The sequence below is a fragment of the Saccharopolyspora taberi genome (genome assembly GCF_039534165.1).
Classification (GTDB): Bacteria; Actinomycetota; Actinomycetes; order Mycobacteriales; family Pseudonocardiaceae; genus Saccharopolyspora_D; species Saccharopolyspora_D taberi.
On the sequence record NZ_BAAAUX010000014.1, the window covers coordinates 389,371 to 499,354 of the forward strand.

Here is a 109,984-nt window from a genome sequence, read left to right on the forward strand (position 1 = left end):
TCGAGCGCCGGGTCCGCGCGGGGCTGCCGCCGGGCAGCGTGGTCAGCGTGACCGGCCTGCCGCCGACGCCCGCGGTGCTGCGGGCGCGGGAACGCGGTGTGCTGAACCGGCTGCCGATGTTCGACCGGATCACCTCGCACGGCGTGCGCTGGCGCGACGGCCGCGAGCAGAGCGCCGACGTGATCCTCTGGGCGACCGGCTTCCGCCCGGCGATCGGCCACCTCGCGCCGCTGAAGCTGCGCGAGCCGGGCGGCGGCATCAAGGTCGACGGCACCCGCGCGGTCCGCGAGCCGCGGCTGCACCTGGTCGGCTACGGCCCGTCCGCCAGCACCATCGGTGCCAACCGGGCGGGCCGTGCCGCCGTGCGCGAGATCGGCGAGCTGCTCGCTCAGTCCTCCACGAGCGACAACGCGCCCGACGGGCAGAGCGTCACCGCGTCCCGGACCGCGTCGGCGTCCCCGTCGCCGACCTCGGTCGCGAGCACCACCACGGTGCCGTCGTCGTCGCGCTGGTCGAACAGCGCGTCCGCGGCGAGCACGCACTGACCCGCTCCGACGCAGCGCTCCACGTCCGCCTGGATCCTCATCCCGACTCTCCTCACCAAGTGACCATCAGTTCGTGGATTCCGTAGATCGCCGACTCCTCCTTGAACCGGATGTCGTCGAAGCCGACCGCCAGCCGCAGGTCCGGGATCCGCCGCACCAGCGTGTCGAAGACGATCTGCAACTCCACCCGCGCGAGGTTCTGGCCCAGGCACTGGTGCGCGCCGAAGCCGAAGGCGACGTGCTGGCGGGCGGCCCGGGAGAAGTCGAGGTCCCCGGGGCGGTCGAAGACCTCGGGGTCGTGGTTGGCCGAATAGCCCATCGCGATCACCCCGTCGCCCTCCCCGATGACCACGCCGCCGATCTCCACGTCCTCGGTCGCGGTGCGCGCGGTCGCGTTGTCGACGATCGAGAAGAACCGCAGCATCTCCTCCACCGCGCCGGGCGTCTTCGCCGGATCCGCGGCGATCTCCGCCCACCGGGCGGAATCGTCCAGCAGCGCCAGGCTACCAAGCGAGATCATGTTCGCGGTGGTCTCGTGCCCGGCGACCAGCAGCAGGAACGCGAGGCTGACCAGCGCCTCCTGGTCGACCTCGCCCTCGGCCCGCTGCTTGGCCACCTGCCTGCCGAGCAGGTCGTCGCCCGGTGCGCGGACCTTGTCCGCGACCAGATCCGACAGGTAGGCGCGGAGTTCGAAGAACGCCTCCTCCCGCTCGGCCCCCGGCGTCGCCCGGCTGATGATGCGGCCGCTGCGCTGCTGGAAGAACTCGTGGTCGGCGTAGGGAACGCCGAGCAGCTCGCAGATCACCAGCGACGGCACCGGAAGCGAGAGCATCCGCACCAGGTCGACCGGCCCGCCCGCGGCCAGCATCGCGTCGATGGCCTCGTCGACGATCTCCTGCACGCGCGGGCGCAGCGCGTTGATCCGCCGGACGGTGAACTCACCGAGAACCGCCCGCCGGGCCGCCGAGTGCTCGCGCCCGTCCATGCCGATCATCGACGGCTTGGAGCTGAAGATCAGGTCGCTCTGCCCCGGCACGAGCCGCGGGAACCCGGGCTTGCGGCGGTCGGAGCTCATCCGCGGGTCGCTGAGGACCGCGCGCACGTCCTCGTGCCGCGACACCAGCCACACGCTGCCTCCCGCCAGCGTCGGCACCCGGCGGACCGGCTGCTCGCGCCGGAGTTCGGCGTAGGAGTCGGGCGGCGAGTACGGACAGGTCCGGGGGATCGGATAGGTCAGAGCTTCAGAAGATGCCGGCATCGTGGCTCCTGGTCACTCGGGGAAACATCTGGACGACTTCCTTCCGCTTAATCCAAGCTAGCCATCCGGAAGATTTTCGTCCACCTAGGTTTCGCCGACCGCATGCGACAATCCGCCCATCGGCACCCGATTGCGAAGAAGGGACGATGACCGACACCACCGAAGGCACCAGGCTGCGAGCTGACGCGCAGCGCAACCTAGAGCGGATCGTCGCCGCCGCCCACGAGGTCTTCGCCGAGCACGGTCCGGACGTCCCGATGGAGGAGATCGCCCGCGCCGCGGGCGTCGGGGTCGGCACCCTCTACCGCAGGTTCCCGGACCGGGAGTCGCTGATCCGCGCGGTCGGCATCAACGCCTTCCAGCGGGTGCTCGACAACACCCGGACGATCATCAGGGACAACTCCGACCCGTGGCGCGCGCTCACCGCGATGGCGCTGTCCACCGCGGACCTCCAGGTGGCGCTCCAGCTGTCCATGCTCTCCCCGCGCGCCCGCGTGATCATCACCCGGGACCCCGAGACCGGCAAGATCCGCGACGAGCTGATGGACATCCTCGACAGCCTGGTGGACGCGGCGCAGCGCAACGGGTCGATGCGCACCGACGTCAGCAGCCGCGACGTCGCGGTGCTGCTGTCCCTGGTCCGGCGGGGCCTGCACGGGCTGCCCGAGGACCTGATGCGCAGCGCGCCGCCGCGCTTCCTGACGATCATGCTCGACGGCCTCCGCGCCGGGGCCGACACGCCGCTGCCGGGCCGCCCGGTGACGCAGGCCGATCTGGACTTCCTGCGCAGGAGCGACCAGGCGACCGGCTAGAGCATCGCGTCCCAGGCGAGCATCGCGCGGTCGATGACCGCGTGCAGCTCCTCCCTCGACCGCCCGTCCCTGGCCTGGATCGACAGGCCGTTCTGCACGGTCATGTAGAAGGTGGCCATGCCCGCGGTGTCGGCGGTGGCGGGCAGATCACCCTCGGCCACCGCGCGGTCCAGCCGCTCGCGGATGGCGTCGACGTCGGCGTTCCGGCACCCCGCGAGGAACTCGCGCACGTCGTCGTTCGTGCAGTTGGTGGCGCCCAGCACGACCAGGCATCCCTGCGGCGCCTCCGGATCGGTGATGGAGTCGGCGCAGGTGCGCAGCATCGCCTCGATCATCTGCCGCGCCGTCGGCTGCTCGCGGATCGCCCGCGCGACGGGCGCGCGCTCCGGCGCGTTGTAGAGCGCGACCGCTTCGCGGAACAGCGCCTCCTTGCAGCCGAACGCCGAGTAGAGGCTCGGTGCGCTGATCCCGATCGCGCCGGTGAGATCGCTCATCGAGACGCCTTCGTAGCCGTGCTCCCAGAACAGCTCCATCGCCACGCGCAGGGCCCGGTCGCGGTCGAACGCGCGGGGACGACCTCGTGGGGACACCGGCTCCACCTCCAGCCGCTTGACGGTCCGTGCACCCGATGATACCTATTTTATAGCGTTCGATACAGAAATGGAGCACGGTCATGCACCACCTCGACGGCAAGGTCGCACTCGTCACCGGCGGCAGCCGCGGCATCGGCGCCGCCATCGCCGCCCGGCTGGCCCAGGACGGCGCCGACGTCGCGCTGACCTACAACAACAGCGCCGAGGCCGCGGCACGGGTCGTCGACGAGATCAAGCAGAACGGACGCCGCGCGATGGCCGTCCACGCACCCGCCGCCGACGCCGACGCGGTCGCCGCGGCGGTCGAGCAGACCGCGGCCGAGTACGGCAGGCTCGACGTCCTGGTCAACAACGCCGGGGTCTTCCCCGCCGGCACCATCGACGAGCTGGGCCTCGACGACTTCGACAACGCCGTGGCGGTCAACGTCCGCGCGGTCTTCGCCGCCACCCGCGCCGCCGTCGGCCACCTCGGCGAGGGCGGCCGGATCATCAACATCGGCAGCTGTCTGGCCGACTTCGTGAGCATGCCCGGCATCGGGCTGTACTCGCTGACCAAGTCCGCGCTCACCGGCTTCACCAAGGGGCTGGCGCGGGACCTCGGACCGCGCGGGATCACCGCGAACGTCGTGCACCCCGGCAACACCGAAACCGACATGAACCCCAGCGACGCCGACGACGCCGAGCAGCGGCGGGCGCTCATCCCGCTCGGCCACTGGGCCCGGCCCGAGGACATCGCGGCCACCGTCGCGCACCTCGCGGGCGAGTCCGGCCGCTACATCACGGGAGCCGCGATCGCGGTCGACGGCGGGATCAACGCCTGACATGGCCTGGATCGTGCTGCTCGTGGCCGGGGCGCTGGAGATCGTGTGGTCCCTGGCGCTCAAGCACGCCGACGGGCTCAGCAGGCTGTGGCCGTCGGTCCTGGGCATCGGCGTGGCGATGGTGAGCCTCGCGATGCTGTCGGTGGCGCTGAAGGACCTGCCGGTGGGCACCGCGTACGCGGTGTGGGTCGGCATCGGCACGGTCGGCGTGGCGGTCGCGGGGATGCTCGTCCTCGGCGAACCCGTGACCTGGCCGCGGCTGGTGTTCCTGGCGCTGATCGTCGCCGGGGTAGCCGGGCTGAAGCTCGTGGAGAGCTGAGCGCCCTAACCGGCGTTCTCGTCGCTCTGGAAGAGGCCGAAGGTGTTGTTCTCGGTGTCGAGCAGGTACACCACCCAGCCCATGCCGGGAATCGGCATCTTCGGCTCGACCACGGTCGCTCCCGCAGCCTCGGCGTCGCGGGTCTTGCGGTCGATGTCGGCGACGTCCATGGTCACCACGAACGCGGTCTTGGCCGCCTCCCGGTCCGGCTGCGGGCCTTCCCGCACGGTCAGCCCGCCGTTGATGCCCGGCCCCTCCTCACCGGTGTCGATCAGCCAGTACGGCTGGTCCTCCCACTGCTCGATCTTCCAGCCGAACAGCGTGGAGTAGAAGTTCCGGGCCCGCTCGACGTCCGAGGCGTGGATCTCGAAGTGCACTGGACGGTGCATGACGACCTCCCCCAACGAGGTTGTGCACCCGAGTGTCGGGCCTGCTCCCCCACCTCGCACTGAGGATCAGCGTTGGGGGGATCAGCGCCGCTTCGGCGCGAGCGGGCGCAGGACGTGGTAGCCGACCAGCGTCACCACCGTTCCCAGCGCGATGCCGCTGAAGGTGAACGACGGCGTGATCTCCAGCGACACCCCGCCGATCCCGGCGATCAGCCCGGCCGCCAGCGGCAGCAGGTTTACCGGGTCGCCGAAGTCGACCTTGTTCTCGACCCAGATCCTGGCCCCCAGCAAGCCGATCATGCCGTAGAGCACGACCGTGATGCCGCCGAGCACACCGCCCGGCGTCGCCGCGATCACCGCGCCGAACTTCGGGCACAGGCCGAACAGCACCGCCACGACCGCGGCCACCCAGTAGGCCGCCGTCGAGTACACCCTGGTCGCGGCCATGACGCCGATGTTCTCGGCGTAGGTCGTCGTCGGCGGGCCGCCGACCGCGCTGGAGATCGCGGTGGTGAAGCCGTCGGCGAAGATCGCGCGTCCGAGGCTGCCGTCGAGATCGGTCCCGGTCATCTCCTCCACCGCCTTGACGTGACCGGTGTTCTCCGCGATCAGCGCGATCACCGCCGGGAGCACCACGACGATCGCGGTCGCCTCGAACGAAGGCGCGTGCAGCTCGGGGAACCCGAACCAGCCGGCCTCCGACACCGCGCCCAGGTCGACCCGGTAGTGCGGGACGACCGCGCCGCTGGAGTCCGGCGAGGTGATCATGCCGAAGACCCGGTCGAACACCCACGACAGCGCGAACCCGGCCACCAGCGCGACGAAGACCGCGATGCGGCCCCAGAAACCGGGCAGCAGCAGGCTGCCCGCCAGCACGACGGCCATGGTGATCAGCGCGATCCACTGGTCCTGCGGCCAGTAGGTCTCGGCCACCACCGGCGCGAGGTTGAACCCGATCAGCATCACCACCGCGCCGGACACCGCGGGCGGCAGCAGCCGGTGCACCACCCGCGGTCCGGCGAAGTGCACGACCAGCCCGGCCGCCGCCAGCACCACCCCGCAGACCAGGATCGCGCCGGTCACCGTCGAGCTGTCCCCGCCGCCCGCGCGGATCACCGTCACCGCGCCGACGAACGAGGCGCTGCTGCCGAGGTAGCTGGGGATCCGGCCCTGCACCACGAGCAGGAACACGATCGTCGACAGCCCCGAGACCATGATCGCCAGGTTCGGGTCGAGCCCCATCAGCACCGGGAACACGAACGTCGCGCCGAACATCGCGACCACGTGCTGGGCGCCGAGCCCGACCGTCCGGCCCCACGACAGCCGCTCGTGCGGCGCCACCGACTCCCCCGGGCGCGGCGTGCGCCCGTCCCCGTGCAGCGTCCAGCCGACGCCCAGCTTCGCACCTCGTCGCATCGCGACAGTGTCTCCCAGCGCCGCCCGCGTCTGGTTTCCGGACACCGTCCACTTCGGAGAAGATCCGGTATCCGCGCTTCGGGTCCGCGGCGGATCGTCAGGGCTTGCGGAACGGCCCGGTGACCTCGTAGGTGATGCCGCCGCTGCTCGCGCCCGAGGTACCGCGCTGGGAGGAGAAGTACAGCCGGTCGCCTGCCGGGTTGAACGCGACTCCGCACAGCTCGGACTCGTCCTGGTCCAGCACCCGCAGGAACGGCGCCACGACGTCGTCGGGAGTGATCAGGCAGACCTCCATGTTGCCGCCGTCCTCGGCCACGTACAGGTCGCCGACGGCCGCGCCGGTGATGTTGTCGACACCGGTGAGCGGGGCGTCGGGCACCTCGTCGGCGGCGTAGGCGACGTTGAGGACGTTGCCCGCCGCGTCGTAGGCGTAGACCCGGTTCTCGCCCTTGGCGGTGAAGTAGCAGGTGCCGCCGCTGTAGTAGGCGCCCTCGCCGCCGTCGAAGTGCCTGGCCGAGGCGACCTGGTCGCGCGTCTGCTGGTCGGCCGCGCTCGGGTCCGGGACGTCGACCCAGGCCAGGCCGCCGTTGTCGTCGGCGAGCACCTGCAGGGTTCCGGCCGACATGTCCTCCCAGGTGGTCGGCACGAACCGGTAGAAGCAGCCGTCGGGCTCGTCCTCGGTGAGGTAGACGACCTTGCGCTCCGGGTCCACCGCGGCGGCCTCGTGGGTCAGGCGGCCCATCGCCGGGTGCTGCTTGGCCTCCCGCACCCCCCACGGGTCGGCTTCGAAGACGTACCCGCGGTCGGTCTCCTCGCAGGACAGCCAGGTGTTCCACGGAGTCGGGCCGCCCGAGCAGTTGCGGGTGGTGCCGGACAGGATGCGGTAGGCGTCGGTGATCTCGCCCGCGCTGTCGAACTTCACCGCGCTCACCCCGCCGTCGCCGTTCTCCAGCTCGGAGTTGGACACGTAGATCCAGCCGTCGCCGTCGGCGAAGCACGCGCCGCCGTCCGGGGCGCCGTGCCAGGTGTGACCGGCGACCTGCTCGCCGGTCCGGCCGATGATCCGGCTGGTGAAGCCCTTCGGCAGCATGATCCCGTTGGCGTCCGGTCCGAGCAGTTCGCCGTAGGGGCTCTGGCCCACCACGGCCGGGAAGGCGATCGCCTGCCGGGTCACCGAGAACCCGAAGGCCACCGACGTGCCGGCACCAAGTACCGCTGCGCGCAGGAAGTCACGACGTCGCACGGAAAACTCCTACCAGTCGATTCGGGAAGTGCCCGAGACTCTAGGAGGCGGACCGCTTCACGAGCAGCGCCGTTGCGGTGAACTCTTCGCATCCGGCGAGCGATTTCCCGTTTTTCCCGAACCGATTTGCGCCACGTGGCGGATTGATTCCACTGTGGACCTCAATGCGGGTCAGGAAAAGGCCGGGATCACCCGCTTCCCGTACTCGTCGATGGTCGCGTCGATCGCGTCGTGCATGGCGTAGATGGCGAACTGGTCGGCACCGGCCTCGCGCAGCTCGTGCAGCTTGTCGATCTGCGCCTGGGCCGGGCCCAGCAGGCAGAACCGGTCGACGATCTCGTCCGGGACGAAGTCGGTGCTCGGGTTGCCCGCCCGGCCGTGGTGGGAGTAGTCGTAGCCGTCGCGGCCCCGGATGTAGTCGGTGAGCGCGGCAGGCACCGCCCCGGCCGAGTCGCCGTAGCGCTCGACGAGGTCGGCGACGTGGTTGCCGACCATCCCGCCGAACCACCGGCACTGCTCGCGGGCGTGCTCGACGTCGTCGGAGACGTAGGCGGGAGCCGCGACGCAGACCGTGATCCGCTCCGGGTCGCGCCCGGCGTCGGCGGCGGCCCGGCGGACGTGGTCGACCATCCACTTCGTCAGGAAGGGATCGGCCAGCTGCAGGATGAAACCGTCGGCGTGCCTGCCCGCCAGCTCCAGCGCCTTCGGCCCGTAGGCGCCCATCCAGACCGGCAGCCGGCCGTCGCGGACCCACGGCAGCCGCACCGGAGTCCCGTCGAGGTCGACCTCCCGCCCCTCGGCCAGCTCCCGGATCACGTGCATGGCCCGCTCCAGCCGGGCCAGCGTGTTCGGCCTGCCGCCGGTGACCCGCACCGCCGAGTCGCCGCGGCCGATCCCGCACACCGTGCGGTTGCCGAACATGTCGTTGAGGGTGGCGAACAGCGAAGCCGTGACTGTCCAGTCCCTTGTGGACGGATTGGTCACCATCGGGCCGACGACCATGCGCTCGGTGCGGGCCAGGACCTGGCTGTGGATGACGAACGGCTCCTGCCACAGCACGCAGGAGTCGAAGGTCCAGCCGTGGCCGAAGCCGAGCTGCTCGGCCCGGCGCATGCGGTCGACCACCGACCAGGCGGGCGGATCGGTCTGCAGGACGAGTCCGAACTCCATGATGTGCTCCGCTCCTCGCGCCGGGTCAGATCAGGTACTGGCAGGTGCCGCGCGGCAGGAACCGGCCGTGTCCCGGATGCCCGCGGTACTCGCCGCCGTCCACGACGACCTTGCCCCGCGACAGCACGGTCCGCACCGCGCCGGTCACCCGCCTGCCCTCGTAGGGGTTGTAGTCGACGTTCATGTGGTGCGTGCCGGCCGAGATCACCTGCTCCGCCTGCGGGTCGTAGACGACGATGTCGGCGTCCGAACCCGGGGCGATGGTGCCCTTGCGCGGGTGCAGCCCGAACATCCGCGCCGGCGTCGTGCTGGCCAGCTCCACCCACCGGCGGCGGCCGATGCGGCCCTCCACCACCGCCTGGTGCAGCAGGTCGATCCGGTTCTCCACGCCCGGCATCCCGTTGGGGATCTTGGAGAAGTCGCCCAGCCCCAGCTCCTTCTGCGGCGTGAAGCAGAACGGGCAGTGGTCGGTCGAGACCACCGACAGGTCGTTGGTCCGCAGGCCCTGCCAGAGCGCTTCCTGGTGCTCGGCCGGGCGCAGCGGGGTCGAGCAGACGTACTTGGCGCCCTCGAAGTCCGGGCGCGCGAGCTCGTCGACGGTCAGGAACAGGTACTGCGGGCAGGTTTCACCGAAGACGTTGAGGCCCGCGTCCCGGGCGCGCGTCAGCTCGGCCACCGCCTCGGTCGCCGAAACGTGCACCACGTACAGCGGCGCGCCCGCGACCCGCGCGAGCTGAATGGCGCGGTGGGTCGCCTCGGCCTCCAGCAGCGGATGCCGGACCTGGCCGTGGAACTTCGGGTCGGTGCGACCGGACTCCAGCGCCTGCCGCACCAGCACGTCGATCGCGATGCCGTTCTCGGCGTGCATCATCGTCAGCGCGCCGTTTCCCGCGGCCTGCTGCATGGCCCGCAGGATCCGGCCGTCGTCGCTGTAGAACACGCCGGGGTAGGCCATGAACATCTTGAAGCTGGTCACGCCCTCCCCCACCAGCATGTCCATCTCCTTGAGCGACTGGTCGCCGACATCGGAGACGATCATGTGGAAGCCGTAGTCGATCGCGCAATGGCCCTCGGCCTTGGCGTGCCAGGAGTCCAGGCCCTCGCGCAGCGAGCCGCCGACCGGCTGGATGGCGAAGTCGACGATCGTCGTGGTCCCGCCCCAGGCCGCCGCCCGGGTGCCGGTCTCGAACGTGTCCGAGGCGAACGTGCCGCCGAACGGCATCTCCATGTGCGTGTGGGCGTCCACACCGCCCGGGATGACGTAGTGGCCGCTGGCATCGATCACCGCGTCGGCGCCTGCGGCCCACTGGTCGCCGAGGCCGGAGGCGGTCGCGGCCAGCGCCGTCACGTGCTCACCGTCGACGAGCACGTCGGCGGCGACCTCGTCGGAGGCGGTGATGACCAGCCCGTTGCGGATGACCGTCCGGCTCATGACCGCGCCGCCGATTCCAGCGCGGCCAGCAGGATGCGAGCGGCCTCCCGGGCCTCGTCCTCGGTGACGCTCAGCGGCGGCGCGATCCGCAGCACGTTGCCGCTCAGACCGCCCTTGCCGACCAGCAGCCCGTTGCGCCGGGTCTCCTCCAGCACCAGCGCGGCCAGCTCCGGAGCCGGCTCGGTGCTGCCGGGGCGGACCAGCTCGATCCCGAGCATCAGGCCCTTGCCGCGCACGTCGGCGACGATCGGGATCCGCCCGACCGCAGCGTCCAGCGGTTCCCGCAGGACCGCGCCGACCCGGCGCGCGTTGCCCTGCAGGTCGTGCTCGACGAGGTAGTCGAGGTTGGCCACCGCGCCCGCGGCGGTGACCGGGCTGCCGCCGAAGGTGGAGATCGAGTTCGCCGTCAGCGAGTTCATGATCTCGCCGCGGGCGATGACCCCGCCGACCGACAGCCCGTTGCCGATGCCCTTGGCGAAGGTGACGATGTCGGGCGCGCCCCGCTCGTCGTGGGCCTGCCAGCCCCAGAAGTGCTCGCCGGTGCGGCCCCAGCCGGTCTGCACCTCGTCGCTGATCCACAGGATGCCGTGCCGGTCCAGGACTTCCTTGAACCGCGCGAACAACCCGTCCGGCGGAGTGCTGAACCCGCCGACGCCCTGGACCGGCTCGGCGATCAGGCAGGCGACGTTGCCGTGCAGCTGGCCGAGGACGTCTTCGAGGTCGGCGACGCAGGCCGCGGTGAACTCCGCGTCCGGGAGCCCGGACAGCGGGGTGCCGAGCCTGCGGCTGCCGTGCACGTAGGAGGTCTGCACCGGGGACAGGCTGGTCGGCGACCAGCCCTGGTTGCCGGTGATCGCCATCGCCGAGAACGAGCGGCCGTGGTAGCTGTTGCGCAGCGCGAGCACCTGGTTCGACGCGCGGTATCCGGTGGCCAGCAGCAGCGCGGTGTCGTTGGCCTCGGTGCCGCTGGTCGTGAAGAACACCCGCGGGTCGTCGATCCCGGACAGCTCCGCGACCCGCTCGGCGAGCTCGATCATGGGCTTGTTCAGGTAGAGCGTCGAGGAGTGCAGGATGCGTCCCGCCTGCTCGCTGACCGCCGCGGTGACCTCGGGCAGCGCGTGCGCGGTCATCGTGGTCAGGATGCCGCCGAAGAAGTCCAGGTAGCGGTTCCCCTCCGCGTCCCAGACGTGCCTCCCCCGCCCGCGCTCGACCTCGATCGGCTCGTCGTAGTACAGCGACAGCCAGTCCGGCAGCACGGCGCGCCGCCGCTTGGCCAGATCCGCGTGCACTCCTGCGCTCGCCATCGTTTCCGCTCCTCTCGGTCCACGGGTCAGGGACGGGTCAGCGGGCCGTAGGCGTCGGGCCTGCGGTCGCGGTAGAAGGCCCACTTGCGGCGCACCTCGTCGATCAGGTCGAAGTCGAGGTCGCGGACCACCAGCTCCTCCTCGGAGTCGCTGGCGACGTCGCCGACGAACCGGCCGTAGGGGTCGACGAAGTAGCTGGTGCCGTAGAAGTCGTTGTCGCCGTACTCCTCGGAGCCGACGCGGTTGATCGCCGCGACGAAGTACTCGTTGGCCACCGCCGCCGCGGGCTGTTCGAGCTTCCACAGGTACGACGACAGGCCCCGGCTGGTCGCCGACGGGTTGTAGACCAGCTGCGCGCCCGCCAGGCCGAGCGCCCGCCAGCCCTCCGGGAAGTGCCGGTCGTAGCAGATGTAGACCCCGATCCGGCCGACCGCGGTGTCGAACACCGGCCAGCCGAGGTTGCCCGGCCGGAAGTAGAACTTCTCCCAGAAACCCGGCAGGTGCGGCAGGTGGTGCTTGCGGTACTTGCCGAGGTACGTGCCGTCGGCGTCGATGACCGCGGCGGTGTTGTAGTAGAAGCCCGGCCCGTCGATCTCGTAGACCGGCACCACCACGACCATGCCCAGTTCGCGCGCGAGCTCGCGCATGCGCTGCGTCGTCGGGCCGTCCGGCACCGCCTCCGCCCAGCGGTGGTGCTCGTCGTCCTGCACCTGGCAGAAGTACGGGGCGTTGAAGACCTCCTGGAACCCGATGACCCGCGCGCCCTGCGCCGCGGCGGCGCGGGTGTGCTTCTCGTGCGCGTCGATCATGGTGGCGGTGTCGCCGGTCCACTTCGCCTGGACCAGCGCGGCACGAACAGGACTGGACATCTGCTGAACACCCCTTGTGGTCGGGCCCGAGGGCGCGGTGGCTGCCTCGCCGCCCGCTCCCCGAACATATGACCCGGACCACATGCGTGCAATGACCGCCCGGTTACGCACCGTTGCGATCATGCTCACCGCCGTCTCCCGCGAGCGCGGATGCCGGAGCTGATCGGCCCGCGATTCGCCCGAGCAGGCGAAGCGCCGGTGTGTCGAGCACAGGCGAACCTGTTGCTCCGCAAGGAAATCCGGAGGGGTCAGCCTTCGTAGTCGGCCACGATGTCGGCGGTGTTGGCGCTGACCCAGTCCACGAGCGCCTGGAGCAGTTCGGTGATCTCGGCGCCCCGGGACGTGAGCGAGTAGGTGACCTTCGGCGGGGTGGTCGGCTCGACCTCGCGCTCGACCAGGCCGTACCCGGTGAACGTCCGCAGGTTCTGCGACAGCATCTTCTCGCTGATCCCGCCGATCCGGTCGCGCAGCTGGTAGAAGCGCTGCGGCCCGTCCCGAAGCGACGCGAGCACGAGCGTGCCCCAGCGGCTGGTGACGTGGTGGAGCACCGTGCGTGCCGGGCATTCGGGGTCGAACACGGTGTCCGGCCGGTTCGCGGGACTTGCCTTCATGAACTGAGCTTACCTTCAGGTACGTACTTACCTGAAGAAAGCTCCGGTCCTAGGGTGGGGTTCATGATCAACCCCAAGAAGGTTCTGGTGATCGGCGCGACCGGCCACGTCGGCGGCCAGGTCGTCAGCCAGCTCGCCGCCGCGGGAACCGAAGTGCGGGCGCTGTCGCGCAAACCGCCCGCGTCCGCACCCGGAGTCGAAGCGTTCCGCGGCGACCTGTCCGCACCGGAGACGCTGGAGCCCGCGCTCCGCGGTGTCGACGCCGTGTTCGTGACCTGGCCGTTCCTCGGCCCCGACGCCGCCCGCGCGATCGTGGCCACCATCGCCGAGCACGCCCGGCACGTCGTCCTGCTCTCCTCCGGCGCGGTGCGGGACGACCTCGACGAGCAGCCGCACCCGATCGGCGCCGCGCACGCCGACATCGAACGGCCCATCCGCGAGTCCGGGATGGACTGGACGTTCCTGCGGCCCTACGCCTTCGCCACGAACACCCTGGAGTGGGCGCCCGACATCCGCGCAGGCGACGTGGTGCGCGGTGCGTACGGAGCCGCGGCGATGACGATGATCCACGAGGCGGACATCGCCGCTGTCGCGGTCCGCGCACTGACCACCGACGGCCACGCGGGCGCCCGCTACGAGCTGACCGGATCCGAACCGCTGACCCGCGTCCAGCAGGTCGAGGCGATCGGCCGGGCGCTGGGCCGCGAGCTGCGCTGGGAGGAGATCTCCCGCGAGGCGGCCAAGGAGCGGATGACCTGGACCGCACCGGACATCGCCGAGATCGTCCTGGACTCGTTCGCCTCGGTGGTGGGCAGCCGGGCACCCGGAACGTCCACAGTGGAGGACGTCCTCGGCGTTCCGCCCCGCAGCTACCAGCAGTGGGCGGTCGACCACGTGGCCGACTTCAGCTGAGCAGCTCCCGCAGGCTCGCCTCGAAGTCCGCCTCGGTCGGCGTCTTCTCGGCGAGCAACGCGTGCAGCAGGATGCCGTCGTAGGCGTGCACGAAGGTCCGGATCCGGACCGGGTCGCCGGTGTGGCGGCGGGCGAACTCCGCGAGCGCGTCGGTCCAGCGGGTGGTCGACGCGCGCCACTCCGGGCGGCGGGCGGCCAGCAGGCACAGCTCGAACTCCGCCATCAGCCGCCCGGGCGCTGCCAGCAGCTCGGCCATCAGGCCGGCCAGCGCCCGCAGGCGCCGGTCCGGGTCCTCGACGGACGCGGCGAGCTCCCGCAACCTCGCCGCGTCCTCGTCCATGCACGTCGTCAGCGCCGCGGTGAGCAGCTCCTCCGCGCCACCGAAGTGGTAGGTGGTCGCGGTGGTGGGCAGCCCCGCCTCGCGGGCGACCGCGCGGTGGGTCACCCCGGAGGCACCCTCCCGCGCGACCACCCGCAAGGTGGCCTCGACCAGCTCCTGGCGGCGGCGTTCTCCTTTGGCCCGGCGGCCGTCCGTCTCGTTCAGCGTCCCGCTCCCCTGTCGGCTGCCAGGCAGGCTAGACCATGGCGGGCACCTCCTCGCGAGGCAGCAGCCGCGTGGCCACCACCGCCGAGACCAGCGCGAGCGCACCCGCGCCGACGGCCACCCCGAACCCGGCCCGGGTGCCGAACAGGTCCACGACCTGCCCCGAGACCGCGGCGCCGAGCGCGACGCCGACCTGCAGTCCGGCGATCATCCACGTCATGGCCTCGGTCAGGCTCGCGGCGGGCGCGATCCGCTCGACCGCACCCATGATGACGATCATGGTGGGGGCGAAGAACACCCCGGCCACCAGCACGACCGCCGACAGCGCGGCGACGCTGTTGACGACCAGGAACGGCCCCGTGGTCGCGGCGGTGCCGAGAACACCGGCGAGCAGCAGGCGCGGCAGCGGCACCGACAGCTTCAGCGCGCCGAACACCAGGCCGGACACGGCCGAACCGATCGCGTAGACCGCGAACACCACGCCCGCGGCCTGCTTGCTGCCCTGCTCCGCGGCGAACGCCAGCCCCATCGTGTCGACGACCCCGGCGATGGCACCGCCGAACAGCAGCGTCAGCGCCAGCAGCAGCACCGGCGGCATGAGGATCACCGACCCGCCACCGGCGGTCCGGGGCCGCACCGGTGGCTCGGTCCGCTTCTGCGGGACGAACAGCGCGACCCCGACGGCGAGCAGCACGGCCGCGACGAGCGGCGCCGCCTGCGGGAACAGCGAGACGCCGAGCATGACCGCGACCGCAGGCCCGACGATGTAGGTCAGCTCGTCGAGCACCGACTCCAGCGAGTACGCGGTGTTGAGCTTCGGCGAACCGCGGTGCACCTCGGTCCACCTGGCCCGGACCATCGCGCCCATGCTGGGCATGAACCCGGCGAGCACCGCGCAGGCGAACAGCGTCCAGGCCGGGGCGTCCAGGTGGGCGCATAACAGCAGTCCGCCGAGCGCGGCGACGCTGATCCCGGTGACCAGCGGCAGCACGCGCCCCTGCCCGATCCGGTCCACCGCGCGGGACACCTGCGGCCCGAGCAGCGCCATGGACAGCGTGAACGTCCCGGCGACCGCTCCCGCCAGCCCGTACTGCCCGCGCAGTTCGGAGAGCATGGTCAGGATTCCCATGTGGGTCATCGGAAGCGGCAGCCGCGCGATGATCCCGGCCAGCGTGAACGCCTTGGTCCCCGGCGCGGCGAAGATCTCGCGGTATGGATTGGGCATCGGTCGGCCTCTCAAACAATTGGAACTTATGTTCCAGTTTCTAGCACGCGATCATGCCCGATGCCCTGTGCCTTGCGTCACCGATGAAAAAGCCCGCGCACCAACGAAGTCGGCGACAGGCGCCCAAGAACCCAGGCGATCAGGAACCCGGGCCGCTCAGGAATGCAGGCCGATCAGGAACCCGGGCCGATCAAGAACCCGGGCCGCCCAAGAACGCAGCCCGCTCAGAAACCCTGACCGCTCAGGAACCCAGCCCGATGCCGCGCCGGTCCAGCTGCCGCAACCACCAGCCGCGCCTGCCGCCGTTCTCGTCGGCCCGGGCGAGCGCGCGCCGCGTGCACTGGACCAGCAGCCAGCGCAGCGGTTCGGGCGGGAACGGCATCGGCTTCTCCCGGACGAACCGCAACCGGGTGCGTTCGGAGTCGTCTCCCCAAAGCAGGTCGAGCGCCACCTGGGCGCCGAACCGCGACGCGGCCAGCCCGAGCCCGGTGTAGCCGAGCGCGTGCGCCACCCGGCCGACGGTCCCGAACACCGGGGTGAACCTGGTCGTGGAGTCGATCGGACCACCCCAGCGGTGCGTGAAGCGCAGGTCCGCCAGCTGCGGGAACGTCCGGAAGAAGTTCGCCGCCAGCTTCTCGTGCGGCTCCCTCCTGGCCGCCAGCGAGGGCGACGTCCGGCCGCCGAAGTAGTAAACGGCGTCGTAGCCGCCCCACAGGATCCGCCCGTCCGGGGTCGGCCGGTAGTAGTGGAACCTGTTGTGGCTGTCGGTGATCCCCTGACCGTCCCGCCAGCCGACCGACGCCCACCGGGCTTCGCCGAGCGGTTCGGTGACCAGCGCGTAGTCCCAGACCGGCAGCACGCGGCGGCGAACCCGCCGGAGCGGGGCGGGGAACGCGTTGGTGGCCAGCACGGCGCCCGCCGCCCGGACTGTCCCTTGTGGAGTCTTCGCGAGCACGCCGCCCCGGCGGTTCCGCAGCGCGCGGACCGGGGTGTGCTCGTGGATCCGCACACCGAGCCGTTCCGCGGCCCCGGCCAGCCCGCTCACCAGGCGGGCGGGATCGACCAGCCCGCCGGCACCCGGCAGCCGGAGCCCGGCCCGGTACGCCGGCGAAGCCACGTCGGCGCGCACTCCGCCCGCGCCCTGGAACACCGCGTCCATGCCGTGCTCGGCGTAGAGATCGGCCTCGTCGCGGAGTTCGGCGACCTGGTGCGGTTCGGTCGCGACCGCCGTCTTGCCGCACATCCGCAGATCGGCCTCGATGCCGTGCGCGCGAACGAAGTCCGCGATCTCGGCCAGGTTCGCGGCCCCGAGTTCGACGAGCGCGCCGATCTCGTCGGGCCACAGGTGGGCGCCGTGCGCGAGCCCGTGCGTCAACGACTCGGACAGGAACCCGCCGCTGCGGCCGCTGGCGCCGGAGGAGATCCGGTCCTTCTCCAGCACCACCACGTCGGCGCCGGGCCTGCGCTGCTTGGCGGTGATCGCCGCCCACAGGCCGGTCGGACCACCGCCGACGACCACCAGGTCCGCCGAGGTGCCGCCGGTCAGCCGTTCGCGCGGATCGGCCGCGGGAGCGCGCCAGTACGCCGCCGGTTCGGCGCAGGACAGCGCCCGCTCGACCTGACCCATCCAGCGCCTTCCTTGATCGACTCCGTCCGAGCCTAACCCGGGCCGCCGGTCACTCCCACCACGGCCGGTAGCCGACGCCGTGCCTGCCCGCCCGGCGGACGTCGCGGTTGAGCGCCCGGGTCTCGCGGCCGATGCCCGGCGGGTAGCCGTGCTTGATCACCCGGTGCTCGGCCAGCTCGCCCATGTAGCACAACGAGTAGAACAATCCCACCATCAGACCCAGCACGATCGCCGAGATCCGGATCGACAGCGGACCCGGCAGCAGCAGGACGAGCGCGCACAGCGGCGCCAGGTGCAGCAGCGACCGCGCGAAGTGCCGCAGCACCCACGTCCGGCAGGTGACGTCGTGCAGGACCCATTCGGCGTAGCGGTCGGGCAGCTTGCCGCCGAAGGCGTACCACACCCACAGCGCTGGGTTCGGCCGGCGAGTCGCCATTGCCCCAGGTTAGTCCGCGTCGCGGCCGGAGCGCGCCTGCCATTCGGCCCGAGCCACCCGCCGGCGCGGAAGTGGATCAGATCACATCCGCTTGACCGGTAACGATTCGCCGGATCCGGCCGATTCCCCGGACGAAGGGGTGAGAACGTGTTCGTCGTCGTGGTGGCAATGTTGCTCGTGTTGGTCCTGGGGGTCGTGATGTTCACCGACCTGCTCGACAACGGAGCGAAGGAACTGAGGATCCTGCTGGCCCGGCTCGTCCAGCGGGCCCGGCTGCACTGAGCACAGTGGATGGACCGCTCGCCGGTGACCGGCGAGCGGTCCGCCGTTTCCGGTACCGGGCAGGCGGTCCTCCGGGCGGCCTTCAGCCGAGCAGGCCGCGCCGGGCGAGGTTGGTCATCAGCGCCCGCACCCCGAATGTCCACTCCGGACACTTCTCGGACCGGTTCACCCGGTTGACCAGCGTGCCCAGCCTGGGCGTCGAGATCCGCACCACGTCGCCGACGTGGTGGGTGAATCCCCCGCCCGGCTCGTCCCGGTCCTGCGTGGGCGCGAACAGGGTGCCGGTGTAGAGCAGCAGCCCGTCGGGGTACTGGTGGTGCCGCCCGATCGCGGCCGTCACCAGGTCGAGCGGGTCGCGGCTGATCTCGCGCATCGTGCTCACGTCGTCGAGCACGAACCCGTCCTCGCCCCGCACCTCCAGCCGGACGTCCAGTTGCCGCACCTCGTCCAGGCCGAACCCGTTGTCGAACAGCCGCAGGAACGGCCCGATCGCGGCCGAGGCGTTGTTGTCCTTGGCCTTGGGCAGCAGCAGGGCGCTGCGACCCTCGACGTCGCGGAGGTTGACGTCGTTGCCCAGGGTCGCACCGGCGATCCGGCCGTCGGAGCGGACCGCCAGCACCACCTCGGGTTCCGGGTTGTTCCAGCTCGACCCCTCGGCGATGCCGACCTCGGCCCCGACGCCGACCGCCGCGAGCACCGGTGCCTTGGTGAAGATCTCCGGGTCCGGGCCGAGACCCACTTCGAGGTACTGCGACCACAGACCGTCGCGCAGCATCCGGTCCCGCACCGCGCGGGCCTCCGGCGAGCCGGGTTCGATCGCGGCGAGCGTGCGCCCGACCGCGGTCTCGACCTCGGCGCGGACCGCGCCGGACTTCGCGGGATCGCCACCGGCCCGCTCCTCTATGACCCGCTCCAGCAAGCTGCCCGCGAACGTCACGCCCGCCGCGCGGACCACCTGGAGGTCGGCAGGGGCCAGCAGGTGCGCGCCCTGGCGGGCGCCCAGCGTCTCGGCCAGGACCCCCGGCAGCGACCAGGTCCGGCGCGCGGTGGCGGTGCGGGCGACTCCGGCCGGGTCCGGAGCCTCCAGCAGCTCCGCGACCGTCGACGCGGTGTCGGTGATGTCGAGCAGTTCCTCACCCGAAACCACCACGACGCACGGGCCCTGCTCATCCGGGTCTTGGAGCCTCCCGACCAGCAACGCGGTCCGCCAGTCGGCGGGCAGGACGTCGAGCGGGCTGTTGACCAGGGGCACCGCACACCTCGCAGAAGATCCGGCCTCGGATCTATCTGTACCACTGTTTCGAACGGTCGAACAGAGCCCGCGAGGCCGCTGCCAGGAGGCCGTTTTCTCCGGTGGCCACCGGGAATCCCCCGCCGCGGGCAGCGGCGTCCGGTGTCCACTGAGGCCGGTTGCGCCGAACGGGCCGACGTCATCCGTTCGGTTGACCGTGGCGGAGGCTTGACCAACTCGCCGCCTCTTGTGCCCGGTGCGACAGTGAGCACGAAAACCGATCTCGGGGCGGGGGTGCCCATGGACACCATCGCGGTCACCGGAGGTACCGGACACCTGGGGCGTGAACTGGTCGCCCTGCTCAAGACGACGTACCGGGTGCGCGTTCTGACCCGCAAGCCGCGGACGGACGAGGACGTGGACTGGGTCCGGGGAGACCTGGCCACCGGTGAAGGACTCGAACAGCTCGTCTCCGGCGCGCAGGTCCTGCTGCACGCCGCCACGATGTCGCCTGCGGCGCAGCGCGGTTACCTGCTGCCGTCGGACTTCTGGCACAGCCCGCCCGACGTCGACGTGGACGGCACCGCCCGGCTGCTGGAGGAGTCGGCGAAGGCCGGGGTGCGCCACTTCGCCTACATCTCCATCGTGGGCGTGGACCAGCCGGTCGGCCCCTACCTGCGGCTCAAGCACACCGCCGAGGAACTGGTCAGCGTCGCCGACGTGCCGTGGTCGATCATGCGCGCCACCCAGTTCCACTGGCTGCTGGACCGGATGCTGGGCAAGGCGAGCAGGCTCCCGGTGCTGCCGCTGCCGACCTCGCTGCCCACCCAGCCGGTCGACGCCGGCGACTTCGCCCGCTACGTCGTGGAATGCCTCGAAGAGGGGCCGGGCGGTCTGCGCACCGACTTCGGCGGGCCGGAGGTGCTGACCTTCGCCGAAGTCGTCCGGCAGTGGCAACGCGCCCGGGGCAGGTCACGCCGCGTGGTCACCGTTCCCGCGCCCCGGCGGCTGACCCGGATCGCCACCCAGATCACCTGCCCGCAGGGCCGCCGCGGCAGCACGACCTGGTCGGAGTGGCTGCGCACGCATCCGGCGGAGTGAGCGCAACAGCGCCGGAAGCGATCGCCGTACGATGTCGCGAACGACGTTCGACGACCGATGGACGATGGCGGCCCAGTGATGGTGGTCCAGTGATGGCGATCCGGTGATGGCGATGGAGTACAGCGGCGGCGGGGATCCGGCCCGCAGCCTCGCCCTGCTGTGGCGGACCGGGGCCGTGCGCAAGGGCCGTTCGGATCTCAGCGTGGACCGGATCGTGCGGACCGCGATCGAGCTGGCCGACGCCGAAGGCATCGGGGCGCTGTCCATGCGGCGGGTCGCGGGTCAGCTCGGCGTCGGCACGATGTCGCTCTACACCTACGTGCCGGGCAAGGCCGAACTGCTCGACGTCATGCTCGACACCGTCTACGGCGAGACCCCGCGGGAGGAGCCCGCGGGCGGCGGGTGGCGCGGCAGGCTCGAACAGGTCGCGCGGGAGAACTGGGAGCTGTACCACCGGCATCCGTGGATGCTCCAGGTCGCGACCGGCCGCGCGGTGCTGGGGCCGAACGTGATCGCCAAGTACGACCACGAGCTGGGCGCGGTCGCGGGGATCGGGCTGACCGAGGTCGAGATGGACTCGGTGCTCAGCCTGGTGCTCGGGCACGTCGAAGGAGCGGCGCGGCGGTCGGTGGAGGCCGCGCAGGCCGAGCGGGCCAGCGGACTGACCGACGAGCAGTGGTGGCAGGCGCACGCGCCGCTGTTCGGCAAGCTCATGGACCCCGACCGGTTCCCCAACGCCGCGAAGGTGGGGGCCGCCGCCGGGGAGGCGCACGGATCCGCGCAGAACCCGGCGCACGCGTTCGAGTTCGGGCTGCAGCGGATCCTGGACGGGATCGAGGCGTTCGTCCGCGACCGCCGTCCACAGTAGAGAGCCGGCGGCACCGGCCGGGCAGCCGGCGCCGCCTGCCGGGGCTCAGTCCGCGATCTTCACCAGGGTCTTGCCGGTGTTCTCACCGCGCAGCATGCCCAGGAACGCCTCCGGCGCCTTGCGCAGGCCGTCGTAGACCGTCTCGGTGTAGTGGATCCTGCCCTCGCGCAGCCAGCCGCCGACCTCCTCGACGAACCGGTCCCGCAGGTGCAGGTTGTCGGTGACGATGAAACCGCGCAGCGACAGGCGCTTCTGCACGATCATCGGCATGTTGCGCGGACCGGGCTGCGGCTCGGTGTTGTTGTACTGGGAGATCATGCCGCACTCGGCAATCCGGCCGAAGTCGTTGAGCACCGAGATCGCGGCCTCCAGGTGCTCGCCGCCGACGTTGTCGAAGTACACGTCGATGCCGTCGGGCGCGGCGGCCTTGAGCTGGTCGTGGACCGGCCCGTCCTTGTAGTTGAACGCGGCGTCGAAGCCGAGTTCCTCGGTCAGGTAGCGGACCTTGTCCGCGCTGCCCGCGCTGCCGATCACGCGGGAGGCGCCGCGCAGCTTGGCGAGCTGGCCGACGATCGCGCCGACCGCACCCGCGGCCCCGGACACGAACACGACGTCGCCCTCCTTCTGCGCCGCCATCTCGACCAGGCCCGCGTAGGCGGTCAGGCCGACCATGCCCAGCACGCCGAGGTTGGCGTTGAGCGGCGCGGCCTGCGGGTCGACCTTGAGCGCGTGCCGGGCGTCGACGACCGCGTGGGAGCGCCAGCCCAGGCCGTGCACGACGACGTCGCCCGGCGCCAGGCCCTCGGCGCGGGAGGTGACGACCTCGCCGAGCGCGCCGCCGTCGAGCGCCTTGCCGACCTCGAACGGCGCGACGTAGGACTTCGCGGCGCTCATCCGCCCGCGCATGTACGGGTCGACGCTCATCACCAGGTTGCGGACCAGGACCTGCCCTTCGGCCGGCTCGGGGACGTCGACCTCGGCGAACTCGAACGTCTCCGGGGTGGGCCAGCCCTCCGGACGGGCCGCCAGGCGGATCTCCAGGCCGTTGGTCGTCATCGTGCGCTCCTTCGCGGGTTCTGCGGTTGCGGGTCCGACGATACAGAAACTGTCAGCGACTGCCAAATGTCGCCCGCTGCCTTATGCCACCGGCTGCCGTGGGCCATAATGGGGCGCATGAGCGTGTCCACCGACCAGGGTGGCCTGCGGGCCAGGAAGAAGCAGCGCACCAGGTCCGGCCTGATCGAGGCCGGGGTCGACCTGTTCCTGGACAAGGGCTACGACGCGACCACGATCGACGAGATCGCGGCGCAGGTCGACATCTCGCCGCGGACGTTCTTCCGGTACTTCGCGGGCAAGGAGGACATCGCGCTGGCCAAGGGCGCGGCCCTGGACGACCTCGTGGTCGAGGCGCTGCGCGCCCGTCCGGCGGGCGAACCGCCGCTGCCCGCGCTGCGCCACGCGGTGCTGGCGATGGTGCGCGAGTCGGCCGCCAGCGAAGGCGTCGGGCGGTTCCTGCACACCCAGCACCTGATCAACAAGACGCCCACGCTGCTGGCGGGCAACCTGCGCCGGGCGGCCGAGACCGAGGAGCGGCTCACCGCCGAGATCGCCCACCGCCAGGGCGTCGACCCGGACGCGGACCTGCGGCCGCGGGTGCTGGTCGGCGTCGTCTACGCCGCGCTGCGCATCGGCATGGAGGCGATGTGCGCCGACCCCAGCCGCGAACCGGAGCGCATGATCGAGCTCATCGGCCAGGCCGTCGACCTGGCCACCGCCGGGATCCCCGAAACCTGGGACACCGATCCCCGGCGCTGGTGAGCGACCCCGGAGGTGTGCGAGTGCTGTCGCTGTCCGACATCCGGTCCGCGGCCGGACGACTGCGCGGGGTGGCGCACCGGACACCGGTGCTCACCTCCGGCGCGGTCGACGACCTGGTGGCCGCGGAGGTCTTGCTCAAGTGCGAGAACTTCCAGCGGGTGGGCGCGTTCAAGTTCCGCGGCGCCTACAACGCGATCTCGCGGCTCGACGATGAGCAGAAGCGCCGGGGCGTGGCCGCGTACTCGTCCGGCAACCACGCCCAGGCGGTCGCGCTCGCCGCGCGGCTGGCCGGCACCGCGGCGGTGATCGTGATGCCTGAGGACGCCCCGGCGGTCAAGGTGGCCGCGACGCGCGGCTACGGCGCGGAGATCGTCAGCTACGACCGCTACACCCAGAACCGGGAGCAGCTGGCGGGGGAACTCGCCGCCGAACGGGGGCTGGCGCTGATCCCGCCCTACGACCACCCGCACGTGATGGCCGGGCAGGGCACGACCGCGCTGGAGCTGATCGAGGACACCGGTCCGCTGGACGCGCTCGTGGTGCCGGTCGGCGGCGGCGGGCTCATCGCGGGCTGCGCGACGGCGGCGACCGCGCTCAGCCCCGGCGTCCGGATCGTCGGCGTGGAGCCGGAGTCCGGCGACGACACCAGGAGGTCGCTGGCGGCGGGCAGGCGGGTCGAGATCCCGGTGCCGCGCACGATCGCCGACGGGCAGGCGATCACCACGCCGGGCGAGCTGACCTTCGAGGTCAACCGGCGGCTGGTGGACGAGATCGCGGTGGTCACCGACGACGAGATCCGGGCGGCGATGCGGCTTGCCTTCGCCCGGCTCAAGATCGTCGTCGAGCCCAGCGGGGCGTGCGGGCTCGCGGCGCTGCTGGCGGGCCGGACCGCGGTGTCGGGCCGGGTCGGCGTGGTGATCTCCGGAGGCAACGTCGAGCCCGGCCGGTTCACCGAGGCCCTGGCCGGCTGAGGTCGCCTGATCAACTGAGGTAGCCGCCAGCCCGTCGTGAGATCCGGCGGTTCGTCATCGACCTGATGTGCGCCGTGCGCTTTGGCCGAGCCGCAACCGGCCACCGGGCGTCATCATGGGAGCGACCGGAGGGAGAAGCATGCTTCACGGCTACATCTTCGATCGCGTTTCGGTGCTCCTGCGCGACATGCACTTCGAGAACACCAGGCAGGCCAACGACGAGGGACCGGAGAAAGGCGTCCGGGTGGAGCTGCGGCTGCGGGAACCGCAGGACTGGCGCGGCTCGGAGTTCGCCGCGCAGCGGGTGGTGCTGGACCAGCCGGTGTGGCGGGCGGACATCTTCGTCGCGGTCGGGTCACCGCCCGATTCCTTCGACCGGACGCATTACCACTCCCGGTTCGAAGGGCTGGAGCCGGTGAGCCGGGAGTGGAGCGACGAACTCACGCAACAGCCGTTCGAGTGGCTGCGCGATGAGCTCGGCGACCTCACCGGCGTGCTCGAACGCGCGGGCGTCGCCGACGACGGCATCAGCGAGGCCGACGGCGCGGAGCTCCGGCGCGCCGCACCGGAGATCGCTGCGCGGGCTCGCGAGGTGTTCGGGCAGGTTCAGGCCGGGGAGCTCACGTCCGAGGTCAATCGGCCGTTCGTGTAGGGACTCCCACCCCGCCGACCGCAGTGGCGCCGAATCGACGGGATGGGAGCGGCGCTGCCGAACCTCAGTCCTTGAGGGTGCAGAGGGTGGTGCCCTGGGTGAGGGTGTCGCCGGGGCTGGCGGTCAGACCGGTGACGGTGCCGTCCTTGTGGGCGGTGACCGGGTTTTCCATCTTCATCGCCTCCAGCACCGCGATCAGGTCCCCGGCCGCCACCTTGTCGCCGTCGGCGACCGCGAGCTTGACCAGCGTGCCCTGCATCGGCGCGGTCACCGCGTCGCCCGAGGCCGCCGCGCCCGCCTTGGCGGCGGCCCGCTTGCGCGGCTTGGCCTTCTCCGCGGGGGCGCTGCCGCCGGTCAGGCCCGCCGGGAGGGACACCTCCAGCCTGCGGCCCCCGACCTCGACCACGACCGTCTGCCGCGCCTCCGGCTCGGCCGGTCCGGCGCCGCCACCGGTGAACGGCGGGAGGTTGTTGTCGAACTCGGTCTCGATCCACCGCGTGTGCACCCGGAAGCCGTCCGGGCCGCCCACGAAGGCCGGGTCCGAGACGATCGCGCGGTGGAACGGCAGCACCGTGGCCATCCCCTCCACCACCATCTCGGCCAGCACCCGGCGGGACCGCGCCAGCGCCTGCTGCCTGTCCCGGCCGGTCACGATCACCTTGGCCAGCAGCGAGTCGAACTGGCCGCCGATCACCGAGCCTGACTCCACGCCCGAGTCCACCCGCACGCCCGGGCCCGACGGCGCCACGAACGTCGTGACGGTGCCCGGCGCGGGCAGGAAGTTGCGGCCCGGGTCCTCACCGTTGATCCGGAACTCGATCGAGTGGCCCACCGGCGCGGGGTCCTCGGTCAGCCACAGCGGCTCGCCCGCGGCGATCCGGAACTGCTCGGCGACCAGGTCGATGCCGGTGGTCTCCTCCGACACCGGGTGCTCGACCTGCAGCCGCGTGTTGACCTCCAGGAACGAGATCGTGCCGTCCAGCCCGACCAGGAACTCCACGGTCCCGGCACCCGAGTAGCCCGCCTGCCTGCAGATGTCGCGGGCGGCGGTGTGGATGGTGGCCCGCTGCTCGGCGCTCAGGAACGGCGCCGGGGCCTCCTCCACGAGCTTCTGGTGCCTGCGCTGCAACGAGCAGTCGCGGGTCCCGACCACCACGACGTTGCCGTGCTGGTCGGCCAGCACCTGGGCCTCCACGTGCCGCGGCCGGTCCAGGTACCGCTCCACGAAGCACTCGCCCCGGCCGAAGGCCGCCTCGGCCTCCCGCACCGCCGAGTCGAACAGCTCCGGGATCTCCTCCAGGGTGCGGGCGACCTTCAGCCCGCGGCCACCACCGCCGAACGCGGCCTTGATCGCCACCGGCAGCCCGTGCTCCTCGGCGAAGGCGACCACCTCGCCCGCGTCGGCGACCGGGTCCTTGGTGCCCGGCACCAGCGGCGCCCCCGCCGCGGTCGCGATGTGCCGCGCGGTGACCTTGTCGCCCAGGTCCCGGATCGCCTGCGGGGACGGGCCGATCCACACCAGTCCCGCGTCCAGCACCGCCTGGGCGAAGTCGGCGTTCTCCGACAGGAACCCGTAGCCGGGGTGCACCGCGTCGGCCTCGGCCCGCTTGGCGGCGTCGATCAGCTTGTCCACGTCCAGGTAGGACTCCGCCGCCGTCGTCCCGCCCAGCGCGAACGCCTCGTCGGCGAGCCGCACGAACAGCGCGTCCGCGTCGGGCTCGGCGTAGACGGCCACGCTGCCGATGCCCGCGTCCCGGCACGCCCGCACCACCCGGACCGCGATCTCCCCGCGGTTGGCGACCAGCACCTTCCTGATGACCCGGGGGTCGCTGTCCGACGGGGTCACGTCATTGCGTTCAGCGGTCACTTCGACCAGGGCTCCTCTTTCCGGCGGAAGTTCTAGTACGGCAGGGCGGACGTGCGCCAGGCGTGCGGGCCGGGACGCAGCGGGCGGCGGCCCGCGGGGTGGCGCAGCGCGGGCTCGCCCCACACCGACCACTCCCGCCGGGTCTCCGGTTCGGGGGCCTGGCGGGCGGCCAGGCTCAGCGCGATCGCCACGGCGGCGATCTCCTCGTCGTCGGGGTCGCCCGACACGATCCGCAGCACGGGGGTGTCACTCATGACCGGACTCCTAAAGCGGGATGTTGCCGTGCTTCTTCGCAGGCAGCGACGCGCGCTTGTCGGCCAGCATCCGCAGGGACCGGGCCACGTACCCGCGGGTGTGCGAGGGCGGGATCACCGAGTCGACGTACCCGCGCTCGGCGGCCACGTACGGGTTGCACAGCGTGTCCTCGTACTCCTGCTGCAACCGGGCGCGCAACGCCTCCACGTCCTCGCCGCGCTCGGCGGCCTCGGCCAGCTGCCTGCGGTACAGGATGTTGGCCGCGCCCTGGGCTCCCATGACCGCGATCTGCGCGGTCGGCCACGCCAGGTTCACGTCCGCGCCCAGGTGCTTGGAGCCCATGACGTCGTACGCCCCGCCGTAGGCCTTGCGCGTGATCACGGTGACCAGCGGCACCGTCGCCTCGGCGTAGGCGTAGAGCAGCTTCGCGCCCCGGCGGATGATGCCGTTCCACTCCTGGTCGGTGCCCGGCAGGAAGCCCGGCACGTCCACGAAGGTCACCACCGGCACGTTGAACGCGTCGCAGGTGCGCACGAACCGGGCGGCCTTCTCGCTGGCGTCGATGTCGAGAGTGCCCGCGAACTGCGTCGGCTGGTTGGCCACGATGCCCACGCTAGCGCCGTCCACGCGGCCGAACCCGCACAGCATGTTCGGCGCGAACAGCGACGAGACCTCCAAGAAGTCGCCGTCGTCGACGACCCGCGTGATCACCTCGCGCATGTCGTAGGGCTGGTTCGGCGAGTCCGGCACCAGGACGTCGAGCTCCCGGTCCTCCTCGGTCACCTCGTCGGCCACCGCGCCCGTGCCGAGCTCGGCGGGGAACACCGGCGGCTGCGACAGGTTGTTCGAGGGCAGGAAGGACAGCAGCTCCTTGACGTAGGAGATCGCGTCCTCCTCGTCGGAGGCGAGGTAGTGCGCGTTGCCCGACCGGGAGTTGTGCGTGCGGGCGCCGCCCAGGTCCTCGAAGGTGACGTCCTCGCCGGTGACCGTCTTGATCACGTCCGGTCCGGTGATGAACATGTGCGAGGTCTGGTCGACCATGACCGTGAAGTCGGTGATCGCGGGCGAGTACACCGCGCCGCCCGCGCACGGGCCCATGATCAGCGAGATCTGCGGGATGACGCCGGACGCGTGCGTGTTGCGCTTGAAGATCTCCGCGTAGAGCCCCAGCGCGGCGACGCCCTCCTGGATCCGCGCGCCGCCGGAGTCGTTGATCCCGATCAGCGGGCAACCGGTCCTGAGCGCCAGGTCCATCACCTTGACGATCTTCTCGCCGAAGACCTCGCCGAGGCTGCCGCCGAACACCGTGAAGTCCTGCGAGAACACGCACACCCGGCGGCCGTCGACGGTGCCCCAGCCGGTGACCACCCCGTCCCCGTAGGGGCGGTCGGCGTCGAGGCCGAAGTTCGTCGACCGGTGCCGCGCGTGCACGTCGAGCTCCACGAACGAGCCCGGGTCGAGCAGCATGTCGATCCGCTCCCGGGCCGTGCGCTTGCCCTTCGCGTGCTGCTTGGCCACCGCGCGCTGGGAACCCGCGTGCACCGCCTCGTCGCTGCGCCGGTACAGATCCGCGAGCTTGCCCGCGGTCGTATGAATGTCGGGCGACTCCTCGGACGGCGCCCCGACGGGTTCACTCGCGCTGCTCATAACGGTCCGGGTTCTCCTCGGTTCGGCGGCTGGCGGGGTGGTCGTCGCACGTCGGCGACAGGCCTGTCGGCCCGTCGGCGACGCTAGCTCAGCGCGATCCGCGCCGTCAACCCGAATGTGATTCGCAGTTAGCTGGGTGGCGACCTCTCACTCTGTGGTTCACACGGTGTTCTGGATTCTAAGTGAACGACTGATAGGCGGGAGCGTCGAACATGAGGGCGGCAGCGAGGCGGCTGACGGCAGCGACGTCCCGGACGGTTCCGGTGCGCGCCATGTCGTTGGCCGCCGTCAGCGCGGCCTGCACCAGCACCCGCGCCGGGAGCCGGTCCAGCTCGGGCCGGACCCGGCGCAGCAGGGCCACCCATTCGGCGACGTAGTCGTGCTGGGTCTGCCGGGCGCGGTGGCGCTCCCCGCTCGGCAGGTGCCCCACCTCGCTGACCAGGATGTCGATGAACTGCCCGTGGTCGTAGGCGAAGGTGATGTAGGAGTGCAGCAGCCTGCGCAGCGCGTCCTCGGCGTCGGAGGTCGCCGACAGCGTCCGCTCCAGCTCCATCTCCAGCCAGGCGCAGCCGCGCGCGATCACCGCGCCGAGGATCTCCTGCTTGCTGGCGAAGTGGCTGTAGACGCTCGGGCCGGCGATCCCGGCGGCGGCGCCGATGTCCTCTGTGGTCACCGCGGTGAATCCGCTGTCGGCGAACAGCCGGGTGGCCACCGAGAGCAGCACCGCTCGGCGCGACGCGCGCTCGTCCAGCAGCGGCGACCGCACCTCCACCTCCGGGCGCGGCGCCAGCACCATCGGCGGCTGGTCGACGATGACCCCGACCATGGTGCGCAGCAGCCGCTCGAACTCCGCCCTGGGCAGCTCGACCTGGTGGTAGGAGGGGCTGGTCAACACGCTGAACAGGCACCAGCCGCGGAACCTGGCGTCCTCGTCGGCCAGCTCCGGCCGCCGCACCCGCGCCAGCTCGGCCAGTCCCCCGGCCACCGAGCGCAGCTCCTCCTTGAGCCCGGCCCGCTCGTCGCCGGGCAGGTGCCGGGCCTCCCGCTGCCAGAGCACGCCCAGCCTGCGGTGGTCGAGCGCGGCGGTGGCGAGCTCGGCGACGACGATGTCCAGGTCCTCGGTGCCGACGCCGCGCAGCACCTCGCGGAACGGGCGCAGCTCCTCGACCACGACCTCGGTCAGCAGGAGCTGCTTGCTGGCGAAGTGCCGGTACAGCGCCGAAGGCCCCACGCCGACTGCCTCGGCGATGTCGCTCATGCCCACGCGCGGGTAGCCGCGCCGGTGGAACAGCTCGGAGGCCGCCGTCGTGATCTGCGACCGGCGGTTGCGGGGGCGGGTGTTGCGGACCGCGCTCGCCACGCGCTTCCTGCCTGCTTCGGCCATTCCCACCCTTTCCGGCACCCGTGTACCAGTTCCCGAGGTACCGGAACAGCCTACGAGCCGTCGGCGTTTTCGCCCCCTGCCCCGTCGGAGACCTCCTGCTCGGCGCGCTCGTCGACGCTGTCGTCGAGCTCGTGCATCCGGGTCTCGGCCAGCGGCGGCTCCGCCTCCGGCTCGCGTTCCGGGCGTTCCTGGCCGAGCCGGTCGTCGAGGGTCTCGCCCTCGCGCTGCTCGCGCGGCGTCGGCCGGTCGGCGCTGACCCGCGACCAGCGCTCGGGTGGTTCCACACCGCGTTCGAGCGGGTCCACCCCGAGCTCGTCCTCGTCGAGGTCGGGCGCGGCCTGCAGGTTCGCCGGGTCGGCGGGACCGTCCGGCCCGGTCTCGTCCGGTGTGGGCGTGGTGCCCTCGGCTGGGTCCGACATCTCGCTCCTTCTCGGTCATACACGGTCCAGCGCGCGCCACGGGTCGTCCTTCTGCGCCATCCGGCGCGCCATGTTGGCCAGGCCGTAGCGCTGCGGCGTCGCGCGCCCGATCTCGTCGAGGTCCAGCGGCGTCGCCGCGGGCGCGCCCGCACGCGCGCGCAGGGAGTACGGCGCGATCATCGTCTGCCCGTAGGCGTTGCGGTTGGTGTCCAGGAAGACCCGTTCGCCGCGCTTTTCCTTGCGCTGCTCGGTGGTGAGCCGGTGGTCCTCCCGTGCCGCCCGGTCGGCCAGGTCCCGCACCCGCGCGCGGACCTCGTCGAAACCGCTCCCGCCTGCCAGCGGGGCCACGACGTGGAACCCCTTGCCGCCGGTGGCCTGCACCGCGGGTTCCAGCCCGGCGGACCGGAAGCGCTCGCACATGTCCTCGGTGATCGACCGAAGTTCCGCGATGCCCGTCGATCCGGGCGGGTCCAGGTCGACCACCGCGAGCACCGGGCGATCCAGGTCATCCACAGTGGACAGTCCGATGTGGAACTCCAGGCACCCCTGGTTCGCCAGGTACACCAGCGCGGCTTCCTCTTCGACCACGACGTGGTGCACCGATCCCTCCGCCCCGCGCTGCGGCACCGGCACGACCCGGATCCAGTCCGGGAAGTGGTCGGACGCCTCCTTCTGGAAGAACCCCTCCTCGCCGATGCCGTCCGGGAAGCGGCGCAGGGTCAGCGGTTTCCCGCGCATGTGGGCGACCATCAGCCGCGCCACGGAACGGTAGTAGTCCACGACGTCCCGCTTGGTGTACCCGTCTCCGGGGTAGAGGACCTTGTCCGCCTTGCTCAGTTCGACGGTCCGGCCCGCCACGTCGAGCTGCTCACCGGGCACCGCGCACCTCCGCGACATCGATCGGCTCGTCCTCGGGCCTACCCGGGCCACCGGGGGTTCAACCACGCCCGCTGTGACACGCTGAGCCCATGCGCATCGCCACCTGGAACATCAACTCCGTAGCGGCGCGGCTGCCGAGATTGCTCGACTGGCTGGGCAGCGCCGAGCCGGACGTGGTGTGCCTGCAGGAGATCAAGTGCTCGGCCGAGGCGTTCCCGGTCGACGAGGTCGGCGAGCTGGGCTACGAGGTCGCCGCGCACGGGACCGGGCGGTGGAACGGGGTCGCCGTGCTGTCGAAGGCGGGCCTGGCCGACGTCCGGCGCGGCCTGCTCGACGAGCCCGGCTACCAGGCCGAGGGCGCGATGTTCGAGGCCAGCGAACCGCGGGCGGTCGCGGCGACCTGCGGCGGGGTCCGGGTCTGGTCGGTGTACGTGCCCAACGGCCGGGAGGTCGGGCACGCGCATTACGACTACAAGCTGCGCTGGCTGGAAGCGCTGACGGCCACCGCCGCCGAGGAACTGGCGGGCGGTGGCCCGTTCGCGGTGCTGGGCGATTTCAACATCGCCCCGGAGGACGGCGACGTCTGGGACATCGCCGAGTTCGCCGACAGCACGCACGTCACCGAGCCGGAGCGCTCCGCACTGGAGGCGCTGCGCGGGACCGGGCTCAGCGACGTGTACCCGCGTGCGCTGAAGTACGACGTGCCGTTCACGTACTGGGACTACCGGGCCGGTGCGTTCCCCAAGAACAAGGGGATGCGCATCGACCTCGTCTACGGCGACCGGCAGTTCGCCAGCGCCGTGACCGACGCCTACGTCGACCGCGAGGCCCGCAAGGGCAAGGGGCCGTCCGACCACGCTCCCGTGGTCGTGGACCTCGCGCTGGACTGAGGCGGTCGGGCCGCGGCAGCCTCCGTCCCGCGCAGCGGCCCGGTGGTGTTCGGCGGCTCGGTGCCGTTGGGCGACCCCACCGGCTCGGACATCTCAGCGCCGCTCGATGGCCCGGTGCGGCTCGGCGCCCCTGGTGCTGCTCGGCGGCCGGGGTTCCGCGCGACGGACTGAGTGCTGTGCGACCTCAGTCCTGCGACTGCCTCAGTCCTGCTCGGCGGCGGTGGCGTGGTCGTAGTAGCCGAGCACTCCCCCGGCACCGTGCACCGCGAAGCCCCCGTCACCATCGCTCGGCGTCCCGGCCTTCGCGATGACCTCGCGGAGCCGAACGTCGACCAGTTCGTCCATCGCGACCCAGCGCGCCGCGGTCTGCTCCGCCGCCCGCTCCTCCGCGAAGTCGGCCTTGACCCGCTCGAACGCGGCGGACAGCTCGCGCACCGCCGCTTCGAAGCCCTCCGCCGCGTCCGGCGCGATCCGGTCGGCGCGGTCGACCAGCAGCTCGACCATGTAGAACACGTCGTCGACGTGGTAGGAGAGCCACTTGCGGCGCCGGCGGATCGCGCCGAGGTCCGGCCAGCGCTTGCGCGCCGCTTGCCGGGACCTGCCGGTGACCGCGCTGAGGTCGGCCAGGCTCGCCCCCAGCCACACCGCTTCCGCCGCTGCGCTTTCCACGCCGCGCGCGGCAGCCTCGGCGGTCAGCGCCTCGGCCTCGAGCGCCGCTCGCACGCGCGCCAGCGCCTCCCGGCGCAGCCGCTGGTCGTCGCCGTGATCACCCGGCTTCGCCCCCGGATCCGCGATCGCCACCTCCGACCGCAGACCGGTCATCAGCTCGGCGACCAGTTCGTCCGCGTTCATATCGACCTCCCTGTAAACCCAAGGTTCACAGACTATGTGAACCTTGGGTTTACAGTCAATTCCCCGACACCGGCCGTCGATCTTCTCCTAGGCTGGAAGCCATCGGACCGAGGAGGACCTGTGCCCGCCACCGGAGACACCAGCACCGAATCGCGCACGCCGCTGCGCGACCAGGTACGCGACGCGCTGCAGACGCGGATCTCGGACGGCAGGCTGCGCCCCGGCGACCGCCTCTTCGAGCAGGACATCGCCGCGGAGTTCGGCATCTCGCGGGTTCCGGTGCGAGAGGCGATCCGGATGCTGCAGAGCGAGGGGTTCGTCGAGGTGTTGCCCCGGCGCCGCGGCGTGTTCGTCCGCGGGCTCGACCGGAACCAGGCCAAGGAGCTGTTCGAGGTCCGCGAAGCCCTGGAGACCTTCGCGGCGCGACTCGCGGCGGAACGCGGCAACACCGAGGGCATCGCGCGGATGGCCGAGCTCGCCGACCAGGCGCGCCGCGCGCACGTGGCCGGTGACGTCGAGACCATGTCCAACGCCAACGCCGCGTTCCACGACCAGCTGCTGGCGCTCGCCGACAACGAACTGCTGGCCTCGATGCTCGAACCGCTGCACGGCCGGCTGGCCTGGATGTTCCGGCTGAACATGGAGCCGGAGCGCGTGTGCGGCGAGCACGAGGAGCTGCACGCGGCCATCGCCGCGGGAGACGCCGAGCGCGCGGCGGAGGTCGCGAAGCGGCACGTCCACTCCAGCCGCAGGATGGTGCTCGATCGCATCCTCTACTGAGCCGGCCGCGCTGAACCGCACGAGCGCCGGGCCGCGACCCGCACAGAGCCGCGGCCACGCCGACCCGCAGCCTGCACAGAGCCGCAACCTGCGCAGAGGCGCGGTCGTACCGGACCACAGCCCGCGCTAAAGCGCGGCTGCACCGATCCGTAGCCGCGCTAAACCGGGGCTGCACCGATTCGCAGCCGCGCTAAACCGCGATCGCACCGGCCCGCAGCCCGCACCGAGCCGATCGCACCGACCCAGCTCGCACCGACCGGGATCACACCGAACCGCAGCCCGCATCGAACCGCGATCACACCGAACCGCAGCCCGCACCGAGCCGATCGCACCGAACCGCAGCCGCAGCGATCCCCAGCCACACAGATCCCCAGCCGCACCGAACCACCACCCGTGCCGAACCACCGCCCCCGCCGAACCCCAGCCCCCGCCGAACCCCAGCCCGCACCGAACCACCGCCCGTGCAGAGCCGCAGCCGCGCGGGCCCGCACCGACGCGAAGCCGCGATCACGCTGGCCGTGGCCGCATCGGTCCGCAGCCCCCACGCCACAGGTGCGCCGACCCGCGACCCGCGCTGACCCGCACCCGTCGCAGACCCCTGGCCTGCATCGATCCCGCGGCAGCCCGCTTCTTCGGCCGTGGAACCGATCGACCACTGCACGTATACTTCTACGGAGACTTCCACATCACGGACTTCAACTTCCGCGAAGGGGAACGGATGCGCATAGTCCTCGTCAACGCCAACACGACCGAGGCGGTTACCGAAGCGATCCGGCAGCAGGCCGCCGCCGTCGCCGGCCCCGGTACCGAGATCCTGGCCGTGACCCCGTCGTTCGGCGCCGAGTCGGTCGAGAGCAACTTCGAGAACCACCTCGCCGCGGTGGCGATCATGGACCGGGTCGCGGCGATCCGGGACCCGTTCGACGCCGTGGTGCTCGCCGGTTTCGGCGAACACGGCAAGGAAGGGCTCGCCGAGCTGCTCGACGTCCCGGTCGTGGACGCCACCGAGGCCGCGGCGCACGTCGCCTGCCTGCTCGGCAGGCGCTACGCCGTGGTGACCTCGCTGCGCCGCACGCTGGGCCGGATCCGCGACCGCCTGGCGCTGGCCGGGCTCGCCGGGAACTGCGTGTCGGTGCGGGCCACCGGACTGCCCGTCCTGCAGCTGGAAGCCGATCCGGAACGGGCAGCACAGCGCCTGGCCGAGGAGGCAGTGCTGGCCGTCGACGAAGACGGCGCCGACGTCATCTGCCTCGGCTGCGCCGGGATGGCCGAGCTGGCCTCCCGGGTCGAAGCCGCGACCTCGGTTCCGGTCGTCGACGGCGTGACCGCCGCCGTCGGGCTCGCCGAAACGCTGGTGCGCCTCTACCTCCAGCCCTCGAAGGCGGCTTACCCGGCACCTCGACCGAAGGCGATCACCGGTTGGCCGCTGCCGAGCGTCCCGGGGAGCTGACCGAGTCAGATGTGGTGAACGGAGTCGACCGAATAGAGCACGGGCTCAGCCCGGGCGACAGCTGTCGCGGCGGCCATGTGCTGCTGGCACGCGGGGTTGGCCAGCATCGCCCGGAAATGCTCGGCACTCTCCCACTGCGCGTAGTTCGCGACGTGGGTGCCGTCGTGGCCGACGTGCAGGTTCGCCGAGATGAAACCAGGCTGGTGGCGCATGACCTCCTCGGTCGCCCGCGCCAGCAGGTCGACCAGCTCCCGCTGCCGCCCGGGCTCGACGGTGAAGACGTTGATCAGGGTGACCAACCGGGCGTCGGCGTTGATCTCGGTGCTGGGCATGCCCACTCCTTGGTGTCAGGTTCCTTACATTGATGAGTATGTGTAAGGTTCCTGACATGAGTCAAGCCGATGTCCGGAACAGGCCCGGCTACCAGGTCAAACGGGCCCAGCAGGCGTTGCACCAGGCGTGCGAGCGGCAGCTCCGGCCGCTCGGGATCTCGATGTCGAAGTACGCCGTCCTACTCGCGCTCGCCGACGAGCCCGGCATCTCCTCCGCCGCGCTAGCGCGCCGCTGCTTCGTCACCCGGCAGTCCCTGCAGGACGTGCTCGGCGGCCTGCGCAGTGCGGGGCTGGTCGCCGTCGCGGAGCAGGCCGGCACCGGCCGGGCGCGTCCGGTGACGCTGACCGACGAGGGTGCGCGGCTGCTGCGGGAGGCCGATCGGGCGATCGTGGAGGTCGAGAACCGCATGCTCGCCGGTATCGACCGCGCCGACCGGCGGCGCCTGGTCGAGCTGCTGACCACCTGCGCCGAGAACCTCAACGAGGACTGACCGCGCGAAAGGGCAGGGACGAGCAGGACCGACGGCGCTGAAAGGCGGGGTGAGCCACAGGGCCTACGGCGCGAAAGGGCGGGGCGAGCCGCAGCTCTCCCCGCCCTGTCAACAGAGAAACGCGTCCGCCCGTTGGGCGGAGGCCCTGGCGGGCCACCTGAAGCGCCAGCTGGCGCTTCAGGCCTCGAAAGCCAGCTCCCCGTCTCGGACCGCGACGTGCACCCGGCCGCCTTCGGCCAGGTCACCGTCGAGCACCAGGTCCGCAATCCGGTCGTCGACCTCCCGCTCGATGGTCCGCCGCAGCGGGCGGGCACCGAACTCGGGCTGGTGACCGCGTTCGGCGATCCAGTCCACCGCAGCGGGGTCGAAGTCGACGCCGATGCCCATCGCCGCCAGCCGCTGCCTGGTCTCGCCCAGCAGCAGGTCCGCGATCTCGTGCAGCTGCTCGTCGGCGAGCCTGCGGAAGATCACGACGTCGTCGATCCGGTTCAGGAACTCCGGCCGGAACGCCTCCCGCAGCCGCGGCATCAGCCGCTCCCGCAGCGGCTCCTCGGTGACCTCCTGGCCGGACGAGAAGCCCAGCGCGCCGGACCTGCTGGAGATGATCTCCGAGCCGAGGTTGCTGGTCATGATCACCACGGTGTTGGTGAAGTCGACCGTGCGGCCCTCGCCGTCGGTGAGCCTGCCGTCCTCCAGCACCTGCAACAGCGTGTTGAACACGTCCGGGTGCGCCTTCTCGACCTCGTCGAGCAGCACCACCGAGTACGGCCTGCGCCGCACCGCCTCGGTCAGCTCCCCGGCCTCGCCGTAGCCGACGTAACCGGGAGGCGCACCGATCAGGCGCGCGGCGTTGTGCCGTTCCTGGAACTCGCTCATGTCCAGCCGGACCATCCGGTCCTCGTCGCCGAACAGCGACTCGGCCAGCGCCTTGGCCAGCTCGGTCTTGCCGACGCCGGTCGGGCCGAGGAACAGGAAGCTGCCCACCGGCCGGTGCGGGTTGCCCACACCGCTGCGGGACCGCCGCACCGCGCGGGCCAGCGCCCGCACCGCGTCGTCCTGGCCGACGACCCGCTGGTGCAGCTCCTGCTCCAGGTTGCGCAGCCGGGTCCGCTCCTGCTCGGTCAGCCTGCTCACCGGCACGCCGGTGGAGCGCGAGACGACCTCGGCGATGTCGGTCGCGGTCACCTCCGGCAGCTCGCCGCCGTTGGCGGCCAGCTCGGCCTGCGCCACACCGATCTCGTCGCGCAGCGCCGAGGCCCGCTCGTAGTCCTCGTCGGCGACGGCCTGGTCCTTCAGCTCCTCCAGCCGGGCGATCCTGCGCTCCAGCTCGTCGGCCGGCGGCGAGACGACGCCGAGCCGCTTGCGCGCACCGGCCTGGTCGAGCAGGTCGATCGCCTTGTCCGGCAGGAACCGGTCGGCGATGTAGCGGTCCGACAGCTCCGCGGCGGCGGTGACCGCCTCGTCGGTGTAGCGGACCTTGTGGTGCTCGGCGTAGCGGTCGCGCAGCCGGGTCAGCACCTCGACGGTGTCGGCCACGCTCGGCTCGGGCACCTGCACCGGCTGGAACCGGCGCTCCAGCGCCGCGTCCTTCTCGATGTGCTTGCGGTACTCGTCCAGCGTGGTCGCGCCGACCACGTGCAGCTCGCCGCGCGCCAGGCGGGGCTTGAGCATGTTGCCCGCGTCCACCGCGCCCTCGGCACCGCCTGCGCCGACGACCGTGTGCAGCTCGTCGACGAACACGATCACCTCGCCGCTGCTGGCGCTGATCTCGTCGATGACCTTGGTCATCCGCTCCTCGAAGTCACCGCGGTAGCGGGTCCCGGCGAGCATGCCCGACAGGTCCAGCTGCACGATCCGCTTGCCGGTGAGCACGTGCGGGACCTGGCCGTCGGCGATCCGCTGGGCGATGCCCTCCACGATCGCGGTCTTGCCGACACCGGCCTCGCCGATCAGCACCGGGTTGTTCTTGGTGCGCCGGGACAGCACCTCGATCGTCTGCTCGATCTCGGTGGCACGGCCGACGACCGGGTCCAGCTCGCCGTTGCGGGCGCGCTCGGTCAGGTCCTGGCCGTACTGGTCCAGCGTCGGGGTCGCGCTCTCCTGCTTGGCCTCGGCCTCCGGTTCGGCCCGGCGGGTGCCCGCCGCGGAGCGGAACTCCTCGGGGGTCGCCCCGGCCGAGGCCAGCAGCCTGCCCGCGCCGGAGCCCGGGCTGGCCGACATGGCCAGCAGCACGTGTTCGGGGCCGATGTAGGTCGAGCCCAGCGCGCGGGCCACCTGGTAGGCGTCCACCAGGACCTTGCGGCCCGCCGGGGTCAGCGACGGGTTCGCGCTCGCGCTCTCCCGCGCGGCGGGCAGCTGGCGCTGCACCTGCTGGGCGAACTCGTCCGGGTCGACCCGGACGCCGCGCAGCATGCCGCGGGTCGGCTCCAGCGCGGTCGCCGCCCACAGCAGGTGCAGCGCGTCCAGGTCGTCGTGGCCGAGCCCGCGGGCGTGGTCCGCCGCGGCGCCGAGCAGTTCCTGGGTCTGCTGGGTCATCAGTTCGGTGATGTCGACACGACGGCCGGCACCGGACGTGGCGCCCGGCCCGAAGAAGCGGGCGAGGTACTCGTCGAAGGGGCCCCGCTCGAATCCGTCCGGTCCGAAGAACGTCGCCATTCCTACCCTCCTCGCACGGCGCTTGTCGCCGCCATAGTTGAGTCTGCTGTTGTCAACCAACGTGCGAAGGGGCCTGATAATTCCAATGTGCCTGGAGTCACACGAGGTGCTGCCAGGCGGTGGGCTCCGCGCGCAGGAACTCGGCGAACGTCCACGGCCGCGTCCCGGTCACGTGCTCGACGGTGTGGCTGGTGACCGACGTTTCGCCGGTGGCGATCGCGGCGTAGGAACCGACCCAGCCGTCGATCTGCCACTCCTGCGCGCCCGCGCGCGACGCGCGCGCCTCCGCGTCGGTCTCGGCGTGGTAGCGGATCTCGCGCCCGGTGACCTCGCCGATCAGCCGCGCGGTCTCGTGCAGGTCGATCGCCTGCGCGCCGGAGACGTCGTAGATCGCGTCCGCGTGGGCCGGGTCGAGCAGCACCTCCACGGCCAGCCGCGCCACGTCGCGCAGCGCGACCCAGGCGATTCGCCCGTTGCCCGCCGGACCGCGCATGACGCCGTCCGGCCCCACGAAACGGGGCGCGACATCGGCGTAGAGCGCGTTGCGCAGCGAGGTCAGCGACAGCCCGGCCGCGGTGATCAGCTGCTCAGTCGTGGCGTGCTCTCGCGCGAAGGTGAACGTCGCCAGCGGCGCGGCACCCATGAACGAGGTGTAGACGACCCGCCTCACACCAGCCTCGGCCGCGGCCCGCACGGCGCTGCGATGCATCGCCATCCGCTCCGGCCCTTCGTGCCCGGAGATCAGGAAGAGCGTGGACACGCCGGTCAGCGCCCGCCGCATCGCGTCGGTGTCCTCGTAACTCGCGACCCGGACCTCACCCCCGGGGACCTCCGGCGCGCGATCGGGATCGCGCACGATCAGCCGCTGCGGCACCTCGCGCCCGGCGAGCAGCGACACCACCCGCGAGCCGAGCCGTCCGGTGCATCCGGTGATCGCAAGCGTGTCCATGTGATTCCTCCTCGGTGGCCGGCCGTTCCCGCCCGGTTCGAATCGCCTGGATCAGCTGCAACAAGCCGGCGCCGGGGATTCATCCGCACCCACCGAGGTTCGACACAATTTTAGGTTCCACCTATGCCACCCTGGAGCCATGGGCGCAGGACTCCGGGAACGGAAGAAGCAGCAGACCAGGCAGACGATCTCCGACCACGCCACCCGGCTGTTCATCGAGCGCGGCTTCGAGAAGGTCACCATCGCCGAGATCGCCGCCGCGGCCGAGGTCGCCAAGATGACCGTCACGAACTACTTCCCGCGCAAGGAGGACCTCGCCCTCGACATCCACGAGGAGTTCGTCGCCGCTCCGGCTGCCGCGGTCGCCGCCCGCGAGCCCGGCGAGTCGGCGCTCGCCGCGCTGCGCAGGCACCACCTCGCGGCTATCGAGCGCCGCGACGCGGCCATCGGCTTCGCGAGCGCCCCCTTCGCCCGGATGGTCACCGGCAGCCCGGTCCTGCTCGCACGGCTGCGCGAACTCCACGAACAGCGCGCGGCCGAACTGGCGCGCGTCCTGGCCGACGATCCCGGCGACATCACCCCGCGCGTGGTCGCGGCCCTGCTGGCCGGCGTGCTGCGGCTGCTGTTCGACGACGTCCTCCAGCATCGGGTGGAAGGCCGTTCCGAGGACGAGACCGCCGCCCTGGCCACCGACGCCGCGCAGCAGGCGTTCAGCCTTCTGGAGCCCTCCCTGGCCGACTATGCAGTCCGAGATGTCCGATAATCGGACAGGATTGGGCCAGGGGCGTAGGACTCTTCTGCTGAACCCGGCTTCGTGAGGCACAGTGGGTATCAGCCGATCGAGATCCATCCGGGCAGTTCGACGGCAGCCGATCTGGTGGAGGTTGGCCATGCTGCCAAGACACGAGCGCCGCCGCCTCGAGGAGATCGAGGACCAGCTCAGCACCGAGGACCCGGAGTTCGCCCGCACGCTGACGGATCCGAGCCTCCGGAGGTGGAAGCTGCGGCGGGTGCCGCCGCGGCTCGCGGTGGGTGTGCTGTGCGGCGCGCTCGCGATCGTGTGCCTGTTCCTCGGCGAGGGCGGCTCGTTCGCCGCGGCCGGAGTGCTGTCGGTCGTGCTCATCCTGCTCCGCGACTGGCAGGTCGATCTCTAGACGTTTGACGCGGCGGTGGCCCGGTCATCCTCCGGACAGCCCGGCTTCGCCGGTCCTGCGCGAGGACCGGCGCCGAGATGCCGCGCGGGAGCGGACATGGAACCGGACGGACCCGTGGTCGTCGGAGTCGACGGCTCCAAGCGGTCGCAGGCCGCGGCGCAGTGGGCGGCCGACGAGGCCGAGCGGCGGCACGCGCCCCTGCGGGTGCTGGCGATCAACCCCGACCCGCCGCTGACCGAACTGGCCAAGGAGACGGCCGACCGCATCGCCGCGCAGTGCCGCGACGCGCATCCGGGGCTGGAGATCGACGCGTCGACCGAGCTCGGCCAGCCCGCGGCGGTGCTGGTCCGCGGTTCCCGGACCTCCCGGCTGCTGGTCGTCGGTTCGCGCGGCCGCAGCTCGCTGGCCGGGGTGCTGCTTGGCTCGGTCAGCACCAAGGTCGCCACGCACGCGCACTGCCCGGTCGTCGTCGTGCGGGATCCGCGGACCGAAGGACCGGTGGTCGTCGGCGTCGACAGCTCGCCGCACAGCGGCAAGGCGCTGGAGTTCGCCGTCGACAGCGCGGTGATCCGGGCCGCCGACCTGGTCGCGGTGCAGGTCTGGCACGTCGAACGCGCCTCCGGCCTGTCCGAGCTGGACCTGGAGGCCGCCGCGCAGGAGGCCGCCGAGCGCAGCCTGTCCGAACAGCTCGCCGGGCGGCGGACGAACCACCCGGACCTGACCGTGCACAAGGTCACCCGGCACGGACATCCGGTCGACCAGCTCACCGAAGCCGCTCGCGAGGCGCAGCTGCTGGTCGTCGGGCACCGGGGCCGGGGCGGATTCCCCGGCCTGCTCACCGGATCGGTCGCGATGGGCGTGCTGCAACACGCGGTGTGCCCGGTGGCGGTCGTCCGCGGCGACGACGGGAGCCGGTCGTGAGCGGGCCCAGCGCGGTCGCCGGGGTGGACGGCAGCGAGCAGTCGGTGCTGGCCGCCCGGTGGGCGGCGCGGGAAGCGGATCTGCGCGGCCTGCCACTGCACCTGCTGCTGGTCAACGACGACCCGGCGCGGGCGCCCCACTGCGAGTCCGCGCTCGCGGACGCGACGCGGGCGTGCCACGAGGTGGCGCCGGAGCTGACGGTCACCGCCGAGATCACCTTCGGCCATCCCATCGAGGAGCTGGTGCACATCAGCGCGCACGCCCCGCTGCTGGTCGTCGGTTCGCGCGGGCGCGGCGGGTTCCTGGACGCGGTGCTCGGTTCGGTCAGCTCGGCGGTGGCCACGCACGGCGAGTGCCCGGTGGTCGTCGTCCGCAACCCGGCCGACACCGGTCCGGTGGTGGTCGGTGTCGACAACTCACGGGGCAGCCGCTTCGCGCTGGCCTTCGCCTTCGACGCCGCGGCCAGGCGCGCGACCGGGCTCGTCGCGGTGCAGGCGTTGCCCGACGCCTACTTCCACCCCGGCCCGTTCCCGCATCCCGATCGCGACGAGCTGCGCGACAGCGCCGACCGCCACCTCGCCGAGCAGCTCGCCGGGTGGTCCGAGCAGTACCCGGACGTCCCGGTCAGCAGGGCCGCGACCAACGAGCACCCGGTCGCCGCGCTGCGCGAAGCCGCCGAGGGCGCCCAGCTCCTGGTCGTCGGGCACCGCGGGCGCGGCGGGTTCACCGGCATGCTGCTGGGATCGGTGGCCTCGGGCGTGCTGCACCACTCGCCCTGCCCGGTCGCCGTGGTGCGGATGGACCGCACGAGCTGATCGCAGTCCTTTGTGGACATCGCTGGTTCCACCATCTGGACCGGGGTTTTCCCGGAGGTAGGGTCGCATGATCGTGGCAGCGCCCGCCACGGACCTCTGTGGCGGCCGGACGCGCGCGGCACCACATCCCCGAAACCCCGGAAGGAGCCGTCGTGTCCGCGTACCCGGTCGCCGAACGCGAGCAGGTGCTGATCCGTTCCGCCCGCGACGTCACCGAGCTGGTCAACTCCGGTGCCGCCCGCGGCGGCCACGCCCGCATGATCGTGCTGCTGGCCCTCGGCGGGATCTTCCTCGACGCCTACGACCTGACCTCGCTGGCCTACGGCATCACCGACATCCGCGCCGAGTTCGGGCTCAGCCCGGCCGCTGCCGGGGCGGTCACCGCCTCGATCAGCGTCGGCGCCGTCTTCGGCGCCTGGCTGGGCGGACACCTGGTGGACCGGCTGGGCCGCTACCGGGTGTTCATGGCCGACATGCTGTTCTTCGTGGTGTCGGCCCTGGGCTGCGCGCTGGCGCCGAACGCCGAGGTGCTGGTCTTGTTCCGGTTCCTGATGGGATTCGGCGTGGGCATGGACATCCCGGTCGCGATGGCGTTCCTGGCCGAGTTCTCCCGGCTGCGCGGCAAGGGCAGCAAGGGCTCGCGCACCGCCGCGTGGTCGCCGGCCTGGTACGTCGCGACCAGCGCCTGCTACGCGGTGATCCTGGCGCTGTACTTCCTGCTTCCCGAAGCCCAGCACGGTCTTCTGTGGCGGTTCACCGTCGGGTTCGGCGCGGTGCCCGCGCTGGTGATCCTGCTGGTGCGCAAGAAGTACATGGACGAGTCGCCTGCCTGGGCCGCCGATCAGGGCGATCTGGAGCGCGCGGCCCGGATCCTGCGCGGCTCCTACGGCGTCAACGCGGTGGTCGCCGAGGACGCGCGCGCCGAGGTGCGCGAGAGCAGCGGGATCGGCGACTTCACGCGGCTGTTCCGGCGCCGCTACCGCAGCCGTACGGTGCAGGCCCTGGTCGTCGGCCTGGCGCAGACCTTCGGCTACAACGCGGTCGCCTACGGCCTGCCGATCATCATCGCCGGGCTGCTCGGCCAGGGCGCGCTCAACACCATCAGCGCGTCGCTGGCGCTGAACCTCGTCTTCGCGGTTTCCGGTGGTCTGCTGGGAATCCGGCTGGCCCGCGCCGCCGGTGCGTGGCCGATGACGGTGGCGGGCTTCTCGGTGCAGCTGCTCGCGCTGGTCGCGCTGGCGGTCATCGGCAAGCCGTCGAGCACCGCGTGGCTGCTGGCCGCGCTGCTGATGCTCGGCGCGTTCATGTTCGCGCAGGGGGGCGGTCCGGGCGCGAACTACATGGCGTTCGCGTCGCTGAGCTACCCGACCTCGATGCGCGGGACCGGGATCGGGTTCAACCAGGGTGTCGTGCGCATCGGCGCGACGCTGTCGCTGTTCTTCTTCCCGGTGCTCAGCGCCGCTCTGGCCAGCGACGTGTTCTGGGTGATCGCGCTGGCCCCGGCCCTGGGCCTGGTAGCGCTGCTGGCCAAGCGCTGGGAGCCGGTCGGCTACGACGCGGACGCCCGGGAACCGGTCCAGTGATGCGGAATTGGACCTGTCGCCACCGGGCCCGGCGGGCGAAGGTGGGGACATGACCGACTTCCACCTCGACACCCGTGCCGTGCACACCCCGATCCCCGAGCCCGAGGGGAGCCGCCCGCTGGGCGTGCCGATCTACCAGACCCACCTGTTCGCCTTCGACGACCCGGAGATGCAGCCCGCCGGATTCGCCGGTGAGGGCAACGCCTTCCTCTACAACCGCTACGGCAACCCGACGGTGCGGGCGTTCGAGGAAGCCGTCGCGGGTCTCGAAGGCGGAGCCGCCGGGCTGGCCGCGGCTTCGGGCATGGGCGCGATCAACACGGTGCTGCTCGGGCTGCTTGGGTCTGGGGACCACGTCGTCGCGCAGCGCAGCCTCTACGGCGGGACGCTTGCGGTGCTGCGCGATCTGAGCGAGCGGCGCGGCATCGAGGTCACCTACGTCGACGGCGACGACCCGGCGCAGGTCCGCGACGCGGTGCGGCCGAACTCGAAGCTGCTGTGGTTGGAGACGATCTCCAACCCGACCACGCGCGTGCTCGACCTGCCCGCGATCCTGGGCGCGGGCCGGGAGGCCGGGCTGATCACCGTCGTCGACAGCACCTTCGCCACCCCGGTGCTGTGCCGTCCCGTCGAGCACGGCGCCGACGTCGTGGTCCACTCCGCGACGAAGTACCTCGGCGGCCACAGCGATGTGCTCGGCGGGATCGCCGTTTTCGCCGACGAAGACCGCTACCGGCAGGTGCGCCACTACGCCACCGAGCTCGGCGCCACCGCCGCGCCCTTCCCCGCCTGGCTCGCCCTGCGCGGTCTGCAAACGCTGTCGCTGCGCGTGCGGCAGCACTGCGACAACGCCCAGTTCCTCGCCGAGCGACTGGAAAACCACCCGGCGGTAGACGTCGTGCACTACCCCGGCCTGGACAGCCACCCGGACCGGGAGGCCGCCGTGCGGCTGCTGTCGGGACGCGGCGGCGGAGTGCTGTCGCTGGAGCTGGCAGGCGGCCGGGATGCGGGGCGCGACTTCATCGCGGCCCTCCGGCTGGCGACCGCCACCGTGTCGCTGGGCGACGTCAAGACGCTGGCCATGCACCCGGCGAGCACCTCGCACCGCGATCTCGACGACGCGCAGCTGCGGGAAGCCGGGATCGGTGCGGGACTGCTGCGGATCTCGGCCGGCATCGAGCACCCCGAGGACCTGTGGTCCGACGTCGAGCAGGCGTTGAAGGCGGTGCGCTGACCCGGTACCGGATTCCCGCTCGCCCGGCCGTTCCGGCGTCCAGGCGAACTCCTTTCCCGCCCCCGGGGCGCTTTCCGTAGTCTGGTACGCACGTTCCGCAACCCTTCCGGCTGCACTCCCCGCGACAGACGACCCCGCGGCACCGCGCGGGGACGAGGAGGCGACCCGATGAACACCGAGAACAAGGTGGTGGTGGGCTTCATCGCCACCGCCTGCGTGGCCCTGCCCGCCGCAGTCGCGGTGAGCGCGGGCCTGCCGGTCTGGCTCTGGGCGGTGATCACCCTGCTCCTGCTGGTGATTCCGCTGCTGGTCGCGCGCAAGCTCGTCGACCGGGACCGGCAGCAGGAGCTCAAGGTGGAGCTGGAGAAGGCGGCCGAGCCCGAGGTCGTCGAGCAGCCGGTCGCCTACCAGCAGGAGGTGGTGGCCGACGTGCCGCTGCCCAGCGCGGTCGCCGACTACGACTTCCTGTTCTCGGCGACGGTGTGGTGGCGCCCGGTCCCGAACCCGCCCGGTCTCCCGCACGCCAACCCGGGTGCGCTGGCGGTGGACGCGATCCTGGTGCGGGCGCGGGACGTCGCGGCCCAGGGCGCCCCCGACCGGCACGCGCTGGTGCAGCACAAGCTCACCGCCGTGCTTGGCATGGTGGGGCGGGACGAGACCGGCCGGGTGGAGGCGCTGGCCAACAACGTCTCGCTGGTGCTCTCCGACGCCGATTCCCTGCGGCTGCGCAAGCTTTCCGACGTCCGCAAGGACGAGCAGGTCTGGGAGCACGAGCGCAACCACGAGCGGACCAGGCGCGAGTACCTGGGTCAGGACGTGCTGCGGGACCCGGCCAGCGCGATCGTGTGGTGGCTGGCCCGCAACGACACCGACGTCGAGCAGGCGGTGAAGCTGATCGGCCCGCTGGCCAGGCTGTCGGCCGCCGCCACCGGATCCGAGGTGCCGGACCTGTACCGGCGGCTGGCGACCGACGGCGACGGCGAGCTGTTCCGCGCGTACCAGGACTTCTCGGTGCCGTCGCTGCACTTCCCGAACGAGACCTCGGCCGCCGATCGGCTCGGCAGGCTGATGGACGCGCTCGGGCTGGAACCGGGCGACGACCGGCGGCCTGCGCTGGCCGACCGGGTCGCCCGGCTCATCGAGAACACCGCACCCGCCGAGGCGGGCGAGATCCGGCAGCGCTTCGACGCCCGCCCCAGCCTCTCCGACGGCTCCCACGAGTAGTGGGTTCGTGGGCGTCTTCCGAGCGGTGCCAGTGGTGTGGATGGCCTAAGCGGATTCGCCGCTCAGATCTCCTTGCGGAAGCCGGAATCCACGGCGAACTCCGCGCCCGTGGTACTCGCCGAGCGCGGCGACGCGAGCAGCACCACCGCGTCCGCGACCTCCTGGGGATCGGCCATCCGGCCGGTGCTGAGCTTCATCAGCTCCGGCACGACGGCGTTCATCACGCTGTCGCGGTCGGCGCCCGCCTGGGCCGCGATCTTGTCGGCCACGCCGCCCTCGTCGGTCCACCACTCGGTGCGGACCGGCCCCGGCGAGACGGTGTTGACCCGGATGCCCTGCGGTGCGTACTCCTCCGAGAGCACCTTGGTCAGGTTGTTCATCCCCGCCTTGGCCGCGCCGTAGTCGACGTTGATCGGCGAGGGGAGGTGGGCGTTGCCGGAGGAGACGTTGACGATCGATCCGCCGCCGCCCGACAGCATCACCGGGATGACCGCGCGGATCGCGCGCACCGCCGAGAACAGGTTGAACTCGAACATCAGCCGCCAGTCCTCGTCGGTGGCGTCCATGAACGAACCGCGCGGCAGCTCCACGCCGGGCGGCGGTCCGCCCGCGTTGTTGACCAGGACGTCCACACCGCCGTAGACCTCCACCGCCCGCGCCACGGCCTCGCCTGGTGCCTGCGGATCCATCAGGTCGGCGGCGAAGTGCAGGAGGTTCTGGCCGGCGAGCTCGTCGAGCCGCGCGGTCGTCTTCCGGGACACCGCCACCACGTTGGCGCCCTCGGCGAGCAGCGTGCGGGTCACGGCCAGCCCGATCCCCTTGGAGGCGCCGGTGACCACTGCCGTCTTTCCGGAGAGGTTGAGGTCCATCGTCTTCTTTCTGCCGATCTGTCCTCGCCCGCAGCGAGCGTGAGCCGGAATGCGCTCACACCAACAAGAACCCCGCTCCCGCGGATCGGTTGCACCTCAGTCCATCCCGGACACCCGCATGGTGATGTTGAGCCTTCCCCGCGGCAGCCCGATGTCCTGCTCCCGCGTACCGGGCAGGATCCGCAGCACCCCGTGGTAGGCCAGCCTCGATTCGCCGCCGAACACCAGCAGATCGCCGGACCGGAGCTCGACGTCGGTCCACGGCCGGTTCCGGTTCTCGGTGTTTCCCAGGCGGAAGACGCACGAATCGCCGAGGCTCAGCGACACGACTGGTTCCAGGCTCTGCTCGTCCCTGTCCTGGTGGAGCCCCATCCTCGCGCTGTCGTCGTAGAAGTTCACCAGTGCGACATCGGGTTCGTAGTCCTCGTGCCCGTAGACCTCCGCGACGGCGCGGCGGCCGATTTCGCCCAGCCAGCCGGGAAACGGCGTCACCGGTGATCCGTCCTGGTCGTCCAGCGTCCGGGAGTAGCGGTACGGGTACCAGTGCCATCCCAGGCACACAGTCCGCGCGGACATGGTGGCGCCGTTGGGCATTCTCGCCGCGCGCATCCGGCCGGTGGCCCACTCGCGGCAGGCGCGCACGAGCATCCGCTGCTCGTCGACGCCCAGCCAGTCCGGGACGTGCACCGCGCCGGGAGCCAGAACTGCCCGCTCCCGCGGGAAGATCTCCATCACCCGACCACCAGCTGACCGTCGAAGAACATCCAGCCCGCCCCGTCCTCGGTCGCTCCGCGCAGCCCGTCGACACCGTCGGCGAGCCCGGCCAGCCCGGAGAACGCCACCGTCCGGTGCGGCCGCCACAGCCCGGTCGCGGCCAGCCGCGGCCCGATCCCGGTCCACTCCCCCGGTTCGGCCGCCACCACCCACGCGTCCGGCGCACCCGCGGCGAACCGGCACGCGGGCCGCAGCCACGACGCCGCGGTCGCCGGCCACGACACGACGGTCCCGAGCTCGCCGCCACCGTCGGCCCAGGCCCGCACGAACGCATCCGCGTCGGCCGTGGAGCGTTCACCGCGACCGTGCCCGACGTTGACCAGCACCGCGTCCATGCTCCGCAGCAGCTCGACGACCTTGGCCAGCTCCGCGTTCATGCCGTGCCCGCCAGCGCCGGGCGGCAGTGCTTGCACGGCCGGTACCCCGCCTTCCGCGCCGCGTCGACGCTGCGGAAGCCCCTGCGGTGCGGGGCGCTGATGCGGCGCGCGTTGTGGCAGGTCGGGAAGCAGACGATGTTGGTGGTGTCGCTGCCCAGGTAGAACACGTCGGACCGGGCCAGCTCCCGCACCTCGTCGACGTCGACGTCCTCGGCCCGCAGCAGCCGCTCCCCGAACTCGGCGCCGAAGACGTACTCGCCGGGCTCGCCGTCGGCCCTGGTGACCCGGTGGCAGGGAACCAGCACCGGAACCGGGTTGCGCGCCAGCGCCGATCCGACCGACCGCACCGCGCGGGGACTGCCGATCTCCCGCGCGACCCAGCTGTACGGACGGGTCTGCCCGGCGGGGATCGTGCGGGCGGTTTCCAGCACCGCGCGTTCGAAGTCCGTCAGGTGCCGCAGATCCACCCGCACCGACCGGGTGCGGTTGCGGCGCAGCGCCGTCACCAGACCGCTCGGCGGCTGCTGCGCGGCCCGCAACGGCCGCCGCAGCTCCCGGTGGAACTCCGCGGCGAACTCCTCCTCGCCGCGCACCGCGTCGACCGGGCGGACGAAGTTGACGCCCTGCCCGCTGAACGCCACGTACAGGTCGCCGAACGCGCTCGGCACCCGCACCCAGTCGCTGAACACGCGGTCGGCGAGCCCGCGCGGCGGGGCCTCCGCCAGCTCGCCCAGCGCGGCCAGGACGGGATCACGACCGTTGACCGTCATCGAAGCTGCCTCCTTCCGGCGATCGACATCGGGCGCGCGCCGGTGTAGAGCTCGCGGATGCGGCGCAGCCCGCGCGACACGTGGGATTTCGCGGTGCCCTCGGCACAGCGCATGGTCGCGGCGACCTCCGCGATGGGCATGCCGACGACGTGCCGCAGCACCACCGCGACCCGCTGGTTCTCCGGCAGCTCGGCCACCAGCGCGCCGAGTTCGGCGCGGGTCTCGCCGCCCTCGACCTGCTCCTCGACGCTCGGGCCGCCGCCCGCGCGCTCCGGCGGGTCGGCGACCGGGACCTGGTCGGGTCTGCGGCCCGCGTCGCGGAGCGCGTTGCGCCACAGGTTCAGCACGATCGTCAGCAACCACGACCGGGGCGAGAGCTGCCGGATCCGCTCGGGCTCGTAGCCCTGCAACGCCCGGTAGGCGCGCAGGAACGCCTCGGACGCCAGGTCCTCGGCGTCGGCAGGCCGGCCGCTGACGCGCAGCGCGACGGAGTACACGGCGCGCTCGTACGCGCGCACCAGCGTCGCGAAGCCCGCGTCGAGGTCCTCGACGAGTGCCGCGAGGACCTCGCCGTCGGTGTCGGTCTCACCCATGTCCCAAGGAACCCCGAACGGCCCGCTTCGGTTGCAGCACGCCCGCCATCGTCCCACGTGCCGCGGTCGCGACCTGCTGCGATTCCCGGTCAGAACCCGAATGTGGAGCGCAGTACCTCAGGCGGCGGAGCGACGGTGGTGATGCAGAACGGGTGGCCCGCCGGGTCGAGCAGCACCCGCCAGCGCTCGTCCGGCTGGTGCTCGGCCGCGGTGGCGCCCAGGGCGAGCGCCCGCTGTTCGGCCTCGGCGAGGCTGTCTCCGGCGGTCAGGTCGAGGTGCACGATCGAGGCGCCCGGCCAGACCGGCTTGCGGTAGTCCGCCACCCGCTGCATGACCATGAGGAGCCCGGGCACCTGGACGCCGGCGCTGTCCTCGTCGCGCCGGAGCAGGCGACCGCCCAGCAGGCCGATGTAGAAGGCGGCCAGCTCGTCCGGGTCGGCGCAGTCCAGCGAGACACCGGCGAACCGGACTTCCGGAGGCTTGTCCATCCGGTCATCGTAGGGCCCCGGTGGGAGCGGTTCGCCTGGCGCAAGCGGCCAGGCCGAGTGCGAGCGGAAGCAGCAGGAACGGACCGCAGGCGAGCAGAACCGCCCCGGTGAACGCGGTCGCGACGATCGCGATCCTGCGTCCTCCCGCGCGCAGCAGCCGGACCGCAGCGGCCGTCCCGGCGAAAGTGACCGCGGCCAGGCAGGCCGAGGTGGCGCGCATCAGCAGGTCCAGCTCGACCCCGGCGACCACCACCACGGCGACGAGCAGCGCGGTGACCACCGCCAGCAACGCGAGGCTGCGGCGTTCCGAGGCGAGCCGCGTGGGCAGTCCGCCGTCGCGGGCGAGCGCGGCGCCCAGCCGCGCGCCGCCTGCCAGGTAGGCGTTGATCGCGCCGAAGCTCAGCAGCACCGCTGCGACCGCGCTTACCTCCGGGGCGGCAGCACCGATACCCCGCTCCAACAACAGCGTGAGGGGAACCGCCGTGTTTGCCGCTTCCGGGCCGAGGACACCAACCGTGGTGACAGCAAGCGCCGCGTAGAGCAACCCGACGATCACGAACGTCCAAGCAGTGACGCGAGGAAGTTGCCTTCGGGGATCGGAAAACTCGGCCGAGAGGCTGCTGACCGCTTCCCAGCCCGCGAAGGCGAAGAACAGCACGCTCCCGGCTTCGGCCACTCCCACCCAGCCGTGCGGCAGGAACGGCGTGAACCGTCCGGTCTCGAAGTGCGCACCCGCGGTCAGCACCGCGACCACGAGCAGCACGACCAGCAGACCCACCAGCAGCAACTGGACTCGTCCGGCCACTCGCAGACCGATGTGGTTGGCCAGAAACGCCGCCACCAGCAGTACGCAGGCCAGAACGAGTCCCGCTCCCCCGCCCGCGCCGAGCGCGGCGGTGACGTAGTCGGCACCGATCAGGGCACCGGCAAGCACGCCGAGCGGGACCGCGAAGTAGAACCACCAGCCCACCACGACAGCGGCACGCGGCCCGAACGCGTGCCCGACGAACGCCGCCAGGCCACCGCCGTCCGAGTAGCGGGCCCCCAAGGTCGCGAACGTCCACGCGACCGGTGCGCTCAAGACCAGCAGCCCGGCCCACGCGACGACGGACGCCGGTCCCGCGGCCGCCACCGCGAGCGCGGGCAGCGCGAGCACCCCGGGGCCGAGCACCGCGCCCACGAACAGTGCGGTTCCGTCGGCCAGACCGAGCTTCCCAGGTGCAGACACAGGATCCTCTTTCGAACGAACAGCTTGTCGCGGCGAAGCTAGCCATTCGGCCGGGAACCGGAGCCCGCATCTGATCAAATGATCGGAATCCCCCGGAGGAGGCGACCGTGGACGAACTTGATTCGGCGATCATCCGCGAACTGCAGGCAAACGCGCGGCAGTCCAACCGCGAACTCGCGCGCACGCTCGGCATCGCGGCGTCGACGTGCCTGGAACGGGTGCGCGCGTTAACCCGGCGCGGGGTCATCCGCGGCTACCACGCCGACATCGACCTCGGCGCCCTCAACCGGGAGGTGCAGGCGCTGGTGAGCGTGCAGATCAGACCGCTGAGCCGCGCGGTGATCGACGCCTTCAAGGACACCGTCGGCCGGATGCCGGAGGTGCTGACCGCCTTCGTCCTGGCGGGCGGGGACGACTTCGTGCTGCACGTGGCGGTGCCGAACCTGGACCACCTGCACGCGTTCCTGGTCGACCAGCTCAGCAACCGCCGCGAGGTGGTCGGATTCCGCACCTCGGTCATCTACCAGCGCCAGCACAACACCGTGCTGGCCCCGTTCTCCGACGGTTGACCGTCGGTGGGACCGCTTACGATGTCGATCATGAGCACCCGCGCGACAGCCGAGGAATTCCTGCGCCGCATCGGAGAACCCGACCGGATCGGCGAACTGTTCGCCGACGACGTCGAATGGCGCCTGAGCTGGCCCGCGGGCGCGCACCCGGCGACACCGTGGATCCGCGAGCGCTCGACCCGCGCGGAAGCCGCCGACCACTTCCGCGAACTCGCCGGCTTCCACGTGCCCGAGCACAACGGCAGCGGGGTCAGCCGGATCCTGGTCGACGGCGACGACGCCGTGATCCTCTGCGAGATCCGGCAGCGGGCCCGGCCGACCGGCCGCGACTACACGGCGATGTGCGCGCTGCACCTGACGGTCGAGGACGGCTTGATCGTGCGCTACGACGTTTACGAGGACAGTCTGTCCGTCGCGCGGGCTTTCGGCGGGTGACATTGGGGGGCAGCACCATTCGAACGGCGCTCCACCCATTGGTGCACCCGGTGGAATGGCGTTGACAGCTTTCACGATTCCTTGCAAACGTCATCCGGGACGGACAAAGGGGAACCGTGAGTGCTCAGCGACGCCAGGAGGTCAGGTGGCCGCCCAGCAGTCTTCTTTCCAGCCTCTCGCCCGCCACGTGCACGGCTTTGCTGAATCTGGGCGCACTGCGCGAGTTCGAGGCCGGCCATGTTCTCCTCCACCAGGGTGAGCGATCCACCCACGTCTTCGTGCTGCTGAACGGCTGCGTCAAAGTGACCGCGACGACCGCCGAGGGAAATCTGGCCCTGCTGGCGATCCGAATCGGCGGCGAGGTCATCGGCGAGCTGGCGAGCCTCGACCAGCAACCCCGTTCCGCGACCATAACGACGGCGGGAAGACTCGCGGCACGCGTGATCCAGCAGTCGGACTTCCATGCCTTCCTCGCCGCGCATCCGGATGCCGCTCTCGCGATCAGTCGCAGCGTGGGTGGCAAGCTTCGCTGGTCCACCCGGCGGCGCATCGATTTCAGCGGATGTGAGACGCGGGTCCGGATCGCCAGAGTCCTCGTCGAGCTCAGCACGACTTACGGTCAGCAGACCCCGGAGGGTCTCACGCTGGGAGTCGCTCTCACGCAACCCGAGCTCGCGGCGTTGGTCGGCGCGGCCGAACCCACGGTGCACAAGATCTTCGCCGAATTGCGACGTCTTCAGGTGATCACCACCGGTTATCGGCGAACCGTCATCCGGGATCAACGTGCGCTTCAGCTCATAGCCGGACTCGGCTCGCCCTGACCCCGTTAGCGAACAGCGGCGAGTAGCACCAGCGAGCCGATCGAGGCCGCGATGGCCGGAACCGTCCACATCAGGGCCCGATTGACGTGGCGGTGTTTGGCCACGGCCAATTCGGCGAGCAGCTTCGCGACCCGCCACGCCTCGGCGCATTGCCTGTTGAGGTCGTCGTGCTGGGTCAGGGGTCGGACGCCGGCCGCGACGTTGGGGAACGCGAACCTGTTCGGTTCCGATGGACCAGCTGTTCTCGACCGCAGCGCTTGGAACAGATGCACCCCGGAAAGCACTGATCCGGCCACGAACACACCGAGGAGAGTGATCCCGACGATGCTTGCCTGCGACGGAAGTGCGGGCTTCGCCAACAACCCCAGCTGGGCCGTCATGAACGCGGTGAGCCCACCGTGGACGGCGACCAGCGTGCGGACCTTCTCATCGGCGTGCTGAACCACGCCTTGGAACGAGCCCATCGTCGCCAATGCCACATCGAGTCCGGAGGTCTCTTTCCGCCAGTCGTCCTGCGGACGTGCCACGCCAACCATTACTGCCTCCTGTCCAATGGGTGACCAGCTCCATCGTCAGGTGACACCTCCGCCCACAACAGGTCGTACGACGGTTTTGCCCGGCTCATCCACATCAGCAATCCCTTCGTACGACGAGGTGTTCACGGCGCTCCCGTGCAGGAATTCCGGTGTCCGTGCAGTTTCGCCCCGAGGAGAAGGCGCTGAACCCAAGGCACTGGCCTGACGGATCCCTGCTCGGGCTGCTCAAGGAGCGCAGCCGCGAGGCACTTCTGGGTCTCGGAGTTCCGATCATGTACCGGCCGCGCGAGTTCGTGATCAAGCAGGGGGATCCGGGCAGACACGTGCTCGTGTTGTTGTCCGGGTCCGTCAAGGTGGTCAGCAACCCGGGCAACGGCCACGACGTCCTGCTCGCCGTCCGAGTGGGCGGCGACGTGCTCGGGGAGACCGCGTTGTTCGAGCAGCAACGGCGGAACGAGGACGCGATCGCGTGCACCCCGGTGCAGGCCAGGCTGGTCCGCGGTCGCCAGCTGGCTGACTTCCTGAGCCGGCACCCAGACGTCATGCTGACGTTCACCCGGGTGCTGAGCGAACACCTCCGGTGGGCGAACCACCGCCGCGTCGACCTCGTCGCCTGCCCCGCCCCGATCCGCCTCGCGCGGATCCTCGTCTCACTCGCGGCCCGGTACGGCGCCGCCACTTCCTGCGGTCTGGATCTCGGCATTCCGCTCAGCCAAGCCGAACTCGCATCGCTCGCGGGGATCGCCCTGACAAGCGCGGAGAAGGCCCTCCACTGGTTGCAGGAGGAGGGCGTGGTTCAGCGGAGATATCGACGGATCGTAGTCACGAACATGGCCCGGTTACGCCGGTTCAGCGGATGGAATGACGAAATCCCGTACTAGTACGGAGTCTTGTCGCCGGACATGCCACAGGGTGACTGCCAGCGAACCCCCGAATTCCTTCCAAGGAGGAGTGCGTTGTCGTACGCAGACGGATTCTCCCGGTTTCTCTGCCTCGCCGCCGACGCCTGGCGGTACGGCCGCGGCGATGACCGGCGTCAGGGCGAGATCCAGCGAGCCCTGGTCGCCGCGCTGACCGACGCCGCCGAGCGCGCCGGGCTCGACCGGTCGATCTGGCGAACCCAGCCCGGCGGTGACGGCGAACTCGCCCTGCTCCCGAGCGACGGTACCGAACCCCGGCTCGTCGATGCGTTCATCCGCGAACTCGACGCCTGGCTCGACGAGTACAACCACGACCGGGTCGCCGAGGCCCGGCTGCGGCTCCGCGTCGCCATGCACCACGGGGTCGCATACCCGGCCCCCAACGGTTATGCGGGCAAGGGACCGGTGGTGGTGAGCCGCCTCCTCGACTGCAGGCCGGTCCGGGATGCGCTCGACATGGACAGCACCGCGAACCTCGCCCTGATCATTTCGGAGCAGATCTTCAAGGACACGGTGTACCAGCGGCACACTTCGCTGCGTCCCGAGGAGTTCGTCCGGGTCTTTGTCGCCGACCAGGACAAGGACTTCCAGGCCGAGGCATGGGTTCGGGTTCCTCGAATCGCTCCCGAGCGCCTCGCTTCCGCGCTGCGCGCCCACACCGGTGAGCCCGCCAAGGCGAGGCACCTGATCCTGAGCCTGCAGGGGGTCCAGCCCGAAGAACCCATGCGCATCGAACGGGCTGCGGAAGAGGCCTTCACCGCCGCACAGCTCGGGTCTGCCCAGCGCAGGATCGAAGCCGCTCCTGACGGCACCATCATCTCCTTCCAGGACCACCTGCAGGGCGCGAGCGCCCTCGGCATCTGGATCGAGCAGTTCGACAGAGCGCTGAGGGCCGGTGAGCTCGGCTCCTCTCCCGCACAAGTGCGGATCGGTGTTCACTGCGGGCAACGCCAATCCGACCGCGCACTCGCCCGCCGCCTCGCCGGATCCGACATCACGCGGGATTCCCTTTCCGTAGCGCACGCCGCCAGAGTCGCCGTAGCAGTTTCCGACGAGGTGTTCCAGTCCGTCGTGCGCGCAGGCGGCCGTTACATCGATGCTGACCGGTACCGCCCGGTCGACGCCGGCGCCCCTGCCTGGCTCTACATCCCGGGGTACTCGGTTCCTCCCGACGCGACCCGCCACCGGAGGAAAACCCGTCGGCCGCGGAAGAAGACCTCCGCGCCGCAGTCGGCGAGCCAGGTCGGCACCATCAACGGACCGGCAACCGTTCTCGGCGCGGAAAGCAAGATCGAGACGTTGGTCGTGGGCGCCTTCAACGACTTCGGCGAGGGTGAAAGGCCATGAGCACGGACGCCCCTGCCGACCCCGCACCGCAACCGCCCCCGGCCGGCCAGCCCGAAGAACCTTCGCCAACTCCGGTTTCCGAGCCGGCGGGCGATCAGAGCAGGGAAGGTGTCAGCAACCCTCTCGGGTCGGAATCCCGTTCGGCCAACGACGCCTATCTTCGGGGCTTCCGCAGCCTTCGCATGGACGGCCCCGCGGCAGTCGTCACCGACGCGGACATCCGCGACATGCAGATCGGCGACCGGTACGAGGTTTTCATCGGCCAACGCCTGGCGCTGACCTCGGGGTCGGTCCGCGAAGAGATCCTGGAGTGGGTCCGCGACCGCTACGTGGCGGTGCACAACTACACCCGCCTGATGGAAACGCTGTGCGACCGGCGTCTGGTGGTCATCCACGGTCTCCCCGGTACCGGCCGTGCGACGACGGCGTTACGCCTGTTGGACGAGGTGGCGAGCGGGAAGGTGTTCCGCCTGGACCTCGGGAAGGACCTGAAGTCGTTGTCGGAAAGGGACTTCGACCAGGACACCGGCTACGTGGTCGAGCTCCCGCTGCCCGCCGAGCGCACCCTCACCGAGGCGAACCTGGACAAACTGCGCGACAACCTGGTGAAACGCTCGGCCTTCTGCGTGCTGATCTCGCAGGGAAAGCGGCTTCGTCCCGATGACCTCGGCGGATACGCCCACGCGTGCGAGGCCCCGGACGCCGACGAGCTGCTCGCCCGGCACATATCACGGGAGGTGCGGCCCGACGACGAGGACGGGTTGGAAGACCGACTGCTCGAACTCGCCGCCGGAGCACGGGTGCGGGATGCGCTCGGTCCAGCACCGCGTCCCGCCGAGATCGCGCGAATGGCCGGTCTCCTCGTCCAGCACGGGCGAGCGGACATCACCCTCGAAGAAGTCGAGCGGCAGGGGTCGCTGTTCGTGCACCACCAGGTGGCCGAATGGTTCGCCGAGGTGAGGGAGCTGCGATCGGAGACCGACCTCGCCGAGGCGCTGCGGCTGGCGGCCTTCCGCATCTCCCTGGCGGTCTTCGACGGCACCCCGTACCACATCATCGCCGAAGCCGGGGGCAAGCTCGCGCAGCACTTCCTCAAGACGGTCAACCCCTACCGCGACCAGCGGGGCTCGTTGTTCGCGGATGATCAGAACAACAGGCTGCCCGCTGCACGTGCGCGGGTCGTGGGCGGATACGCCGCGTTCGGCCATGTGAGGATCTCGGTTCACCTGGCCGAGTACCAGGACGAGCGCTTTCCGGTAGCGGTGCTCAGGTACGTCTGGGAAAACCACCACAACATGCGCGACGCGATGGTCGAGTGGTTGGAGCAACTGAGCAAGGACCTCCGCGCGTCGGTCTGGATCCGCGCCGCCCAGGCATCGGGGCTGCTCCTGGCACTGGACTTCACCTACGCCTTCACCAAACTCATCGATCCGCTGATCGACGAACCGGAAGAGGGCTACGAAGAACGCCAGCGGATGTTCGCGGCTGTCGCGCTTGACCAGGCCGCCCGCGACAGCCGGGTGCGAGCAGCGGTGGAAGAGCGTCTACGAACCTGGCGCCGCCGGGGTGAGCCCAGCAGGCGCTGGACGGCCGCGGCGACGCTCGGCTACAACCTGGGGCGGCGAGCCATCAACACCTCGCTGGAGGAGCTCCGCATCCTCGGAACACCGGCCGAGAGGCGATCCGCGCTCGACGAGGACGACGACGAGCACGGACTCGCCAACGTCGCCAGCTACAGCCTGTCCAAGCTCTTCGCCTTCGGGGAGATGCGCAGCGTCCTGGACTGCCTGGCCACCTGGATCCGCAGTGAGCGCAGCAGTCTCCGCTGGCTGGCGTTGCTGACCATCGTGCACATCGTCGCGCTCCGCGGGTACGACCTGAGACTGCTCACGCTGTCGGCCAGCCACGAGCACCCACCGCTTCCCGCGAGCCGTGACAGGTGGCCACTCCTGCTCGCCCTTCGGGAACAGGACGAGCAACTCACGGAGTCGTTCGCGGACCTGCTGCGACGGGCACTCCGCTGCCGGGGTGGGAACTGGATCGCCAGGGAACTGCTGGGCAGGTGGATCCGTGCTGCCGAGCGCGACGCCGACTGTCTCGACGCCCTCGCCGAGTTCCTCCCGCACTTGGTGTCCGACGACGGTGACCTGCGCCGCCTTCTCTACCTGCTGACCAGGATGCGGCGCGACTGGTCAGACCCGCTTCCCGACGATGTCGCCACCCGGCTCGAATCGTCGCTCTACCTGGCTCAGATCTAGGAGAATCCATGAACGAACACGAAGAGCAGCTGACGCAGGACCAGCCCGACCTTCCGGTCGAACAGCCAACCGTCGAACCGATGCCCGATCTCCCACCCCCTCCGGTGCGGCTGTTCGTACCGATCATCGCCGAACAACGCCTGGGGCCGCTGGAGTTCCTCCAGCGGAGGCCACCGGTCAGCTCTCGCGTCTCGCGGGTCTTCGTCACCGTCACCGGCGAACATCTGGTCTTCCAGCCCAGCAGCCAGCCGACATTCGGCGATCTCATGATGAAGGGGATCCGCACCGTCTACGAAGTCAATATGGGCAGGCACGTGATCCGGATCGAAGCGGATCTCCCCAGCCGGGGCGACGCGTTCGACTTCCGCGCCGACATCGATGTGCACTGGCGGGTCTCCGATCCCTCTCGCGTGGTTCTGGACGGAGTTCCGGACGTCCGCGCCGCCCTGTCGCCCGCCATCCTCAGTGCCCTGCGCAAGATCACCCGCCGGTTCGACGTCGAGCAGGTCGAACTCGCCGAAGAAGCCGCCAACCAGGAACTCGCCAGACGAGCGGTCGGCACCGACTTCGGGCTGTGGACGGAGGGGTTCGTCCGGTTGGCCATGGACCAGGCCAGCAGGGAACACGCGGGCATCCGGCGGCGGCTCACGCGCGAGAACGTGGCGGAGACCCTGACCCAGGAAGTTCGCACCAGGCAGGAGGAGCACCGCAGGGAGGTGCTGGAGGCACGGGTGGCGCACTACCGGTCCATCATGGCCGCCGGGGATCTGAGCCAGTTCGCCCTTCGGCTCGCCGAACGGCCCGACGAGGTCGAAGCGGTGGTCACGGCGTTGATCAACGAACGCGACAACCACCGGCATGACACCTTCAACTTCATCACGCAGCTGCTGCAGTCCGACGCGCTCGACCGGTGGGAGGTCGACGACCAGATCCGGACGACTTTGCAATGGCTCAAGGACAACGCAATCCGCAAGGTGATCTCCGGCACCGAGGACACCCGTCAGCTGTCGCCGACCGGATCCACCGACCAGACCGGAACCCAAGACCCGGCACCGTCGATGACCAGCGGTACCGCGTCTCGGGTCTGACCAGTCCGTCGATGACTGCTCTCGGGCAGCCATCCCCGGACCCACCCACTTGCGACGCCGTGCTACCGACCGGTAAGAACGTGCCGGGAGGCCACAGATGCGCAAGAACATCCTGATCACCGGTGCGAGCGCGGGGCTCGGCATGGGCATGGCGCGGGAGTTCGCCGCCAGGGGCCACGGCCTGGCGCTGTGCGCGCGCCGCACCGAGCAGCTCGACGAGCTGCGCGACGAGCTCACGCGGCGGCATCCGGGGATCACCGTCGTGATCCGCAGGCTCGACGTCAACGACCACGACGACGTCTTCGCCGCGTTCCGGGAGTTCCGGGACCGGCTGGGCTCGCTGGACCGGATCATCGTCAACGCCGGGCTCGGCAAGGGCCAGCCGCTGGGCACCGGGTACTTCTACGCCAACAAGCAGACCGCGGAGACCAACTTCGTCGCCGCGCTCGCGCAGGCCGAGGCGGCGATGGAGGTGCTGCGCGAGCAGCGCTCCGGGCACCTCGTGCTGATCTCGTCGATGAGCGCGGTGCGCGGTTTTCCCGGCAACCGCACCACTTACGCCGCGACGAAGGCGGGGCTGGCCGCGCTCGGCGAGGGGCTGCGCGCGGAGGCGCTGCGGTCCAAGCTCCCCGGGGTGAAGGTCAGCACGATCTACCCCGGCTACATCCGCACCGAGATGAACGCCAAGGTTCCCAACACCCCGCTGATCGCGTCGCTGGACAAGGGCTGCCGCGCGCTGGTCAGGGCGGTCGAGCGGGAACCCGCGCGGGCCTACGTCCCGCCGTGGCCGTGGGCGCCGCTGGGCGCCCTCATGCGGGTCCTGCCCCTCCGGGCGCTGGTCCGGATGAGCTGAACGGTGTCCGATGTGGACCTCGAAGGCTGCCAACGGCGTGCGAAATCGTTGCGCTCCTGCGGCGGCGAGCTGTTAGTTTCGCGTGGTGACAGCACATGACTTCGCTCTGACCGCCTTCCGCGCCCGCTGCGGTGATCACAACGATCTCGCCATGCGAGGATCGGCGGCCGTCGCCGCCGGGCTTTCGCGGCGCCTGGGAATTCCGGTCGAGCAGGTCGGTTCGCCCGAGCCCGCGCTCAACGCCGGCTGGAAGACCGAACTCGACGCGGCACTGCCCGCGTTGCGCGAACTGGCCGACACCTACGAGCGCCTGTTCCGCACTGGACGCACGCCGCTGACCGCGATGGGCCGTTGCAGCGCCGCGCTCGCGACCCTGCCCGTGGTCGCCAGGCACCGGCCGGACGCGTGCGTGGTCTGGTTCGACGCGCACGCCGACCTCAACACCCCCGGCAACACCACGACCGACTTCCTCGGCGGGATGGCGCTGTCCGGCCCCGCCGGGCTGTGGGACTCCGGGCTCGGCGACGGTCTCCGCCTCGGCAACATCGTGCTCGGCGGCGCTCGGGACATCGATCCGCCGGAGCAGCGGCTCATCGACAGCGGCGCCGTCCGGCTGGTCCCGCCGGGCAGCCGCATCGCCGAAGACCTGCGGGCAGCCGTCGCGGGCAGGCCGGTCTACTTCCACCTCGACTGCGACGTCCTCGAACCGGGCACGGTCCCGACCGACTACCGCGTCCCCGGCGGGCTGTCGCTGACCGACCTGCACGCGGTCTGCGAGGTGCTGGCCGAGCACGAGCTGGTCGGCGCCCAGATCGCCGAGTTCGAAGCGCCCGAGGACCCGCCTGCCGTGCCGGAACCGCTGCTCGACGCGATCCGGCCGCTCTGGGACGCGCGCCCGTAGTCACGTCCGGGCCGGTACCACGGGGGTGAGAGCGGGGCGTTTGGCCACCGGGCGGGCTCCGGACGTCCGCCCGAGCAGGTTCCTCCCGAGCCAGGGCGCGACGAAGGTCGCGAGCCACTTCAGCTCGGTTCCGGCGTGCTGCCACCGCGACCGCGGTGGCAGGGGCGGCAGCGGCGTGGTCCAGCCGTCGTCGCTGCCCGGCACGCCCAGCGCGTGCGCCACCGCCGCCGCGAAACGGGCGTGCCCCTCGGCGTTGGCGTGCAGGCGGTCGACGCAGTACAGCCGCTGATCGGCCACCGCCGGGTGCGGGAACGCGTCGACGAGCGTGGCTCCCCAGCGGCGGGCGGCGCGCCGGATCCCGGCGTTGAGCGCGATCACCCTGGGCACCAGGTAGCGCGCGACCGGCATGATCCGGCCGATGTCGGGGTAGGTCATGGCGACCACGTGCGCGCCCGCGTAGGTCAGCTCGCCGAACATCGCGTCCAGGTCGGCGGCGACCCGGGCGACGTCGGCCCGTGGCCGCAGCAGGTCGTTCATCCCGGCGCAGACGGTGACCAGGTCCGGCCGCAGCACCAGCGCCGCCGGGACCTGCTCGGCGCGGACCTGGCTCGCCAGCCTCCCGCGCACGGCGAGGTTCGCGTACCGCAGGTCCGGTCGCACCTCGGCCAGCCGCTCGGCGAGCCGGTCCGCCCAGCCCCGCAGCGCGCCCCCCGGACCGATGTCGTAGAGCCCTTCGGTCTGGCTGTCGCCGACCGCGACGTAGCGCTGGAACATGGCGATCTGTCTAGCACAGGCCGAGCATGACCAAAAATTTTTAGTATCCACAGAGGATTTCCCGGATTCACCTGCGTGGAGCCAGGTTCGGTCTAGGCTGGACCCGGCAACGACGAGTGCGAGGTGAAGAAGCCGACGTGGACGTGGAGATCGGCGACGGCGCCCTGCGCGGCGCCGAACGGGACGGAATCCGGGTGTTCAAGGCGGTTCCCTACGCCGCGCCACCCGTCGGCGAGCTCCGGTTCGCCCCACCTCGGCCGCCGGAGCCGTGGCCGGGGGTCCGCGACGCGACCCGGTTCGGCCCGTCCGCTCCGCAACCGGGCCCGTCCGGTGTCGTCGGGGACGAGAACTGCCTGCACCTCAACATCTACGCGCCCGCCGGCGGCGGTCCGCACCCGGTGTTCGTGTGGATCCACGGCGGTGGCGCGGTGATCGGCTCCCCCAACGAGTACGACGGCACGATGTTCGCGCGGCACGGCGTGGTCGTGGTGACCGTCGGGTACCGGCTCGGCGTCCTCGGGCTGCTGCACCTGCCCGAGGTCTTCGGCGGCGGCAACTTCTCGTTGCTCGACCAGGTCGCGGCGCTGCGCTGGGTTCGGGACAACATCGCCGCGTTCGGCGGCGACCCGGAGCGGGTCACCGTCGGCGGGGAGTCCAACGGCGGGCGCACGGTCGGGACGCTGCTGGCGGCACCGGCCGCGCGCGGCCTGTTCCAGCGCGCGATCGTGCAGAGCGGGACCGGGGTCGGAGTCGTCGTCGGCACCCCGGAGGAGGCCGCGACGACTGCCGACGCGGTGCTGGCCGAGCTCGGCACCGACGCCGGGAGCCTCCGCGACGTCCCCGTGCGGCGGATCATCGAGGCGCAGTCGGCGGTGTCGGCGGCCTCGCCGATCGCGGTGCCGTACCAGGTCGTGGTCGACGGCACGACGCTGCCGCGGCGGCCGATCGACGCGGTCGCCGCCGGAGCGGCCCGCGATGTCGCGCTGCTGATCGGGCACAACCACGACGAGCAGGACCTGTTCGCCGCGCTCGCCGGCGTCACCGGGTTCCGCACCGACAACTCGATGACCGTCGACGCCGCCACGACCGCCGCGGCCACCGCCGCCTACCGGGAGCTGCTGGCGGACTGGACCGACGAGCAGGTCCGGCGGCACGTCGTGACGTCGTCGGAGTGGTGGCTGCCCGCGATCCGGTTCGCCGAGGCGCACCTGGCAGGCGGCGGGCGGGCGTGGATGTACCGGCTGGACTGGCGGATCGCGCCGCGCGGTGAGGGCATGGGCGCCCCGCACACCCTGGACCTGCCGTTCGTGTTCGGCAGGGTCACGCCCCGGCTGCGCGCCGTGCTCGGCAGGCTTGACTCGGATCGGGCGAAGGCGGTCACCCGGGCCATGCACTCCGAGTGGATCGAGTTCATCGCCGACGGCGAGCCCGGCTGGCCCGCCTACGACCGCGCCGAGCGCGCCACCTTCCTGTTCGACGACTCGTGCCGGGTCGTCAGCGACCCGGACGTCGCGCTGCGGCGGGTGTGGGACGGCCGCATCTGACGAGGTCCGGTTCAAATCCCGGACCCACTGTTGTAATCGTATGACCATTGAGGCAGAGTGTCCGCACACTCAACGTCGAGGAGCCTCACGTGGAAACGATCCAACCGGCCTACGGGGTGGGCCCGCTGCTGCTCATCGCGGCCGCCGCGGTCGGCTTGCTGCTGCTGCTGATCATGAAGTTCCGGCTGCACGCGTTCATCTCGCTGGTGCTGGTGAGCCTGCTGGTCGGGCTCGCCACCCGGATCCCGTTCGACAAGCTGGTGGACACCCTGCTGGACGGGTTCGGCAGCACGCTCGGCACCGTCGGCCTGCTGGTCGGTCTCGGAGCCATGATCGGCAGGCTGCTGGAGGTCACCGGCGGCGCCCAGGTGCTGGCCAACACCCTGATCAACCGCTTCGGCCCCGGCCGCGCCCCGCTGGCGCTGGGCGTGGCTTCACTGATCTTCGGCTTCCCCATCTTCTTCGACGCCGCGTTCGTGGTGTTCCTTCCGATCATCCTCAGCGTCGCCCGGCGCTTCGGCGGCTCGGTGCTGCTCTACGCGCTGCCCGCCGCGGGCGGTTTCGCCGCGATGCACGCCTTCGTCCCGCCGCACCCCGGCCCGGTGGCCGCCGCCGAGCTGGTCGGCGCGGACATGGGGCTGGTCATGCTGGTCGGGCTGGCCGTCACCATCCCGACCTGGTACCTCGGCGCGTACCTGTTCGCGCAGATCACCGGCAAGCGGCTGAACGTCCCGGTCCCGGAGCTGACCGAGGGCGGCACCGAGCAGGACGGCTCGGGCGCGCCGCTGCCGCGGTTCTCCACGGTCGTCGGCGTGCTGCTGCTCCCGCTGGTGCTGATCTTCCTGCACACCGGCCTGGACACGCTCGCCGCCGCGGGCGTGGTCGACGGCGACCAGACCTGGGTCCAGGTGCTGCAGATGGTCGGCGAGACCCCGGTCGCACTGCTGGCCACCGCGATCGTCAGCATCATCGCGCTCGGCCGCGGCCGGTCGAAGGCCGACGTGGAGCAGATCGTCAACGGCGCGCTGGCGCCGGTCTGCGCGATCATCCTGATCACCGGTGCCGGCGGGATGTTCGGCGGCGTGCTGCGCGCCAGCGGCATCGGCGGCGCACTGTCGGACAGCCTGAACACGATCGGCCTGCCGCTGATCGTGGCCGCGTTCGTCATCTCCACCGCGCTGCGGGTGGCGCAGGGCTCGGCGACGGTCGCCATCACCACTACCGCCGGGCTGCTGGCGCCGACGGTGGCCGCGACCGAGGGGCTTTCGCCGCTCTACCGGGCGCTGCTGGTGCTGGCCATCGCGTGCGGCGCAACCGTGCTCTCGCACGTCAACGACTCCGGGTTCTGGCTGGTCGGCCGGTTCCTCGGCATGGACCTCAAGACCACGCTCAAGACGTGGACCGTGCTGGAGACCCTGCTCGGCGGGATCGGGTTCGTGTTCGTGCTGCTGCTCAGCACGGTGGCCTGAGACCGTGGCCGCCCGGACCAGCGGTGCGCGGTCAGCGGAGCTCGGGATCGGCCACCGCGGCCACCACCTCGGCGACGATGCCGCGCATCGCCACCTCGGCCACCTCGGCGTCGCCCGCCGCGATCGAGGACGCGACCAGGGCGTGCAGCCGCAGCGCCTTCTCCTCCGGCGTGGGCGGCATGAGGTGGTGCACGGTGCGGCCGGTCAGCACCTCGGCGACGACGTCGGACAGCCCGGCGAACATCTCGTTGCCGGAGGCCAGCAGCACCAGCCCGTGGAACTCGATGTCGAGGTCGAGGAACTTGTCCAGCTCGCCTGCCCGGCCGGTGGCGTCGAGCCGCCTGCCGACCTCGGCGAGGCGGGCGCGCTGGTCGTCGGTGGCGTTGACCGCGGCCTGGGCCGCGGCGGCCGGTTCGACCGCGGCGCGCAGGGCGGTCAGCGACCGCAGCTGCGCGTCGCGGCCCCGGCCCGCCAGGCGCCAGCGGATCAGCTGCGGGTCGAAGACGTTCCAGCGCTCGGTGGGGGTGACCGTGACGCCGGTGCGCGGCCGGGTCACCACGAGCTGGATCGACTCCAGCACCCGGACCGCCTCGCGGGCGACCGTCCGGGAAACGCCGAACTGCTGCTCGATGCGCTCCAGGGTGAGAACGTCGCCGGGGCGGTACTCACCGCCCGCGATGGCCGGGCCGAGCACGCCGAGGACCCGGTCGTGCAGGGTCTGTCGGTCCGGGACCGCCATCACCGGCACCCCTCCCCCTGATTCGTATGACGATTGAAACGCGGATGTTCCAGACATCCGATCCTAGAAGGGAGAACGGCGTGACGACCCAGGTGGTGGTCATGGGTGTGGCCGGTTCCGGCAAGACCACGGTCGCCGAGCTGCTGGCCGGCCGGGCGGGACTGGAGTTCGTGGAGGCGGACCGGTTCCACTCACCGGAAAACATCGCCAAGATGAGCGCCGGCACTCCGCTGACCGACGCCGACCGGCTGCCCTGGCTGCGCAGCCTGTCGGAGTGGATGCGCGACCGCCGGGCGGCCGGTTCCGCCACGGTCCTGGCCTGCTCGGCGCTCAAGCGCCCGTACCGCGACATCCTGCGCGAGCACGCCCCGAACCTGAAGTTCGTGCACCTGCACGGCCCCGAGGAGCTGGTGCTCGCGCGGATGGCGAGCCGCAAGGGGCACTTCATGCCGACCGCACTGCTGGACTCGCAGTTCGCCGCTCTGGAACCGCTAGAGGCCGACGAGGACGGCATCACCCTCGACCTGGCCGAGACCCCGGACCAGCTCGCCGACCGCGCGCTGTCCTGGCTCGGCCTGGCCAGCGACCTGCGAGCCTGAGCGGTCCGAACGGATTTTCGGCCGATCGTGTCCCACGCGTGATCCGGATCCGCCAGGCTGTGGGGCATGGACCGTCAACCCAGCGCCCTGAACGCCGCGGTGGCCGACCTGGAACGCGCACTCGCCGGACGGCCGGCGGAATCGGTGTCCCCGCGCGACGAGGACACCGGACCGCCCGGGGACGAGCCCACCGAGGACAAGGGCGCTGAGGACAAGGGCACAGGGGACAAGAGCGCTGGGGACGAGCCCGCAGGAGACGAGTGACCGCGGCTCAGCGCAGCTGCGGCAGGACCTCGGTCGCGAACAGCTCCAGCGATTCGGCGACCTTGCCGTACGGCAGACCGCCGACCTGGACGCCGAAGATCATCACGTCGTGGCCGAAGCGCTCCCGGTACACGCCGATCTTGTCGATGATCTCCTGCGGGCTCCCTGCGAAGAGCCCGCCGCCTGCGATGTTGCTCTCCAGCGTGTGGCCCGCGGGCTCGTCCCCGATCCCGCCGCGGTCGCGGGTCGGGTCGCGGTCGGCCCACAGGGCCTCGTAGTACGGGCGCAGGTCGTCGCGCGCCTGTTGCGAGGTCTTGCCGACGAACAGCATGCCGCCGGATCCGACCCGCGCCTGCTTCGGGTCGTGGCCGTAGTGCTCCCAGCGCTCGCGGTAGTGGTCGACGAGCACGCCGTAGTTCTCCATCGGCTGGATCGCGTTGGCGACGAAGATCGGGTCGCCGTGCTTGGCCGCGAGGTCCGGCGAGGAGCGGCTGGTCGCGACCCCGTGCCAGATCGGTGGCGGGCTCTGGAGCGGCCGCGGGATGCTGGTGAACGGCTCGTCGATCGTGCGGAACCGCCCGGAGAACGTCACGTCCTCCTCCCGCCAGAGCCGCCGGAGCAGTTCGTAGTGCTCGGCCAGGAGGTCCCACTGGTGCTCGCGGTCGTAGCCGAACACGGTGTAGGGGCTGGGCGAGTTCCCCTTGCCCACCACCAGTTCCAGCCGCCCGTGCGAGAGGTGGTCGAGCGTGGCGTAGTCCTCGGCGACCCGCACCGGGTCCAGAGTGCTCAGCAGCGTCACCGTGGTGATGAGCCGGATCCGGCTGGTCCGCGCGGCGATCGCGGACAGCACCACGGGCGGCGCGCTGGCCACGAATCGTCCGGCGTGGTGTTCGCCGAACCCGAAGTAGTCCAGGCCGAGTTCCTCGGACAGCGTCGCCAGCCGGACGACGTCGTCGAAGTACTCGGTGGTCGTCAGCTTCCGGCCGCTGACCGGATCCGGTTCGGTACTGCCCAGGCTGAGGATGCCGAGCTGCATCGCGCCACCTTCTCGATCGGAGTGGAGCTCAGGACGGACGGGGCCGGCGGTTAGGTCAACGCACGAGAGGTTTCAATTGGAACCGACCCGCAGCGCCGAACGTAACCAGCGCCCCACGCACCGTCAACGAGTCCACAGTGGAATCCCACGATGTGCGATGGCACCTGGCTCACCAGGGGGAATCCGGGCGACACTGGCCGTCCCCCAACGGAAACCGAACGCAGGAGCCGACCATGAGCTGGTCCCCGACGACCTCGCACTGGGGCGCCCACCGCGCCCGCGCGGCCACCGGCGGGACGGTCGAGGTCACCGGCCACCCCGACGACCCCGCTCCGGCCGACCTGCTGCGCAACGCCGACGCCGTCGCGCATCCGACGCGCGTGCGCGCGCCCGCGGTCCGGCGGGGCTGGCTGGAGGGCGGCGGGGTCCGGGGATCCGACGAGTTCGTCGAGGTCGGCTGGGACACCGCGCTCGACCTGGTCGCCGAGCAGCTGCGCCGGACACCGAACGAGGCGGTCTTCGCCGGTTCCTACGGCTGGGCCAGCGCGGGCCGGTTCCACCACGCCCAGAGCCAGCTGCGCCGGTTCCTCAACACCATCGGGGGCTGCACCACGTCCCGCAACACCTACAGCACGGGAACGTCCGAGGTACTGCTGCCCCACCTCGTGGGCGACGCCGACATCGTGATGCGCCACTGCGACACCTGGGACACGGTCCGCGAGCACACCGACCTCGTGGTCGCTTTCGGCGGGCTGTCGGCCAAGAACCTGTCGGTCACGCCCGGTGGGCTGACCCGGCACTCCAGCGCGGTCGCGGTCGGGTCGCTGACCGGTTCGGGCGTGGAGCTGGCCGTGATCAGCCCGCTGGCCGACGACGGACCGCCCGGCGCGCGCTGGTATCCGGTCACGCCCGCCACCGACGTCGCGCTGATGCTCGGCCTCGCGCACACGCTGCTGGCCGAGGACCTGCACGACCGCGAGTTCCTGACCACCCGCTGCACGGGCTTCGACGTCTTCGCCGAGTACCTGCGAGGAATGCGCGACGGAGTCGCCAAAACCGCGGACTGGGCGGCCGGGATCTGCGGGCTGCCCGCCGACGACATCCGCGCCCTGGCCCGGCGGATGGCCGCGGGCCGCACGCTGGTGACGGTCTCGTGGTCGCTGCAACGCATCCGCCACGGCGAGCAGCCGGTGTGGGCGGGCCTGGCGCTGGCGGCGATGCTCGGGCAGATCGGGCTTCCCGGCGGCGGTTTCGCCCACGGTTACGGGTCGATGGGCGACATCGGCGAGGCCGGACCGCTGCGGCAGTTGCCGACGCTGCCGCAGGGCCGCAATCCGGTGTCGTCGTTCATCCCGGTCGCCAAGGTCGCCGACATGCTGCTGCACCCCGGGCAGGAGTACGACTACGACGGGCAACGGCGCACCTTCCCGGAGATCCGGCTCGTCTACTGGGCGGGCGGCAACCCGTTCCACCACCACCAGGACCTCAACCGGTTGCGGCGCGCGTTCGCCGTGCCGGAGACGATCGTCGTCCACGAACCGCACTGGACGGCCACCGCGCGGCACGCCGACATCGTCCTGCCGGTGACCACGACGCTGGAACGCGAGGACATCGGAGCGGGCCGCCGCGACACGCATCTGACCGCGATGCACCGGATTCTCGACCCCGTCGGGCAGGCGCGCGACGACCACGACATCTTCCTCGGCCTGGCCGAACGGCTCGGCACGGCCGAGGAGTTCACCGAGGGCCGCAGCAAGCGGCAGTGGCTGGAGCACCTGTACTCGCGCTGGCGCGCGGACCTGGCGGCCGAAGGCCACGATCTCCCGGAGTTCGCCGAGTTCTGGGCCGCCGGGCAACTCCGGATGCCCGCGACGCCACCGCGACGCCCGCTCGCGGCCTTCCGCCGGGGCGAACCGCTCGCCACGCCGAGCGGGCGGATCGAGCTTTTCTCCGAGACCATCGCCGGGTTCGGCTACCCGGACTGCCCCGGCCACCCCACCTGGCTCGCGCCCGAGATCTCCGACCGGTGGCCGCTCCGGCTGATCGCGCACCAGCCGAGAACCCGCCTGCACAGCCAGGGAGATGTCGGCTCGCTCAGCCAGGAATCCAAAGTGGAGGGACGTGAGCCGGTGCGGATCAACCCGCGCGACGCCGCCGAACGGGGCATCGCCGAGGGGGACGTGGTCCGCCTGTTCAACGACCGCGGGGCGTGCCTGGCGGGCGCGCGGCTGTGCGACGACGTCTCTCCCGGTGTTGTCGTGCTCGCGACCGGCGCCTGGTTCGACCCGCTGGAGGACCCGGCCCAACCCGGCGGCACCCTGTGCGTGCACGGCAATCCCAACGTGCTCACCGCTGATGTGCCGACTTCTTCGCTGTCCCAAGGGTGTTCCGGACAGCAGGCGCTGGTCCAGGTGGAACGCCAGCACGGGGAGGCCCCGCCGCTGCGCTACCTCGCCCCACCGCGCATCCTGGGCGGTGACGAGCAGTCGGTGGAGGCGTGATGATCTGGCGTGACGAGCTGGTCGGGCAACTGGACTTCTACTGGGAGCAGCACCTCTGGCCGCGCCTGGAAGGGCTCACCGACGACGAGTACCTGTGGGAGCCGGTCGAGGGGTGCTGGAGCGTACGCCGCGGGCCGGGCGGCGGCTCCATGATCGACTGGACCTGGCCGGTGCCCGAACCTCCGCCGGTCACCACGATCGCCTGGCGGCTCGCGCACGTCGCGGTCCAGGTGTTCGGCATTCGCGCCAGCAGCCATTTCGGCGACGGTTCGCTGACGATCACCACCGCCGAGTGGCCGGGCGACGCCGCGACCGGGCTGGAGATGCTGCGCACGAACTACCATTGGTGGCGGGACGGGATCCGCGGCCTCGACGAGACCGCGCTCGCCGCGCCCGTGGGCGAGGCCGAAGGCCCGTGGGCCGAATACCCGTTCGCGACGTTGATCCTGCACCTCAACCGCGAGGTCATGCACCACGGGGGCGAGATCGCGCTCCTGCGCGACCTCTACCGGGCCGGGTACGCCCGCGCCGGTTCCTGACCAGCGGTTACGCTGGCGAGTGATGCGACGCAGGCTCCGGTCCCCACTCCCCCAGCGCGATGGTCTCGACGCCATGCGGCTGCGGCTGCCCGCAGGCGGGCCGTGGGCGACGGTGCGCGATCACCTCGTCGACCGGCTGCCGATCGGGGCCGAGCAGGTCGACGCGATGTTCCGCGCGCGGGCCGTCGTCGACCTCGACGGGCCGCTGGAGCCCGATGCGCCGTTCGTGCCCGGCGGCAGCGTGTGGTTCCACCGGGAGCTGCCGGAGGAAGCGCCCGTGCCATCGGAGATCGGCATCGTCCACCGCGACGACAACATCCTGGTGATCGACAAACCGCACTTCCTGGCGACCACGCCGCGAGGGCGGCACGTCGCGGAGACCGCGCTGGTGCGGTTGCGCCGGGATCTGGACCTGCCCGATCTCAGCCCCGCTCACCGGCTGGACCGCACGACGGCCGGGCTGGTGCTGTTCGTCATCCGCCCGGAGCTGCGCGGCGCGTACCAGACGATGTTCCAGAACCGCTTGGTGCACAAGGAATACGAGGCGATCGCGCCGTTCGACCCCGGGCTGGCGCTGCCCCGCGCGGTGCGCAGCCGGATCGTCAAGGAGCGCGGTGTGCCCGCGGCTCGGGAGGTCCCCGGTGAGCCCAACGCCGAGACGGTCGTCGAGCTCGTCGAGCACCGCGGCGGGCTCGGCCGGTACCGGCTGCTGCCGCGGACCGGCCAGACCCACCAGCTCCGCGTCCACCTCAACGCGCTGGGCGTCCCGATCCTCAACGACGACCTCTACCCCGTCGTCGCGCAGCGGCCGCCGGACGACTTCAGCGCTCCGCTGCAACTGCTCGCGAAGGTCCTGGCTTTCACCGATCCGGTCACCGGGGTCGCACGCCGGTTCCACAGCGGGCTCGCGCTCGGCTCCTGGTGACCGTCACGGGTTGGTCCGGTCGGCGGCCCCGTAGATCAGCCAGTCCGAGATTCCGCCCAGCTTCGAGGCGATCAGGTCGGCCTGCTGCGGAGCGATGCCGATCTCGCGGCCCGCGGAGTCGACGATGCGGACCTCGGGCAGCCGCACGGTGATCGTGACCTCCCCGTGGTCGGCGAACGCGGGAATCCGCCAGGTCCTGGACTCCGGGACGCCCGCCATCAGACCGGCCTCCCACTCCGCGCGCTGGCGCTGGACGTCGGACTGCATCACAACCTCGACCTTCGCTCGGCCCACCCGGAATCCGGGCCTGTCACAAGCGAATTTGACACGACGCGGCGCCGGCGTGCACTCATCCGATCTAGTCATTGTGGACGGACGAGGCGCGCGGAGATCATGGAGGCGAAGCCGCCGCGCTAACCGGCGCAGCCGAACACCACCGAGTGCCAGCCGGTGGCGCCGTCGGGCAGGACCGGCTGCCGGTTCCCGGTCTGGGTGCGGCCCGCGCGGTCGGTGGCCCGGCACTCCACCACGTGCTGTCCCGGCGGGAGGTGGAAGGTCACCCGCCACATCCGCCAGGTGTCGCGGCCGACGTCGGTCGCCAGTTCGGCCTCCCGCCAGGGCCCGCCGTCGACGCGGACCTCCACCCGGTCGATCCCGGTGTGCTGCGCCCAGGCGACGCCGGCGACCGTGACCGGGCCCGCCGGGACCGACGACCGCGGCCTGGGCCGGTCGATCCGGGACTGGGTCTTGACCGGAGCCTGCTTGGCCCAGCCGCGCTTCTCCCAGTAGTGCCTGCGGTCGAAGGTGGTGACCTCGGCGTCGACGAGCCACTTGGTCGCCGAGACGTAGCCGTAGAGGCCGGGCACGACCATCCGCACCGGGAAGCCGTGCTCGAAGGGCAGCGGCTCGCCGTTCATGCCGACCGCGAGCATCGCGTCCCGGTCCGCCTCCAGCAGCACGTCCAGCGGGGTTCCGGTGTCGAACCCGTCGGCGCTGGTGGTGAAGAGCTGCTGCGCGCCGGGCCGGACCCCGGCCTCCAGCAGCAGGTCGCGCACCGGCACGCCGTGGAACTCGGCGGTGGAGATCAGATCGCCGCCGACCTCGTTGGACACGCAGGCGAGGGTGATGGTCCTGATGATGAGCCCGCGGCGCAGCAGGTCCTCGTAGCCGAGGTCGAGTTCGCGGTCGACCATGCCGTGCAGGCGCAGCCGCCAGTCCTCGGCGCGCAGCTGCGGGACGCTCAGCGCGGTGTCGATGCGGTAGAAGTTCCGGTTCGGGGTGAGGAACGGGACTCCGCCGGAGCCGGTGAAGTCCGCGCCCGGCGGTGGCGGGGTCACCGGCGGGATCCTCGCGCCGGCCAGCCGCCGCGACTCGTCGGCGCCCGTCCCCGATCCGGCGAACGCGCCGACCGCGCCTGCGACCCCCGCGCTCGCCGCCAGCGAGACCGAGGTCGTGAGGAACCTCCGCCGGTCCGGCCGCGTTCCGGCCTCGTCGGCCGAGACCGCGCGGTGCAGCGTCAGGAAGGCCCAGATGCCGGTGACCGGTGCCGCCAGCGGAGCAAGCAGGGCTGCCGGGGCGAAGTCCGGGCGGACGGCCACGGCCGCGATCCCGAGCAGGCCGAACGCGCCGATCAGGATCACGCCGGGCCAGGGCGCGCGGCGCGACAGCAGCCCGCCCGCGACCGCGAGCGCGCCGATGACCAGGGCCATCCCGATCAGCAGCGCGCTCTTGTCGGCGGTGCCGAAGATCCGGATCGCGAAGTCCTTCACCGGGGCCGGGGTCAGGTCGATCGCGGTGTTGCCGACCGCCAGCAACGGTGACGAGCGCGGCGAGAGCACACCGGCCAGGAGGTGTCCGGACGCGAGCGCGACCGCCGCGCTCACCAGGCCCACGACGGCCGCCTGCGGGCGCGGGATGGGTGCAGTCATGACGCCATTCGACCGCGCGGCACCGGGTTCGTCCACTGGGGAGCGCGCGCCGTAAGACACGCGTAAGAGGGATGACCGAAGGCTGACGTCGGTGGCCGGAACCTCCCGCCACCGGTCCCGCGCGCCTACCGTCGGCGGGGTGCGAGTTCTTGTCACCGGCGGTGCCGGATTCATCGGTTCCCACGTAGCTGACGCGCTGGCCGGGCGCGGCCACGACGTGGTGCTGCTCGACGCCCTCCTGCCCCAGGCCCACGGGTCGGTCCCCGAAGTCGGGCACCGGCTCGTGCGCGGCGACGTCCGCGATCCGGATCTCCTCCGCGACCTGCTGCGCGGTGTCGACGTGGTCTGCCACCAGGCGGCCATGGTCGGGCACGGCGTCGATCCCTCGGACATGCCCGACTACGCGTCCCACAACGACTGCGGGACCGCCGTCCTGCTGGCTGCGATGCACGCGGCGGGCATCGGGAAACTGGTGCTTGCGTCGTCGATGGTCGTCTACGGCGAGGGCCGGTACCGCTGCGCCGAGCACGGGACCGTCCGGGCGGCCTCCCGGCGCGCCGACGATCTCGATGCCGGCCGCTACGACCCGCGCTGCCCGCGATGCTCGGCGGTGTTGGCGCCCGGACTGGTTCCTGAGGACGCTCCTCTTGATCCCAGAAGCACTTATGCGGCAACAAAACTGGCGCAGGAGCACCTGGCGGCTGCGTGGGCGCGGCAGACCGGTGGCGGCGTGTGGGCGTTGCGGTACCACAACGTCTACGGGCCCCGGATGCCCAGTGGAACGCCGTATGCGGGTGTGGCGTCGCTCTTCCGCTCCGCGCTGCACCGTGGCGAGGCACCGGCAGTGCTGGAGGACGGCAAGCAGCTGCGCGACTTCGTCCACGTCACCGACATCGCGGAGGCCAACGCCCTCGCCGTCGAGGCTGATTCGCCCGAAGTACTCGAAGCGGTCAACGTCTGTTCCGGGCACCCGCACACGATCGGCGAGCTGGCCGAGGAACTTTCCAAGGCGTGCGGCGGGCCTGCGCCGAAGGTGGTCGGTGGTGCGCGGGCCAACGACGTGCGGCACGTCGTCGCCGACCCCGCAAAGGCCCGAGCGGTTCTTGGTTTCCGCGCCGCTGTGGGATTTTCCGACGGCATCGCCGAGTTCGCGCACGCTCCGCTGCGCGCTCCGGCTGCCGTCACGTCCTGACGTGGTCGGGTGTCGCGAGGGGAATCCTGACCTCGAAGCGGCATCCGGGGCCGTGGTTGCGAGCGGTGATGCTCCCGTTGTGGGCGTGCACGAGTCCCTGCGCGATCGCCAGCCCGATGCCCGCACCCGAGCCGGTCCGCGAGGCGCTGCCCCGGAACGCCACGTCGAAGACCCGCGCGAGGTCGTCGGGCGGGATGCCGCCGCACGCGTCGTCCACCCGCAGCCAGCCCTGCGCCCCGTCGCTCCCGGCCGCCAGCACCACCGCGCCCTCGGCCGGGGTGTGGCGGATCGCGTTGGACAGCAGGTTGCGCACCACGCGGGCGAGTTCCGGATCGCTGCCCGACACCACGGGCCAGTCGCTGGGCTCGGTGCGCAGCCGCACCCCGCCGCGCTGCGCGACCGGGTTCTCCGCCGCCACCGCCTCGCTGACCACGTCGGCCAGCGGAACCGCCGACATGCTCAGCTGCAGGGCCCCCGCGTTGATCCGGGACAGCTCGAACAGGTCGTCCACCATGCCCGACAGCCGCCGCGCGTCGTTGTGGATCCGGCCCGCGTACTCGCAGACCTCGTCCGGTTCGGTGACGACCCCGTCCGAGAGCGCCTCGGCCATCGCGCGGATCCCGGCCAGCGGGGTCCGCAGGTCGTGGCTGATCCAGGCGACCAGTTCGCGCCGGGACGCCTCTGCCGCCCGCTCGCGAGCTCTGGCCTCCCGCTCCCACACGCTGCGGCGGGCGATGCTGCAGCCGAGCACGACCGCCAGCGGCACGGTCACCACCGCGACCGCCGTGCACACCACGACGACCATCGTCATCTGCGGCCCGAACATGAACCCGGTTACGCCGAGGACTCCGGTCAGCGTCGCCACCAGCGGCACCAGCACCAGCACGGTCAGCGCGGTGGTCAGCGACCGCCTGCGCAGCAGGTAGAGCAGCGCCGCGCCGAGCAGCGCGACCGGTAGCGACAGCGCGATCGCGTACGGGACGACGTGGCTGAGTTCGGTCAGCACGTTCATGACGGCTCCAGCGGGTCGTAGCGGTAGCCGACGCCCCAGACCGTGGCGATCCGGGCCGGACGGGCCGGATCGGGCTCGATCTTCTCCCGCAACCGTCTCATGTGGACGGTGACGGTGGAGTGGTCGCCGAAGCTCCAGCCCCACACCCGCTCCAGCAGCTCGGCGCGGGAGAAGGCGCGGCCGGGGTTGCGCAGCAGGAAGGCCAGCAGGTCGAACTCGCGGCCGGTGAGCGCGAGCTCGGCGCCGTCGAGGGTGCCGCGCCGGGCGCCGAGGTCCAGCCGCAGCGGGCCGTCGGAGACGGTCTCGCCCGCCCCCGGCGGGCTCGCCCCCGCCCGGCGCAGGATCGAGCCGACCCGCAGCACGAGCTCGCGCGGGCTGAACGGCTTGACCACGTAGTCGTCGGCGCCGGTCTCCAGGCCCAGCACCCGGTCGGACTCCTCCCCGAGGGCCGTGAGCAGCACGACCGGGACCGCGCTGGTCTCCCGCAGCCGCCTGCACACGTCGAGCCCGCCGACGCCGGGCAGCATCAGGTCCAGCACCACCAGGTCCGGCCGATGCCGCTCGTGCAGCTGGAGCGCGGTCTCGCCGTCACCGGCGAGCTCCACCTCGTAGCCCGCCCGCTCCAGGTAGCGGCGGACCACGTCGCGCACCGAGGTGTCGTCATCGACCACGAGCACCTTCACCAGTTCGTCACCACCAGATGGTTCACCGCGAGCGCGGTGATCGCCTGCACCGCCAGCCACCCGCGCCGGTGCGCCGCCGGGAGGAGCCATGCCCCGGCGGCGAACCAGACGGCGAAGGGCAGCCAGATCCGTTCCACCTCGGCCTTGCTCAGCCCGGACAGGTCCGCCGCCAGCACCGCCAGCAGCGCGGCGGCGACCAGTCCCGCCGATCGCCACCCCACGGCCGAGCGCCGGACCACCACCGCGGCCACCGGCCCCGCCGACAGCAGCACCGCACCGAGGTTGCCCCACACCCAGTAACTGTACGGCCGCTGGGCGAATTCTCCCTGGTAGTAGCGCTGAACGACCAGCTCGTAGCCGTCGAACCACCAGAACCCCGCCGCGGCGAACGCGGCCACCACGGCCAGCGCCGCGACGGCCGCGGCGACCAACGGCACGACCCGCCGGGTCGTCAGGGTGATCGCGAGGACGAACGCGCCCGCGAGCACGAGCCCGTAGTTGAGGAAGATCGCCCACCCCAGCAGCGCTCCCCCGGCCGCCGCCGACCGGACCGAGCCGACCGCGAACAGCGCGATGCCCGCGGCCACGACCGCCATGAACACGCCGTCGGCCGACACCCCGACCCACACCGCGCCCGGGAACAACACCAGGAACGGCACCGACGCCCTGGCCGCGTCGGCGCCGTGGAGCGCCCGGACGGCGATCGGCACCGAGATCGCCACCGTCGCACCGGCCAGCAGCGACAGCATCCCCGCCGCGGCACCACCGCCGAGGCCGATGCGGTCGAGCCAGACGTAGAGCAGCAGGGCGCCCGGCGGGTGACCGGACACGTGCACGGTCCACGAGCCCGGGGCGAGCAGGACATGGTCGGTGAACCCGCTGAGCATCGCCGGGATGTCGGTCACCCGCGGCACGTCGTGCAGGTACTCGGGTTCGTGGGTGAGGCGGCGGGCGATGCCTTCCTGCCAGCCCTCGATCATCGCGAGCGAGAAAGTCCACAGCAGAGAGCCGAGGTAGCCGGTCGCCAGCAGGCCGCGCCAGGACAGCCGGTCGGCCAGCGCCGGTCCCCAGGCGATCACGGCCGCCGCCGTGAGCAGGGCAGGCGGGGTGCCGGGGCCGGCGTGGGGCAGCCAGTAGCCGAACAGCGGAGCCGAGTCGGCGAACAGCGGAACGCCGGCCTGGTTGAGCCGGAAGCCCGCCACGGCGACGGCGAGGATGATGCCGACTGCGATGGCGCACGCGATCAGGTCGGCTCGAACAGGACGCACTCGCGCGAAGGTAGTCCGGCCACCGGCGGTTTCCCAGCGGGCCGCCGCATCCGTCAGAACTCCGTAAGACTTCGCCCGACGTCATGATTTCTTAAGCACCGCAAGCGTTTCCAGCACGTCCACTGTGAGCTTCACTGGCCGCCATGAAGCCAATCGACGTGGTGCTGCCATGCCTGGACGAGGCCGCCGCACTCCCCGCGGTGCTCGCCGCGCTGCCGGCCGGATACCGCGCCCTGGTCGTCGACAACGGGTCGTCCGACGGCTCACCGGAGGTCGCCGCGCGGCACGGCGCGACGGTGATCGCGGAACCCCGCCGGGGCTACGGCGCCGCCGTGCACGCGGGACTGGAGTTCTCGACCGCCGAGATCGTGTGCGTGATCGACGCCGACGGTTCGCTGGATCCACGGGTGCTGCCCGTGCTCGCCGGGTTCGTCGACCGGGGCGAAGCCGACCTCGCCGTGGGGCGCCGGGTTCCCACCTCGGCCAAGGCGTGGCCTTGGCACGCCCGCGCGGGCAACGCCGTGATCGCCGGGCTGCTGCGCAGGCGCGGTCTCCCGGTGCACGACATCGCTCCGGTCCGGGCCGCCCGGCGTGCCGACCTGTTGGCGCTCGGGGTAGCCGACCGCGCGTTCGGCTACCCGCTGGAACTGCTGTTGAAGGCGGCCGGGGCAGGCTGGCGGGTGCGGGAGGTCGACGTCGCCTACCGGCCCCGGACGGCCGGGACGAAGTCGAAGGTCAGCGGCTCGCTTCGCGGGACGCTCCGGGCGGCGCGGGACATGGCGGGGGTGCTGCGGTGACCGCGCTGCTGGTGGTCGCCAAGGCCCCGGTGCCGGGGCAGGCCAAGACCCGCCTGTGCCCGCCGCTCACGCCCGCGCAGGCCGCCGAGGTCGCGGCGGCGAGCCTGCTCGACACCCTCGACGCGGTCACCGCGACACCCGGTGTCCGGCCGGTGGCGGCGATGACCGGTGATCTCGGCGCCGCCACCGGTGGCGGCGCGCTGCGCGCCGCATTGCGGTCGTGGACCGTGCTGGGCCAGCGCGGCGAGACCTTCGGTCAGCGGCTGGCCGCCGCGCACGCCGACACGTCCGCCGCGCTCCCCGGGGTTCCGGTGTTGCAGGTCGGCATGGACACCCCGCAGGTGACCGCCGATCTCCTGACCGACGCGTGCTCGCGGCTGGCCACGGCGGACGCGGTGCTGGGCCTGGCCGAGGACGGCGGGTGGTGGGCGGTGGGGTTCCGCGATCCGCGGCATTCCGCACTGCTGGAAGACGTTCCGACTTCCCGGGACGACACCGGATCCCGCACGCTTGCCGCACTCCGGCAGCGCGGGCTCCGGGTCGAGCCGCTGCCACGACTATCCGATGTGGACACCGTCGAGGACGCGGCGCGGGTCGCCGAACTCGTCCCCCGCTCCCGGTTCGCGGCCAGCCTGCCCGCCGGAGCCCTGCGTTGACCTTCGAACTCGGTTACGAGGGCGCTGACTGCACGTTGGTCACCAGCGACGGCCTCGCGCGGCCGATGCGCACCCGCCGCTGGTCCGCCCCTCCAGGACGGGCCGACGAACTGTTGCTCAACGCCTGCACGGGCCCGGTGCTCGACATCGGCTGCGGGCCCGGGCGGCTGGTCGCGGCCTTCGCCGACCGAGGTGTCCCCGCTCTCGGCGTGGACACCTCGCCGGTGGCCGTGCGGCTGTGCCGGGACCGCAACGCCGCGGCCCTGCGGCGCAGTGTGTTCGACCGGCTGCCCGGCGAAGGCCGCTGGCGCGAGGCGCTGCTGATCGACGGCAACATCGGCATCGGCGGTGACCCGCACCGCCTGCTGCGCCGGGTGCGCGGGCTGCTGCGGCCCGGCGGACGCGCCTGGGTGGAGGTCGATCCGCCCGGGACCGCGCCGTGGCGGGGGTCCGCGCGGCTGGTCCGCGGGAACGCCAGGGGCGCGGCCTTCGGGTGGGCGATCGTCGGCGCGGACGCGATCGGCGAGCTGGCCGCGGCGACCGGCTTCGGCCCGGCAGTCGTCGTCGAGCGCCATTCCCGCTGGTTCGCTCTGCTGACCGCGCCGGATGACGCGGCGTGATGCGACGGTACGGGAAGCCTGTTCCACGCGTTGAACTGCGCCGATGACCTCGGATTGGCCTGCGCCGGTGACCTCGGCTTGACCGACGCCAGTGACCTCAGATTGGCCTGCGCCAGTGACATCGGCTTGACCCGCGCCGGTGACCTCGACTTGGCCGACGCCGGTGACCTCGGTCAGGCCGGCGTGTTCGCGCTCCCGGCACGGCCCGGCTCGCGAACCAGGTACACGTCGACCGGGTCTTCGGTTTCGACTGCGAACCCGTGCCGCTCGTAGAGCCGCCGGGCCGGGCTGCCCTGCAGCACGTTCAGCCGGACCAGGACGCCGTCGCGGTCGCACCGCTCCAGCAGCCCGCGCAGCACGGCCGCCCCGATGCCGTTTCCCTGCAGGTGCGGGGCCAGGTAGAAGTGCTCCAGCCAATGCGCGTCCTCGGCCGGGCGCAGGGACACGCAACCGGCGAACGCGCCGCCGACCTCGATCACCCACGTGTGCTCGGGCAGGAACGCGTCGCGCAGTCGCCGCCGCACCCGCTGCTCGTCGTACCGCCCGAGCCGCTCCAGATCCGGCCGCAGCACCACCGCCCGCAACTCCGCCACCGCATCGACGTCCGCCGTCGACGCGGGCCGAATCTCCCAGTCCGCCATGACCGCGAGACTACGGATGCCGTCTCGCTACGGTGATTCGATGCAGCGGAACGATCTGAAGCCGTACTGGAACACCAACGTCGCGCAGCACCCGAGGATCCTCCGCACCGTCCCCGAAGGATGCCGCGACGCGTTGGACGTGGGCTGCGGGGACGGGCTGCTGGCGCGGAAGCTGGCGGGGCGGGCCGAACGCGTCACCGGCATCGACCAGTCTTCGGTCATGATCGACCGTGCTCGCGATCTCGCCGCCGATCGCCCGGCTCTTGCCTTCGTCGAGGGCGACTTCCTGACCTTCGACCTCCCCGCCCCGGGCTACGACTTCATCTGTTCGGTGAGCTCGATCCACCACATGGACTTCGAAGCGGCCGTCACACGCATGCGCGACCTGCTGCGTCCCGGCGGCACGCTGGTGGTCGTCGGCGTGGCCCGCGAGGTGAGCCCGGCGGATTGGGCGGCGAGGATCGCGAGTGCTCCGATCGTGCGGGTCACGAAGGCGCTGCGCCGCGCGCAGGCCCCGGAGGGAATGCCGGTCTCCGACCCTCGGATGAGTTACGGCCAGGTGCGGGCCACTGCGCGACGGCTCCTCCCATGTGTGCGCTACCGCTGGCACGTGCTCCGCCGGTACTCGTTGGTCTGGGAAAAGCCAAGTCGCTAGGGGATCTACCCGTTGATGGCGTACTCGGTGAACTGGCCGCAAGCGGCGAAGCCCAGCCTGCGGTAGACGGGCTCTCCGTCGGCCGAGGCTTGCAGGACAGCGGTGCGGAAACCCTCGTTGCGCGCGGTGTGGAGCACGGCGGTGGTGATGGCGCCGCCGTAGCCGCGTCGGCGGTCCGCGGCCAGCGTCGAGATGTTGTAGATGCCCGCCACGTCGGCGTGGAGGAAGACTTCCGCCGAGCAGACCGGCCGGTCGTGGACGTAACCGACGAGGTAGCGCGCCGGGCTCTGCGCGGAGAGCGCCAGTTCCGCTGCCTCGGTGAAGAACCGAACGACCGTGGCGGCGGGCGGGGTCCAGTTCGCGGCCAGCACCGCCGCGTAGTCGGCCAGCTGATCCGCCGATGTCACCGGGCGGATGTCCAGACCTTCCACCCGCGGCCGTTCCGGAACATCGCGCAGGTCCTTCCACATCCCCGCCTCGGTCTCCGACGCGCTGAGACCGGCTGCCACGAGGTGTGCACCCAGATCTTCCGGTGCGGAGGCGGGCCCGACCCACCACGAGAACGGCCGACCGGTGGCGGAGAGCCGCTGGACCGTCTCGTAGATCCGGTGCGGCGCGGAATCCGCGGTGAAGCGGGCCGTCGCGACGATGTTGAACGTGTCGTCGGCGAGCCCGCTGTCGGCGATCAGCAGGTCATCGCTCTCGACGACCGTCGCGTTCGGCAGCCTCCGGTGGAGGTGGCACGCGTGCTCGGCGAGGTTCCGCTCCATCCTGGTCAGCAGGTCGGCTTCGTCGGTGATCAGAGGTTTTGCCGTGCTCATAGTCGTTCAATTGCAGCATCGCGGGATGCGCACGTCATCTGTATTTTCGGCCCGCGCCGACCGGTCAGCGCACGGGACTCTGCGACGCCGCCGTTGCCGCGTCCGAGGAGCGGAAGCCCGCAAGAACCTCGGCTGGTCGTCCGTCGCGCACGGGGATCGGGACGAGCCGCTCCCCTGGCCCGTCGACCTCGACGACCTGCTCACCCAGCACGACTCCCGTGGGATCGACGGCGAACAGGTGCACCGTGCCCGGTCCGCGCACCGCCAGCTTCGCCGTGACTTCACCGGCGGTGGCCGACGCGTCGGTGACCTGCGCCGGTGCCGACGCCCGTGGCGCGCCGCCGAGCGAAGTGCCCAGGCGGACCGACTGCGCGATCGACTGCGGTGAATCGACGGATGCCAGCGCATCGAGCGGCAGTGCGGGTTCCGGTGGGCCCACCGGCTGCCCGGCGGGCTTGCCCGCGAGCCGGGCCACGCCCCAGCGGTACGGGTCGCCCTGCACCCCTTCCCAGGTGGACCAGCCGATCCGGGTCTGGCCGACCTGGTCATCGGTGTCGGAGTCGTAGACGAAAAGGTTGAGCCCCAGGCGCCCGGGATCGACCGAACCCGGCACGTTCTCCAGCGGGATCGACGTTTCGACGGTGTAGCCGCCCGGCCGGGGCACCGACGCGACCTCGACGCCGGGAGCGGTTTCGCCGCCGGGCCCCTGCTTGTTGTCGGCATCGCGGGCGAAGCAGGCAGGCCCCTGCGCCGTGACCGGAAGCACCGCGAGCTTGAACGTGCTGGAGGTGTTCTCCGAGTTGCCCTTCGGATCGATCGCGATCTCCAGCGCATCGGTCCGCCAGTGCCGCTTGCAGTCCTCCTGCGCGAGCACCGCTCCCCGGGCGTCGTCAGTCACCTCGACGATCGCGTGCAGCTTCTCGTTGCGCCAGGCCAGTTTCGCCCGCGCCGAGCAGTCCTGCGGGCCCGCGCAGTCGTCGCCCTCCCAGCCGGAGGAGATGTCGATCCACGGCGACGGGTACTCCTCGGGTGCCGCGGCACCGTCGACCACCGGATCCGCCTGCGCCTGCGGGATCTCGGCCGCCGGCACCAGCTCCAGCGCCGCGCCGGACCGGGCCTCTCCGCTGTCGGTGCGGGTCACCAGCTGGTACGGGTGGTCGCCGCCCTGGGTTCCGGTCGGCATGGACGGATCGGTGCTCGTCACCTCGAAACCGACCGTGGTCGTCCCGCCCGGTGGAACGTCGGTGAACGGCTTCTCCGCCTGCGCCACGGCGAAGCCCGCTGGTGGTTCCAGCACGACCGAACCTGATTTCGGCGTGCTGCCGTGGTTGCGGACCACTGCCTGCACGGTCCGCGATCCCCCGGTCGGCACGGTCTGCACCGGTGGCACGACGTCGCGCAGCGCTGGAATCCCGTTCGCCTCAACCCATTCCTGGAATTCCGCGACCGCGGGCAGCCGAGCCTGCTCGGCAACGACCGGAGACACGACGTCCAGGCACAGTTCGGTCGTTCCGGTGCCGTCCGGCGACTGCGCCCGCACCGGGACGACAACGCGTCCGATCTGGTCGGCGGGAGCAGTGACGGTGAACCGCACCTCGGCGCTGGAACCCGGTGCCAGCGGGCCGAATCCGCCGTCGCCTTCGACCCGCCAGCCCGGCGGGAGGTCCAGTCCCACCTTCCCGGCGGCAAGGGCCTTCGGTGCGGAGACCGTCACCCGCACCCCGAAGCTGTCTCCGCCGGTCACCCGGCTCCGGTCGGCCGCGGCCGAAAGCCCGGTGCCGAGCGGGAAACCACCGTCTCCGGGCAGCAACGCACCGGCCAGCGGAGCCTCCACGGCCGACGCCGTCGGCGCGTGCGGTGCGCGGTTGGCGAGTTCGGTGAGCTTGTCGCAGCCGATCTGCTCCGGGGCTTCGGGGATGTCCGGTCGTCCTTCCCAGCCCTGGCTCCGGTATTCGCGCTCGGCCTCGCGTTCCTCCTGCTCCCAGGTCTTCCCGCTCGGCGCGGGACGGCCGCCCCACACGGAGAAGTCCCGGCCCGCCGACTCCGGTGCGGGCCCGGTGCGCTCGCAGTCCGGGCCCGGGTTCTCCTCCTCCGCACCGGCCGAGTTGGCCAGCACCCGGCGCACCGACCACGGGCGCAGCCCCTCGCCGGTGATCTGCTCCGGGAACGCCGCCGGGTCCGCGGCCAGCCGGTACGCCTCCAGCGCCAGCCGCGCGGCGTACTGGTGGTTGCCGTGATTTCCCGGTGATGGCGCGGGATTCATGGTGACGACGACCTCCGGGCGGGTCTCGCGCACCACGCGGACCAGCTTGTCCAGGACGTCGTCGTGCTTCCAGGCGTGCTCGGTGAGCGGGGCGCTGACCGTGTAGTAGAGGTCGGCCTCGTCGAGGTTGTAGACGTCGGTGACGCCGAGCCCGCCGACCGCGCGGCGTTCCTCGCCCTCGCGCAGCAGCCCGAGCCGCGGCCCCTCCTCCGGACCGGCCGCGTTGCCGCCGCCCTCACCCCGGGTGATGGTCGCGACGCCAGTGCGCACGCCGTGCTTCTCGCGCCACTGCCCGAACGTCGACAGCAGCGACGCCTCGTCGTCGGGATGCGCGCCCACGAACAGGACTCCCAGATCCGGGTCCGGGTCCGCCTGCGCAGGCGCGAGCGCTCCCGCCGCCAATGCCGTCGCCAGCACCGCCGCCGCACCGAACCGAACTGCGAACAACACGCACACAGCGAACTCCACGCGCTCCTCGCTCGAAGACCACCACCGGAATCGAGCATGGCACGCCGGAATGTCCAGGCACACGGGGATTTTCCCGTTCGCGCCGACTTCTCACCCTATGGAATGGACGATTTCGCGCTCAGCGAGCAAGGAACAGGTGGTACGTCGTCGTCCTGGTACCGAGGGGAACCGGAACCGCGATCTCGCGGCAGTTCCCGAAAACTTCGCGCAACGCCGTGTTCAATTCCGGTGATCCGCTCGCCGACCAGATCGCCAGGCAGCCGCCCGGTGCGATTTTCTCCCGGCACAGAGCCAGGAACTCACGCCGGTACACGGCCGCGTTGCTGTCGTGGACCAGGAATCCGGGACCGTTGTCGACGTCGAGCAGCAGCACGTCGGTGCAGGCGGCCGGATGCGCGGCGAGCACGTCCTGGACATCACCGACCGACACGCGCACGCGTTCGTCCGCGAGAGCGGCGGCCGTCTCGCCGACGAGTCCCGCGCGGTGCCATTCGACGATCGAGGGCTCGATCTCCACAACCTCGACCGAGGACACCCGGCGGTCGGCGACCACTTCGCGGAGTGTGAAGCCCAGGCCGAGCCCTCCGATGAGAACTCGCGCCGGTCTGTCGTCGGCAAGAACGGCGTCCAGCGTCGCGGTGGCAAGCAGGCGCTCGGTCTCGGTGTGGACGGTGTCCATGACGAACACTCCGTTAACGCGCAGTTCCAGCGCATCATCGGCATCCCGGCGCAGGAGCACGACCTCACCGCGCGGCGAACCCGCCCGTGCCACCCGTTCTTTCGGTTCTCCCATCGGCAACGTGTTCACACCGCCACGTTACCGCGCGGTTCACCTTCGACCGGCGGCGTCGCGCGCCACCGCTTACCGTGAGCACGATGAGCAGCTACGACGCGGTGGTGGTGGGCGCCCGGTGCGCTGGGGCTCCGCTGGCGATGCTGCTCGCGCGGGCCGGGCGTTCGGTGCTTCTGGTGGACCGGGCCCGCTTTCCCAGCGACACCATGTCCGCGGGTCTGGTGCTGCGGCCGGGGATCGAACTGCTGGCGCAGTGGGGTCTTCTGCCCGAACTGGTGGCCAGCGGATGCCCGCCCATCACGCGGATCGGTGTCGAAACCGCTACCACGCGGTTGTCCGGGACACCGGTCGACGCGGGCGGTGTCGCTCTGACGTTCGCCCCGCGCAGGACCGTTCTCGACGGACTGCTCATCGACGGCGCCCGCGCCGCCGGGGTCGAGGTGCGCGAGGGGTTCTCCGTGCGCGAAGTCGTGGTCGAGGACGGCGTGGTGCGCGGAGTCCGGGGCCAGTACGGGGACGGACCTGTGGTCACCGCGCGGGCGCGGATCGTCATCGGCGCGGACGGCCGCGGCTCCACGATCGCGCGGGCGGTCCGCGCGCCGCTGGTCGAGGATCGCGGGGCGCTGGCGGCGACCTCCTTCGGCTACTGGTCGGGAGTGCCGGTCGACGGAGCGCACGCGCACGTCCGGGGACGGATGGTCGCGTCGATGTGGCCCACCAACGACGGCCTCACCGTCGTGTCGCTGACCTTCCCCCGGGCCGACTTCACCGCGCACCGCGAGGCCGCCGAGCGCAACTACCTGCGGTGGCTGCGGCGCGTTCCCGCCATCGCCGACCGGCTGGGCACCGGCCGCCGCGAGGGCCGCCTGCACACCGCGGCGGGCCTGCGCAACCTGTTCCGGCGCGCGCACGGTCCCGGGTGGGCGCTGGCCGGCGACGCCGGGCACCACAAGGATCCGGTCACCGCACAAGGGATCTCCGACGCGCTGACCGACGCGAGCGCACTCGCCGCGGCCGTGCACGCCGGCCTGGACGGGGTCACCTCGATGGACGAAGCCCTGGCCGGGTACGAATCCCGCCGCGACGCGGCCCGGCGCGCGATGTTCGAGTTCACCTGCCGGGTCGCCTCGACCCGGCCGTTCGACACCGACCGGCTGCTGCGGGCGGTCGCCGCGCACCGCGACCGCACCGGCGAATTCGTCAGCGCGCTCGCGGGCGCCGAGCCCGCGGCCGGGTTCCTCGCCCCGGACCACCTCGCCGGCCTGACTGGCCACAGTGGACTGTCCGGTGCCGGGTCCGGGCACCGCTGAACCGGACGGGGCCCACTCGTAGAATCGCCCGGTGGCTTCGTCCGACACCGCACCCGCCCACGCAGCTGACACCGCATCCGGCACCGGATCCGGCACAGCACCCGGCGCGGCATCCGACACCGCATCCGGCGCGGCGCCCGAGGCGCTGGAGGTCCTGCGCCGCGTCTTCGGCTACGAGTCGTTCCGCGGGCAGCAGCAGGCGATCATCGACCAGGTCGTGGCAGGCGGCGACGCGCTCGTGCTCATGCCCACCGGCGGCGGCAAGTCGCTGTGCTACCAGATCCCCTCGCTGGTCCGCGAGGGCACCGGCGTGGTGGTCTCGCCGCTGATCGCGCTGATGCAGGACCAGGTCGACGCCCTCAGCGAACTGGGCGTGCGCGCCGGGTTCCTCAACTCCACGCAGGACCCCGACCAGCGCCGCGAGGTCGAGCGGGCCTACCTCGCCGGGGAGCTGGACCTGCTCTACCTGGCCCCGGAGCGCCTGCTGACCGAGCAGACCATGCGGCTGCTCGACAACGGCCGGATCGCGCTGTTCGCCATCGACGAGGCGCACTGCGTGTCGCAGTGGGGCCACGACTTCCGCCCCAGCTACCTCGGTCTCTCCGAGCTGCACGAGCGCTGGCCGCAGGTGCCGCGGATCGCGCTGACCGCCACCGCGACCAAGGCCACCCACGCCGAGATCGCCTCCCGGCTGAAGCTGGAGGAGGCCGGCCAGTTCGTCGCCAGCTTCGACCGGCCCAACATCCAGTACCGGATCGCCCCGAAGAACGACCCCAAGAAGCAGCTGCTGAACCTGCTGCGCACCGAGCACGCCGGGGACGCGGGCATCGTGTACTGCCTGTCCCGGGCGTCGGTGGAGAAGACCGCGCAGTTCCTCAACGACAACGGCATCGAGGCGCTGCCCTACCACGCGATGCTCGACGACCGCACCCGCGCCGCCAACCAGGCCCGGTTCCTGCGGGAGGAGGGGCTGGTCGTGGTGGCGACCATCGCGTTCGGCATGGGCATCGACAAGCCGGACGTGCGGTTCGTGGCGCACCTGGACCTGCCGAAGTCGGTCGAGGGCTACTACCAGGAGACCGGCCGCGCGGGCCGGGACGGCCTGCCGTCGACGGCCTGGCTGGCCTACGGCCTCCAGGACGTCGTGCAGCAGCGGAAGATGATCGACACCTCCGAGGGCGACAGCGCGCACAAGCGGCGGCTGGCCACCCACCTCGACGCGATGCTCGCGCTGTGCGAGACCGTCGAGTGCCGCCGCAGCCAGCTGCTGGCCTACTTCGGGCAGACCGGTGAGCCGTGCGGGAACTGCGACACCTGCCTGGAACCGCCGCAGTCCTGGGACGGCACCATCGCGGCGCAGAAGCTGCTGTCGGCGGTCTACCGCCTGCACCACGAGCGGCGGCAGAAGTTCGGCGCCGGGCAGGTGATCGACATCCTGCTGGGCAAGGAGACCGAGAAGATCCGCCAGCACCGGCACGACCAGCTGACCGTGTACGGCATCGGCACCGAGCTGCAGGACGGCGAGTGGCGGGGCGTGGTCCGGCAGCTGCTCGCGCAGGGCCTGCTGGCGGTCGAGGGCGACTACGGGACGCTGGTGCTCACCGAGAGCAGCGGCGAGGTCCTCGGGCAGCGGCGCAAGGTGATGCTGCGACGGGAGCCGGAGAAGGCCGCGAAGGCGGCCAGGGTCTCGAAGTCCAAGGCCGCGGTGGACCTGCCCGCCGAGGCGGTGCCGGTGTTCGAGCAGCTGCGCGCGTGGCGGGCGGCGACCGCGAAGGAGCAGGGCGTGCCCGCCTACGTGATCTTCCACGACAGCACGCTGCGCCAGATCGCCGCGACCGCCCCGGCGACGCTGTCGGAGCTGGGCACCATCAGCGGTGTCGGGGAGAACAAGCTGGCCAAGTACGGCCAGCAGGTGCTCGACGCGCTCGCGGGCTGACGCTCGACGATCTGTCCACCCGGCCGGGATCGATGCGCCGGTTTGTCCTGTGGCCCCGGTCATCCGGGGCGGGCACGCTGGCGGACGAGCAACGAGCAGGAGGTCAGCATGTCGGCATCCGCCACCCGGTTGTGGCATCCGTTCGCGAACATGGCGGCCGTCCGGGACCGCGCGTTCCTGGTCGACCGAGCCGAGGGCGTGTGGGTCTTCGACCGCGAGGGACGGCAGTACCTCGACGGCACCGCCAGCCTCTGGTACGTCAACATCGGGCACGGCAGGCGGGAGATCGCCGACGCGGTGGCCGCCCAGATGAGCAGGCTCGCCGCCTTCAACGTGTTCAACGACTACACCAACGCGCCCGCGGAGCGGCTGGCCGACCGGCTGGCCGAGCTCGCCCCGGTGGACGACGCCAAGGTGTTCCTCACCTCCGGCGGCGCGGACTCGATCGAGACCGCCGCCAAGCTGGCGCGGCTGTACTGGGCGGACCGGGGCCAGCCGGAGCGCACCCACCTGCTCAGCCGGGGGCAGTCCTACCACGGCACCCACGGCGTGGGCACCAGCATCGCAGGCATCCAGGCCAACCGGGACGGCTTCGGCGACATGGTCACCGGCACCACCCGCGTCGCCCACGACGATCCCGAGGACCTGCGCGACGCGATCGAGCGCATCGGCGCGGACCGGATCGCGGCGTTCTTCGCCGAACCCGTGATCGGCGCGGGCGGGCTGATCCCGCCGCGGCCCGGATACCTGGAGGCGGTCCAGAAGATCTGCCACGAGCAAGGCATCCTGTTCGTCGCCGACGAGGTGATCTGCGGTTTCGGCAGGCTCGGGCACTGGTTCGGCTCGCAGCGCTTCGACCTGCGCCCCGACCTGATCACCTTCGCCAAGGGCGTGACCAGCGGATACCTCCCGCTCGGCGGGGTCATCGCCGCGGGCGGTGTGGCCGCGCCCTTCTGGGAGGGGGCGGGCAGGCCGTTCCGGCACGGGCCGACCTACTCCGGGCACCCGACCGTCGCCGCCGCGGCGCTGGCCAACCTCGACATCATCGAGCGCGAGGGCCTGCTCCAGCGGTCGCGCGAGCTGGAAGGGCCGCTGTTCGAGGCGCTGTCGTCGCTGACCGGCCATCCGGCGGTCAGCGAGGCGCGCGGTGGCGTCGGGCTGCTCGGGGCGGTCGAGCTCGACCCGGCGCTGCTGGCCGGCGACCCCGGCCTGGTGCTGCGCGCGCACTCCGCGATCCGCGAGGCGGGGGTGATCACCCGGCCGCTGGGCAGCGCGCTCGCGGTGTCCCCGCCGCTGACGATCACCACCGAGCAGATCGGCGTGCTGCGCGACGGGATCCGCGCCGGGCTCGACGCCGTGACCGGTTCCTGAGCGGCTACAACCGGATCAGGCCCGCGTTCGTCGGGGCGAACCCGCAGGCGTCGAAGTAGAAACCGGCCAGGTGGTCCTCGAAGTCGACGTGCAGCCACTCGCAGCCTGCCCGCCGCGCCGCGTCGGTGGCGCGGCGGACGAGCTCGGTCGCCACGCCCCGGCGCTGGTGGTCCGGGCGCACCTTCGGATCGAGGAGGAAGGCGTGGTCGGCGCCGTCCCACGCGATGTTGGCGAAGCCGACCAGATCGCCGCCGGGCGTGCGGGCGGTGACCCATCCCAGGCTGTGCGGGCGGACGCGGTCCCACCACCCGCGTTCGGCCCGCCCGCCGTGGGAGGCCGTCAGCGCGGCCAGCTCGTCGTCGGTGCAGCCGGCGCGGTAGTCGAAGCGGAGATCCACTCGGACAGGTTCGCAGACGTGGCGCGGAGTTGTACGGTCGTGCCATGAGTTCGCCGTTCACCCACCGGCTCCGGGTCCGCTACAGCGAGTGCGACCAGCAGGGCGTGGTCTTCAACGGCCACTACCTCTTCTACTACGACGTGGCGGTCGTCGAGCTGTTCCGGGAGCGGGTCGGCACCTGGGACCGGATGTCGGAGCTGAACCTGGACATCGTCGTGGCCGAGACCAGGCTGCGCTTCCGGGAGGGCGCCCGGTTCGACGACCTGCTCGACATCTCGATGCCGGTCACCCACCTCGGCAACACGAGCATGATCGTCACGCCGGAGTTCCGCTCCGGGGACCGGCTCATCGCCGACGGCGAGGTGCGGCACGTGTTCATCGACCCCCGGACCGGGGGCAAGACGCCGATGCCCGACGAAGTGCGGGCGGCGCTGGCGGCCTAGCGTCCCGGCCCGGTCGCGATGATCTTCTCCGCCAGTTCCACGGCCAGGCGGCGCACCCCCTCAGGCAGCTCGCCGCGGCCCGCCGACAGCGACAGCTCGTCGAGCAGCCCCACGAACGCGTAGCGCTCGTAAGGCACGATCGGGCCGCGCCCCGCGGCGTGCTCCGCCTGCCCGCGGGAGGCCTGCTTGCGGGCGACCTCGGCCGCCGCCGCGATCAGGTCGCGGTCGGCGCGGCGCCGCCGGTCGCGCGGCGCGGTCATCGGTCCAAGCTGACACCGGCCGGGCCGGGGCGCGATCCGGATCAGCCGGGGAAGGTCTCCCCGCCGGTCGGCGCGAGCACCTCGCCGGTGTAGTAGCTGGACAGCCGCTCGGCGGCGAAGAACACGTACGAGGGCGCTATCTCGTCCGGGTGCGCCATCCGGCCCATCGGTGTCCCGCCGCCGAAGCCCTCGACCCGCTCCGGCTCGAAGGTCGCCGGGATCAGCGGCGTCCACACCGGACCGGGCGCCACGCAGTTGACCCGGATGCCGCGCTTGGCCAGGTTCTGCGCCAGCGACATGGTGAACACGTGCGCGGCGGCCTTGCTCGCCGAGTAGTCGATCAGCCCGGCGTGCCCGCGCAGGCCGTTGACCGAGCCGGTGTTGATCACCGCACCGCCCTCCGGGAGGTGCCGCAGCGCCGCCCTGGTCACCCAGAACAGCGGGTAGACGTTGGTGCGGAAGGTCCGGTCGAGCTCCTCGGTGCTGATCTCCCCGAGGTCGTCGTGCGGGAACTGCGTTCCCGCGTGGTTGACCAGCACGTCCAGCCCGCCCAGATCCCGCACGGCGGCGCCGACCAGCTCCGCGCAGAACCGCTCGTCGGCCAGGTCGCCCTGGTAGAGCACGCAGGCCCGGCCCTCCTGGCGCACCAGCGCCGCGGTGTGCTCGGCGTCGTGGCGCTCCTCGTCGGCCAGGAACGAGATCGCCACGTCCGCGCCCTCCTTGCCGAAGGCCACCGCCACCGCGCGCCCGATGCCCGAGTCGCCGCCGGTGATCAGGGCGCGCTTGCCCGCGAGCAGGCCCCGGCCGGTGTACTCGCGCATCTCGTCGCGGGGCAGCGGGTCCATCGGCCGGGTCGTCCCCGGCGGTGGTTGCTGCTGGGCCGGAACGTCGTGCGGCAGGTCCGTCATGGTGCGGCCTCCTTCCGGGTCACGAGCCGTGCAGGAGCTGGCGGGCCGCCTTGGCGATCGCGTGCGCGTCGATGCCCGCCTGCTGGAGGAGTTCGGCGGGTTTGCCCGAGCCCGGCAGGACGCTGACCGCGAGCTTGCGCACCGGGACCAGGCTGCCGGTGGCGGCGAGCGCGTCGAGCACCGCGTCGCCCAGTCCGCCCTCGGGCCAGTGGTCCTCGGCGGTGACGATGCCGCCGGTGTTCGCGGCGGCGTCGGCCAGCGTCACGGTGTCCACGGGCTTGACCGAGTACAGGTCGATCACCCTGGCCTGCCAGCCCTCCTCGGCGAGCAGGTCCGCCGCGCGCAGCGCCTCGTGCAGCGTGATCCCGGCGCCGACGAGCGTGACGTCGGAGCCGTCGCGGACCACCTTGGACCCGCCGATCTCGAACGACTCGTCCGGCGAGTGGATCACCGGGTTCGCGCCCCGGCTGGTTCGCAGGTAGCAGATCCCGTCCGCCTCGGCCAGCTGCGGCAGCAGCCGCGCGACCTGGTTCGCGTCACTGGGGTAGAGCACGATGCTGCCGTGCACCGCGCGCAGCGCGGCCAGGTCCTCCAGGCCCATCTGGGACGGGCCGTCCTCGCCGATGGCGACCCCGGCGTGCGAGCCCATCAGGCACAGGTTCGCGCGGCTGACCGCCGCCATCCGGATGAAGTCGTAGGCGCGGGTCATGAACGCCGCGAAGGTCGAGGCGAACGGCCGCCAGTGCCGGGCCTGCATGCCGACGGCCGCGGCGACCATCTGCTGCTCGGCGATGTACATCTCGAAGTACCGCTCGGGATGGGATTCCCGGAACAGCGCGGAGAACGTCGAGTTCGACACCTCGCCGTCGAGCGCGACGACGTCCGGCTGCCGCGAGCCGAGCGCGCTGAGCACCTCGCCGTACGCCTTCCGGGTCGCGACCTCCTCGCCGATCCGGTAGCGCGGCAGCGCACCGCCCGGCGCGGGGAACTCGTGCCTGCGCCCCTCCCACTCCGGTCCGGCGACCCGGACCGACAGGTTCCGCACCCCGCCGAGCTCCTCGATCGCCCCGTCCGGATCGGCCAGCGGTTTCCCGTGCTTGTCCGGCAGGTCCTCGACCTCCTTGACGCCCTTGCCCTTCTTCGTCCGCGCCAGCACGACCGTCGGCATGCCGGTGGGGTTGGCGGCATCGCGCAGCGCGGCGTCGATCTGCTCCAGGTCGTGGCCGTCGATCTCGATCGAGCGCCACCCGCAGGCCCGCGCCCGCCTGGCGTAGGAGGACAGGTCCCAGCCGTGCATGGTCTCGCCGGTCTGGCCGAGCCGGTTCACGTCGACGATGACGATCAGGTTGTCCAGGCCCTCGTGCGCGGCGTGCTCGAACGCTTCCCAGATCGACCCCTCGGTCATCTCGCTGTCCCCGCACAGCACCCACACCCGGTAGGGCAGCCGGTCCAGCCGCTTGCCGGTCAGCGCGAGCCCCACGCCCACCGGAAGGCCCTGGCCGAGCGACCCGGTGGCCACGTCGACCCACGGGAGCAGCGGGGTCGGATGCCCTTCCAGCCTGCTACCGAACCGGCGGAAGGTCATCAGCTCGGCGTCGTCGATCGCGCCCGCGGCCTTGAAACACGCGTACAGCAGCGGTGAGGCGTGGCCCTTGGAGAACACCAGGTGGTCGTTGCGGGGATCCTCCGGCCGGTCGAAGTCCAGCCGCAGGTGGCCGTCGAGCAGGACCGCCATCAGGTCGGCGGCCGACATCGACGACGTCGGATGCCCCGAACCGGCGGCGCTGCTGGCCCGGATCGAGTCGACCCGCAGCTGCTGGGCCAGCTCGTGTCTGAACATCGTGGACTCCACTGGAGTAGGCGGTTCACTGGCGCAATGCGGTCACGGCCTACCCACCGGGCAGCGTTGTCAATCTCGATCCCGCGCCCTGAAGCGATTAACCGCGTCCTCCACCGGGAACCCGGATGTGGCCGGAAGGAGGTCGTGATGTCGGAGATCCGGTTGCGCAGCAGCACGTTCAGCGACAACGGCATGCTGCCGGAGGCGACCAGCAAGGACGGCGGGAACACGCCCCCGGTGCTGGAGTGGGAGGACGTGCCCGCGGGCACCGCGGAGATCGCGCTGGTGTGCGAGGACCCGGACGCGCCCGGCGGGACGTTCCTGCACTGGCTGGTGACCGGGATCCCGCCGAACGCGACCCGCATCGGCGGCGGCGAGTTCCCCGAGGGCGCGACGCAGGCGCGCAACGACTTCGGCCACCACCGCTGGGACGGGCCGCGGCCGCCCGCGGGCGACGACGCCCACCGGTACCTGTTCCGGCTCTACGCCGCGTCCGAGCCGCTGCACCTGGATGCCGAGTCCACTTCGGACGACCTGCGGGACTCGTTGCGGGGCCGGGAACTGGCGCACGGGCAACTCGTCGGCCGCTACCGGCGCTGATCGGACAGGCCCAGCATCTCCAGCCATTCCGAGAGTTCCGCGGCGTTGTCGGCGTGGTGGGCGAGCTGGTCCGCGGCGCGGCGCCGCTTCTCGGCGGCGCTCATCCGCCCGCGGGCGGCGCGGCGGCGGGCCGGTTCGCGAGTTCTTGCGGCGTGGTCCATGTCGTGCTCGCTCCGATCGTCGGTTCGCACGTTCGCAGGTACCCGGCGCGGCGGGACCGCCAAACGTGACGCCGCCGAACCCGGCCCGGCGGTACCGTGCGGCCACGCCCGAGCAGTGGTTGGCTGCCGGGTGCCCACGTCCCGGACTCCGCCCGGAGGTCGCCCCGTGTCCACTCCGGCCTGCCTCGCCTGCGACCTGAGCACCGGCGCCGCACCACTGCCCGGCGGACGCCTGCACGAGACCGGGCAGTGGGTGGTCGAGCACTGCGTGGGTCCGCTCGGCGTCGGCACGCTGGTCGTCAAACCGCTGCGGCACGTGCTCAACCTCGGGCTGCTGACCCCCGAGGAGTCCGCGGAGATGGGCCCGCTGCTGCGGCAGGCCGCCGCCGCGGTCAACGAGATCGCCGAACCGGAGCAGGTCTACACCTGCCTGTGGTCGCACTCCGGCGGGGTTCCCGGGCACGTCCACTTCGTCGTGCAGCCCGCCACCCGCACCGAGATGGACCGGTTCGACGCTTACGGGCCCGCGCTCCAGATGGCGATGTTCCGCGAGGGCGTGCTGCCCGACCCGTTCGCGGTCGAGGCGGTCTGCGCCCGGTTCCGCGCCGTGTTCGCCCGGGACTGATTCGTCCGGGACCGGCTTGCTTGCCCGAGACCAAGCTTGCCCCGGCCCTGCCCAGGATTGCCCGGCCTTGCCAGGATTGCCCAGGATTGATTTCGATCAACACTGAAGTCACTAGAGCTATAGCACTTGCAGCGGTGCCCAGGGTTCGTGACGGCGGTGGCAGCGGCACCCAGGGATCGTCACGGCGGTCACGGCGGCCTGTCGGGAAGTCGCCAGCGCGAACGCTCCTCGCCCGCTCCGCGGCGAACTAGGGTCTGCACGGTTGTGCCGATCTTGGGAGGAAGAGTGCGCATCGGAGTGGTCGCAGCCTGTGCCCTGCTGCTCACCGCGTTGCCCGCCGCCGCGCAGGCCGCGCCGGGCGGAACCTGCTTCGACGAGTCCGCCCCGACGACCGTCGAGCAGCGGCGGCTCGACCAGCCGGTCCCCCGGCAGGTCCTGGAGCGCAGCGGATTCGACCGGGTGGCCGCGGGTTTCGGCGGCGAGCTGTGCGAGGCAGGCGACCTCGAATCGGCACAGCGGGTCGTCGAGACCGAGGGCAAGCGCCTGTGGGAGACCGCCGTCGCCCGCGCCCAGGGACGGCTGCCGTCCGGCGACCTGCCCGCCGACGACGACCGGCCGCTGTACTGGGCGCGGCTGCACATGACCAGGGCGCTCGCCCGGTGGCAGCCGGACTTCCCGCTCAGCGAGGCCGAACGCGCCGACCTCACCGCGTCGTTGGAGCGGCACTCGCGGGGCCAGTCCGGGATCCGCCTGCCCGCCGGGGTCAAGCGGGTGCTGGTCAGCGGCTTCGACCCGTTCCGGCTCGACGACGACATCCGCCGCAGCAACCCCTCCGGAGCCATCGCGCTCGCGCTGGACGGGACGGTGCTGTCCACGCCGGACGGTCCCGCGCGGGTGGAGGCGGCGATGTTCCCGGTGCTGTGGCGGCCGTTCGAGCAGGGCGTGGTGGAGCGGACCTTCCTGCCGCACCTGCGCCCCGGGCCGCGGCAGGCGGACCTGTTCGCCACCGTCAGCCAGGGCAGGCCGGACCGGTTCGACGTCGAGCGCTGGAACGGGCGCTGGCACCAGGGCACCGACAACGACAACGAGGTCCGCGACGGCGGCGTGATCACCGTGCCCGACGACCTGCCCGGCACTGATCCGGCGCCGGAGTTCGTCCCGACCACCCAGCCCTACGCCGACATGGCCGGCGCCGGCACCGGGCGGTTCCCGGTCTTCGACAACACCGAGGTCACCGAGATCCCGGCGGGCGGGTCCGAACCGGTCACCAGGCCGGACGGCCCGACGCCCGGGTCGGCCGCCCGGTCCGGTGGCGGCGGGAACTACCTGTCGAACGAGATCGCCTACCGCACCACCGCACTGCGCGACGCGCTCGGCGTCCGCATGCCCGGCGGGCACGTGCACACCCCGGTCCTGCAGTTCGATCCGGCCAACAAGACCGAGATCACCGATCCGGTGTTCGAGCGCAACCGGCTCGACATCACCGCGCAGTTCCGGGAGATCCTGACCGTGGCGGTGACCTCCGGCGTGCCCGGCGACCCGTTCGGCCCGGCCCGGACGCCGCGGTCCGGCCCGCTGCCGCCGACCTCGATGTGACGGTTCAGAGCAGCTCGGACGCGGTGCGGCAGCCCGCGGTGGTCAGCTCCAGGTTGGCCAGCGACGCGTGGTGCGCGGCCTCGTCGGCGGCCGTCGCGCAGTCGCTGACGACGTGGACGGTCAGGCCCAGGTCGGTGGCGTGGCGGGCGGTCTGCTCGACCGTGAGGTTGGTGGCCACCCCGGTCAGCAGCACCGTGTCGACACCCCTGGCGGCCAGCCGGTCGGCGAGGTCGGTGCCGGCCAGCCCGGACAGCCGCTGGTTGTCGGCGACCTCGTCGGCCTCCGGGGCGAACCCGGCCTCGGGGACCACCGCCGAACCGGGAGCGTCCGGCCGGAAGGCTTCCTGCGCCTCGGCCACCGCACGCATGAAGCCGGTGTTGCGGACCAGGGAGCCCTCGCCCTCGGGGATCGTGAACCTGGTGAACACCAGCGGAATCCCGAGCTCCCGCGCCGCGGAGTGGAAGGCCGCGGCGCGGGCGACCACACCGCTGCGCCGCACCGGTTCGGCCAGCATCGCGCCGAAGAAGCCCTCCGGGCGGATCACGTTGACCTGCCAGTGCAGGGCGAGGACGGCGGTGCGCCGTGGATCGATCGACATGGCGCGATCCTGCCAGGCCCTCAGGCCCGGACGGCCCGCAGCCGCCATGCCGGGATCAGCACCCGGTCCCGCTCGTCGACGTCGAGCGCGTCGGGGTCGAAGGTCACCCCGAGCCGGTCGAGGTCGGACTCCGCGCGCTGGCGGCGCAGCAACTCTCGGGTGAACGCGGTGCTGTAGCGGGTTTCGTCGATGCGGTCGATGTTCCAGTGCCCGCCCAGGTGCGCGCGCAGATCGTCCTTGGTGACCGGCAGCGTGCCCGGGATGGCGTCGGAGAAGCACACCAGGTGCAGCCGGGCTCCCGGCGCGGTCGCCCGGTGCAGGGCCGCGCTGTAGGCGGTGCGCTGGACGGAGTCGAGGCAGTGGTAGAGCGCGCTGTCCACGACCGTGTCGAAGCGGGACTCGAACCCGTCGAGGCGGGTCGCGTCGGCCACCGCGAACTCGGCGTCGAGCCCGCGCTCGGCGGCCCGCGCCCGCGCCTGCTCGACCGCTCCCGAAGCGGCGTCGACGCCGGTCACGTGGTAGCCGCGCGCGGCCAGGAACAGCGCGTTCTCCCCCAGCCCGCAACCGGCGTCGAGCACGGCACCGCTGATCTCACCGGCGGCTTCCAGCTCGACCACCGCAGGCTGCGGGCCGCCGAAGTCCCACGGCACCCGCTCGAACCGCATCCCGGCGAACGCCTCGCCTCCCGCGTAGACCTGGTCGAAGTCGATGTCGCTGAGCGCGACCGGGCTGTCGTCGTGCATCGGGTCCTCCTCGGAATCAATTCAACACTAGATGAATTATGCTCCCGGTGGCGGACCGCCCGCAAGCCCGGAATCCCTGTTCCCGGAACGGGATTCGCGCTTGCATACTGCGGGGAGCACGAGAGGAATGAGGTGCGTTCACGATGACCGCTGCGCCGATCCGGACCGACTACCTGACCTGCGAGGACCGGCCGCCCGGCGTGCGCATCGCGCTGAACCGCCCGGACGAGCGCAACGCCCTGTCCCGGAACATGATGCTGGCGCTGACCGAGGAGCTCGAACGGCAGTCGCGGCGTGATGACGTGCGGGTGATCGTGCTCGCGGGCAACGGCCCGGTGTTCTCCTCCGGGCACAACCTCCGCGAGCTCGTCGGCCACGGGCTGGAGGACCAGCGGGAGGTCTTCGCGATCTGCACCAGGCTGATGGAGACCATCCAGCGGATCCCGCAGCCCGTGATCGCGGCGGTGCACGGGCCCGCCGTCGCCGCGGGCTGCCAGCTGGTCGCCACCTGCGACCTCGCGATCGCCGGGGAACGCGCGGTGTTCGGCACGCCCGGGGTCAAGATCGGCCTGTTCTGCTCGACCCCGATGGTCGCGATCAGCCGCAACATCGGCCGCAAGCGGGCCATGGAACTGCTGATGACCGGCGAGTTCATCCCCGCGGGCACCGCAGCGGACTGGGGCCTGGTCAACCGCGCGGTGCCCGGCGACCGGCTGGAGGACGAGGTGTGGGAGCTGGCCGGGAAGGTCGCCTCGGCCAGCCCGCTGACCGTCCGCATCGGCAAGGAGGCGTTCTACCGCCAGATCGACGCAGGCCAGGACGAGGCGTACGAGCGGATGGGCGAGACCATGGCGGCCAACGCCGTCACCGGCGACGCGCAGGAGGGCATGTCGGCGTTCCTGGAGCGCCGCACGCCGGTGTGGCGCGGCGAGTGACGGGTGCCCGCCTAGACTCGCCGGTGTGAAGCGGCCGAACCCCGTCTTGTGGGTCTACTACGCGTACGGGGGCACGCTGCCCGACCGTCATCGCGAGTGGGTGCTGCACGACGCGACCTGCCGGACGTGGGTGCTGCGCTCGTTCCTGCGCAGCCTCGTGCAGGTCTCGCCGGTTGCCGCGGCGCTGCTGGTCGGTCTCGGCGTGTTCGGCGAGTCGTGGCCGCTGGCGCTGGGAGCAACACTGCTGGGCGTGCTGGTCGTCGTGCGCATCTCGCTGTCGCTGGCCGAGCAGAGCGCCGAAGGCAGGCTGGTGCGGCACGGCTTCCCGCCGGGCCACGCGGCCGCGGTCCGCCGCCAGGCCGACGCCGACGCCGCCGCCCGCTACCGAGCGGTGTGGCGCCAGGAGTGAGCCTGTCGGTCGCCGGCTCTATGGTCAGCGCACTCTGACCGACACGAGGAGTCGACAACATGAGCACGTTCGTTCTGGTACCCGGTTTCTGGCTCGGCGCCTGGGCGTGGGAGCACGTCACCGGCGAGCTGCGGGCGGCCGGTCACGACGTGCGTCCGGTGACGCTGACCGGCCTGGCCGAGCGCGCGGACGAGGCCACTCCCGAGGTCGACGTGGAGACCCACGTCGCCGACATCATCGCGGTCCTGGAAACCGACGACCTGCGCGACGTCGTGCTGGTCGGGCACAGCGGCGGCAGCCTGCCGGTGGCCTGCGCCGCCGACCGGGTTCCCGAGCGGCTGCGCCGCGTCGTCCACGTCGACAGCGGACCGCTGCCCGCGGGGATGGCGCAGATCGACTTCCACGAGCCCGAGGAGCGGGAAAGCGTCCGGGAGCGGGTCCGCGCCGAAGGCGACGGGTGGAAGCTGCCCCCGCCCGCCTTCGACCCGGCGGTGGACCCGGTGGAGGGCATGACCGGCGAGCAGCTGGAGCGGATCCGCGCGCGGGCCACGCCGCAGCCGTTCGGCACCGCCACCCAGCCGTTGCGCCGGCCCGAGTCCCCCGCTCCGGTACCGCAGTCGGTGATCACCTGCACCTTCCCGCCCGAGGTGGTGCGCCAGCTCAGCGAGAGCGGGCACCCGGTGTTCGCGCTGATGGCCGGGCTGGACCTGCACCACCTGCCGACCGGGCACTGGCCGATGTTCTCCCGTCCGCGGGACCTGGCGGCGCTGCTCGCCGAGATCGCCTGAAACCGGGCCACCTGGAACCGGGGCTCGCTTTTCCGCCGGTTCCGGCCAACCATGGACAGCGACCCGACCAGGGCGGCAACAGGGTGGTGGACGATGAGCGACAGTCCGTGGTGGGCTTCCGGAGTGGACCTCACCAAGCCGAGTTCCGCCCGGGTCTACGACGTGCACCTCGGCGGCTCGCACAACTTCGAGGTCGACCGCGAGGTTGCCGAGGCGGCGAGCAGGCTGATGCCGACGCTGCCCGCGGTGCTGCGGGCCAACCGGTCGTTCCTGCGACGGGCGGTGCAGTTCCTGGCCCGGGCGGGGATCACCCAGTTCCTCGACCTCGGCTCGGGCATCCCGACCGTGGGCAACGTGCACGAGATCGCCCAGCAGGCCAACCCCGGATCCCGCGTGGTCTACGTCGACAACGACCTGGTCGCGGTCGCGCACAGCCGCACCCTGCTGGAGGGCAACGAGCGCGCGACCGCGATCCGGGCCGACCTGCGCTATCCGGACGAGGTGCTGGGTCATCCCGAGGTCGGGCAGATGCTTGATCTGCGCGAGCCGGTGGCGGTGCTGCTGTTCGCGGTGCTGCACTTCGTGGACGACGAGGACGACCCGGCCGGGATCGTCGCCCGCTACGTCGAGCAGGTCGTGCCCGGCAGCTACGTCGCGATCTCGCACGCCTGCTCCGACGGCGTGCCAGAGTCGACGCTGCGGGCGGCCGAGCTGTACTCGGCCCGGATCGGGGGCTTCCACATGCGGCCCTGGTCCCGGATCGAGTCGTTCTTCTCCGGGCTCGTCCTGGTCGAACCCGGCCTGGTCGACCTCACCGAGTGGCGCCCGGACTCCCGGGAACGACCGGCGGGCGAGAAGCTGGGCACCGGTCCCGGCGGGGTCGGCCGCAAGCCCTGAGGCCGGCAAACCCCGACAGCGGCGATCCCCGACTCCGGCGGGCCCGGACGTAGGATGATCACCGTGTCTGCCGAAGCCTGGGTGAAGCTGCTCGTCGACGACGAGGGCCTGCGGTGGCGCACGGTGTCCCCGCAGCGGCGGGTCCTGGTGGTCGTGCACAACGTCACCGCGGCCACCCGGCTGCTCGACATCCTTCCACTGTGGAGCGAGGACGTCCGGGTGCAGACGGTGTTCACCTGCATCGGATCCAGCGCCTTCACCAACGGCACCGACGAGTTCCTCGCCGCGCGGGGCATCACGCCGATCCCGTGGGACGAGGCGGCGCGGAGACCTTTCGACCTCGCGGTCTCGGCCAGTCACGGCGGTCCGCTGCACGAGGTCGGCGCTCCGTTGATCATCGTGCCGCACGGAATGGGATACAATAAATTCCTCGAAACCGGAAACCGGAAACCGGAAACCGGAAACCGGAAACCGGAAACCGGAAACCGGAAACCGGAAACCGGAAACCGGAAACCGGAAACCGGAAACCGGAAACCGGTCTTCGGGCTTTCCCCGGACTGGCTCATGCACGGAGGCAGGCTCGTCCCCTCGGTCGCGGTCCTGTCGCACGTCGAACAGCGGGAACGGCTGCGGGTTTCCTGCCCGGAAGCGGTGGACGCGGTGCTCGTCGCCGGAGATCCCTGCCTTGACCGGATCACCGCCAGCCGGCCCCTCCGCGAGACCTACCGCCACGCGCTCGGCGCCCGGCCCGAGCACCGCGTGCTTGTGGTGTCGTCCACCTGGGGCCCGGCGTCGCTGTTCGGCCGGGACGCGTCGCTTGTCCTGCGGCTGGCCAAGGAACTCCCGATCGACGAGTACCGGATCGTGCTCGCGCTGCACCCCAACGTCTGGGACGGCCACAGCCCGTGGCAGGTCCGCCGGTGGCTGGCCGAGTGCACGCGCGCGGGCGTGGTCGTCCTGCCTCCGGAGGAAGGGTGGCGCGCCGCGCTGGTCGCCGCCGACCTGACCGTGGGCGATCACGGCAGCGTCACCTTCTACTCCGCGGCGAACGGCACGCCGGTGCTTCTGGCTTCGTGGCCGGAGAACGCCGTCGATCCCGGTTCCCCGATCGCCCAGCTGCTCGCGTCCGCACCGCGTCTGCGTCCCGGTGGCCTCGCGGGCCAGGTGGACGAGGTGATCCGCGACCACCACCCGGACCGCTACCGGACGATCACCGACCTCGCGACCTCCGAACCCGGCCGGGCGGCCCGGTTGCTGCGCGCGGAGATCTACTCCCGCATGGACCTGCCGGAACCGCCGGAACCCGCTGAACCGGCCGCTGTTCCCGTCCCGGAGGTGGAGTCGGCTTCCTCGCCGAGCCAGCTCGTCAGCGTCGGCTTCGACGGCGCGACGGCCGTCGTGGTCCGGCATCCCGCTTCGGCGTTGTCGGACCCCGCGCTGCTGCCTGCGGACTCGATCCTGGTCACCAGCACGGCAACCCCGCACCGGCGCTGGCTGGAACTCGCCGAGATCGTGATCCACGACGGCGTGCACGACGATCCGCGCCACTGGGCCGACGCCACCCTCACCGAGCTTCCGGGCTGCCTGCTGGCCGCGGTCCGTTCAGCAGGCGGCTGGGCGGTGACCGGTCTCGGCCTGCCCGTCGTGCACTTCTCCGGCCCGGAGGACCTCGGTCCGGTCTACGCCGCGACCCTGCACGCCTGGCTGCGCACCGGGTTGCCCATTGAGGACATTCCGGACGAGGTGTCGTTGCGGCTGGGACGACGCGAGGTCACTGCCCGGATCGCGGGAGCTTCGCCCGCATCCGCTCCCCCAGCTCGTTGAACCCCCGCGAGCGGCAGATCGCGATTCCTCCGGTGAAGCACTGGCCCGCCTGCTCGGGCGCGCCGGTCGCGAGCGCGAGATCGCCCAGCGCATCGAGGGCGATCGCGACGTCGACGTGGCGGTCCAGCTCGCGCATCCCTTCCAGCGCCAGCTGGAGATCCGTTGCCGCGGCGTCGAAATCGCCGCGCTCGGTCAGCCGCTTCCCGCGCCAGGTGCGGGCCTTGAGCTCGTTGGCCCGGTCGGAGTCGACCGGTGCGAACGCCCGCATCGCCGCGGTCTCCAGCTCGACAGCTTCGTCCACCGGCGCCACCGAACCCAGGTGCATCCGCGCCAGCGCCAGCCTTCGCGCCTTCCCGAAGCTTTCGGCCATCGCGAGGTTTTCCCGCAGCAGCGACAAGGCGTCGGCGTGGCGTCCGTCCTCCCGCAGGGCCAAGCCGAGCGACTCCACCGCCGTCGCGGCGAGTTCGGACCCGGGGGCGGCGATTTCCCGCGCCCGCCGGAACACCTCGACCGCCTTGTCCCACTCCCCCCGGTGCCGGAAGGCGAATCCCCGCTGCACGAGCGCGAGCCCTTCGACCTGGAGCAGCCCGCGGGACCGAGCGACCTCCGCCGCCCACTCGTTGACCTCGTCCATGTCCCCGATGTGCTTGCGCGGTTCGTGCAGGGACCAGAGCGCGACCGCGAGCTGGCAGATTTCCTCCCTGCCCTCGGAGTGGAACCGCTCGGCCAGCGCGCGAAGCGTCCCGCGCTCGGCGTCGAGCCAGTTCTCCGCTTCCTCGCGCGGCATGGGCGCGATGCGCAGGTCCGGCCAGAACTCCTCCAGCCAGCCGCGCCCCGGCATCACGGCGTGCCCGGCCGCGATGGCGTGGTGCAGGTAGAAGTCCTCGAACCCCTCCCGGAACCGCTCCCCGCCACCGAGTCCGCGCGCGTGCGCGCGGACCTGCCGGAAGGCCAGGTAGCGGTCCCCGGACTTCCTGATCAGCCTGGCCGACAGCAACCTTCCGAGCGCGTCCTCGACGTCGTCCTCGTCTTCCCCGAGCACCGCGACCAGCGCGTCCGGACCGACATCGCCGGGCCCGGGGTGCTGCCCGAACGCGAGGTAGCACTGCCGTGCTTCGTCGTCGAGCCGGTCGACCGCGGTGTTGAGCCCGGCCCGCACCTTCGGTTCCAGCTCGGACAGCGTCCTGAGCTGCCGGGCCTCGTCGGAGAGCTTCCGCACCAGCCGCGCGACCGGCCACTGCCGGTACTCGGCGAGCAGCGCGCCGACGACGCTGAGCACCAGCGTGTGCCCCTCGCAGAGCCCGACCAGTTCCCCGGTCCGCTCCGGCTCCCGGTCGAGACGATCGTCCTTCGGGCCGAGGATCCGGCCCAGCAGCAGGCGGGCGGACTCCTCCGACATCGGGTCGAGCTCCACGAACTCGGCGTCCACGGCCGCCCGCAGCCCGCTCAGCCTGCCCGCCTCGGTCACCAGCACCACGGACGGGCCCCGGCCCGGCTGGAGCGCTCGCACCTGCGCGGGGGTGAGCGCGTCGTCGATCACCACGGCCACCCGCTTGCCCTCGCTCCACGAGCGGAACCAGCCGGACAGGGCGTGCGGATGTTCGGGCAGCTCCTCCGGGCGGTAACCGACGGCGACCAGGAACTGGCGCAGTGCGGCGGTTTCGGCTCCCGCGCCGTCGCCCGCGAGCGAGACGTAGAACTGGCCGTCCGGGTAGTCCTCGCCGTGCTCGGCGAGCCACTGGTAGACGGTGTCGCTCTTGCCGCCGCCGGGCGGGCCCTGCAGGACGACGAAGGCCGGTCCGGCGCTTCTCGCCCGGACCGCGTCGGTGATCTCCTGGAGTTGCCGCTCGTTGTTGGTGTAGTGGTGCGACGGCGGCGGAACGTGGAACGGGACCGGCACGCTGCGCGCAGGCTCGTGCACGTGGACGTCGCCGTGGATCGCCCCGGCCTGCACGACGAACCGCGCTGTGCCGTCGAACCGATTGCCCGGCTCCGCCATCCGCTGTCCCCCTAACCGAAAACGGCCCAGCACAGCCTAACGCTTCGTGAGCGCGGCGAGCCAGGGCGTCACCTCGAAGCCTCCACAATGGACTCGCGCAGCGGCGGGCGGTCGGCCAGCAGCACGTCGGTGACGTCGGGGAACCAGCCGGCCGCGAGCTGCCGGAACTGGCAGTAGCGGTCGCTGTCCGGGGACCGGCCGCCGCACCGGCTCAGCGCCGCGGCGAGGACCTGGCGGGACATGACGCCCAGTTCCAGCAGGTCGCGGTGCCGGTGCCTGCGGACGCCCAGGTTCACCTGGCCGATCGCGGGGAGCCCGGCGGTGGAGTGGGCGTCGAGCAGGAGGCCGATCTCGACGCCGTAGCCGGGCGCGAACGGCACCGATTCGAGGAAGTCGCGGCGGGCCGCGTACTCCCCGCCCAGCGGCTGCACGATCCCGGACAGCTGCGGACGCAGCGCGGCCAGCAGCGGGCGGGCGAGGATCTCGGTGACCCGGCCGCCGCCCTGCCCCGAGTCACCATCGGCCGGGCGCTCGTAGAAGCCCTTGACCAGCACCAGGTCCTGTTCCAGCAGCGGACCGAGCAGGGCGGGGACGAATCCGGCGTCGAACTCCCGGAGGTCGGCGTCCAGGAAGACCAGCAGGTCGCCCGAGGTGGCCGCCAGCGACCGCCACAGCACCTCGCCCTTGCCCGGCCGGGGCGGGTGGTCGGCCAGCACTTCGTGGCGCCGCACGACCCTCGCGCCCGCCTGCCTGGCGACCCGGACGGTGTCGTCGTCGGAACCGGAGTCCATCACGACGACCTCGTCCACCAGCGGACCGGACTCCGGCGCGGTGAAGGGCAGGACGGCCGAGACCACACCGGCGACCGCGCGCTGCTCGTTCAGCGCGGGCAGCACGACGCTGACGCGGCGCCCGCGCTTGAGCCCGGCCAGCTCCGCCGGATCCCAGGCGGGCGTCTGCCAGGTGCGTTCGGCGAACCAGCGCGCGACCTCGGCCAGCACGATCATCCTTTCTCCAGGGGATCAGCTGACCATCTTCGCGCATCCCGGATCGACACCGCGGGCTACGACAACAAGTCCACGACGAACTCGGCGCGCTCCCGCACCGACACGCGTGGAAGCTCCACAAGCTCGTAGCCGCACTCGGTGTACGCGTCGACCATCGCTTCGTAGGTGCGTTCGGCCACTTCCGGGGACTGCTTGCGCTCCTCGTCCCGCACGTAGATCTCCGGCCAGGGCGGGGCGACGAAGACCTGGGTCCGGTAGCGGAACTCGCGCGCCGCGCGGTGCACGTGCTCCGGCACGGGCAGGCCCTCGACGCGGAGGTAGCCGATGACGTCGGGAACTCCCCGGTCGAACAGCACCGTCGAGGTGGCCGCTTCGGCGAGCCGGTAGGAGCGCAGCTCCCAGCTGAGCATCAGCTCGGCGAACAGCTGCCGGTCGTGCCAGGGCAGCGCCGCCCCGCCGATCGCCGCCTGATCCCGGATGATGCCCCGGCCCGCCTCCTCGGAGCGGGCGAACCCCATCGACTCCAGCTGGTCGATCAGCGTGCTCTTGCCCGAGCCGGGTCCGCCGGTCAGGACCGCGAAGCGTTCGTTCTCCGGCAACGCCGTCTCACCTGCCTTCCCGGATCACGTGCTCGCCGGTCACCGGATCGACGGGCTCGATGACGTTCACGCGCGGCCTGCCAGCAGCCGCTGGGCTTCGCCCTCGCCGAACGACCAGTCGGCGAAGCCGTTCTCGGTGACGTTGATCAGCACGTTGCGCGGCTCCACCCCGGTCCGCTCCTGGACCAGCTCGGTGATTCGCTTGTACAGCGCGGTTTTCTGATCGTCGGTGCGACCGCGCCCCATGGTGATGCTGACGAACACGATGTCGTCGTCGCGCCGCACGCCCAGGTACTGCGGGTCGTAGCGCAACCGTCCGCTCTCGTGCGCGTTGAGGAGCTGGAAGAGGTCGTCGCCGGGGATGCCGATGGTTTCGACCAGCGCCTCGTGGACGGCGTCGCCCAGTGCGGGCAGCCGGTCGGCGTTGCGCTCGGACAGGACGTCGATCCGGACGAACGGCATGGGTCACTTCCTTCGGTCGGAGATCTCGTGCTGCGTCACGGGGTGCTCGCGGTTACAGGGTGCTGGCGGTTACGGGGTGCTGGCGGTCACCGGGCGCTCGCGGCGAGCAGCCGGAGCGCGCCGTCGACGGCCCGGCCGAACGGCTCGGCCGAGCCGGCCGCGCGGGCGATCACGTAACCGCCCTGCAGCACCGCCACGATCGCCGCGGCGGTGTCCTCGGGATCCAGGTCGGCGGCCAGCTCGCCCTCGGCCTGACCTTCGGACACGACCTCGGCGAGCCTGCGCCGAAGCCAGTCGAAGGTCTCGTCCAGCGGCTGCCGCAGCCGTGCGCTCTCGACGACGCCGGGGTCCTGCGCCAGCCGGCCGATCCGGCAGCCGCGCAGCACGTCGCGTTCGCGGTGCAGGTAGGCCGAGATCCGCTCGATCGCGGTGCCCGGCCCGTCCAGGTGGCCCGAGATCTCGGCGCGCAGCTGCTCGGCGGTCTTGTTCATCGCGGCCAGCGCGAGGTCGGACTTCCCGCCGAAGTGGTGGTACATGCTGCCCTGGCCCGCCCCGGACCGCTGCTGGATCGCCTTCGGGCTGGTGCCGGCGTAGCCGCGCTCCCACAGCAGGTCCTGGGTGCTCTCGATCAACCGCTCCCTGGTGGACACGCCAAGATCGTACATACCAGTAGGTACAGAAACAAGGACGAAGAAGAGGCGGTCCCCGCAGCGCGAGCACCGCCTCTTCTTCGAGAACTCCGGGTCAGCTGCCGAGGAGGTCCCGGACCGCTCCCCCGACCGCGGGCAGCAGGCCGGGCCGAGTCGGCTCCGGCTCCTCCGAGGACGGCGGCGGCTCGCTCGGCGGCTCCGATTCGCTCGGCGGCGCGGTCTCGGTGGGCGGGGCGGTCTCGCTCGGCGGGTTCGATCCGGTCGGCGGGGCGGTCTCGGTGGGCGGCACCGGCTCGCTCGGCCTGGTCGACTCGGCGGGCTGCGTCGTCTCGCTCGGCCGCGAGGTCGTCGCCGGGACCTCCGGCTTCGCCGACGAGGTCCGCTTCGCGGCTTCGGACGTCCTGGTCGGCGTTGGACGGGAGGTCGTCGACGGAACCTCGGACGGGCTCACGACCGGCAGCTGCGGCCCGGCACCGGGGGTCTGCCGCGGCGGCGACGGAACCAGGGCCTCGGCCTGGAACGGCACACCCGGCTCGGGGTAGGACGCGGCGGAGTACTCCGGTTCGGACTGGCTGAGCCCCGGACCGGCCGCACCGACGGCCAGCACGCTGGCGAACGCGACCACGGCGTAGCCGATGATCCGCGGGGGCGTCACCCTGTGCGGAGTCACGGGCCGGTCCCGGCCCCGCTCGCGCAGGCGGAATCGCGCCAACGACGACAAGCGCACCTCAGTCACCACCAGTTGTTCCGGCCGGATCTGTCTGCCGGGGGCACTCTCTCACCCGAACGGGCGACAAGAGCAACTTCGCGGCAGGAGATGAGACCCAACTCACTCCGACCAAGATCATCGCAGGTGGGGAAGGTCATCGGGCGGTCGTGAGCACCGAGACCGAGTTCGAGTTGACGTTGGTGACGTAGGCGCGGCGACCGTCCGGGGTCACTGCCACCGACACCGGCGCGGACCCGACGGGCACGGTCCCGACGACGCGGTTGCTCCCGACGTCGACCACCGAGACGTCGTTCGATCCTTCGTTGACCACGTAGGCGTGCTTGCCGTCCGGCGCGAAGGCCACGCTCGAGGGCTTCGGCCCGACCGGTGTGCTGCCGACCAGCGTGTTGGTCGTGGTGTCGATCTGCGAGACCTGGCCCGCGTCGTAGCTGGCGACCACCACCCGCCTGCCGTCCGGCGACATCGCGACGCTGTGCGGGCTCGTCGGCACCGGAACCGTGTCCTGCACCGCCCGGGTCGCCGTGTCGATCGCCGTGACCAGGCTGGACTCGTGGTTGGCCACGTAGGCGGTGCGCCCGTCCGGGGTGAAGGCGATCGAGTGCGGGTTGCGCGGCACGGTGATGGTCGCGACCACCCGGTTCGTGTCGGTCGCCAGGATCGAGATCTCCGCCGAGTCGTGGTCGGGCACCCAGACCTCGCGGCCGTCGGAGGTCGCGACCAGCGTGTAGGGGTGCTTGCCGACCGGGACCTCGGCCACCACGGTCATCGTCGCGATGTCGATCACCGACACCACGTTCTCCGGCCCGGTCGGCGGGTAGGCGCTGACGTAGGCGTGGCGGCCGTCCGGGGTGATCGTGACGAACTGCGGCGGGATCTTCATGAACAGCGAGGTCAGCACCGCGCCCGACGCGGTGTCGATCACCGACACCTTGCTGGCGTTGCGGCTGGTGACGAACGCGTACCGGCCGTCGGCGGTGGTCGCTATGCCGCGCGGCGCGGCCACGCCCACCGAGTTCTCGACGGTGGGGTTCGGGACGCTCGCGGCCACGTTGCGCGCCTGCACGTCCGGCGCGGGGACGACGGGTGCGGGAACCACCGGAGCCTGCGCCCGGGGCGGCTCGTGCACGTGCTCCTCGGACTGGTTGTAGCCACCGCTGCCGCCCAGCCCCAACGCGAGCAGCACGACCAGGACACCGGCCACCGCACCGCCGAGCAGCACCATGTCGCGCCGCCGGGGAGTACGCGGGGGTGGCGGCTCTTCCTCTTCCTCCGCCCCGCGCTCCTCTGGCGGTTCCGGAGGCGGAGGTGGCGGTCCGGCCTGTCCGTTCCCGCCGCGGTCACCGTTGCCCGTCGCCGCCGTGAGCACTCGCGCGTCCGTCAACGCCGCGCCGCTGCCCGAGCTCTGGACCGCGGCCAGCGCGGCAGCACCCAGCGCCACCGCGTACTTCGGGTGCGCGTCGACGGCGGTCGGGCGCCCGAGGCTCGCCGAGACCATCTCGGCGACCAGCGGGATCCGCGAGGAGCCGCCGACCAGCAGCACCGTCGCCAGGTCCGCGGGCTCGACCTGCGCCGACCGCAGGGCGCGGCGCAGCGCCTCGATGGTCGACCCGATCGGTGCCCGGATCATGTCCTCGAACTGCGCGCGGGTCAGC

The 109,984-nt window shown here is 71.7% G+C and carries 115 protein-coding genes and 1 pseudogene (1 of these 116 cut by a window edge); 55 read left to right on the forward strand and 61 right to left on the reverse strand.

Going from position 1 to position 109,984, the window contains the following annotated elements; translation table 11 throughout:
* Positions 1-386, forward strand: a pseudogene (locus ABD691_RS16040) (pyridine nucleotide-disulfide oxidoreductase); the annotation flags it as partial.
* Positions 387-388: 2 nt separating this feature from the next.
* Here ABD691_RS16040 and ABD691_RS16045 read toward each other — a convergent pair.
* Positions 389-586, reverse strand: a complete 198-nt coding sequence (locus ABD691_RS16045; protein WP_344680485.1) for a ferredoxin — start codon at positions 584-586, stop codon at positions 389-391.
* Between the two features lie 11 nt (positions 587-597).
* Positions 598-1,803 carry a cytochrome P450 gene (locus tag ABD691_RS16050; protein WP_344680486.1) on the reverse strand — a complete coding sequence of 402 codons (1,206 nt, stop codon included), beginning with the start codon at positions 1,801-1,803 and terminating at the stop codon, positions 598-600.
* Positions 1,804-1,949: 146 nt separating this feature from the next.
* On the opposite strand from ABD691_RS16050, the gene ABD691_RS16055 reads away from it, so the two are divergent.
* Complete coding sequence (locus tag ABD691_RS16055) at positions 1,950-2,615, forward strand: TetR/AcrR family transcriptional regulator (RefSeq protein WP_344680487.1); 666 nt, start codon at positions 1,950-1,952, stop codon at positions 2,613-2,615.
* Here the strand turns inward: ABD691_RS16055 and ABD691_RS16060 are convergent.
* The gene (locus ABD691_RS16060) at positions 2,612-3,205 is read right to left on the reverse strand and encodes a TetR/AcrR family transcriptional regulator (protein ID WP_344680488.1); all 594 of its coding nucleotides are present in this window, start codon (positions 3,203-3,205) and stop codon (positions 2,612-2,614) included. The genes ABD691_RS16055 and ABD691_RS16060 overlap by 4 nt on opposite strands.
* An 83-nt stretch (positions 3,206-3,288) precedes the next feature.
* Between ABD691_RS16060 and ABD691_RS16065 the strand changes: the two genes are divergently transcribed.
* Entirely contained in the window at positions 3,289-4,029 is a 741-nt protein-coding gene (locus tag ABD691_RS16065) for an SDR family NAD(P)-dependent oxidoreductase (protein ID WP_344680489.1), read from the forward strand.
* 1 nt (position 4,030) lies between these two features.
* Complete coding sequence (locus tag ABD691_RS16070; RefSeq protein ID WP_344680491.1) at positions 4,031-4,348, forward strand: DMT family transporter; 318 nt, start codon at positions 4,031-4,033, stop codon at positions 4,346-4,348.
* Between the two features lie 5 nt (positions 4,349-4,353).
* Here ABD691_RS16070 and ABD691_RS16075 read toward each other — a convergent pair whose 3' ends face one another.
* The 8 genes from ABD691_RS16075 to ABD691_RS16110 form a co-directional block, all read right to left on the reverse strand.
* Positions 4,354-4,737 (reverse strand): VOC family protein, encoded by a 384-nt coding sequence (locus ABD691_RS16075; protein ID WP_344680492.1) that lies wholly within the window; start codon positions 4,735-4,737, stop codon positions 4,354-4,356.
* 81 nt (positions 4,738-4,818) lie between these two features.
* Entirely contained in the window at positions 4,819-6,153 is a 1,335-nt protein-coding gene (locus ABD691_RS16080; protein WP_344680493.1) for a uracil-xanthine permease family protein, read from the reverse strand.
* A gap of 97 nt (positions 6,154-6,250) precedes the next feature.
* On the reverse strand, positions 6,251-7,396 hold the full coding sequence (locus ABD691_RS16085) for an alkaline phosphatase PhoX (protein ID WP_344680494.1): 1,146 nt from the start codon (positions 7,394-7,396) through the stop codon (positions 6,251-6,253).
* A 171-nt stretch (positions 7,397-7,567) separates the two neighbouring features.
* Entirely contained in the window at positions 7,568-8,566 is a 999-nt protein-coding gene (locus ABD691_RS16090; protein WP_344680495.1) for a TIGR03842 family LLM class F420-dependent oxidoreductase, read from the reverse strand.
* A 25-nt stretch (positions 8,567-8,591) separates the two neighbouring features.
* Positions 8,592-9,998, reverse strand: a complete 1,407-nt coding sequence (gene hydA / locus ABD691_RS16095) for a dihydropyrimidinase (RefSeq protein WP_344680496.1) — start codon at positions 9,996-9,998, stop codon at positions 8,592-8,594.
* Entirely contained in the window at positions 9,995-11,302 is a 1,308-nt protein-coding gene (locus ABD691_RS16100) for an aspartate aminotransferase family protein (RefSeq protein WP_344680497.1), read from the reverse strand. Before ABD691_RS16100 ends, hydA begins: the two co-directional genes overlap by 4 nt.
* Before the next feature lie 26 nt (positions 11,303-11,328).
* Entirely contained in the window at positions 11,329-12,171 is an 843-nt protein-coding gene (locus ABD691_RS16105) for a nitrilase-related carbon-nitrogen hydrolase (RefSeq protein WP_344680498.1), read from the reverse strand.
* A gap of 248 nt (positions 12,172-12,419) precedes the next feature.
* On the reverse strand, positions 12,420-12,782 hold the full coding sequence (locus tag ABD691_RS16110) for a winged helix-turn-helix transcriptional regulator (protein WP_344680500.1): 363 nt from the start codon (positions 12,780-12,782) through the stop codon (positions 12,420-12,422).
* Between the two features lie 63 nt (positions 12,783-12,845).
* Here ABD691_RS16110 and ABD691_RS16115 point away from each other — a divergent pair, with 63 nt between their 5' ends.
* Positions 12,846-13,694 (forward strand): NAD(P)H-binding protein, encoded by an 849-nt coding sequence (locus ABD691_RS16115; protein WP_344680501.1) that lies wholly within the window; start codon positions 12,846-12,848, stop codon positions 13,692-13,694.
* On the opposite strand, the gene ABD691_RS16120 is transcribed toward ABD691_RS16115, so the two are convergent.
* From ABD691_RS16120 to ABD691_RS16135, 4 genes are all read right to left on the reverse strand, one after another.
* Positions 13,687-14,268 (reverse strand): TetR/AcrR family transcriptional regulator, encoded by a 582-nt coding sequence (locus tag ABD691_RS16120; RefSeq protein ID WP_344681304.1) that lies wholly within the window; start codon positions 14,266-14,268, stop codon positions 13,687-13,689. The two genes, ABD691_RS16115 and ABD691_RS16120, sit on opposite strands and share 8 nt — an antisense overlap.
* Position 14,269: 1 nt before the next feature.
* Positions 14,270-15,463 (reverse strand): MFS transporter, encoded by a 1,194-nt coding sequence (locus ABD691_RS16125; protein ID WP_344680502.1) that lies wholly within the window; start codon positions 15,461-15,463, stop codon positions 14,270-14,272.
* Between the two features lie 241 nt (positions 15,464-15,704).
* Complete coding sequence (locus tag ABD691_RS16130) at positions 15,705-17,090, reverse strand: NAD(P)/FAD-dependent oxidoreductase (RefSeq protein WP_344680503.1); 1,386 nt, start codon at positions 17,088-17,090, stop codon at positions 15,705-15,707.
* A gap of 49 nt (positions 17,091-17,139) precedes the next feature.
* Positions 17,140-17,526, reverse strand: coding sequence for a DUF5313 family protein (locus ABD691_RS16135; protein WP_344680504.1), 387 nt, complete (start codon positions 17,524-17,526; stop codon positions 17,140-17,142).
* Between the two features lie 147 nt (positions 17,527-17,673).
* Between ABD691_RS16135 and ABD691_RS16140 the strand changes: the two genes are divergently transcribed.
* The gene (locus ABD691_RS16140) at positions 17,674-17,808 is read left to right on the forward strand and encodes a hypothetical protein (protein ID WP_344680505.1); all 135 of its coding nucleotides are present in this window, start codon (positions 17,674-17,676) and stop codon (positions 17,806-17,808) included.
* Between the two features lie 82 nt (positions 17,809-17,890).
* Here the strand turns inward: ABD691_RS16140 and ABD691_RS16145 are convergent, their stop codons facing one another.
* On the reverse strand, positions 17,891-19,060 hold the full coding sequence (locus tag ABD691_RS16145) for a fumarylacetoacetate hydrolase family protein (RefSeq protein WP_344680506.1): 1,170 nt from the start codon (positions 19,058-19,060) through the stop codon (positions 17,891-17,893).
* 243 nt (positions 19,061-19,303) lie between these two features.
* Here ABD691_RS16145 and ABD691_RS16150 point away from each other — a divergent pair, with 243 nt between their 5' ends.
* Positions 19,304-20,140, forward strand: a complete 837-nt coding sequence (locus tag ABD691_RS16150) for an SDR family oxidoreductase (protein WP_344680507.1) — start codon at positions 19,304-19,306, stop codon at positions 20,138-20,140.
* A 106-nt stretch (positions 20,141-20,246) separates the two neighbouring features.
* The gene (locus ABD691_RS16155; protein ID WP_344680508.1) at positions 20,247-21,008 is read left to right on the forward strand and encodes a TetR/AcrR family transcriptional regulator; all 762 of its coding nucleotides are present in this window, start codon (positions 20,247-20,249) and stop codon (positions 21,006-21,008) included.
* Between the two features lie 45 nt (positions 21,009-21,053).
* Here the strand turns inward: ABD691_RS16155 and ABD691_RS16160 are convergent, their stop codons facing one another.
* Complete coding sequence (locus tag ABD691_RS16160; protein WP_344680509.1) at positions 21,054-22,064, reverse strand: NADP-dependent oxidoreductase; 1,011 nt, start codon at positions 22,062-22,064, stop codon at positions 21,054-21,056.
* Between the two features lie 117 nt (positions 22,065-22,181).
* Here ABD691_RS16160 and ABD691_RS16165 point away from each other — a divergent pair, with 117 nt between their 5' ends.
* From ABD691_RS16165 to ABD691_RS16175, 3 genes are all read left to right on the forward strand, one after another.
* Positions 22,182-22,826 carry a TetR family transcriptional regulator gene (locus ABD691_RS16165; protein ID WP_344680510.1) on the forward strand — a complete coding sequence of 215 codons (645 nt, stop codon included), beginning with the start codon at positions 22,182-22,184 and terminating at the stop codon, positions 22,824-22,826.
* A gap of 20 nt (positions 22,827-22,846) precedes the next feature.
* Positions 22,847-23,797: a threo-3-hydroxy-L-aspartate ammonia-lyase gene (locus ABD691_RS16170; protein ID WP_344680511.1), complete on the forward strand. Its 951-nt coding sequence runs from the start codon at positions 22,847-22,849 to the stop codon at positions 23,795-23,797.
* Positions 23,798-23,936: 139 nt separating this feature from the next.
* Positions 23,937-24,449 (forward strand): hypothetical protein, encoded by a 513-nt coding sequence (locus tag ABD691_RS16175; protein ID WP_344680512.1) that lies wholly within the window; start codon positions 23,937-23,939, stop codon positions 24,447-24,449.
* Between the two features lie 64 nt (positions 24,450-24,513).
* On the opposite strand, the gene ABD691_RS16180 is transcribed toward ABD691_RS16175, so the two are convergent.
* From ABD691_RS16180 to ligD, 6 genes are all read right to left on the reverse strand, one after another.
* Positions 24,514-26,316, reverse strand: a complete 1,803-nt coding sequence (locus tag ABD691_RS16180) for an acetyl/propionyl/methylcrotonyl-CoA carboxylase subunit alpha (protein WP_344680513.1) — start codon at positions 26,314-26,316, stop codon at positions 24,514-24,516.
* A 32-nt stretch (positions 26,317-26,348) separates the two neighbouring features.
* A complete protein-coding gene (locus ABD691_RS16185; RefSeq protein WP_344680514.1) occupies positions 26,349-26,570 on the reverse strand; it encodes an acyl-CoA carboxylase subunit epsilon in 222 nt (73 codons plus the stop codon).
* A gap of 10 nt (positions 26,571-26,580) precedes the next feature.
* Positions 26,581-28,218: an acyl-CoA carboxylase subunit beta gene (locus ABD691_RS16190; protein WP_344680515.1), complete on the reverse strand. Its 1,638-nt coding sequence runs from the start codon at positions 28,216-28,218 to the stop codon at positions 26,581-26,583.
* A 178-nt stretch (positions 28,219-28,396) separates the two neighbouring features.
* Positions 28,397-29,602 (reverse strand): TetR/AcrR family transcriptional regulator, encoded by a 1,206-nt coding sequence (locus ABD691_RS16195; protein WP_344680517.1) that lies wholly within the window; start codon positions 29,600-29,602, stop codon positions 28,397-28,399.
* 50 nt (positions 29,603-29,652) lie between these two features.
* The gene (locus tag ABD691_RS16200) at positions 29,653-30,021 is read right to left on the reverse strand and encodes a hypothetical protein (RefSeq protein WP_344680518.1); all 369 of its coding nucleotides are present in this window, start codon (positions 30,019-30,021) and stop codon (positions 29,653-29,655) included.
* 15 nt (positions 30,022-30,036) lie between these two features.
* Complete coding sequence (gene ligD / locus ABD691_RS16205; protein WP_344680519.1) at positions 30,037-30,918, reverse strand: non-homologous end-joining DNA ligase; 882 nt, start codon at positions 30,916-30,918, stop codon at positions 30,037-30,039.
* 71 nt (positions 30,919-30,989) lie between these two features.
* Here ligD and ABD691_RS16210 point away from each other — a divergent pair, with 71 nt between their 5' ends.
* Positions 30,990-31,790: an exodeoxyribonuclease III gene (locus ABD691_RS16210; RefSeq protein ID WP_344680520.1), complete on the forward strand. Its 801-nt coding sequence runs from the start codon at positions 30,990-30,992 to the stop codon at positions 31,788-31,790.
* A gap of 201 nt (positions 31,791-31,991) precedes the next feature.
* Here the strand turns inward: ABD691_RS16210 and ABD691_RS16215 are convergent, their stop codons facing one another.
* Positions 31,992-32,642 (reverse strand): hypothetical protein, encoded by a 651-nt coding sequence (locus tag ABD691_RS16215; protein ID WP_344680521.1) that lies wholly within the window; start codon positions 32,640-32,642, stop codon positions 31,992-31,994.
* A gap of 120 nt (positions 32,643-32,762) precedes the next feature.
* Here ABD691_RS16215 and ABD691_RS16220 point away from each other — a divergent pair, with 120 nt between their 5' ends.
* A complete protein-coding gene (locus tag ABD691_RS16220) occupies positions 32,763-33,422 on the forward strand; it encodes a GntR family transcriptional regulator (RefSeq protein ID WP_344680522.1) in 660 nt (219 codons plus the stop codon).
* A 718-nt stretch (positions 33,423-34,140) separates the two neighbouring features.
* Positions 34,141-34,872: an aspartate/glutamate racemase family protein gene (locus ABD691_RS16225; protein WP_344680523.1), complete on the forward strand. Its 732-nt coding sequence runs from the start codon at positions 34,141-34,143 to the stop codon at positions 34,870-34,872.
* 5 nt (positions 34,873-34,877) lie between these two features.
* Here the strand turns inward: ABD691_RS16225 and ABD691_RS16230 are convergent, their stop codons facing one another.
* Entirely contained in the window at positions 34,878-35,204 is a 327-nt protein-coding gene (locus tag ABD691_RS16230; RefSeq protein WP_344680524.1) for an antibiotic biosynthesis monooxygenase family protein, read from the reverse strand.
* A 56-nt stretch (positions 35,205-35,260) separates the two neighbouring features.
* Here ABD691_RS16230 and ABD691_RS16235 point away from each other — a divergent pair, with 56 nt between their 5' ends.
* Entirely contained in the window at positions 35,261-35,695 is a 435-nt protein-coding gene (locus ABD691_RS16235; protein ID WP_344680525.1) for a MarR family winged helix-turn-helix transcriptional regulator, read from the forward strand.
* 177 nt (positions 35,696-35,872) lie between these two features.
* On the opposite strand, the gene ABD691_RS16240 is transcribed toward ABD691_RS16235, so the two are convergent.
* Positions 35,873-38,350, reverse strand: coding sequence for an ATP-dependent Clp protease ATP-binding subunit (locus ABD691_RS16240; RefSeq protein ID WP_344680526.1), 2,478 nt, complete (start codon positions 38,348-38,350; stop codon positions 35,873-35,875).
* A gap of 97 nt (positions 38,351-38,447) precedes the next feature.
* Positions 38,448-39,299 (reverse strand): SDR family oxidoreductase, encoded by an 852-nt coding sequence (locus tag ABD691_RS16245; protein WP_344680527.1) that lies wholly within the window; start codon positions 39,297-39,299, stop codon positions 38,448-38,450.
* 139 nt (positions 39,300-39,438) lie between these two features.
* Between ABD691_RS16245 and ABD691_RS16250 the strand changes: the two genes are divergently transcribed.
* The 7 genes from ABD691_RS16250 to ABD691_RS16280 all read left to right on the forward strand — a co-directional run bounded on the left by ABD691_RS16250 (position 39,439) and on the right by ABD691_RS16280 (position 46,230).
* Positions 39,439-40,062, forward strand: a complete 624-nt coding sequence (locus ABD691_RS16250) for a TetR/AcrR family transcriptional regulator (RefSeq protein ID WP_344680528.1) — start codon at positions 39,439-39,441, stop codon at positions 40,060-40,062.
* 127 nt (positions 40,063-40,189) lie between these two features.
* Positions 40,190-40,453, forward strand: coding sequence for a DUF3040 domain-containing protein (locus ABD691_RS16255; protein WP_344680529.1), 264 nt, complete (start codon positions 40,190-40,192; stop codon positions 40,451-40,453).
* A gap of 96 nt (positions 40,454-40,549) precedes the next feature.
* A complete protein-coding gene (locus ABD691_RS16260; protein WP_344680530.1) occupies positions 40,550-41,374 on the forward strand; it encodes a universal stress protein in 825 nt (274 codons plus the stop codon).
* Positions 41,371-42,189 (forward strand): universal stress protein, encoded by an 819-nt coding sequence (locus ABD691_RS16265; RefSeq protein WP_344680531.1) that lies wholly within the window; start codon positions 41,371-41,373, stop codon positions 42,187-42,189. Before ABD691_RS16260 ends, ABD691_RS16265 begins: the two co-directional genes overlap by 4 nt.
* A 152-nt stretch (positions 42,190-42,341) precedes the next feature.
* Positions 42,342-43,772 (forward strand): MFS transporter, encoded by a 1,431-nt coding sequence (locus tag ABD691_RS16270; RefSeq protein WP_344680532.1) that lies wholly within the window; start codon positions 42,342-42,344, stop codon positions 43,770-43,772.
* Between the two features lie 49 nt (positions 43,773-43,821).
* Positions 43,822-45,006 (forward strand): trans-sulfuration enzyme family protein, encoded by a 1,185-nt coding sequence (locus ABD691_RS16275; protein WP_344680533.1) that lies wholly within the window; start codon positions 43,822-43,824, stop codon positions 45,004-45,006.
* Between the two features lie 168 nt (positions 45,007-45,174).
* On the forward strand, positions 45,175-46,230 hold the full coding sequence (locus ABD691_RS16280) for a hypothetical protein (RefSeq protein WP_344680534.1): 1,056 nt from the start codon (positions 45,175-45,177) through the stop codon (positions 46,228-46,230).
* A gap of 62 nt (positions 46,231-46,292) precedes the next feature.
* Here ABD691_RS16280 and ABD691_RS16285 read toward each other — a convergent pair whose 3' ends face one another.
* The 7 genes from ABD691_RS16285 to ABD691_RS16315 form a co-directional block, all read right to left on the reverse strand.
* Complete coding sequence (locus ABD691_RS16285) at positions 46,293-47,099, reverse strand: SDR family NAD(P)-dependent oxidoreductase (protein WP_344680535.1); 807 nt, start codon at positions 47,097-47,099, stop codon at positions 46,293-46,295.
* A 96-nt stretch (positions 47,100-47,195) separates the two neighbouring features.
* Entirely contained in the window at positions 47,196-47,831 is a 636-nt protein-coding gene (locus ABD691_RS16290) for an alpha-ketoglutarate-dependent dioxygenase AlkB family protein (protein ID WP_344680536.1), read from the reverse strand.
* On the reverse strand, positions 47,831-48,286 hold the full coding sequence (locus tag ABD691_RS16295) for a type 1 periplasmic-binding domain-containing protein (RefSeq protein ID WP_344680537.1): 456 nt from the start codon (positions 48,284-48,286) through the stop codon (positions 47,831-47,833). The genes ABD691_RS16290 and ABD691_RS16295 overlap by 1 nt, the downstream gene beginning before the upstream one ends.
* On the reverse strand, positions 48,247-49,020 hold the full coding sequence (locus tag ABD691_RS16300) for a methylated-DNA--[protein]-cysteine S-methyltransferase (protein ID WP_344680538.1): 774 nt from the start codon (positions 49,018-49,020) through the stop codon (positions 48,247-48,249). Before ABD691_RS16300 ends, ABD691_RS16295 begins: the two co-directional genes overlap by 40 nt.
* Positions 49,017-49,613, reverse strand: a complete 597-nt coding sequence (locus ABD691_RS16305; RefSeq protein ID WP_425565091.1) for an RNA polymerase sigma factor — start codon at positions 49,611-49,613, stop codon at positions 49,017-49,019. The genes ABD691_RS16300 and ABD691_RS16305 overlap by 4 nt, the downstream gene beginning before the upstream one ends.
* Positions 49,614-49,702: 89 nt before the next feature.
* Positions 49,703-50,101 (reverse strand): VOC family protein, encoded by a 399-nt coding sequence (locus ABD691_RS16310; RefSeq protein ID WP_344680541.1) that lies wholly within the window; start codon positions 50,099-50,101, stop codon positions 49,703-49,705.
* Between the two features lie 4 nt (positions 50,102-50,105).
* Positions 50,106-51,329, reverse strand: a complete 1,224-nt coding sequence (locus ABD691_RS16315; protein WP_344680543.1) for an APC family permease — start codon at positions 51,327-51,329, stop codon at positions 50,106-50,108.
* A gap of 107 nt (positions 51,330-51,436) precedes the next feature.
* Here ABD691_RS16315 and ABD691_RS16320 point away from each other — a divergent pair, with 107 nt between their 5' ends.
* From ABD691_RS16320 to ABD691_RS16330, 3 genes are all read left to right on the forward strand, one after another.
* Positions 51,437-51,898 carry an Lrp/AsnC family transcriptional regulator gene (locus ABD691_RS16320; RefSeq protein WP_344680545.1) on the forward strand — a complete coding sequence of 154 codons (462 nt, stop codon included), beginning with the start codon at positions 51,437-51,439 and terminating at the stop codon, positions 51,896-51,898.
* Between the two features lie 30 nt (positions 51,899-51,928).
* Positions 51,929-52,333 (forward strand): nuclear transport factor 2 family protein, encoded by a 405-nt coding sequence (locus ABD691_RS16325; protein WP_344680547.1) that lies wholly within the window; start codon positions 51,929-51,931, stop codon positions 52,331-52,333.
* Positions 52,334-52,530: 197 nt separating this feature from the next.
* Positions 52,531-53,154, forward strand: a complete 624-nt coding sequence (locus tag ABD691_RS16330) for a Crp/Fnr family transcriptional regulator (protein WP_344680548.1) — start codon at positions 52,531-52,533, stop codon at positions 53,152-53,154.
* A 5-nt stretch (positions 53,155-53,159) separates the two neighbouring features.
* Here ABD691_RS16330 and ABD691_RS16335 read toward each other — a convergent pair whose 3' ends face one another.
* A complete protein-coding gene (locus ABD691_RS16335) occupies positions 53,160-53,690 on the reverse strand; it encodes a Pycsar system effector family protein (RefSeq protein WP_344680550.1) in 531 nt (176 codons plus the stop codon).
* A gap of 149 nt (positions 53,691-53,839) precedes the next feature.
* Between ABD691_RS16335 and ABD691_RS16340 the strand changes: the two genes are divergently transcribed.
* The 6 genes from ABD691_RS16340 to ABD691_RS16365 all read left to right on the forward strand — a co-directional run bounded on the left by ABD691_RS16340 (position 53,840) and on the right by ABD691_RS16365 (position 61,057).
* Positions 53,840-54,571, forward strand: a complete 732-nt coding sequence (locus ABD691_RS16340) for a Crp/Fnr family transcriptional regulator (RefSeq protein WP_344680552.1) — start codon at positions 53,840-53,842, stop codon at positions 54,569-54,571.
* Positions 54,572-54,580: 9 nt separating this feature from the next.
* Positions 54,581-55,957, forward strand: a complete 1,377-nt coding sequence (locus ABD691_RS16345) for a hypothetical protein (RefSeq protein WP_344680554.1) — start codon at positions 54,581-54,583, stop codon at positions 55,955-55,957.
* Between the two features lie 182 nt (positions 55,958-56,139).
* Positions 56,140-58,215, forward strand: a complete 2,076-nt coding sequence (locus ABD691_RS16350) for a hypothetical protein (protein WP_344680556.1) — start codon at positions 56,140-56,142, stop codon at positions 58,213-58,215.
* Between the two features lie 8 nt (positions 58,216-58,223).
* On the forward strand, positions 58,224-59,303 hold the full coding sequence (locus ABD691_RS16355) for an SPFH domain-containing protein (RefSeq protein ID WP_344680558.1): 1,080 nt from the start codon (positions 58,224-58,226) through the stop codon (positions 59,301-59,303).
* Between the two features lie 97 nt (positions 59,304-59,400).
* On the forward strand, positions 59,401-60,156 hold the full coding sequence (locus tag ABD691_RS16360; RefSeq protein WP_344680560.1) for an SDR family oxidoreductase: 756 nt from the start codon (positions 59,401-59,403) through the stop codon (positions 60,154-60,156).
* 85 nt (positions 60,157-60,241) lie between these two features.
* On the forward strand, positions 60,242-61,057 hold the full coding sequence (locus tag ABD691_RS16365; RefSeq protein WP_344680562.1) for an arginase family protein: 816 nt from the start codon (positions 60,242-60,244) through the stop codon (positions 61,055-61,057).
* Here ABD691_RS16365 and ABD691_RS16370 read toward each other — a convergent pair whose 3' ends face one another.
* Entirely contained in the window at positions 61,058-61,831 is a 774-nt protein-coding gene (locus ABD691_RS16370; protein ID WP_344680564.1) for an SGNH/GDSL hydrolase family protein, read from the reverse strand.
* A gap of 137 nt (positions 61,832-61,968) precedes the next feature.
* Here ABD691_RS16370 and ABD691_RS16375 point away from each other — a divergent pair, with 137 nt between their 5' ends.
* Both ABD691_RS16375 and ABD691_RS16380 read left to right on the forward strand, forming a co-directional pair.
* The gene (locus tag ABD691_RS16375) at positions 61,969-63,375 is read left to right on the forward strand and encodes a carboxylesterase/lipase family protein (protein WP_344680566.1); all 1,407 of its coding nucleotides are present in this window, start codon (positions 61,969-61,971) and stop codon (positions 63,373-63,375) included.
* A gap of 89 nt (positions 63,376-63,464) precedes the next feature.
* A complete protein-coding gene (locus ABD691_RS16380; RefSeq protein WP_344680568.1) occupies positions 63,465-64,844 on the forward strand; it encodes a GntP family permease in 1,380 nt (459 codons plus the stop codon).
* Between the two features lie 31 nt (positions 64,845-64,875).
* Here the strand turns inward: ABD691_RS16380 and ABD691_RS16385 are convergent, their stop codons facing one another.
* A complete protein-coding gene (locus ABD691_RS16385; RefSeq protein WP_344680570.1) occupies positions 64,876-65,583 on the reverse strand; it encodes a FadR/GntR family transcriptional regulator in 708 nt (235 codons plus the stop codon).
* Positions 65,584-65,663: 80 nt separating this feature from the next.
* Here ABD691_RS16385 and ABD691_RS16390 point away from each other — a divergent pair, with 80 nt between their 5' ends.
* Complete coding sequence (locus ABD691_RS16390) at positions 65,664-66,182, forward strand: gluconokinase (protein WP_344680572.1); 519 nt, start codon at positions 65,664-65,666, stop codon at positions 66,180-66,182.
* A 66-nt stretch (positions 66,183-66,248) separates the two neighbouring features.
* A complete protein-coding gene (locus tag ABD691_RS16395; protein ID WP_344680574.1) occupies positions 66,249-66,446 on the forward strand; it encodes a hypothetical protein in 198 nt (65 codons plus the stop codon).
* Positions 66,447-66,453: 7 nt separating this feature from the next.
* Here ABD691_RS16395 and ABD691_RS16400 read toward each other — a convergent pair whose 3' ends face one another.
* Complete coding sequence (locus tag ABD691_RS16400; RefSeq protein ID WP_344680576.1) at positions 66,454-67,482, reverse strand: LLM class flavin-dependent oxidoreductase; 1,029 nt, start codon at positions 67,480-67,482, stop codon at positions 66,454-66,456.
* Between the two features lie 233 nt (positions 67,483-67,715).
* On the opposite strand from ABD691_RS16400, the gene ABD691_RS16405 reads away from it, so the two are divergent.
* From ABD691_RS16405 to ABD691_RS16415, 3 genes are read left to right on the forward strand one after another with little or no spacing between them, the layout of a single operon-like run.
* Positions 67,716-69,983, forward strand: a complete 2,268-nt coding sequence (locus ABD691_RS16405) for a molybdopterin-dependent oxidoreductase (RefSeq protein WP_344680577.1) — start codon at positions 67,716-67,718, stop codon at positions 69,981-69,983.
* Positions 69,983-70,522 (forward strand): DinB family protein, encoded by a 540-nt coding sequence (locus tag ABD691_RS16410; protein WP_344680578.1) that lies wholly within the window; start codon positions 69,983-69,985, stop codon positions 70,520-70,522. The genes ABD691_RS16405 and ABD691_RS16410 overlap by 1 nt, the downstream gene beginning before the upstream one ends.
* Positions 70,523-70,544: 22 nt before the next feature.
* Positions 70,545-71,447 carry an RluA family pseudouridine synthase gene (locus ABD691_RS16415; RefSeq protein WP_344680579.1) on the forward strand — a complete coding sequence of 301 codons (903 nt, stop codon included), beginning with the start codon at positions 70,545-70,547 and terminating at the stop codon, positions 71,445-71,447.
* A 3-nt stretch (positions 71,448-71,450) separates the two neighbouring features.
* Here ABD691_RS16415 and ABD691_RS16420 read toward each other — a convergent pair whose 3' ends face one another.
* Together ABD691_RS16420 and ABD691_RS16425 are read right to left on the reverse strand one after the other, a co-directional pair.
* A complete protein-coding gene (locus ABD691_RS16420) occupies positions 71,451-71,714 on the reverse strand; it encodes a hypothetical protein (protein WP_344680581.1) in 264 nt (87 codons plus the stop codon).
* 146 nt (positions 71,715-71,860) lie between these two features.
* On the reverse strand, positions 71,861-73,375 hold the full coding sequence (locus ABD691_RS16425; RefSeq protein WP_344680583.1) for a molybdopterin-dependent oxidoreductase: 1,515 nt from the start codon (positions 73,373-73,375) through the stop codon (positions 71,861-71,863).
* 139 nt (positions 73,376-73,514) lie between these two features.
* On the opposite strand from ABD691_RS16425, the gene ABD691_RS16430 reads away from it, so the two are divergent.
* Positions 73,515-74,567 (forward strand): NAD-dependent epimerase/dehydratase family protein, encoded by a 1,053-nt coding sequence (locus tag ABD691_RS16430; RefSeq protein ID WP_344680585.1) that lies wholly within the window; start codon positions 73,515-73,517, stop codon positions 74,565-74,567.
* Here ABD691_RS16430 and ABD691_RS16435 read toward each other — a convergent pair.
* From ABD691_RS16435 to ABD691_RS16445, 3 genes are read right to left on the reverse strand one after another with little or no spacing between them, the layout of a single operon-like run.
* Positions 74,557-75,579, reverse strand: a complete 1,023-nt coding sequence (locus tag ABD691_RS16435; RefSeq protein ID WP_344680587.1) for a sensor histidine kinase — start codon at positions 75,577-75,579, stop codon at positions 74,557-74,559. The two genes, ABD691_RS16430 and ABD691_RS16435, sit on opposite strands and share 11 nt — an antisense overlap.
* Complete coding sequence (locus ABD691_RS16440) at positions 75,576-76,265, reverse strand: response regulator transcription factor (protein WP_344681306.1); 690 nt, start codon at positions 76,263-76,265, stop codon at positions 75,576-75,578. Before ABD691_RS16440 ends, ABD691_RS16435 begins: the two co-directional genes overlap by 4 nt.
* Positions 76,259-77,530: a hypothetical protein gene (locus tag ABD691_RS16445; protein ID WP_344680588.1), complete on the reverse strand. Its 1,272-nt coding sequence runs from the start codon at positions 77,528-77,530 to the stop codon at positions 76,259-76,261. Before ABD691_RS16445 ends, ABD691_RS16440 begins: the two co-directional genes overlap by 7 nt.
* Positions 77,531-77,673: 143 nt before the next feature.
* On the opposite strand from ABD691_RS16445, the gene ABD691_RS16450 reads away from it, so the two are divergent.
* The 3 genes from ABD691_RS16450 to ABD691_RS16460 are packed head-to-tail and all read left to right on the forward strand — an operon-like array spanning position 77,674 to position 79,603.
* Entirely contained in the window at positions 77,674-78,327 is a 654-nt protein-coding gene (locus ABD691_RS16450) for a glycosyltransferase (RefSeq protein WP_344680589.1), read from the forward strand.
* The gene (locus ABD691_RS16455; RefSeq protein ID WP_344680591.1) at positions 78,324-78,983 is read left to right on the forward strand and encodes a TIGR04282 family arsenosugar biosynthesis glycosyltransferase; all 660 of its coding nucleotides are present in this window, start codon (positions 78,324-78,326) and stop codon (positions 78,981-78,983) included. The genes ABD691_RS16450 and ABD691_RS16455 overlap by 4 nt, the downstream gene beginning before the upstream one ends.
* Entirely contained in the window at positions 78,980-79,603 is a 624-nt protein-coding gene (locus ABD691_RS16460; protein WP_344680593.1) for a class I SAM-dependent methyltransferase, read from the forward strand. Before ABD691_RS16455 ends, ABD691_RS16460 begins: the two co-directional genes overlap by 4 nt.
* Before the next feature lie 173 nt (positions 79,604-79,776).
* On the opposite strand, the gene ABD691_RS16465 is transcribed toward ABD691_RS16460, so the two are convergent.
* Positions 79,777-80,244, reverse strand: coding sequence for a GNAT family N-acetyltransferase (locus ABD691_RS16465; protein ID WP_344680595.1), 468 nt, complete (start codon positions 80,242-80,244; stop codon positions 79,777-79,779).
* 40 nt (positions 80,245-80,284) lie between these two features.
* Between ABD691_RS16465 and ABD691_RS16470 the strand changes: the two genes are divergently transcribed.
* Positions 80,285-80,899, forward strand: a complete 615-nt coding sequence (locus ABD691_RS16470; protein ID WP_344680597.1) for a class I SAM-dependent methyltransferase — start codon at positions 80,285-80,287, stop codon at positions 80,897-80,899.
* A gap of 5 nt (positions 80,900-80,904) precedes the next feature.
* On the opposite strand, the gene ABD691_RS16475 is transcribed toward ABD691_RS16470, so the two are convergent.
* From ABD691_RS16475 to ABD691_RS16485, 3 genes are all read right to left on the reverse strand, one after another.
* A complete protein-coding gene (locus ABD691_RS16475; protein ID WP_344680599.1) occupies positions 80,905-81,720 on the reverse strand; it encodes a GNAT family N-acetyltransferase in 816 nt (271 codons plus the stop codon).
* Between the two features lie 64 nt (positions 81,721-81,784).
* A complete protein-coding gene (locus ABD691_RS16480) occupies positions 81,785-84,433 on the reverse strand; it encodes a sugar-binding protein (protein WP_344680601.1) in 2,649 nt (882 codons plus the stop codon).
* A 136-nt stretch (positions 84,434-84,569) separates the two neighbouring features.
* A complete protein-coding gene (locus ABD691_RS16485; RefSeq protein WP_344680603.1) occupies positions 84,570-85,259 on the reverse strand; it encodes a spermidine synthase in 690 nt (229 codons plus the stop codon).
* A gap of 68 nt (positions 85,260-85,327) precedes the next feature.
* Here ABD691_RS16485 and ABD691_RS16490 point away from each other — a divergent pair, with 68 nt between their 5' ends.
* The 3 genes from ABD691_RS16490 (at position 85,328) to ABD691_RS16500 (ending at position 89,861) form a co-directional block, all read left to right on the forward strand.
* Complete coding sequence (locus tag ABD691_RS16490) at positions 85,328-86,554, forward strand: NAD(P)/FAD-dependent oxidoreductase (RefSeq protein WP_344680605.1); 1,227 nt, start codon at positions 85,328-85,330, stop codon at positions 86,552-86,554.
* Positions 86,555-86,699: 145 nt separating this feature from the next.
* Positions 86,700-88,490 carry a DNA helicase RecQ gene (gene recQ, locus ABD691_RS16495; RefSeq protein ID WP_344681308.1) on the forward strand — a complete coding sequence of 597 codons (1,791 nt, stop codon included), beginning with the start codon at positions 86,700-86,702 and terminating at the stop codon, positions 88,488-88,490.
* Between the two features lie 108 nt (positions 88,491-88,598).
* Entirely contained in the window at positions 88,599-89,861 is a 1,263-nt protein-coding gene (locus tag ABD691_RS16500; protein ID WP_344680607.1) for an aminotransferase family protein, read from the forward strand.
* 4 nt (positions 89,862-89,865) lie between these two features.
* Here the strand turns inward: ABD691_RS16500 and ABD691_RS16505 are convergent, their stop codons facing one another.
* Positions 89,866-90,258: a GNAT family N-acetyltransferase gene (locus ABD691_RS16505; RefSeq protein WP_344680609.1), complete on the reverse strand. Its 393-nt coding sequence runs from the start codon at positions 90,256-90,258 to the stop codon at positions 89,866-89,868.
* A 44-nt stretch (positions 90,259-90,302) separates the two neighbouring features.
* Between ABD691_RS16505 and ABD691_RS16510 the strand changes: the two genes are divergently transcribed.
* On the forward strand, positions 90,303-90,701 hold the full coding sequence (locus ABD691_RS16510) for an acyl-CoA thioesterase (RefSeq protein WP_344680610.1): 399 nt from the start codon (positions 90,303-90,305) through the stop codon (positions 90,699-90,701).
* On the opposite strand, the gene ABD691_RS16515 is transcribed toward ABD691_RS16510, so the two are convergent.
* From ABD691_RS16515 to ABD691_RS16525, 3 genes are read right to left on the reverse strand one after another with little or no spacing between them, the layout of a single operon-like run.
* On the reverse strand, positions 90,698-90,961 hold the full coding sequence (locus tag ABD691_RS16515; protein ID WP_344680611.1) for a hypothetical protein: 264 nt from the start codon (positions 90,959-90,961) through the stop codon (positions 90,698-90,700). The genes ABD691_RS16510 and ABD691_RS16515 overlap by 4 nt on opposite strands.
* Before the next feature lie 41 nt (positions 90,962-91,002).
* On the reverse strand, positions 91,003-91,869 hold the full coding sequence (locus ABD691_RS16520; protein ID WP_344680612.1) for an SDR family oxidoreductase: 867 nt from the start codon (positions 91,867-91,869) through the stop codon (positions 91,003-91,005).
* A gap of 19 nt (positions 91,870-91,888) precedes the next feature.
* Positions 91,889-93,709: a transketolase gene (locus ABD691_RS16525; protein WP_344680613.1), complete on the reverse strand. Its 1,821-nt coding sequence runs from the start codon at positions 93,707-93,709 to the stop codon at positions 91,889-91,891.
* Positions 93,710-93,856: 147 nt separating this feature from the next.
* On the opposite strand from ABD691_RS16525, the gene ABD691_RS16530 reads away from it, so the two are divergent.
* On the forward strand, positions 93,857-94,309 hold the full coding sequence (locus tag ABD691_RS16530; RefSeq protein ID WP_344680614.1) for a YbhB/YbcL family Raf kinase inhibitor-like protein: 453 nt from the start codon (positions 93,857-93,859) through the stop codon (positions 94,307-94,309).
* Here the strand turns inward: ABD691_RS16530 and ABD691_RS16535 are convergent.
* A complete protein-coding gene (locus ABD691_RS16535) occupies positions 94,297-94,500 on the reverse strand; it encodes a hypothetical protein (protein WP_344680616.1) in 204 nt (67 codons plus the stop codon). The genes ABD691_RS16530 and ABD691_RS16535 overlap by 13 nt on opposite strands.
* A gap of 136 nt (positions 94,501-94,636) precedes the next feature.
* Here ABD691_RS16535 and ABD691_RS16540 point away from each other — a divergent pair, with 136 nt between their 5' ends.
* Both ABD691_RS16540 and ABD691_RS16545 read left to right on the forward strand, forming a co-directional pair.
* Positions 94,637-95,095 (forward strand): HIT family protein, encoded by a 459-nt coding sequence (locus ABD691_RS16540; RefSeq protein WP_344680617.1) that lies wholly within the window; start codon positions 94,637-94,639, stop codon positions 95,093-95,095.
* A gap of 285 nt (positions 95,096-95,380) precedes the next feature.
* Positions 95,381-96,691, forward strand: a complete 1,311-nt coding sequence (locus ABD691_RS16545; RefSeq protein WP_344680619.1) for a pyroglutamyl peptidase — start codon at positions 95,381-95,383, stop codon at positions 96,689-96,691.
* A 4-nt stretch (positions 96,692-96,695) separates the two neighbouring features.
* Here ABD691_RS16545 and ABD691_RS16550 read toward each other — a convergent pair whose 3' ends face one another.
* Positions 96,696-97,289, reverse strand: coding sequence for a cysteine hydrolase family protein (locus tag ABD691_RS16550; RefSeq protein ID WP_344680620.1), 594 nt, complete (start codon positions 97,287-97,289; stop codon positions 96,696-96,698).
* A 20-nt stretch (positions 97,290-97,309) separates the two neighbouring features.
* On the reverse strand, positions 97,310-98,032 hold the full coding sequence (locus tag ABD691_RS16555; protein WP_344680622.1) for a class I SAM-dependent methyltransferase: 723 nt from the start codon (positions 98,030-98,032) through the stop codon (positions 97,310-97,312).
* Between the two features lie 143 nt (positions 98,033-98,175).
* Here ABD691_RS16555 and ABD691_RS16560 point away from each other — a divergent pair, with 143 nt between their 5' ends.
* From ABD691_RS16560 to ABD691_RS16580, 5 genes are all read left to right on the forward strand, one after another.
* Positions 98,176-98,967, forward strand: a complete 792-nt coding sequence (locus ABD691_RS16560; protein WP_344680624.1) for an enoyl-CoA hydratase — start codon at positions 98,176-98,178, stop codon at positions 98,965-98,967.
* A 25-nt stretch (positions 98,968-98,992) separates the two neighbouring features.
* Positions 98,993-99,376 (forward strand): DUF5313 family protein, encoded by a 384-nt coding sequence (locus tag ABD691_RS16565; protein ID WP_344680626.1) that lies wholly within the window; start codon positions 98,993-98,995, stop codon positions 99,374-99,376.
* A gap of 59 nt (positions 99,377-99,435) precedes the next feature.
* Complete coding sequence (locus tag ABD691_RS16570; RefSeq protein ID WP_344680627.1) at positions 99,436-100,164, forward strand: alpha/beta fold hydrolase; 729 nt, start codon at positions 99,436-99,438, stop codon at positions 100,162-100,164.
* A 93-nt stretch (positions 100,165-100,257) separates the two neighbouring features.
* Entirely contained in the window at positions 100,258-101,061 is an 804-nt protein-coding gene (locus ABD691_RS16575; RefSeq protein WP_344680628.1) for an SAM-dependent methyltransferase, read from the forward strand.
* Between the two features lie 63 nt (positions 101,062-101,124).
* The gene (locus tag ABD691_RS16580; protein ID WP_344680630.1) at positions 101,125-102,885 is read left to right on the forward strand and encodes a hypothetical protein; all 1,761 of its coding nucleotides are present in this window, start codon (positions 101,125-101,127) and stop codon (positions 102,883-102,885) included.
* Here ABD691_RS16580 and ABD691_RS16585 read toward each other — a convergent pair.
* From ABD691_RS16585 to ABD691_RS16615, 7 genes are all read right to left on the reverse strand, one after another.
* Positions 102,833-104,884 carry a tetratricopeptide repeat protein gene (locus ABD691_RS16585; RefSeq protein WP_344680631.1) on the reverse strand — a complete coding sequence of 684 codons (2,052 nt, stop codon included), beginning with the start codon at positions 104,882-104,884 and terminating at the stop codon, positions 102,833-102,835. The genes ABD691_RS16580 and ABD691_RS16585 overlap by 53 nt on opposite strands.
* Before the next feature lie 68 nt (positions 104,885-104,952).
* Positions 104,953-105,891 (reverse strand): glucosyl-3-phosphoglycerate synthase, encoded by a 939-nt coding sequence (locus ABD691_RS16590; protein WP_344680632.1) that lies wholly within the window; start codon positions 105,889-105,891, stop codon positions 104,953-104,955.
* 56 nt (positions 105,892-105,947) lie between these two features.
* Positions 105,948-106,490: an AAA family ATPase gene (locus ABD691_RS16595; RefSeq protein WP_344680633.1), complete on the reverse strand. Its 543-nt coding sequence runs from the start codon at positions 106,488-106,490 to the stop codon at positions 105,948-105,950.
* A gap of 66 nt (positions 106,491-106,556) precedes the next feature.
* On the reverse strand, positions 106,557-106,952 hold the full coding sequence (locus ABD691_RS16600; RefSeq protein ID WP_344680634.1) for a tautomerase family protein: 396 nt from the start codon (positions 106,950-106,952) through the stop codon (positions 106,557-106,559).
* Between the two features lie 86 nt (positions 106,953-107,038).
* Entirely contained in the window at positions 107,039-107,602 is a 564-nt protein-coding gene (locus ABD691_RS16605; protein ID WP_344680636.1) for a TetR/AcrR family transcriptional regulator, read from the reverse strand.
* Positions 107,603-107,696: 94 nt separating this feature from the next.
* Entirely contained in the window at positions 107,697-108,272 is a 576-nt protein-coding gene (locus ABD691_RS16610; protein WP_344680638.1) for a hypothetical protein, read from the reverse strand.
* A 193-nt stretch (positions 108,273-108,465) separates the two neighbouring features.
* Positions 108,466-109,984 carry the 3' portion of an Hsp70 family protein gene (locus ABD691_RS16615; protein WP_344680639.1) on the reverse strand. 809 nt of this gene lie beyond the right edge of the window, so 1,519 of the gene's 2,328 nt are visible here — the last part of the coding sequence; its start codon lies beyond the right edge, outside the window; its stop codon occupies positions 108,466-108,468.

What these genes read in the sequence shown, in the direction of transcription:
- ABD691_RS16045 (WP_344680485.1), bottom strand. Translation starts at nt 586, where the DNA reads ATGAGGATCCAGGCGGACGTGGAGCGCTGCGTCGGAGCGGGTCAGTGC.
- ABD691_RS16050 (WP_344680486.1), bottom strand. Translation starts at nt 1,803, where the DNA reads ATGCCGGCATCTTCTGAAGCTCTGACCTATCCGATCCCCCGGACCTGT.
- ABD691_RS16055 (WP_344680487.1), top strand. Translation starts at nt 1,950, where the DNA reads ATGACCGACACCACCGAAGGCACCAGGCTGCGAGCTGACGCGCAGCGC.
- ABD691_RS16065 (WP_344680489.1), top strand. Translation starts at nt 3,289, where the DNA reads ATGCACCACCTCGACGGCAAGGTCGCACTCGTCACCGGCGGCAGCCGC.
- ABD691_RS16070 (WP_344680491.1), top strand. Translation starts at nt 4,031, where the DNA reads ATGGCCTGGATCGTGCTGCTCGTGGCCGGGGCGCTGGAGATCGTGTGG.
- ABD691_RS16075 (WP_344680492.1), bottom strand. Translation starts at nt 4,737, where the DNA reads ATGCACCGTCCAGTGCACTTCGAGATCCACGCCTCGGACGTCGAGCGG.
- ABD691_RS16080 (WP_344680493.1), bottom strand. Translation starts at nt 6,153, where the DNA reads ATGCGACGAGGTGCGAAGCTGGGCGTCGGCTGGACGCTGCACGGGGAC.
- ABD691_RS16090 (WP_344680495.1), bottom strand. Translation starts at nt 8,566, where the DNA reads ATGGAGTTCGGACTCGTCCTGCAGACCGATCCGCCCGCCTGGTCGGTG.
- hydA (WP_344680496.1), bottom strand. Translation starts at nt 9,998, where the DNA reads ATGAGCCGGACGGTCATCCGCAACGGGCTGGTCATCACCGCCTCCGAC.
- ABD691_RS16100 (WP_344680497.1), bottom strand. Translation starts at nt 11,302, where the DNA reads ATGGCGAGCGCAGGAGTGCACGCGGATCTGGCCAAGCGGCGGCGCGCC.
- ABD691_RS16105 (WP_344680498.1), bottom strand. Translation starts at nt 12,171, where the DNA reads ATGTCCAGTCCTGTTCGTGCCGCGCTGGTCCAGGCGAAGTGGACCGGC.
- ABD691_RS16110 (WP_344680500.1), bottom strand. Translation starts at nt 12,782, where the DNA reads ATGAAGGCAAGTCCCGCGAACCGGCCGGACACCGTGTTCGACCCCGAA.
- ABD691_RS16115 (WP_344680501.1), top strand. Translation starts at nt 12,846, where the DNA reads ATGATCAACCCCAAGAAGGTTCTGGTGATCGGCGCGACCGGCCACGTC.
- ABD691_RS16125 (WP_344680502.1), bottom strand. Translation starts at nt 15,463, where the DNA reads ATGCCCAATCCATACCGCGAGATCTTCGCCGCGCCGGGGACCAAGGCG.
- ABD691_RS16130 (WP_344680503.1), bottom strand. Translation starts at nt 17,090, where the DNA reads ATGGGTCAGGTCGAGCGGGCGCTGTCCTGCGCCGAACCGGCGGCGTAC.
- ABD691_RS16135 (WP_344680504.1), bottom strand. Translation starts at nt 17,526, where the DNA reads ATGGCGACTCGCCGGCCGAACCCAGCGCTGTGGGTGTGGTACGCCTTC.
- ABD691_RS16155 (WP_344680508.1), top strand. Translation starts at nt 20,247, where the DNA reads ATGGCGATGGAGTACAGCGGCGGCGGGGATCCGGCCCGCAGCCTCGCC.
- ABD691_RS16160 (WP_344680509.1), bottom strand. Translation starts at nt 22,064, where the DNA reads ATGACGACCAACGGCCTGGAGATCCGCCTGGCGGCCCGTCCGGAGGGC.
- ABD691_RS16165 (WP_344680510.1), top strand. Translation starts at nt 22,182, where the DNA reads ATGAGCGTGTCCACCGACCAGGGTGGCCTGCGGGCCAGGAAGAAGCAG.
- ABD691_RS16175 (WP_344680512.1), top strand. Translation starts at nt 23,937, where the DNA reads ATGCTTCACGGCTACATCTTCGATCGCGTTTCGGTGCTCCTGCGCGAC.
- ABD691_RS16185 (WP_344680514.1), bottom strand. Translation starts at nt 26,570, where the DNA reads ATGAGTGACACCCCCGTGCTGCGGATCGTGTCGGGCGACCCCGACGAC.
- ABD691_RS16190 (WP_344680515.1), bottom strand. Translation starts at nt 28,218, where the DNA reads ATGAGCAGCGCGAGTGAACCCGTCGGGGCGCCGTCCGAGGAGTCGCCC.
- ABD691_RS16195 (WP_344680517.1), bottom strand. Translation starts at nt 29,602, where the DNA reads ATGGCCGAAGCAGGCAGGAAGCGCGTGGCGAGCGCGGTCCGCAACACC.
- ABD691_RS16200 (WP_344680518.1), bottom strand. Translation starts at nt 30,021, where the DNA reads ATGTCGGACCCAGCCGAGGGCACCACGCCCACACCGGACGAGACCGGG.
- ligD (WP_344680519.1), bottom strand. Translation starts at nt 30,918, where the DNA reads ATGTCGCGGAGGTGCGCGGTGCCCGGTGAGCAGCTCGACGTGGCGGGC.
- ABD691_RS16210 (WP_344680520.1), top strand. Translation starts at nt 30,990, where the DNA reads ATGCGCATCGCCACCTGGAACATCAACTCCGTAGCGGCGCGGCTGCCG.
- ABD691_RS16215 (WP_344680521.1), bottom strand. Translation starts at nt 32,642, where the DNA reads ATGAACGCGGACGAACTGGTCGCCGAGCTGATGACCGGTCTGCGGTCG.
- ABD691_RS16225 (WP_344680523.1), top strand. Translation starts at nt 34,141, where the DNA reads ATGCGCATAGTCCTCGTCAACGCCAACACGACCGAGGCGGTTACCGAA.
- ABD691_RS16230 (WP_344680524.1), bottom strand. Translation starts at nt 35,204, where the DNA reads ATGCCCAGCACCGAGATCAACGCCGACGCCCGGTTGGTCACCCTGATC.
- ABD691_RS16235 (WP_344680525.1), top strand. Translation starts at nt 35,261, where the DNA reads ATGAGTCAAGCCGATGTCCGGAACAGGCCCGGCTACCAGGTCAAACGG.
- ABD691_RS16240 (WP_344680526.1), bottom strand. Translation starts at nt 38,350, where the DNA reads ATGGCGACGTTCTTCGGACCGGACGGATTCGAGCGGGGCCCCTTCGAC.
- ABD691_RS16245 (WP_344680527.1), bottom strand. Translation starts at nt 39,299, where the DNA reads ATGGACACGCTTGCGATCACCGGATGCACCGGACGGCTCGGCTCGCGG.
- ABD691_RS16250 (WP_344680528.1), top strand. Translation starts at nt 39,439, where the DNA reads ATGGGCGCAGGACTCCGGGAACGGAAGAAGCAGCAGACCAGGCAGACG.
- ABD691_RS16255 (WP_344680529.1), top strand. Translation starts at nt 40,190, where the DNA reads ATGCTGCCAAGACACGAGCGCCGCCGCCTCGAGGAGATCGAGGACCAG.
- ABD691_RS16260 (WP_344680530.1), top strand. Translation starts at nt 40,550, where the DNA reads ATGGAACCGGACGGACCCGTGGTCGTCGGAGTCGACGGCTCCAAGCGG.
- ABD691_RS16275 (WP_344680533.1), top strand. Translation starts at nt 43,822, where the DNA reads ATGACCGACTTCCACCTCGACACCCGTGCCGTGCACACCCCGATCCCC.
- ABD691_RS16280 (WP_344680534.1), top strand. Translation starts at nt 45,175, where the DNA reads ATGAACACCGAGAACAAGGTGGTGGTGGGCTTCATCGCCACCGCCTGC.
- ABD691_RS16285 (WP_344680535.1), bottom strand. Translation starts at nt 47,099, where the DNA reads ATGGACCTCAACCTCTCCGGAAAGACGGCAGTGGTCACCGGCGCCTCC.
- ABD691_RS16290 (WP_344680536.1), bottom strand. Translation starts at nt 47,831, where the DNA reads ATGGAGATCTTCCCGCGGGAGCGGGCAGTTCTGGCTCCCGGCGCGGTG.
- ABD691_RS16300 (WP_344680538.1), bottom strand. Translation starts at nt 49,020, where the DNA reads ATGACGGTCAACGGTCGTGATCCCGTCCTGGCCGCGCTGGGCGAGCTG.
- ABD691_RS16305 (WP_425565091.1), bottom strand. Translation starts at nt 49,613, where the DNA reads ATGGGTGAGACCGACACCGACGGCGAGGTCCTCGCGGCACTCGTCGAG.
- ABD691_RS16310 (WP_344680541.1), bottom strand. Translation starts at nt 50,101, where the DNA reads ATGGACAAGCCTCCGGAAGTCCGGTTCGCCGGTGTCTCGCTGGACTGC.
- ABD691_RS16325 (WP_344680547.1), top strand. Translation starts at nt 51,929, where the DNA reads ATGAGCACCCGCGCGACAGCCGAGGAATTCCTGCGCCGCATCGGAGAA.
- ABD691_RS16335 (WP_344680550.1), bottom strand. Translation starts at nt 53,690, where the DNA reads ATGGTTGGCGTGGCACGTCCGCAGGACGACTGGCGGAAAGAGACCTCC.
- ABD691_RS16350 (WP_344680556.1), top strand. Translation starts at nt 56,140, where the DNA reads ATGGACGGCCCCGCGGCAGTCGTCACCGACGCGGACATCCGCGACATG.
- ABD691_RS16355 (WP_344680558.1), top strand. Translation starts at nt 58,224, where the DNA reads ATGAACGAACACGAAGAGCAGCTGACGCAGGACCAGCCCGACCTTCCG.
- ABD691_RS16360 (WP_344680560.1), top strand. Translation starts at nt 59,401, where the DNA reads ATGCGCAAGAACATCCTGATCACCGGTGCGAGCGCGGGGCTCGGCATG.
- ABD691_RS16370 (WP_344680564.1), bottom strand. Translation starts at nt 61,831, where the DNA reads ATGTTCCAGCGCTACGTCGCGGTCGGCGACAGCCAGACCGAAGGGCTC.
- ABD691_RS16385 (WP_344680570.1), bottom strand. Translation starts at nt 65,583, where the DNA reads ATGGCGGTCCCGGACCGACAGACCCTGCACGACCGGGTCCTCGGCGTG.
- ABD691_RS16395 (WP_344680574.1), top strand. Translation starts at nt 66,249, where the DNA reads ATGGACCGTCAACCCAGCGCCCTGAACGCCGCGGTGGCCGACCTGGAA.
- ABD691_RS16400 (WP_344680576.1), bottom strand. Translation starts at nt 67,482, where the DNA reads ATGCAGCTCGGCATCCTCAGCCTGGGCAGTACCGAACCGGATCCGGTC.
- ABD691_RS16405 (WP_344680577.1), top strand. Translation starts at nt 67,716, where the DNA reads ATGAGCTGGTCCCCGACGACCTCGCACTGGGGCGCCCACCGCGCCCGC.
- ABD691_RS16410 (WP_344680578.1), top strand. Translation starts at nt 69,983, where the DNA reads ATGATCTGGCGTGACGAGCTGGTCGGGCAACTGGACTTCTACTGGGAG.
- ABD691_RS16415 (WP_344680579.1), top strand. Translation starts at nt 70,545, where the DNA reads ATGCGACGCAGGCTCCGGTCCCCACTCCCCCAGCGCGATGGTCTCGAC.
- ABD691_RS16420 (WP_344680581.1), bottom strand. Translation starts at nt 71,714, where the DNA reads ATGCAGTCCGACGTCCAGCGCCAGCGCGCGGAGTGGGAGGCCGGTCTG.
- ABD691_RS16425 (WP_344680583.1), bottom strand. Translation starts at nt 73,375, where the DNA reads ATGACTGCACCCATCCCGCGCCCGCAGGCGGCCGTCGTGGGCCTGGTG.
- ABD691_RS16435 (WP_344680587.1), bottom strand. Translation starts at nt 75,579, where the DNA reads ATGAACGTGCTGACCGAACTCAGCCACGTCGTCCCGTACGCGATCGCG.
- ABD691_RS16450 (WP_344680589.1), top strand. Translation starts at nt 77,674, where the DNA reads ATGAAGCCAATCGACGTGGTGCTGCCATGCCTGGACGAGGCCGCCGCA.
- ABD691_RS16465 (WP_344680595.1), bottom strand. Translation starts at nt 80,244, where the DNA reads ATGGCGGACTGGGAGATTCGGCCCGCGTCGACGGCGGACGTCGATGCG.
- ABD691_RS16470 (WP_344680597.1), top strand. Translation starts at nt 80,285, where the DNA reads ATGCAGCGGAACGATCTGAAGCCGTACTGGAACACCAACGTCGCGCAG.
- ABD691_RS16475 (WP_344680599.1), bottom strand. Translation starts at nt 81,720, where the DNA reads ATGAGCACGGCAAAACCTCTGATCACCGACGAAGCCGACCTGCTGACC.
- ABD691_RS16490 (WP_344680605.1), top strand. Translation starts at nt 85,328, where the DNA reads ATGAGCAGCTACGACGCGGTGGTGGTGGGCGCCCGGTGCGCTGGGGCT.
- ABD691_RS16500 (WP_344680607.1), top strand. Translation starts at nt 88,599, where the DNA reads ATGTCGGCATCCGCCACCCGGTTGTGGCATCCGTTCGCGAACATGGCG.
- ABD691_RS16510 (WP_344680610.1), top strand. Translation starts at nt 90,303, where the DNA reads ATGAGTTCGCCGTTCACCCACCGGCTCCGGGTCCGCTACAGCGAGTGC.
- ABD691_RS16515 (WP_344680611.1), bottom strand. Translation starts at nt 90,961, where the DNA reads ATGACCGCGCCGCGCGACCGGCGGCGCCGCGCCGACCGCGACCTGATC.
- ABD691_RS16520 (WP_344680612.1), bottom strand. Translation starts at nt 91,869, where the DNA reads ATGACGGACCTGCCGCACGACGTTCCGGCCCAGCAGCAACCACCGCCG.
- ABD691_RS16525 (WP_344680613.1), bottom strand. Translation starts at nt 93,709, where the DNA reads ATGTTCAGACACGAGCTGGCCCAGCAGCTGCGGGTCGACTCGATCCGG.
- ABD691_RS16530 (WP_344680614.1), top strand. Translation starts at nt 93,857, where the DNA reads ATGTCGGAGATCCGGTTGCGCAGCAGCACGTTCAGCGACAACGGCATG.
- ABD691_RS16550 (WP_344680620.1), bottom strand. Translation starts at nt 97,289, where the DNA reads ATGTCGATCGATCCACGGCGCACCGCCGTCCTCGCCCTGCACTGGCAG.
- ABD691_RS16555 (WP_344680622.1), bottom strand. Translation starts at nt 98,032, where the DNA reads ATGCACGACGACAGCCCGGTCGCGCTCAGCGACATCGACTTCGACCAG.
- ABD691_RS16560 (WP_344680624.1), top strand. Translation starts at nt 98,176, where the DNA reads ATGACCGCTGCGCCGATCCGGACCGACTACCTGACCTGCGAGGACCGG.
- ABD691_RS16570 (WP_344680627.1), top strand. Translation starts at nt 99,436, where the DNA reads ATGAGCACGTTCGTTCTGGTACCCGGTTTCTGGCTCGGCGCCTGGGCG.
- ABD691_RS16575 (WP_344680628.1), top strand. Translation starts at nt 100,258, where the DNA reads ATGAGCGACAGTCCGTGGTGGGCTTCCGGAGTGGACCTCACCAAGCCG.
- ABD691_RS16585 (WP_344680631.1), bottom strand. Translation starts at nt 104,884, where the DNA reads ATGGCGGAGCCGGGCAATCGGTTCGACGGCACAGCGCGGTTCGTCGTG.
- ABD691_RS16590 (WP_344680632.1), bottom strand. Translation starts at nt 105,891, where the DNA reads ATGATCGTGCTGGCCGAGGTCGCGCGCTGGTTCGCCGAACGCACCTGG.
- ABD691_RS16600 (WP_344680634.1), bottom strand. Translation starts at nt 106,952, where the DNA reads ATGCCGTTCGTCCGGATCGACGTCCTGTCCGAGCGCAACGCCGACCGG.